Origin of the sequence: Methanobrevibacter millerae (assembly GCF_900103415.1) — an archaeon.
Lineage (GTDB): Archaea > Methanobacteriota > Methanobacteria > Methanobacteriales > Methanobacteriaceae > Methanocatella > Methanocatella millerae.
In genome coordinates this window covers 1-104,298 of record NZ_FMXB01000011.1, presented here as the reverse complement: position 1 = coordinate 104,298, position 104,298 = coordinate 1, and the positions used below count along the sequence as shown (strand labels likewise).

Here is a 104,298-nt window from a genome sequence, read left to right as displayed (position 1 = left end):
AATCGAATCCCAATAGCAGTAGCATCTGCCAGGATCAAACAGAATTGAACACATAACAGACATAATAATAAGTATTATGAAGTACGCTAAAAAAATATAGACGAGTAATTACACAAAATCAGTCATAAAAATTTCTATAACCAAATTTCACCACATCTACAAAACCAACATCATACCCGAAAATCTCGGGTACTCACGAAAGCACATTATGAATTAATGAATAACAATTAATATCAAAACATGATAAATTATAGCTACATGCGGAAAAGCAACCATCATAGCCATTTATTGTAAAGATACAACACGGCTTAGGTCATCGCCATAAACACATAGCACATCTAATAGACAGACATATTCAACTGACAAAATCAATTAAAATATATTGCAAAAAATTTTTATAAATTAAATTAAAATCTATTAACTAAAATATAGATTATTTGAAAACAAATAGTGTTAAACATTAAAATATAAAGACAATAATCTGAATAAAAAATTTGAAATTGGAGATTGTTTTATTGGAGTACAACAAAATCAAAAGTATTAAAAAAAAATAAATTAGTAATACTGCAAAATCGGAATTAGCTTATTTATAAATAAAATTCACTCTAAAAATAAGACATATTTAAAACTTTCTAATTAAATTAAATAAAAATTACTTTATATATTACAATACTAATATTTTAATTGGTGATAAAATATGAAGTTCGGTATAGAATTCGTACCTCAAATACCATTAGATGAATTAGTAAAATTAGTAAAATTAGCAGAAGACGTCGGTTTTGAATACGCATGGATCACAGACCACTACAACAATAAAAACGTATACGAAACCTTAGCATTAATTGCAAACGCAACTGAAACCATTAAAATGGGTCCTGGTGTAACCAACCCATACGTAAGAAGCCCTGCAATTTCTGCTTCCGCAATCGCAACTATTGACGAAATCTCAGAAGGAAGAGCAACCTTCGGTATTGGTCCTGGTGACAAAGCAACTTTCGATGCTTTAGGAATCGCTTGGGAAAAACCTGTATCCACTATTAAAGCAGCAATCGCTGACATTAACACTTTATTATCTGGAGGAAAAACCGAAGCTGGTGCAGCATTAGGTGGAGCAAAAGCTGTCCAAGAACACATCCCTATTTACATGGGTGCTCAAGGACCTAAAATGTTAGAAACCGCTGGAGAAATCGCTGATGGTGTATTAATTAACGCATCTAACCCTAAAGATTACGAAGCAGCAATGCCTATGATTAAAAAAGGTATCGAAGCAGCTGGCGGAGACAAAGCATTTGACGTTGGTGCATACACTGCAACTTCCATCGGAGCTGACTCTGACGCAGCTAAAAACGCAGCTAAAATCGTTGTTGCATTTATTGCAGCAGGATCACCACCTCCAGTTATCGAAAGACACGGATTACCTGAAGGATTCAACACCCAAATGGGTGAATTCTTAGCTAAAGGTGACTTCGGTGGAGCTATTGGTGCTGTAACCGATGAAGCACTCGACGCATTCTCCGTATGTGGTACTCCTGACGAGTTCATTCCTAAGATCGAAGGCTTAGCTGAAATGGGTGTAACTCAATACGTAGCAGGATCCCCTGTTGGTAAAAACGTAGAAGAATCCATTAAATTATTAGGAGACGTAATTGCAAGTTTCTAAACTTGCTTACTCTTTCTTTTTTTATTTTTTTAAATCAGATATACACAACTTATTAACATACCATTTTCAACGATAATTTTTAATTACACCAACGCACCATAATATATTATAATGGAAATTGAAAACTTATGTAAAGAAATTAGAAATAGAGCCTTTGAGCGAAAAGAGCCGAAGACTCCAGAGCAAGTTGGTGCAAGCTGGTATAATGATGATTTGACTTATGACGGCATTTCAAAAACGTTATTTATTATCCTGCCAACTCCCGGATGCGCATGGGCACTGGGAGACAGCGGAGGATGTACAATGTGCAGCTATGTCTCCGACTGTACGCTTGAGCCTATTGACACTGAAACTATAATAAACATATTCAACGATCACTTATCAAGATTCGACATTGAAAGCGAAGACAAAATAGCCGTTAAGCTTTTTGCATCCGGAAGCTTTCTGAATCCCTACGAACTTCCTATTGAAGCACGCGATGAAATCATGACTACGCTGGCAAATATGGATAACGTTCGTGAAATCATCGTTGAATCCCGTCCAGAATATGTTAAGGAAGAATATATCGACGGCATTTTTGACATTATCGGAGACAGACTCTTTGAAATAAGCATGGGTCTTGAAACCTCAAACGATTACACCAGATTAAACAAAATCAATAAGGGCTTTACCTTTGAGGACTTTGAAAACGCCGTTAAGCTGATTCAGGATTTAAGGGACAATAAAGGTTATAACATTAAATCCAAAGCCTATATTTTTGTAAAACCGATATTAATCAGTGAAAGCGAAGCGATAGATGAGGCAATTCAAACCGCTAAGGACTGTGAAAGCATTGGCGTTGACAGACTCTCATTCTGTCCTGCAACAATTCACAGCGGAACCGTCATTGAAAGATTCTGGAGAAAAGGCGCCTACCAGCCTCCATGGATTTGGAGCTGCATTGAAATCATCAACACCGTCAGAAGGGAAGTTGCAATTCCGGCACTTTTAGATACTTCAGGATTCGGTTCAAGGAGAGGCCCGTACAACTGCAAAAAATGCAATAAGGACCTGAAGCACATGATAATCAGGTGCAATCTGGCTCAAAGCCCTGTCGAATACGATTGCGAGTGCAAAAAGGAATGGATGGCAGAAGTCAATAATGCTGACATGAACCAGTCAAAAGTTAAGATAAAGCACATACCACTATATTAAATAATATAAAATTACAATATCTATTAATTGGAGGATTTTTAATGAAAAAAAATATTGTTAGTTTGCTGGCCATCATTTTTGGAATAATGATTATTTCATTTCCTATCCTTGGGGTAATATCCACCAATGCAATAATAGGATTATCCGTCCTGTTCATTTCAATTTACGCATTGATAATGGGAATTTCAATAATCGACTACAACACTTACGGTTCCATTATAGACCTTGCCCTGGGAGTGGTGCTCCTTATAATCAGTATTGGATTAATATTTAACCCTGCATTGTTTGGATTTTTAGCTGAAATAACGTTATATCTTGCAGGAATCATATTGATTATAGCAGGAGTCGTTTCATTGGTAAACAACCGTACATCCAAATTCGGATTCTACATTGGAATAGCCGGAATTATTTTGGGTGTCTGTTACATAATCATTGGAACTTACGTTGCAAATCCAATTATTTTAGGTACTTTAATTGGTATATGGCTAGTATTAAGCGGCATATTGAGATTATTGGACTAGACAATAATCTCTGAATTTCTATTTTTTTGGTGTTTATCTTGATATGTATAAGTGCAGATTTTGATCCTGTCCACAAGGGACATGAAAAGTTAATTAAAGAAGCCCGTAAGATTGCAGATGAGGAATCTAAAAAGGTAGTTGTCTATTTGAATAAAGGATTCAGTGCAAACCACGCACCCTTTTTCACAGATTTTGAAGCAAGAAGCAGAATGGCATTGGCATTGGGCGCTGATGAGGTAAAATCATTTGAAGGACTTCACCACAGGTTAGTCTTATCCTACAGCGTTCCCATCAGACTTAATCAGATGATTGAAGATGGGGGAACCGACTACATTACCTCTGCAAGTATTTCACTTGATGAAATAGCTAAAAAAGCACAGAAGTTTATCGATGAAGGCAATTTCGTTGGAATGCCAAAGAATTATACCAACAGAAATGAGATAAGATGGTATGCCCTGAATGAATTTTTAGGCTCCAAACTGAAATTCCACATAGTAAAGGAGCTTGATAAGGATAAATACTCCGGCCGTCTGATAAGACAGTCCATTATTGATAATGATTATACCATAACTCCTGAAATTAAAAAGCTGCTTCCCAAATCAACGGTAGAGATTCTTGAAGAGGAAATTACAAAAAATAACGTTAATCTGGACCGCAACTGGGCAGACATTTATAAGAGAATGAATACTTATTCAAGAGGAAACCTTTCAAAAATCGCTTATTTAAATGGTGAAACCGTTAACCAGATAATTAAAAAAAGAGTCTATTCAAATCCCGAATCTGTTTGGGCAGCATTCAGAAGATCAGATTACGGGCCTGTAATGACACGCCTTGCAATAAGCGCCATTGAAATGAACGTGAGCAAAAAAGAAGTAATGGATTTGATGAAAAGCTATGAATCAAAAGGTGTCATTCCGCCGATGCAGAATGTTTCAAGAGTAATTGAACGTGCATGGTATGTTTCCGGAAAGATTGATGAAGGCATGAGCGCCCGAGAGGCGAATGAAAAGTTTAGAAACGGAAACATTAAAGTTGATGATGCGCCTTTAAACATTCATGCGGGACTTAATCTGACCCGTTTTGAGACTAAAATAATGTCTGAAGGCCTTGACTGTGATTTGTACATCGACAAGAACAACAAGATATCCGTTCAGCTTAAAAGTGAAGGCAAAAAGATTAAAACAAACTTAAGACTTCCCGCACGTGAAGTCACCTATCTGAGATACATTATGGATTCCCACTTCATTCCGGTTAAGGGAATCACCGAAAAGGGCAAGAAAGGATATAAAATCAATGTTCAAATTGCCTGAGCTTTTTTAACGCTGCCCCAACCATTTCCAGATCCTGAGCATTGTAGCAATCAAGTATTTCTTCAAGCTCTTCGCTTTTTCTTTTTGTAGATTTTAATGTGTTATTGATTCTTGAAAGTGATTTTTCCTTAAAGTCATCACCTTCCGTTAATTTCAGGATATCAAAAAATTCATCTTCCAGGTTCAGGCTTTCTGCAAGCCTATAGCTTTCTATCAGCAATACAGAGAGGGTTTTGGTATAGCTGCTTCTTAAAAGCTTAAGGTTTGATGCGTCACCTACATTATCTGAAATGACCTTGACGCTTAAGAAATCATTTAAAAAAAGTAGTTTATCGGCATTTTTACCGGATAAATATAGAATTGGGTTTTTGGAGTCAATTTTGCCGATAATGGCTCCGTCAACGAAATTTTCTGTCAAATCGTTTATTTTTAAAGCCGTTTTAGGAGAAATGTTATTCAAATCAAGAAATATTCCTTTGCAGTACTTACCATATTCCAGTGCAGCTTCAACGGCATTTGACGGGGAGTTTGCAGATATGACAATGTCTGCGTTTTCAACTGCTTCCTTTAATGTGGGACAGTCTTTAACCTCCGATTCTTTAATCAAATCCATCGTATCTTTTGATCTCTTTTCATGAGAGGTTAAGAAAGTAATGTCCGGTGAGTTGACTAATTGAACTAAAGTAGATGCAACCTTTCCAAATCCGATGAAAGCAATATTCATAGTATCACATTATTTTTTAAAAAGAAGCATGTCCTGTAAGTTAACACCAATATCCTTGGAAATTGTTGTGCATTTGGAGCAGAGCAAAAAGTAGATATCCTTATCTGAAAGGTCGATTTCAGTCAATCCCTCATAATTGCCCATTCCTTTAGATATTATGAATTCGTGGTCTTCAAATATTTCCCTGAATTCCTCTGAGATTTCACTGTCGACGTATCCCACCGTTCCGGCTCCTATTTCAACGATTTCGCCGAACTCGTCAAGACCCGCATCGATAGCGTCCACCATACATGCATCGTTTAAAATAGGGTATGACTTGACCGCAATGGTAATGTCGAGGTCATATTTTTTAATTTCAGACAAAAGCAGCTTATCGAAGACTATCTCGCCGGTATTGTCCACAAGATACAAAACCTTGTCATGCTTTTTGAGGGACTCTTCAAAGCTTTCAATGTCTTTAATAGCCAAATCCTTATTTAGGGCGTTTTTGATTAAAACCTCTATATCATCACTTAACTGAAAGGCTCCGAAATCCAGGATATTTCCCACAATGGCTATCTTAACCCGGTTTTCCAGGCTGTCGTTTTCCCTTAAAATCTCCTGTGCAATGGGCAGGTATTTCAGCGCTAGCTCGTTTCCCAGTTTCTTCTGCTCAATATATGGATCGAAACATCCCGTTTTCTGCTTTATGAGATTGTGCATATGGGAACCCGTCTTGTTTGAATTGGTTCCCTTCTTGAAATTGACGGCAAGAAAATTAAAAATGTCATTCATCAGTTCCATTTTCAAATCTTCGTCATCCGTTGACAAATCCATTGCTTCACGGGCCTGCCTTAAAAAGCAGGGGCCGCATTCATAGCTGATTTTCAAAGGTTATCCTCCATATATGATTTGGATTAATTCGATTTTATCGCCTTCTTCAATTATAGTATCCTCAATTACCAGCTCCCCATTCTGTTTGGATACTATGGTCTGAGAAGACATTCCCAAATCTACAATCAAATCCTTTATCGTATAATCGTCTTTTGGAATTTCTCTGCTTTCAAATTCATCTTTATATTTTAATTTAAACTCCATTTAATCACCAGTCAATTCTTCTATAAATGAACATGCTTTACATAATCTGTTTGAGGAAGGTTCTCCACATTTTTCACACCTTCCATGAGCATAATCATTCTTGAACTCGTCTTTTAATGCTTTTTTAATCTTATCGTAGCCTCTAAGGGTCGAGTATTTTATTGTCGGATGGGCCTCATCCAGCTGATTGATATGCTCTGAAACCTCTTTTCTGAATGATTGCTGCGCGTAAGGACATCCCGCAAAGTGAACTTCAAGCTCCTTTGCAACAACGTAGAGTCCGATTTCCCTTTCGGGAATTTCACGCAGAGGCTTTATTTTAACCGTGAATTCTTCCGCCTCGGACTCGGTCTTGGCACCTAACTTGGTTAGGTTATTTGTATTTCCTTCCAGGTAATTCATCATTATTGCCTGAACTTCATCATCCAGATTGTGGCCGGTAGCTATTTTTGTAGCTCCCATCTCACGGGCGGCCTTATTAATTAACGTTCTTCTGAAAACGCCGCAGTATGAACAGGATCCCCTATGATTTTCCTTCTGCATTATCTCATCAAGAGTAATGCCGTAGGTATCCTTAAGGGAAACTACCTTATGCTCAATTCCCAGCCTTTTGGCGTGCCTTATGGCTATGTCAATGCCGTCCTGGCGGTAATTGTCTATTCCTTCATCCACAGTTACCGCACAGATGTCAATGACGTTCATTTGCCTGAAGGTATTTAGGATTTCGAGTGCGGTTACGCTGTCCTTTCCTCCTGAAAGCGCAACCAGAACTTTATCTCCCTTATCCAGTAGCTTTTCCTTTCTAACTGTTTTAATTACTTTCTTTTCAATTGAATCAATGAAACAGTCCTTGCATAAATACTGGCCTGACTGTTCCTTTTTAATTATAATTTTTGGATTACCGCATTTGGTACAATCCATAATCTCACCTACATCTGCTCCACAAATTGAGCTAATTGATTAAGCGTATTAACTTCAAATACGTGCGCTCCGGCATCCTGATAAAGCGAAACGCAACTGTCCACAATATCCCACTTGTTCCTGTCTTCGGGATTTAGTATTACAACTTTTTTGGAATCTCTGACCATCTCTTCGACCACGTGAACGCTTGCAGGTATTCCATGCTGTTTCGGTCCTGCCCAGTCCCTGCAGTCAGATAAAATAATAACATAGGACTTGTTGGAAAGAGTTGCCTTTTCCTGAAACTGCGTAAAGGCGCTGTACATGTCGGAGGTTCCATGAACCATCATGTTCTTTACCCTCAAATCCTTGACCTTTACAAAGGAATCAATCAAGTATTCTTCCTTTAAAGCGTCGGTTGTCTCGATAACCTTATTGTCAAATTCAAAGGTTCTTGAATGTTTGAACGCCGTCTGGGCTGAAAACATCAGCATGAAAAACCAGCTGCTTATCCATTCGCAGGAGCCGCTTATGTCATTTAAAAAGAGATGCTCGTTCTTATGTGGCCTTGGCTTGGCATTGACAAGCTCCACCGGCACTCCACCATACTTTAAATTGGCCCTTATGGTCCTTCGCATGTCAATCTTGTTCGAATTTGTTCTGAATTTTCGTCTTGAACGCTTGTTGGCTATTCTTCTTCCAAGCCTTTGACAGATTTCAAGCATTCTTGGATCGAACCTGTTTAATTTGGTTAAATCCTTGTTCATAAGCTCACCGTCACGCTCTAGTTCCTTGACTTCCTCAAGAAGCGGCTGGCCTGACAGCATTCTCAGCTTTTCGTTGTTGATTTTTTCCTTTTGAACCTTTTTATAAGCAGTATTCTGTTTTTTAATGATATATTTGTTGGATTTTGGACCCCTTCCCCTATAGGCGTCGCTTCTCTTTTGGATTTCATCGAGTTCGGAGTCTTTCTTTTCCTTTTTGAAAAGCTCTTCAAAGATTTTGTTGAATTTTGGGATGTCATACCTGTCCTTAACATAAATGGCTCTTAGGGCAGTTCTTAATAAGTCCCTATCCGATTCGCCAAGCTGCATATAGACTTCAGTGGCCGAATGGGTGCTTCTTATGCTGACAGGGAGTCCCTCTTCCCTCAACTGATTGGATAAAGTGGCAATCTTATTGATCATAATTAGTATTCCTTTTCTAGAACATCTTTGATAACGCGTTTCTTATCGCTTTCGGTTTTAATAGCAACGCCGATACTTTCCTTCATCGCTTCTTTTGTATTCCTGGTTTTCAGGTTTGATACTGACTTGACCCAGTCCACAGTTCCCCTGACTGAAGGCTTTTTAAGCAGGTTAAGGTTTCTGATATTGTGAACAATCTGAACGACTTTGGAAACCGTTTCGTCATCGGCTTCGGGAATCTTGGATTTTACGATTTGTATTTCCCTTTCAATGCTCGGGTATGGAATATATAAAAAGAGACACCTGTCCTTGGTTTCATCCAAAAGGGAGCGCTGTGAATTGGAAGTCAATATGACAATCAAATCGTTCTGCAGCTGGAAAGTTCCCAAATCATTGATTGTGATTTCCTGCTCACCCAAAGCCTGCAAAAGAAAGCTTTCAACTTCCTCATCGGCCTTATCGATTTCGTCAATGAGCAATACGGAATCCTTATCATTCAAAAAGGCGTTCAAAAGTGATCTTCTGATGAAGTATTCCTCTTCAAAAATAGTATCTTCCATATTGTCCCGGTTTTTAGCAGCTTCCAGATGCAATAGCTGCTTTTGATAATTCCATTCTCCGACAATCTGTTCGAAAGTAATTCCCTCATAGCACTGTATCCTGAAAAAGTCCCTGTCGAAAGTTTTTGCGACAACTTTTGCCAATTCAGTCTTTCCAACACCCGGAGGACCTTCAATCAACATCGGTTTGCCCAATAGAAAAGATAAGTATAATGTTGTTGATATTTCCTTATTGGAAACGTATTGTTCATTAGAAAGGGCTTTATCTATATCCTTAATAGTTATTTCATCAATTTGCAAAGTCATACACCAAAAATATTTTTACTTAATTATCTTTTATCCTAAATTTAATTTAAAGTTTATCAAAAAACTATATATATGCTAATGAATTAAATATATTACTAATATAAAAAGGAGGGTGAAAAATGAATTTTGACAATATGGTTATTTTGGCAGTTATAGTTGCAATAATTATTTTAACCATGGGCGCATTCGTTTACACGAGCAGTACTGACATCACAACCAATAATATTACTGACGTAAACGACACCAAGAATACTAATAACACCAATGACACTGGCCTATTATCCTGGCTAACGGGAAATTCAACCAGTGACAGCAGTAGTTCTTCACAACAGCAAAGCCCAAGCTCAAGTTCAAGCTCATCATCTTCATCAGGAGGTTCATCCAGCAGCTATTATAGTGGCGGAAGTTCATCCAGTAGTTCTTCCAGCGGAGGAAGCTCATCCAGTGGAGGAAGCTCATCAGGAGGTTCATCCAGCGGAGGAAGCTCATCCGGAGGCTCATCCAGCGGAGGAAGCTCATCCGGAGGATCACATGATTATAATATCGTTGATGATGATTAAAAACAAAATATTTAATTTTTAAACTGATCAGGATTTTTGAACAGTTCAAAATCCTGCACATATTCTTTACCCGTAATCATTGCAATTTCGGCCTTTTGAAGTTCGCTTCCGAGGTAAGCTGCATGCTCCATACGGGTAACAAGTTCTTTTTTTATTATTTCTTCATAAATTTCCTTAGCAGTGCTGCCTTTAATTACCAAATCAGCCTTATTTTTCTTGAAATGGGTAGCAACGATTTTGCTGTCGCTTACGGTAGTTCCATAATCGACGTTAATTCTGAAACTGCCTGCCTTGTCCCTGACGAATTTCAATGGCTCTGAAAGCTTTGCCTGAGGAATGCCGTCAAGTTCGTTTTCAATGATATCATTTCTTTTGTGCTTGTCCTTGAATGCTACAAGGTTGATTCCCAAATCCTTAGGTATTGATTTTCTGTGCTTTGCAAGAAACATCATCTTTGATGCGGTGGACAGTTCATAAACGCTTCCCCTTGTCTTTCCGCTTTCTTCAGGAGTAAATAATATGCTGACGCCCAGTTCCATGCCTATTCCCGCAAGAAGCACATTAACTCCACCGGAGTCGGCATCCATCAATTCTGTGACGTTTCCCACGCCGAAAAACATCGGAGCCTTGTTAATCTTGTGAAACTCCCTGCACGCTATGATTGACTCCACAATACTTGCGCTGTTTACGGGATCGAGAATCAGGTCTGCAACGTATTTCAATCCGTCGGTATCCTCAATCAATTGCTGCATGAACTCAATTCTCTCTTCGGGAGTTTTTGGAGTGATACCTTCCGTGAAATTGGTTGGAAGCAAAACGGCAGGAATGCCCTTTTCCTTTAATGTGGGTGCTACTTTGGATTGGTTTCCCAAATCCAGGCTTAAAACGAAATCGATTCCGTGCTCGGCAGCGACCAGGATTTCCTTGGAATTAAGGGTGTCTATGCTTAAGGGCCTGTCGCCGACGATTGGCCTTAATGTTTCGATTAATTCCGGCACCTTGTCCGAGAAGTCCTCACCGGCAGCCATACCGATATCTATCATATCGGCCCCACAATCGACGAAATACTGGCACTTGTTAATCAGAGCTTCCTTTGAGAGAAACGGAGCGTTGGCTATTTCGGCCAAAACCCTCATTGGGAAGTCCTCGCCCACAGGCAATTTTCCAATTCTTATGTTATTGGGCTTTAAAAGGAGCTTTTCAATAGTTTCGGCATCATTTTCAAAGTCATCAATTATCTTGAAGGCCTCTTTTCTTTTTTCCTCTTCAATCAGTTTATCCGCAGGCTTGTCTTCAGACAGTTGGATGTTTTCAAGCAGATTCAGTACCATTGCCAAATCCGCACCGTCGGTTGAGCCCTTGAAAGTTGGAATTCCAAGTTCCTTTGTAATTTCCCTGGTGCCCTTTTTGATTAGGCCCGGAACCAGAATCAGGTCAATTTCATCCAGCTGATCGGCAAAATGAGTTTTGACCTCTTTAATGATCATGTTGGGAGTTAAAAAAGCCGCAACCTGAGTGTCTGCAACGTGAACTATAACATCCTCATTTGAATCTGCAACAACACTTTTTATCAACGGATATGCCAAATCCCCAGTTATGATTAGAACCTTCATGATAACTCCTCTTTGAATTTATTTATAATTATTATATTATATTAAATCTTTGAAAAAGAAAAATATCATTAAAATCAATAAAACAGATTAAACACTTTAAAAATTTCTTTATTCATCAAAAAGATAAATATCAACAAATTAACACGAAATAAAGGCAAATTAGATTGAGAATTAAACAAAAATATTGCAAAATTAAAATATAACATAAGATTTATATATTTTGTAATTTATAATGATTATACATGATAAATATATGGAGGAAATTTAATGATAGAAATTCGTTTTCATGGTAGAGGCGGGCAAGGTGCCGTAACTGCTGCTGAAATTTTGGCTAAAGCAGCATTCAAAGACGGCAAATATTCCCAGGCTTTTCCATTCTTTGGAGTTGAACGTAGAGGAGCTCCAGTTATGGCTTTCACAAGAATTGATGACAAGCCAATTGATTTAAGATATCAAGTATATAATCCGGACTACGTATTAGTCTTAGATGACGGATTATTGAATGTAGTAGATGTATTTTCAGGAATTAAAGACAATACTGAAGTTACTATTAATACTGAAAGTTTCGAAGGTAGCGGAGAACATGCTGTCCACAGCATTGACGCAACAGGTATTGCACTGGACATGTTAGGTCGTAACATTGTAAATACCATTATTTTAGGATATTTCGCTAAGAAAACCCAGGCAGTAAGTATCGAATCACTTCTTGAAGTGATTAAGGAAACCTTCCCTGGAAAAGTCGGAGAGCTGAACGTAGAAGCTACCAAAAAAGCTTATGAAATGGACTGAGGGTGATTATTATGGTAAGTATAGGATGTGTAATTAAAAACCCCGGCAATACTAGAAACAACAAAACCGGAAGCTGGAGAACTTTCAAACCTGTTTTGGATAAGGAAAAATGCATTGACTGTGACAACTGCATTATCTTCTGTCCGGATTCTAGTATAAACAAACAACATGATATTGATTACGATTACTGTAAAGGATGTGGAATCTGTTCCAACGAATGTCCTTCAGACGCAATCGAAATGGTAAAAGAATAAAGAGAGTGATGAAATGGTAAAAGAAGTAATGACCTCAAACAAAGCAGTTGCAGAAGCTGTTAGATTAGCAAAACCACAAGTTATTCCTGTTTATCCGATTACTCCGCAAACTACAATCTCAGAATACTTGGCACAATATGTTGCTGATGAAAAAATTGATGCAAAATATGTTAAAGTGGAATCCGAACACAGTGCAATAAGTGCTGCTGTCGGTGCCAGCGGTGCCGGAGTAAGAGTATTTACAGCAACATCTTCACAAGGATTAATGTTAATGCACGAAATTCTATATGCAGCAGCAGGTATGAGAGTACCTATCGTTTTGGCTGATGCAAACAGGGCAATTTCTGCTCCATTAAACATTTGGAATGACCAGCAAGACTCCATTGCTCAAAGAGATGCTGGATGGTTACAAATTTATGTTGAAAATGCACAGGAAGCATTGGATACCACATTAATGGCTTATAAAGTTTCAGAAAATCCTGACGTATTGCTTCCGTCAATGGTATGTCTGGACGGATTCATCCTGACTCACACCGTTGAACCGGTAGAAATTCCAGATCAGGAAAACGTGGATGCGTTTTTACCTCCATATGTTCCGGAACATGCATTCCTTGATCCAAAGCAACCAATGTCAATCGGTAACTTTGCAGATCCGCAATATTATACCGAAGCAAGATACGCAATGGAAGTTGCAATGACCAAATCACTTGATGTTATCCAACAGACATGTGATGAGTTTGCAGAAATCTTCGGAAGAAAATACGGTCTTGTCGAACCATACAAAACCGAAGACGCTGAAATCATATTCGTTGCAATGGGATCTCTATGCAGTACCATCAGAGTAATGGTAGATCAGTTAAGAGAAAAAGGCGAAAAAGTCGGTTTGCTTAAAATCAGAGCTTACAGACCATTCCCTGTTGAAGCTATTACCGAAGCGGTTAAAGACTGTCAGAAATTAGCTGTTATCGATAAAAACTTCTCTTTCGGAATAGGTGGAGCACTTTATGCAGATATGAAAGTTAAAATCGATAAGGAAATGTATGGATTCGTTGCCGGTTTAGGCGGAAGGGACATAACCCCTGAATTCATAATGGAAGCATATGAAAAAACAAAAGCGCCAGAACAAGATGTTACATGGCTCGGACTTAAGGAGGAATAGATATGGATATACCTGATAAAGATTTATTGGCACCAGGACACAGAGGATGTGCTGGTTGTGGAGCATCAATCGGTGTAAAATTAGCTCTCAATGCTTTAGGCGAAAATACTGTAGCTATTTCTGCTACCGGTTGTCTTGAAGTTATGACTACACCATACCCTGAATCCGCATGGGAAGTTCCATTTATTCACGTAGCTTTCGAAAACTCAGGTGCTGTTGCATCCGGTGTTGAAGCTGCATTAAGGATACAGGGAAAAGATGACGTGAACGTTGTTGCTTTCGGTGGTGACGGAGGAACCGTAGATATCGGTTTACAATCCCTTTCAGGAGCCATGGAAAGAGGACACAACATGCTCTACATCTGTTACGATAATGAAGCATACATGAATACCGGTATTCAAAGAAGCGGAGCAACCCCATACGGTGCAAGTACAACCACTTCACCAAAAGGTAGCGCAAGCTTTGGAGAAGACAAACCTAAAAAAGACATGCCTATGATTATGGCAGCCCACGGAATTCCATACGTGGCTACAGCATCAATCGCATACCCTGAAGACTTTGTAAACAAGGTCAAAAAGGCAGCCTCAATCAAAGGACCTGCATACATTCACTTGCAGCAACCATGTACTACAGGTTGGGGATTCGACCCTTCAAAAACAATTGAAATGGGCAGATTGGCTGTAGAAACCGGATCATGGATATTGTACGAAATCGAAAACGGTGAATTCAACATTACTTTCACCCCTGAAGAAATCAAACCTGTAAAGGAATACTTATCCGTACAAAAAAGATTCAGACATTTACCTGAAGAGCAAATCGAAAAGATACAAAAATACGTAGACGCACAATGCAGTGAATTAGGATTATAGGAGGCAAAGCATGGAAAAAATTTCCGTAAACAGCAATATGTGTGACGGATGTCTCAATTGTGAAAACATGTGTGCATCCATACACTCTGCATCCCGAATTAAAATCATAGAACATGATTCCTCCTTTTACGGTATTGTATGTCAGCACTGTGAAAGTGCCCCTTGTATCAAAATCTGTCCGACCGACGCAATTACAGACGAAAAGGTCGACACTGAAAAATGTATCGGCTGCGGATTGTGTGTCATGGTCTGTCCGTTCGGCGCAATGACCTACAAGTCAAGCATCGCCGAGAAATGTGACCTATGTGCCGACAGGGAAGAAGGTCCTGCATGTATGAAAGCATGTACCAAAAGGGCCATTACACGTGTCGATCCTGAAAAGGTCAGGCTTAAAAACCAGGAAAAATACCTGGCAAAACTTGCAGGAGTTTATGAGCCGGACAGCAAAAAAGGCGGATTTGTTCACGTAATAACTAGTCAAGCAAGAGCAAGATTAGTTCTTGAGGAATAGGAATATTCTATGAACTGTTTAAATTGTAAAACTTGTGAAAGTGACTGTCAACTCAGAGAAGTTGACACACCTTCCTTATTTTGTATGAACTGTACACCATCAGAAGCACCATGCCTGAAGGAATGTCCCAACGATGCCATTGAAGTATTGGGCGGAGCCATTACCATAAATGAAGAGAAATGCGATAAATGCAGACAGTGCGTTGATGTCTGTCCGATTGGAGCCATCCATATTTAACTAATTTTTCTTAATAAACTTAATAATAAATGAGTATTATATTTATTTTAATTTTATTGCAATTTAAAAAAGAAATATGAATGAAAATTAAGAAAAAATGACTTTAAATTCACAATATACCATATTGTCCATCAAAAGTAAATTTTTTACAAAGCCAAAATAAATGTAAGATATTAATTAGATGCTACATTATCATGAACTAATCAAAAGAAGGTTAATTTAATGATATGAAAGTGTAAAAATCTGGAACCTATTATATTTATATAATACGTATTCACATATATTAAAGTGTAATATTTTTTAGTCGTGATAATATGAAAAAAATACTATGTATTTTATTACTATTTGTTATTATATCAACAATGTCTTTTGTATCAGCGGAAGACAATTCTACAGTAAATGAATCAAACGATGACCCTGTAATAGAAAATTATAATTTAACTATGTTGAATGAAATAGATTATATAAGTATTGGAGCTGTAGAAAAATATCCTATGAGTATAATTAATGAAAAACAAAGTAACTATGTATCTTCACCCAATAATTATACAGTAAAATATTATGATTGCACATTTGATGGAAATATAACCCTAGAAATTACAATTTTTAATTCTATGAATGGGAAAATTTATTTTTCTTTTTTAAATAATACTGGAATTGAATTAATTAATTCAACAGCAACATATACACTGCACAATTTAGAAAAAGGACAATATAAATATGAAATCTTTTATACTGGAGATAAAGGAAATTTTACGATAAATAATTTATTTTTCAGGATTTTTTCTTTTAATTCACCATTAATATCTGAAAATAATAATATTACTATGATTTATAAAGATGGAACCAAATTTACAACTACTTTATATGATGATTTAGGTCACACTGTTGAAAATAAAACAATATATTTAGAAATCAATGGGGTTACATATGCTAAGAAAACTGACAATAATGGAAAAGTTTCTTTAAATTTAAATTTAAATCCTGGAAAATATGAAATTATAACCTACTTTAAAGGAACTACTGTTCGTGCAGGTAATTTAACTAAATCCAATATAACAATATTACCTACTTTAAACTCAGAAGACTTAATTAAAATATACAAAAATCACTCCCAGTTTCTTGTAAAAGCTATTGATTCAAAAGGCGAAATCCTCATAAATAAAACCCTAATATTTAATATTAATGGTGTTTATTACAATAGAACAACTAATTCAAGTGGAATTGCAAAATTAAATATTAATTTAAATCCCGGGAAATACATTATAACCACCAAAAACCCAAATGATGACTGCACCATTAGTAACACAATTACTGTTTTATCATCAATTATTTCTAATAACTTAATAAAAGTTTATAAAAATAATACACAATATTTAGTCAAAATTGTTGATGGAACTAATAATACTATTTCTAATATTAATGTATCCATGAATATTAATGGAGTATTTTATAATAGAACAACTAATTCAAGTGGAATTGCAAAATTAAATATTAATTTAAATCCCGGAAAATACATTATAACCACCAAAAACCCAAATGATGGATGTGTTATTAGTAATATTATTGAAGTAACTTCTTATTTATTTACACAAGATTTAGTAAAATATTATAAAAATGAATCAAAATTTATTTCCCGATTAGTTGATTTTAACTATAATCCAGTTTCTAATGCTGAAATAGTATTTTCAATTAATGGAAAAAATTATACAAAATTTACAGACAAAAATGGTTTTGCAACTTTATCAATTAATTTATATCCTGGAAGTTATGAAATATACACAACATGTGGAGAGTATAAATCAAAAAATAATATTGAAATATTAACAACATTATTCGATTTTAATGAAAGAAATTTAACTGTTGATTATATGAAATTTGAAGAATATAAAGTCCATATATTAGATGGTAATGGAAATCCTGCTAATAATACCCCAGTTAATTTTAATTATGCAAATAAGGATTATGTGTTTTTCTCGGATAATAATGGTGATGTTACATTCAAACCAGAACGTATAAATCAAATGAATAAATTAACAGTAGAATACAACGGATACACATTATCAAATAATGTTTACTTTAACATATATCCATATTATCCTGCAAATCTAATAAATAAAACAGTTTATAGAATATAAATAGGAGATTAAAATATGAAAAGATTAACAATAATTTGTTTTATGATTTTAATATTTGTATTATGCATATCTGCTACATATGCAAGTGAAAATGATACTGATATTAATGAAAACATAATTAATGAAAATAATTTTGTTATTGAAAGCAATATTAACAATGAAAATTTCGTAAAACTACTTGATGATGGGATTGCACAAAAAATTAATAAAAGTCAGTCAGATAGTCAAATAATTGAACTTAAACCAATTTATACAAATTTAACAGAAAATTGTACCAGAACAGCGAATTTATATCCAACATTATGTATTCAAAGTGATATAGTATACCAAGGAACAAAATTAAATTTCTACATGATTGATGAAAACAATAATATGATTAATCTTAATGGTGAATCAATTGATATTGGTATTAATGGAAGATCATATACAAGAACTTTTGATGAAAATGGAATTGCATCACTAAACATAAATTTACTGCCGGGTTCTTATAGTGCCATATATTTATACCATGGTAATAATAATTATGTTCCATGTTATGGAACTAGCACAATAAATGTGACACAAAAAAGTTCTATTGTTGTTCCATATTCTTTAGCCGTACATACTGGAAATACAGGATATGGTTTTAAAACTAAACTAATTGATGAATTTGGTGTTCCAATTTCCAATCGAACTGTCCACATAACCATACATGGAGTAACCTATTTAAGAACTAGTGATGAAAAAGGAATTGCATCACTAAATATAAATTTGCCTGCAGATTCTTATTCAATGAGTATTTGGTACGAAGATGAAAATAAAGGATATGCCTCATGTTCTCCAGTATCTTGGACATTATATGTTTTAAATTCAAATAATTTAAATCAACCAATTATTTCATCAACAACTTCTATTGTCCCTACAGGATCACAATTTCAAGTTAAACTAACAAATAGTAATGGAAATGGCCTTTCTGGAAAAAGTATCATTGTAACAATTGGAAATAATCTTACAACAATTACTACTAATTCAAATGGAATAGCTACATATACAATACCAACTAGTTTTAATAATGGATATTATGCCGTTACCATGAATTTTATAGGAGATACTAATTATAAATCAGCAACTGCATATAAATTATTATTAATTCCAAACTTGAGTTATTCGAATACTTATTCAACTTCTGATCCTAATGGAGGTACAGAATATACTTTAGATTACTATAAAACAGAACCAGATTCTTATTGTAATTATTCATCAAATTATGTAACATCTTTAAAAAATTCTTTAATTTCATCATGTAGTGACGATTTAGAAAAAGCTATTTCAATACAAGCATAATGTGAAAGAATAACTTATGATCATTATTATAATCATGTTTATGGAGGATTAGGATCATTATTAAGAAATAAAGGAAATTGTATGGACACAACGGCTTCGTTAGTTACATTATGTAAATCAGCAGGATTGGCAGTACGCTATGTAATAGGAAATGGTAATGGTGTAAATAATGAAGGTCATGCCTGGGCTCAAATTTGTATCAATAATAAATGGATTGTTTCTGAACCAACCAATACAATTCTATTTGGTTATTGGGCTCATGGATATACCTATTCAACAAAATTTTATTGTCCATTATCATCGTTATATTTTAATCAATAAAATGGAGTGATAAAATGAAAATAATATATATAATACCAATAATTGTAATCATATTATTATGTGGTGCATATGCAAATATATTAAATACCGACATTATTATTAATGACAATACACAATCTGCAAATAATATTAATGAAACAAAAGATATGATAGATTTTAAAGAACTAATAAATTCAAACCAAACAGAGAATATTTTATTAAGTTACAATATCCCTACTTCAAATAGTATTAAAACAACAGTTAATAACATTAGTACTAAAGAGTCTTCTTTTTTAGAGTTTGCTAATAGCAATTCATATGAAATTACTGAAGATTCAATAAAATTTAATGGAACTTCCATATACACTAAATTTCCAGAATACGAAATGAATAAATATTCATCAGCATTAAATAAAAAAATTATTGTTTATCATGAAGATGGTTCAGATACTTATTATCCAAGCCAAGAAGATATGATAAATGAGATGAATGCTAAAGCAGGAGGAATAAAACCAACATACTACGAATATTCACATTCAAAATCATATGAACATGCTCCAATTATAGCTAATGACAAACCCATTGAATTAGATTTTTTAAATTAGATAGTTTTTAACTATCTCTTTATATTTTTTTCTACAACATGATATATATTTAAAAATTATGTATGAATTAATTTATTTTGTATGAACTGTACACCATCAGAAGCGCCATGCCTGAAGGAATGTCCCAACGATGCCATTGAAGTATTGGGCGGAGCCATTACCATAAATGAAGAGAAATGCGATAAATGCAAACAGTGCGTTGATGTCTGTCCGATTGGAGCCATCCACATCTAAACTATTTTTAATAATATTTATAACATTTTAAAACCATACATAATAGTAATTAATTTTACAAGGGTTTTTATTTTGATTTCAAAAGATGTTATAAAAGAGAAAGTTTATGAGCTTTACAGGCAGGCCGTCATTGTTCTCGGTGATGATGTAAAAAAATCACTTGAAGATGCGCTTAAACGTGAGGAACATGAATTGGCCAGGCTAAATATTGAAGCTATCTTGAAAAATATTGAACTTGCAGAAGAAAAAGGCATTCCTATGTGCCAAGATACAGGTCTGCCCGTTGTTTTTGTCAAATTGGGTAACGTTGAAGTTGAAGATTTGCGCAAAGGGATAGAGGAAGGTATCGAAAAGGCAACGAAGGAAGTCCCTATCCGGCCAAATATCGTGGATCCGCTGTCACGCAAGAATACGAACATTAATGTGGGAGATTACATCCCCCCAATTGATATCGAGCTGATTGATGAAGATTATCTTGAAATAACCATTTTACCGAAAGGATTCGGTTCAGAAAACAACAATGCCATGAAAATGGCTCTTCCGGCTGAAGGAATCGAAGGCATTAAGGAGTTCGTTGTCGAATCAGTTCTTAAAGCAAAAGGAAAACCATGCCCTCCAACCGTTGTGGGTGTTGGAATCGGAGGAACATCTGATTTATGTTTAAAATTGGGTAAAAAGGCTTTGCTTGGAAAAGTGGGCGAGAGAAACCCAGATCCGGAAATAGCTAAACTGGAAGAAGAGATTCTTGAAGAGATTAATGCCTCCGGAATCGGACCGATGGGTCTTGGCGGAAAAACCACCACTTTAGATGTAAAAATCCTTAAAGCACATACCCATACTGCAGGCCTTCCAATCGGAGTCTGCATCCAATGCTGGGCGGACAGGCATGCTACCGGAAGGATTTACGATAAATAGTAAATAAATATGGATTTCGGCTTTTCATACGTCGGGGCGATATTTCTGATAATGCTTTTTGCTCCAAACTTAATCTGGACAAAAAACAAACCCTCAGATTACGATGAATATGTAAAAAATGAAAACAGGATACTGTCCGTCCTTGAAAGGGTTGGACAGATTCTAGTTGTCTGTTTTTCACTGATTTTTACAGACTTTAACGTCAGATTTTCCTGGCAGATAATAATATTAATCATGGCATTCGCATTAATGGTGCTCTATGAAATCTACTGGATAAGATATTTTAAAAGCGAGAAAAGAATGCGGGACATGTATTCAGGCTTTTTGGGAATTCCGGTTGCCGGTGCGACATTGCCTGTCTTGGCATTTCTATTACTGGGAATCTACGGCAAAAACATCCCATTAATCATTGCAACATTAATTTTAGGGATTGGCCACATAGGAATCCACCTGAATCATGCAAAAGAATGCCGTTAACCAAACCTCCCTGAAATATAATTCTGCGTTTTCTCTTCTTCAGGATTTGAAAATATCTGTGAAGTCCTTGCGCTTTCGATAATTTCACCATCCAAGAAAAATGAAGTGAAATCTGACGCTCTGCTTGCCTGCTGCATATTGTGGGTTACCAGAACAATCGTATAATCTTTTTTTAGCTCCTGAATCAAATCCTCAATCTTTAAAGTTGAAAGCGGGTCAAGTGCGGAGCATGGCTCGTCCATCAGAATGACTTCCGGATTGACTGCAATGCTTCTTGCAATGCACAGCCTCTGCTGCTGGCCGCCGGACAATTTAAGAGCAGACTGGTGAAGCTTGTCTTTGATTTCATCCCACAGTCCAACGGACTTTAGGCAATTCTCAACAACTTCATTAATGCGGCCGGAATCATCCTCACCGGCAATTTTCAACCCGTAGGCCACATTTTCAAAAATTGATTTGGGAAATGGATTTGCCTTTTGAAATACCATTCCGACTCTTTTTCTTAAACTAACGACATCAATGTCATCGTCATAAACGTTTTTGCCATCCAGACTGATGCTTCCGCTGCATTTAAAGTTTTTCAATAGGTCGTTCATGCGATTAATGGATTTCAAGAATGTTGATTTGCCGCATCCTGAAGGGCCGATAATCGAATGGATTGACTTTTCGCGGATATTCAGATTAATGTCGCTTAATACCTGTTTATCGTCAATATTTACATTGAAATCTTCAGCTTTAATTTTCATTTAGATTCCTCCGATTTTATTTTGATACCTGTTAATCAGATAATTGCTTAAAACTGTTATTATCAAGATTATTATCAGCAGCACAGCTGCCGTTGCATATGCATTTTCAATTGAAACTCCTTCCGTAGCTAAAATGTATAAATGAAGGGGTAGAGGTCTTCCAGCATCGAATATTGATAACGGAATCGCAAATGTCGAGCCGACAACAAACATGACCGCAGCCGCTTCCGAAATGGCTCTGGTCAACGCAAGGACAACTCCTGTGAAAATCCCTGAAAGTGCTGAAGGCAAAATTACGGAAGTTATTGCCTGCGATTTGCTGGCGCCCAAGGCCAGGCTAGCCTGGGTTAATTCCACGGGAATTGAATTCAAGCTGACTTCCGATACCTGAAATATGGTTGGAATTGACATTAATGCCAAGACCAGAGATGCGCAAAGCAGCGACCAGTCCAGTTTTAAAAAGAGAATGAAAAATGCAAATCCGAACAGTCCGTAAACGATTGAGGGAACCGCCGCCAAGGTCTGTGAGCAGAATCTTATGATTCTTGTGAGATTATCATTCCTGCAGTATTGGGTAACGTAGATTGCAGAGCCCACAGATATCGGAACTGAAATCAATGCCGTTAACACTACCAGATAGAGACTGGAGAGAATCATCGGCAGTATTCCGCCCGATTTACCCGAATCGATTGGATTTGAAAATATGAATTCGAAATCAACCAAAGGCAGGCCCTTAAGCAGAATATATGAAATTATAACCAGAAGAATTGATACCGTAAGAGCAGCGGAAGACGTAAAAAGCAGTCTTTTTGTGAAATCCATTTTAACACCCCCATTTATGTTGAATGTATGTGGAAATTAACATTAATACAATAATAATTGCAAATAGGATTAATGCGCTTGCAAACAATGCATTATAGTGAATATCCATTGCATAACCCATTTCCAAAGCAATATTTGACGCCAATGTCCTTACCGGATCGATTAATGAATTTGGAATCTGTGCAACATTTCCGACAATCATTAATACAGCCAGCGTTTCGCCCACTGCACGTCCCAGACCCAGAATTATTCCGGTAAAGATTCCTGGAAGTGCGCATGGGATTATGATGTGGCGAATCGTTTGAAAATGACTTGATCCCAATGCCAATGATGCCTGCCTATAGTCAAATGCCACATTGCTGATTGCATCCTGAGAAAGCGAAATTATCGTTGGCAGAATCATTATTGCAAGAACGATTGATGCGGTTAAAATGCTAAAGCCTGTGCCTCCAAGGTTTTCCCTGATTAACGGCACAAGAACAGTCAACCCAAAAAATCCATAAACTACAGATGGAATTCCTGCCAATGTCTGTATTATAGGTTTAAAAAGTTCTTTGACATAGTCTGAAGCAATCTCTTCAATGTAAATGGCTGTAGTTAGGGATAATGGAACTGCAATCATTAACGCCAGAAAGCTCACCGTTAAGGTCGACAATATCATTGGAAATGTCCCGAAAATTTCCATATCCGGCAGCCATTTTAAACCAGCAAGCATTTCCTGAAAACCGATTTGGCCAAAGGCCGGCATGGACTGTGAAATCAGAAAAAACAGCATTAATCCGATGATTAAAGTTAATATAAGTGTAATAAAAAGCAATCCGTTTTCAATCAGCTTTTCATTCATTTTTAACACCACAAAGAATTTTGTTTTCATTTAAGACTTCATCCGCTTCACCAGTATCTAGCCAATCAACGAAATCCTTCATTTCCTCGCTTTGTTCGTCATTAATGAGAAGCAAAAATGGTCTTTGAATCAGGTATGAATTATTCTCTATTGAACTTTCGCTCGGATAGACCCCATTAATGGCCAATGCCTTGATATCATCATCCAGATATGAAAATGATACGATGCCTATAGATGAAGTGTCCTGCTGGATTGCCTGTTTAATTGAACCCTGCGAATTCAAAACGATAGCTTGCGATAAAATAGGGGTTTGATTCATTACACTATGTTTAAACGCATCCAAGGTGCCGGATGCTTCTTCGCGAACAAAGACGTTAATCTCCTGATTTTCACCTCCCACCTGATTCCAGTTAGTAATATTGCCGCCAAAAATTCCTCTGATTTCCTCTTCTGACAAATCGCTTACATTATTTGAAGGATTTACAGCGACAATTATGCCTTCACGGCCCAATTCATATTGCGTAAAGTTATAATCGTTATCCAGTTCCTTTGAGCACATACCGATGTCTGCAACATCAGCATTAACACACTTAATAGCCATGTTGGATCCGCCTCCCTGAACATTAATCGATGCATCAGGATGGCTTTTCTTATATTCTTCAACCAGATCTTCGCAAACCGGCTGAATAGATGTAGAACCAATAATATTAATTTCCTGAGAGTTTGCGTTTCCTTGAATTAACAGCAATGCCCCCAGGCATAATATTAATGAGAATATAATATATTTCCTAGTTTTTTTCATTGTTCTCACCGTACAATAGACTTATGGTGAGGAAGTATATATACTTTGCTTTTTGTGAACAAAATTTCACTAAATAGGAAATAATTTTTGAAAAAAAAATAAATTAATTTAGCCTGAATGAACGTGGAGTGGTCGGCCTTGGAATATTGTCATGAAACTCAATGGCAACGTCCCTGATTTCAACTGAAATGTCTCCGATTCTTTCAAAAGCCTTGATTACCCTAAACAAGTAAATGAAATAGTTGGAACGTTCCTTTTCATCGAAAGAACTTTCAGCCATTTGGGTAGCAATCAGGTTAATGGCTTTGGTCTGAAGGATATGGATGGACTCTTCCAGTTCCATAATGTCATCCTTTAAATCCGTATCCCCTTCCAGAAACGCAAGCATTGACAGACGAATCATCTTTTGAGCCGTCTTATACATTTTCTTTAGCTTTTTAAGGATGGATTCGTTAATCTCATAAACTTCATTGATAGCGAATTTAGCAATATGGGCGCAGTAATCGCCGATACGCTCCAGATCGTATGCAACTTCATTATACAAGAGAGATTTTGAAAGCTCCGAATGCTGATTGATGCTGGCAATGGTTTCAACGGAAGTTCTAACTTTTTCAACCATGTTATTGGTAGTATAATCCATTTCCAAAGCCTTGTTGGCCATATCCGTATCAGATTCAAGAATTGCATTAAAGGACATTTCAAGCTGATAATTCACGTGCTTGGCCATGTTAAAGAGCATGTCATTAATTAAAACGTTGCCGGAAATATTTTTTGGAGTAACATAATCCCCCAATGATTCCGCAATCTGCTCGTAGCTTTTCAAGTCTATCATATATGCCCTTTTAATGGCTCCTTCCTTAATTAACGGCTGTATCAATTGGGAAACGTATCTTCTGGAAATTCCCAGTCTTTCCGCAATCTCATCCTGAGTGGCGGGATTTTCATATAGAATCAAATCCAGAATGTCCTTTAAAGTCTTGTTTTTCTTAGCCATACTATCTATTTTTTATAATCATCAAGTAAATCATTGGATTCAAAATGAAATCCTTCAGATGATTCATTTATTTTTCTATGAGAAGATTTATAATCGTTTTTAGGAGGATATCTTTTAGGTTCGCCTTTTCTAGGATGTGTGTGCTTAAGCTCCAAATTATCCCGATTCCTGCGGGATTTGCTGCGGTGAGTTTCTTTCAGTTCCAAATCATCCAGATTTATGCGGGATTTTCTCTCATAAGTCTGCTTCATTTCCAAATCATCCTGATTATTTAGGGTTATGCTGCTTTTTATTGAACTGAATTTTTGGGAATTTCTTGCAGAGGACAAAATATTGTGAATGACATAAATCAACAATATGAAAGCTATTATTGCTATCGGGAAATCAAAGAAATCGAAAATCATATCATATACCTGAGATATGTTTCCTCCGATATCTGAAAATCCTCTGGCCAAAAATATTAATCCGATGAAGAATATTAATATTCCGTCATTTCTTGTAACAATATCCCTTTTTAAAATAAAAGGATAAACGCTCATTACAATTAAAGACAACCCTAAAATCCTATACAGATTATTGGATGCAATTCCCTGAATTGATAAATAGATATTCAAAAACACACGAGGCAGTATTCCCCATTCAGATAGGAATGCCAGAATCAGCAGCAATTGAATTATCAGAATAACCACCAAAGGAAATATGAATGCAATATCCCATTCAAAATTGGAAGGAAGCTTTGCATCGCTTACAGGCTTTTCCAGGGCTTCAGACAGCACATTATAGAGAACAGATGACAATACTGACCCGATAATTGTACCCGCAACACCTAAAACAGCCGTTGTTATGGCAACAAAAGCGGAAATACATGCTACTAAAATAATTTTTGAATGATTCAAAGTACCACCTAAAAAAAATAAATTAAAATAAATGCATATAATACATTTATTTTTCTTATTTAAATACTTTAATATTATACAATTGTTAAAGCATTAGGTACTTTCTTTAAAATGTTTTCCTTAACAGGAATCATTGTGGATGAGGCTATTGAAAAGTCAGCTTCTTTTGATGCGGAAACATCGTCTTCAGCCGGAATGATTGTGGCGTTCAATTCTTCTTGCAGGTTGTCAACACTGATGTTTTGTACCCAAGGGTCAGTATCGGCAAGGATAATCTCATCAACTTTATTATCCAATTCCTTGGCGATAACCCATGATATGAACCTGGCGCCGTGCAATGCAATGGTATTTCCTTCGGCGAGGCTTACGATTTCATCAAGGGTATGCTTTAACTCAATTTTTTTATACATATTGGAGCTGACAAGCGTTGCCCAATGGGCGTCTCCGATTGCGTATGAGCCTATTTTGGCAGGATAAATGTAATCAGGTCCTGCAATCTTGACTGCAGTGGCCAGTGCAAGCAGATCATGCTTCTGGACAGGCAATCCTCTGTTAGGGAACTCTTCATTGATGATTTGAATTACTCTTGGAAGACCGAACTTGCCTCTTCTTGCCGTTCCAGGCTCAAATCCGCACATGTATCCGTGGTGGTTTTTAGGAAAACCAGTAATTACCATGTTCAATCCTGATCTCAGACCCGCACGGACTTCATGTTCATAAGCTCCGTTGGTTGCTACGACCTTTCCCGGAGCAAGTATTCTGGCTGCAGCTATTGTCTTTGCAAAGGAATCCGTTGTGTTTTCGCACCTGTTGAACGGACCTCCTTCAACTACAATAACGTCTGCGCCGATTTCGATTGACTTTTCAAATCCTGTAATAACTTCATCGTAGCCGTCACCGACAAACATGATGGATTCCAGTCCTCTGCCGTACTTTTTGGCCAGCTTTGCAATGTCTTCAGCTTCCCTTAACGGTGCTGCATGGCCGTCGCCAGTCTGTTCGGAGGTCACATTGACGGCAACTGATGATGACAGCTTTACCCAGTCTTCCTTGTCGGGCTTTTGCTCCAGTTCCTTATCAATGAGCCTTTCATGAATCCTTCCTCTAGGACATTCGGTAAATGCAGGTCCCTTGTTGTAGCATTCTCCTCCGCATCCGCTGATATGTTTAGGAAGCCTCATGGCCCCGTTTTCTCCAAAATGATCCAAATCCAGTGGCACGTCAACGATATCATGAACCTTCTGCATTACTTCGACTCCGCGCATTCCAAACTTCTCACCTATATCGGAAAATGCATATGCGCAGATATGGATAGGTGCGCCAATCATATCCGCCAGCCTGCAGTTTCCAAGCAAATCCATTAACTCCAAATCAGAAGCGCATGTTCCTGCAACAACTTCGGTCAAATCACAGCCTAAAGGAAATCTTTTAAATTGCATTCCCAGTTTCATCGTATCCTCAAGGGACAATTGGGAAATCGCATCGACAACTTCCGTCACATCCTTATTTTCCATTTTTGATATCTCGATTGCTGCTGCATCATCATGAATCGCTTCTTTGATTAAATCATACATAACATCAATACCCCAACTTATTCTAGTAAATAATTGTATTATAATATATTATATAAATTTTGATTTTTAATCGCTGAGTATTACTAAAACATCAAAATTAGCCCTAAAAATAATACTCAGTAATAACAAAACCATTAAAATCGTGCAAAAAGTAATAACTCGAAAAATAGATAAAAAAATATATATACATCGAAACCGTAAAATAATAAATATTACTACATGTAAATTTTGTATTAATTCGCTTATTACTTTATATCCAAAAAAGTAATATTTTAAATTAATATACAGTTTATAACAAGTAATAATTATTTGAAAAATCCGGATTAACAACCATGTTAAATATCTATCAAATATGTCAACTTTTTTCAAATAGTTAAAACTGTAGTAAAGATTTCTTTAAAAACACCTTTTAAGGAAAATTAAAAAATTATAAGGAGAATTAAAAAATGAAAGTAGCAATTTTAGGTGCAGGATGTTACAGAACACATGCTGCAAGTGGAATTACCAACTTCTCAAGAGCTTGTGAAGTTGCAGACGCAACCGGAAAAGAAAACATCTCAATGACTCACTCTACCATTGAAATGGGTGCTGAATTGTTAGAATTAGCTGGTGTAGATGAAGTAGTTGTATCCGACCCAGTATTCGACGGAGATTTCACTGTTGTAGATGACTTTGACTACGCAGAAGTTATTGCAGCCCACAAAGCAGGAAACCCTGAAGACGTAATGCCTGCAATCAGAGCAAAAGTTAACGAATTAGCTGAAACCGTACCTAAACCAGCAAAAGGTGCTATTCACTTTACTCACCCTGAAGACTTAGGTATGAAATGTACTACTGACGATTCCGAAGCTGTTGCTGACGCTGACTGGGTTATGACCTGGTTACCTGAAGGAGGTATGCAGCCTGACATCATCAAAAACTTCGCTGATGACATTAAAGAAGGCGCTATCGTAACTCACGCATGTACTATTCCTACTACCGGATTAAACAAAATTTTCGAAGACTTAGGAACCAACGTAAACGTAGCTTCCTACCACCCAGGTGCTGTACCTGAAATGAAAGGACAAGTCTACATTGCAGAAGGATTTGCTGACCAAGCTTCCATCGACACTTTAATGGACTTAGGACAAAAAGCAAGAGGATCTGCATTCACCTTACCTGCTAACATGGTTGGTCCTGTTTGTGACATGTGTTCAGCTGTAACCGCTATTACCTACGCAGGTATCTTAGCTTACAGAGACACCGTTACCCAAATTTTAGGTGCTCCTGCAGGATTCGCACAAATGATGGCTAACGAAGCATTAACCCAAGTAACCGCATTAATGCAAGATGAAGGTATCGACAAAATGGACGATGCTTTAAACCCAGCTGCATTATTAGGTACTGCTGACTCAATGAACTTCGGTTCCTTAGCTGAAATCGTTCCTACAGTATTAGAATACTTAGGCAAAAATGAATAAACACATTTAAATAAGTTATTTGTTGATTTCAAATCAACATTTTAACTTATTTTTTAATATTTAAGCCAAAATTAAGTATTAAAAAATAGGTTATAGATTTTTTTAGAAGTTTGGTGTTAAATTGATTGATGAAATATTTAAAAAAGCAAAAGAAGGCAAAGAATTAAGCGATGAAGAATTTTTAGAGTTATTGAGAATTGATGACGATGAAAATTTAGACAAGCTATTTAAGATAGCAGCCGACATAAGAGACGATCAATCAAAAACCATTAAATTAACATCAACAGTTCATATTACCAATAAATGTCAAATACAACCTAGATGCGCTTATTGCGGATTTGCAGAAAAGACATCATCAAAAGGATATTACAACGCATTTTACAAATCCAATGACGAAATTCTAAAAGCAGTCCTGTCAATAACAGACGCACATATCCCTCGCGTTAGTTGTTCCGGAGGATACGGATATAAAGGAAAGCAGGCAGTTAACGCATGCAAAATCGTTAAGGAAAATACTGATCTGGAGATTCTGGTCAATGTTGGAGGAGACCTGACTCCCGAATCAATTAAAAAGCTTGCAGAGCTTGGAGCCGACACTGTTTGCTGTAACCTGGAAACGATTAATGAAGAGGTATTCAATAAAATCAAACCTGGAGACTCATTATCTCAACGAATCAAAACATGCCAGTTAGTATGTGATGCAGGAATCGGTTTATCATCAGGTCTCTTATTAGGCATTGGTGAAAGCCCTGAAGACAGAATCAGACACTTGCGTTTCTTAAGCACGTTTGAGACATTAGAAGAAATTCCTATAATGGGTTTTAATCCATACAAAGATACCCCAATGGCAAATCATCCTGCATTCCCCCTAAAAGAGCAGCTGAAGATTGTTGCAGTGACAAGAATCATGTATCCTGACATCAGAATTACGATGCCTACACCAACCGTAGGCCCTGAAAATGTGGAATATTCACTTAAAGCCGGAGCAAATAATCTTGCAACAGTAATAGCTGAAAATTATCCTTTGGAAGTTAAAGGTGTAGGATCTCCGGAATATGGGAACTACACAGAAGTAGTTAACGTGATTGAGAAGTTAGGCTTGATACCTCAAACTATTTAATATTCTTTTTTTATATGTGATATTATGGCATTTGAAAAAATGATTAAAAATGCATTTGAAGAGTCCAGAAACAATACCAGACTGGGAGATACTTTTGAAGAAATTAACGAAATTCAGGACTACATCAGAAATGCTCAAAAAATTTACGTACCGAACAAGAACGGAATAAAAGTGGAAGTGCTGAATGAAGTTCTGGATGAATACGGCCTGCCTCCGGCCAGAATACTTCAAATCAATACAAACACTGCAGATACGAGCAGAATTCCCGCTCTTGCAAAGGCATATATGGCTCTTGACCAAAGTGACGGCGACCTTATAATAGCCAGAGGACGTCTGGGAATTCCCGGATCAGGCTCATTGCTTATTTTTATCGATAACAAGGGAAGGATATTAACTGCCGGAACATCTCCGTCCCACCTCATTCATCAAAAATCAATCGAACAGGCCGTTTATGAAGAAGCATGCGAAGCGCTTGAAAAGATTGGTTTTAAAAAGATAGAAGGTTGAATCATGGATATTGAAACTGGAATAACCTCCGAAGTCCTGACGATTAAATCCGAAACTAAATTAATTGATATTTTCAACTCAATCATCTTTAAAAAATCCGAAGCTGTTTTTAATTACATTGAGGAATTGGATATTGACAAGGACTCAAGGATAGTTATTATCGGAACTTACCTGACCGGAATAGGAATCGTCAAGAAATTAAGCGAAAAATATGATAATATCCTCCTGATAGACATTTACTCTCATTTAAGGGAACTGCTGGACACGCCTGTAGGCGGCAAACTAAATAATGATGTTGAATTTTCAACGGATTTCGATTTGATATATGCCGGAGACGTTATAATCGATACCACAGGCTTTGGAGGAGTTAACGTTGAACAATCATCCAGAATCAATGCCAAAACGTTCATAATCGAAGACCCTATAGCCGAGGACAACGATGAACTTTTAAAAAATAAAAACAACATTCATGAGAGGTTAAACGCCTGCAGTGCCGAAAACAAGGCAATAATCAAAACGAAAGGAATTAATACCAAAACCTCCGGAACGATGACATTAACAATCGGCATTTTAACAAATGTTTTAAATAGCCTTTCCAAGAAGGAAGGAGTCTTATACTGTGCCGGAGAAATGGGATTTTTTGAAGAAGTTATTTTTAAGGAAAAGGACATAGATAAATTCATTGAACTGGCTGAAAGAAATGCGATTAAGATATCAACCATCAATCCCTTCATTCCGGACGAAGCGATACTTGAAGAACTGGATAAAATCGAGACAAAAATGATTTAAATGAAACTGAAAGACATTGTTGAATTTTTAAACGGAAAAATACCTCAGAAGCTGGCATTAAGCAGTGACAGCGTTGGATTTATGGGAGATTACGATTTAAACCAGGACATTAACAGCATTAAGATAATGATGGATTTATATCCTGATGACGACAGTTTCGGCGAAGGGACATTAATCATAACGCATCATCCCCCATTATTCAGCCCGAAAACACCCACATTTACTATTCACTCCAACTGGGACATTATAGAAGGGGGCGCCAATGAAGCCCTTGCGGATTCGCTGGATTTAAAAGTCATTGAATCATTTGACAAGGCAACGGGCATCGGGCGAATCTGTGAAGTGAACAAAAGCTTTTATGAATTCAAAGAAATAATTTTAGACAATTACAATAACGTCAATATAGTCAACAGGCCTGATGATGAAAAGATAATTGAAAAGGTGGGAATAATTTCCGGATTCGGCTTGAAAAATCCCGACTACATCAGATTGGCCAGTGATCTTAACCTGGAAATGCTGATTTCCGGAGATTTGACTCAGGAAAGCGCAGTTCTTGGCCATAATTTAGGTTTAACGTTAATTGATTTGGGCCACCACAACAGTGAAGTTCCCGGCCTTTATTATTTGAGAAATCTCGTTAGCAAACTCGACGTGGATTGTGAAGTAATTAATAGGATTCCAATTGAAAATATGGTGAAATAATGACAAACGATGAAATACAGAAAATGGAAGACAGACAAGTCCCTTATGGGAAAATAGACCTGGTCGGTGTTGGAAGATTGGGTTTAAGAATAGGAATCAACCTCATTCAGGTTCACAGGGGCGGACCGAAAGTAATCGGTGCGTTTGACGGACAGGAAATATCTGGCGGAGACGTTATCTTCACGCTTCTTGGAGCAGAAGCGGGCGAATCAAAACCGGAATTCCTTAAAAGAATCTGCACCCACGATGAGGATTTCAGAAAAGTCGAAAGCCACAGCGAATACATCACCGATGAAAATATCGATTTGATTGACGGCGACGTTGTAATCATCGTGATAGCCGGAGGAAACACCATCCCGACCGCTGCAAAGATAATTAAGCATGCCCATGAAAGGGGATCCAAAACAATCGGAACTGCAGGAATATTCGGATTCGGCAACGAAAACATTGAGTTCAAGGACATTTCAGAGTTTGATGACAACAATCCTGCCGTTGAAGAACTTAGAAAAGAGGGCATTACCGAAAATCACTTCCTGATAACAACCAATAAGCTCATCCGGGACAACGAACCGGTAACGCCATATACATTGGATGAAATCGCAAACAAAATAACTATGGAAGCATTGAAACTACTGAGAGATCAGCATGATTAAAATAGCTACAGCAGAATGCTTTACCCATGGGAAAATCGGCCTGGAGCTGCATGCGCTTGCTCAGGATTACGAAGGCAATTTCGCAGGCACATACATTGAAAACCCAGAGAAATACGGTGATTTCAACTATAATAAGCTAAGTGTTACCTGCAGTTTATTCATACCTACCATCGATGCGGTAAAGGATATCCTGAAGGTTGAAAAGCCTCCCGAGCCGGATTATCTTATTAAGGGCATTAAGGTCTATGACGAGTCCGGAGACAAAAAGGTAAGCAAAGTAATGGCTGAAGCTGTGATGGATCTGACATCCTGCGACATTGCAATCGGCACTACAGCCGGAATCGGCCATGGAGGAATTTGCATACTGACAAAGGATTATGAAATAATAACCACCAGCGACGTTTACACTGATTTGAGACAAAAAGATAGCGAAGAACTTTACCAAAGGCAATTAAGCGGAATAAAAAAAGCCATCGACATTACCCTACTTCTTTTAAATGAAAAAATCGACGAAATTAACTGTCTTGAAAACGTTGAAATTATTAAAAAATAGCTAGAAAGCCTTAGGGGGGATTCGAACCCCCGACTTCCACCTTACCAAGGTGGCGCTCTACCGCCTGAGCCACTAAGGCATAATCGAGAATATACATAAAAAACTTTTAAAAAATATAGTGCAGGAGAAGGGATTCGAACCCTCGAAGGCCTATGCCAGAGGATCTTAAGTCCCCCCCCTTTGGCCGCTCGGGCACCCCTGCATACAGTATAAATGTTTGTTTTCATAATATATAAATTTTTGGATTGATATTTATATTAACTGTCGAATCGAAAAAACTATTTAAGTATTAAAAGAGAAAATATATCCATAGGCAATTATTTTTAAAATAATTGAATCGTGGTGTATACATTGATGATTATAGATATGGAAGAATGTGGAATATGCGAAGATTGCATTGACGTATGTATGGAAGAGGCAATCAAGAAAAAAGCATATAAAGTAATTATTGACCCTGACAAATGCGATTCATGTGGCGAATGCATCGATGTCTGTCCTGTCGGGGCGATATACGAAGAATGATCGGAAATGAAAATCAAATTTACATTAATAGATTATGCCATAATAATACTGGTAATATGTGCAGTGGTATTTGCGTTTATTCATATTACCTCTCATGACGAGACAACCAGCGAGAGCACATCCTATGACTCTTCAACGCTGAATAAGATTGTTGAGAAATACCTGACTTATTACAGACAGGGATATATTGTAAATACGACTATCCACGGACATGACGCCAATACCGGAGAAGCAGTTACATTGGCCGGAAACATACTGTGGATGGACGACGATAGGGGAAGCAATGTAAAAGCCCTCGTCAGCTCAAACGGCAGCCAATACCTTGTCGGATTGTATAATCATATTCCGAACGCTGATGTATACATTGACAGCATGACTTTGGAAATGAATGGAGACAAATACTCTAACCTGACTGAAATAAAGGCAAATCCTAAAAACGTTTCTTCCATCAGCGACCTGATTTCAGGAATCGGCAACGATACCGACTATGAAATTACCACAACGATTTCTGTCGATTCATTTGAAGGCAATAAAATCCAGGAAGTGATTAACGCACTGTTCCAAAGCGATGAAAGGATTTCCATTAAGGCTTCAAATACAGGACTTACAGACCAAATCAATATTGTAAGAGGAACTTCTGCGGAATTAACCCAGGCAAGTAATATTCTTGGAGACTTTAACGGCGTTACAAGCAAGATCACAATCCGGATTTATAACTGCAGCGATAATGACATCAATACCATAAAAAGCAATTTTGATGTCATAAACATTCAAAAATTTTAAGTTGTGTGATTTATGAGTTTCATTTATTCTAAATTAACATCTTTTTTAAACCGGATAAGTGATGAATTTCATAAATCATTTTTATTTACATTGATATTTACCGTATTGGGATTTATTGAAGACCAGTGGGTCAGAAGCTTCTTTATAGGCCTTTACCCCAGTGAAAACTTTTTGGGATTTTTAAAGAAAAACAATATTTTAAGAAATCATCTGTTCAATCCCCTGATTGTTCTGGTTGTATTTGCCCTGTTTCTGGCACTTTCCCTCACTCCGATTTCTGAAAGCCTTACCCAAACGCTGATTATAGCCTTCGTATTCTTTTTTATCGGATCCACAATACTTCCAAGGTTTTTCATTAACGACACCGAAAACATAGTGCTTTTTAATAAAAGAGACATTTATTCCATAGGATTCTGTCTGATATTAATCAGCGTTGCGTTTTTCTTCATAAGCATAGCGTCCGTTGGTGGAATACCATTGTTAAAGCCTTCAATCAGATATCTGTTAAAGCCCGCATTTACGATGCCTGTCTTTCTGATAATTCCCGGAACCGGGATACTTGCAAGCACCTATCTGAAGGATTTCCAGGAAGGAATCATAAGCAGGTCACAGGCCAGGTTCAGATTTCTCCTGCTTTTGATTATTAATGTAGGTATTCTGCTGGCTTTGGGCTACAGGACACCGCTTCTTGCAGCATTACTGCTTTTAATCATCATAGCTTACTTTGGAAACATCATATCCGTATGGGAAGTCGTTATCGCAGCACTGGTTGGCGTGGCAGCAATAATAGGAATCGGATACTACCGTTCAATCAAAGAATATACCATAAGCAGCGCAATAGATCCGTTCTATACCCTGAAAAGCAGGGCGGATTTCACTCTGCACGTATTGAATCTTTTAGATATAATAGGAGGAAACTTCGGCCTTACACACGGCAAGCTGCTTGCAAGCGCCATTCCAGGAAGCGAACTGGGGCCTAGGATGATGGTGGGAAAGCTTATAGCGTGGAGAACCGAAGTCACTGTTACTCCAACATTAATCGGCCAGATGGTGGCGGACTTCGGAAAGGTTGGCGTAGCAGTTGGAATGTGCATTTTGGGCTTTATTTTAGGCATCGGATTTAAAATTGTAAGAAAGACCAAAGACTACTTCTATATCGGATTATATGCATTATTATTGACCTATGCAATTTTGGGCGTTGAAACCGGAATACTTGATATCCAGGTTCTGTTCTACTTTGCCGTAGCCATTTTCATTTATCTGATTGCCATTTTGAAACCTCTTTTTAATCAGTAATACAAAAAATGGTAAATTTATGTCATCAGTAATACTTTTTTATTACAACAATTAGAAATTAATTATATTAAGTATTACTTTAATAAGCTTTAAATATTAAAAATAGTATAATGAATAAATATCAAGATAAAAAATAAGGTATTTTTCACTATTATAGAAAATCAATCCCTTATACTTGATAAAATTCAAAAAAAAGTAATACTCACTATATAAACAAAATATAAAAAAGTATTACTTTTAATATTATGGAGGAAAATAAATGCATATACCTGACGGATTTATACCATTGTGGCAATGTGCGATATACTACGTCATTCTGATTATAGCGCTATACTTTGCCAGCAAATGGGCTAGACAAAACCTTGATGAAAAACGCATTCCTCTACTTGCAGTTCTTGCAGCAGGTATTTTTGCTATCATGTCCATGAACATGCCAATTCCATTCGGAACAAGTGGTCACATGGTCGGTGGAGCACTAGTAGCAATTATATTCTGCGCACCTGAAGCAGCAGTTCTCGTATTCACTGTAGTATTAATCATTCAAGCATTAGTATTTGGTGACGGAGGAATTACTGCACTCGGTGCTAATGTATTGAATATGGCAATCATTGGAGGATACACTGGATTGTACACTTTCAAAGCATTAAAAGGAACACTTGGAATCTACGGTGCAGCAGGTGTCGGAGCATGGTTAGCAACCGTACTTGCAGCATTGGCATGTGCAATTGAAATGGCTATAGCCGGAACATTCCCTGCAAATGTCGGAATTCCATCAATGGTATTATACCACGTATTCATTGGTATCATTGAAGCTGTTCTTACCGTTATTGTAATAATGGCTTTAGATAAATTCAGACCAGACCTTTTAGTGTGGAACAAAAACAAAATTAGTGAAGGAGGACAATAAGATGGATAAACGTGATAAAACCTTAATAATTGTTGCAATAATTATCTGTGTTGTAATATGTTGTCTTTCCCCTTTCATTGCTTCTGGAGATCCTGACGGATTGGAAAAATCCGCTGAAGATGCAGGCGTTCCGGAAGAAAAAGCAATAGCAGTATTTGAATCACCATTCCCTGACTACACCTTTGAACCTCTCGAAAGCATAGGTGAAGTAGGTGTCCTTATCTTAGGAGTCCTGCTGACATTAGTCTGTGGATGGGGTATTGCTGAAGTAGTAAAAAGAAGAAGTTAATTTTTAACTTCTATCTTTTTATAATACTTTTTTTAAAAATATTAATAGTGATTAATTATGGCAGATATTACTAAGGCATTGAATCTGGACGAACTAGCATCAAAGGACAGCCCAATTCATAATCTTGACGGAAGAATCAAGCTAATATCTGCAGTATTTATAATTGTCGTAGCTGCTTTTTCAAACAACCTATTTATTCCGATAGTTCTGGAAATTTTCTTATTAATCGTCATTCACATAGCTAAATTATCTTATATTGATTCATTTAAAAGAATTGGAATGCTTCTCCCATTCGGAGGAGCAATAATAATTTTCCAACCATTCATTCATCCGGGAAACGTCTTATGGTCATATTCCTGGCTGACAGTAACCGACGTCGGACTGAATTGGGCGATATTGCTGGTAGCAAGAATCATCGTTTCATTAACTTCAATCGTAATCCTGTCATCAACAAGTCCTATGCAGCAGATTGTTGCATCACTTAGAAGATTGAAGATGCCGAAAGACCTTGCAATGATTTTAAGTATTATGGTCAGATTCTTATTTGTATTCATCGATGAATTAGCAGCCATAAGAAGGTCCCAAAAATCAAGAAACTTCGATATACACTCTAAAGTAACTCCATACAAATGGAGAGTCAGGCAAGTCGGCTATACGATTGCCATGATGTTTGTCAAATCCTATGAACAGGGCGAAAGAGTTTACAAAAGCATGATCAGCAGAGGCTTTTCAGATGAGTCAGACCTGTTTAATGAAAAGACTTCACTAGAAAGAAATGATTACATATACATTGGCACAATAATAATATTGGTTATCATAGTGGAGATTATTGTATTTAAATATTCGAATGATTTAGGATACATTGGAGCTAACTTATCTATAAATTAATGAGGCTGGAATTAAAATGAATGAAGTATATCTATCAACGAAAAACCTGAGTTTCACATACCCTGACGGAACTCACGCATTGAAAAACATTACCCTTGAAATCAAAAAGGCACGAAAGGTTGCGATTATCGGACCGAACGGTGCCGGAAAATCAACATTATTTTCACATTTCAACGGATTGACCGAAGCGACTTCAGGAACGATTGAATTAGATGGGGAAACTATGAAATATGATAAGAAATCCCTTCTTGAAGTCAGACAAAAAGTAGGAATTGTTTTTCAAGATCCAAATGACCAGCTATTTGCGCCTACAGTAAAGGAAGACGTTGCATTCGGCCCCATGAATTTAGGATTAAGTTACGAAGAAGTTGAAAAGCGTGTAGACGAAGCCCTTGAAATGGTGGAAATGATAGAGTTCAAGGATAAAACCCCCCACCATTTAAGCGGAGGCCAGCAAAAAAGAGTGGCAATTGCAGGAATAATAGCAATGAGGCCCGAAATAATGATACTTGACGAACCAACTGCAGGTCTTGACCCGGCAGGTGTCGAAAAGGTATTAACCATATTAAATAACCTTAATAAGGAAGGAATGACCATAGTTATATCCTCACATGACATAGAAATGGTGAATGAATTCGCAGATGAGATATTTGTCTTGAGCAATGGAGAAATCATTGCAAACGGGGATAAGCACGAAATATTTTCAGATAAGGAATTAATAAAAAGAGCTCACCTTAAAGCGCCAGTAACAACCGAAATATTACACGCCCTAAAAGATAAAGGCTATAACGTTGATACCCATAAAATAAGCGTTGATGAGCTTGTTGAAGAAATTATTAAAATGAAAAAAAATTAATTTGTGGATTTTCTTCTTTTTAATCTGTCCTTAAGCTTTACAATAAACTCAAATTCATCATCCAATTCGGGATGATTTCCAAATCCACAATTCGGACAGTGCACTTGATTGCAATTGCTGTGCTTTCCACAGCTTATACATCCACGGTTTTCCAGTTCGTTTTCATCGAATTCAAAACCGCACATACGACATTTCATAATAACACCGTTATAAATTATTAGCTAAAAAAAATAAATGAAAAGATTGAAGCTATTCCACTTCAATATTTTCAGCCTCTTCCTTACGGAGGCAAACATCATATCCTTTAATACTCATTTCGATAGGATCTCCCAAAGTAGCTACTTTCTTAACAGTAATTTTAGCCCCTTTAACAAAACCCATACCTAATAAGTGTCTTCTTAAATCGATGTCACCGGTATCATGGTATTTTACCAGAGTGACGGTTTCACCAGGTTTTGTGTCTTTCAATGTTTTCATTTTCTCACCGAATCAAAATATTACAATAAATATTTAGGTAAACTTAAATTTGTATTATGTAGTATATAAATATTTAGTTTTGCCAAAATTTTAAAAATGGCGATTAGAAAAATCCAATCATCATTTATGCTTTTAAGACTAATTTATCACCTATCCGAATCCTGCCAAATGACCAACGTTGAAAATCAGGAATGAAACTATGTATGCGGTTACCAGGGTAATTCCACACATGGTCAATGCCCATTTGTAACTGTTGGTTTCCTGCTTGATTGCACCGATAGCTGCGAAACATGGAGTGTACAATAAGGTAAATGCCATGAATGAGAATGCAGAAAGCGGCGTGAAGGTGTCATGTATCAATGAGGTGATTCCTTCCTCGTCATCCTCTTCCATACCTGCCAATGTACCGAAGGTTGCAACCACAACTTCCTTAGCGGCCAGACCTGCAATGATAGCTACAGCAGCCTGCCAGGTTCCAAATCCTAACGGAGCGAAAATTGGAGCTATGACAGTACCTATCATACCTAAAATACTCATTTGAGGATCTGATCCGCCCCATGGATAGATATTCTGTAAAATCCATAAAACGATGGAACAGGCAAGAATGATAGTACCTGCTTTTCTTAAGAATCCTTTTACCTTTTCCCAGGTGTGTAACAAAACACCCTTTACGGAAGGTATCTTGTATGTCGGCAATTCCATAACGAATGGAGTGGACAGTCCTTTAAACATGGTTCTTTTGAGGATAGCTGCAACAATAAGTGCCACAACAATACCTAATAAATAAATAGCAAGCAATACGTTACCTTGATTTTCAGCGAAGAATGCGGCGATGAAAATAGCATAAATCGGCAACCGTGCTGTACATGACATGAATGGAACAAGCATCATGGCAAGCATACGGTCTCCTTCGTTTTCCATGGTTCTGGTTGCCATAATAGCCGGTACACCACATCCGAATCCTAAAATCATTGGAATAAATGCCTTACCGTGGAGCCCTACAATCTTGTGCATTACAATATCCAAGGTAAATGCAGCCCTTGCAAGGTAACCGCAGTCTTCCAGAATACTCAGGAACAGAAACATCAGAATAATAATCGGCAGGAACGTGAGAACTCCACCTACTCCTCCGATGATACCGTCACAGATGAATGAAGCGAGATATTCATTGGCAATGAATCCTCCAACCCATTCGGCAATAACGCCGAACAGTTCATCAATCATGTCCTGGAAAGGAGCGCCTATTGTAAACGTTAACTGGAACAATGCCCACATTATAATAAGAAATATGAATGGAGCCAAAAGCCTGTTGGTTACAATCTTATCAATCTTATCAGTCGTAGTTTCCTTTTCGACAGCCGGCCTTTTAACAGCTTCGGCCATCAATCCATCAATAAATGCATATCTTGCATTTGCAATAACTTCTTCCGCACCCTCGTCGTATACGTCAGAGAGGTGCTTTGCTACCTTGTCAACTTCCCTCATGATTTTTGAGCTCATGCTGGACTGTTGAACCTTTTGAATAACTATTGAATCTTTTTCTAATAACTTAATTGCCGTCCAAACAGATGGAACATCCAATAAATTTGAGTCCTGCTCTATAAGTTCTTGAAGTTCGCCTAAATGTTGCTTCAATTCATTCCCATATGATAACTTTAAACTGGAATCTACCGGATTAGCAGAAGCTTTTTCCACAGTAGTAAGCAATTCATCGAAACCGTCTTTGTTTTTAGCATTGATTTCGATTACAGGGAATCCTAAAAGCTCACTCATCAAGTCGATGTTGATGATATGATCTTTTTTCTTAGCAAAATCGTTCATGTTAAGAGCTAAAACAAGGTTGGCACCCAGTTCCATCATTTGAACCGTTAAATACAAATTACGTTCCAGATTAGCTGCATCAACTACATTAATGATTACGTCGGAGTCATCATCTACAATGAAATCCCTAGAAACGATCTCCTCCATAGAATGAGCACTCAATGCATAATTACCCGGCAAGTCGACAACATCATATTCATAATCCCCATGCTTGAAACTTCCTTCGGCCCTTTCGACCGTTTTTCCAGGCCAGTTTCCTACATGCTGACGCATACCGGTTAATTGATTGAAAACTGTAGTTTTACCCACGTTCGGGTTTCCAGCCAATCCTACAATTAATTCTTTCATTAACCATTCTCCCATTTAATTGAATTATGGATGAAATCCATTGGGATTGAATTAATCCCAATAATGTCACCCATTTCTTAAAAAAATCATCTTAGTCCAAGTTTCGACCTACTTTTTTATTAAAAAGTTAGGTTAACCTAAACATATATAAAGTTATATTTTTATCTTATTTAAATGTTTAGGCATACCAAATTAATACCTTAGATTTTAGGTATACCTAAAAAAAATAGAAAGTTTTATAAATGTTAACTTAACAATTATAAATCAGGGCAAGTATATTAATACTTTCCAAAAAAACTAGTGCAAAAACTCCATAATATTTTTCCTTGATTTGAAAGAAGTTTAAAGCCAAAATTAAACTTCTTTTACTATTTTTTATTATAATCTTTATAAATTTAGGTAAACCTAAAAAAATGAAAAGTTTTATATACCATGACCAACTACATCATAAATAGCGATGAAAAATTAGGTAAACCAAAATATCTGATTTGATATTGCTGATGTGTTGTTGGTTTTAAACCATATTACTACACTCCGATTATTATTAAATTAGTTTAACTCTCTTTTCTAATTTAATAAAAAGCATATAACTACTCTCAAGAAATTAAATATGTCAATCATATTTAATTTCACCTATTTACCACACTGGTGATGAAATGGCAAAAAACGCTAAAAAATCAAAATGCTGTCAGGCAGCAGAAGAAGAACAGAACACCGCAAAAAGGATTCTAAAGAAAATTTGGACATTCTTCTTTGGATGCAACTGCGGCTGAAAAACCCTTAACTTATTTTTTTATGCAAACACCGAACTTGCGCAAATACACCATAATCATACATATTTATAAATAATAATAAATTTAAAAAATTAATTAATAACAAAAATATGTAGGTAATGACATATGAAAAGGAGCAAAAAACTGATTTTAGCAATATTAATTGTTATTCTTATAGGCATACTCATTATCGTTGCCGGCGTTCTTTTTATTAATACAGGAGGAGATTTGGCTTCCGGAAACGGCAATATCCTAGTATGCGCAATTGATGAAACCGAGCCGAGACCTGGAATGGGGGCCTGCGACATGGCTTTCATCGTTACACTGAAGGATGGGGAAATAAAGAATTATACTGCAATTTATCCTCATGGAATGACTCACCCTAACGCATCAGAGCCCGCTGAAGCACAGGCGCAAGGTGCAGGATCAAGATTGTTACTCCACGATGCATTTTGGGACAGTAATAATGAAAAATCAATGAAACTGGCAAAGGAAATCGTGGAATATCAGACCCGAACTCCAATTGATGCCGTTGTAGCAATCAATACGAAAGGACTAGACGGAATAATGGATGCTGCAAAACCTCTGGAACTCAACGGAACACCTATTAACGCAAGCGGTCTTGACATTATCCGTGAAGAACAGGACAGCGGCGGAGAATCAAGAGGAGATGCTGTAATAAACATCGTAAAGGCCGTTGCCCAATCTGCAACAGACTCCAGCAAAAAAGCTGACATGATTAACGTTGCCCTAAACCAATATTCCAAAGGAAACATTGTAATGACGCCGCAAGGTTCGTTTGTCGGATTGCTGGCAACCAAAGGTATTGAAAACATACTTTAACGATTGAAAAAACCTAATTTAATAGATATCCTAATCTATTAAATTTTAGGTTCTAATTTTTTAATGAAAACACCCATGAAAACGACTATCATCGGAAATAGTCCACCATACATAAGCATTATCACCTCAGAAGAGACAATGTCACCCATAACTGTGGATGCCGCCATCAGCATGATTAATAATATTACCGGAGCGAGAATGGCAATAAATGTATAAATCAGTATGAACGCATTCAATCTTTGGGAATAGTCCTTCAATTTTATGTGCATGTCAAAAGAGATATCATCAGCTATTATCTCCAGGTTATTGGCCAGATTGCCCCCTACACGCAAGGTTCCGACAATTTGCTGAACACATCTTGAAAGTCCTTCGGAATTAACGCGATTGGACATCTCCAAAAGAGCATTTTCGGTTGATTTGCCGTATCGAACCTCCTCAAGTGCCCTTGTTAATTCATTGGAAAATGATCCGTAATCTGCATTTGAAACGGTAATTAACGTATCGTGCAGGCCCTTTCCGGATTTCAGCTCAACACCCATATGCCTTAATGCGTATGGAAGCTCGAAGCTCAAATCGTTATAGCTTCTCTGCTGCTTTATCTGAGGATACTTTATCATGAAAACATATATCATTCCAACAGAGACCAAAAATATTCCTGAAACTTCAATGCCAACCAATACAAGAAGAATAGATGCAATCAATATCCAAATAGCTATTATTTGTTTGGATAAAAACTTTTCCATAAATTTCGCCCTTAAGCGGTCAAGAAAGCTCTCTTCACTTTTGTTCTTTAAGATATCGGTATTGACCTTGGAATCTTCGGATTTGAATTTAGGAAGCCTGAAATTAATGATTAGACTATAAATCATTAATGCAACATTTCCGACACCGATAAAAAGCTTGTCGAACATTTAACCTCCTCCGTTTAAGATAATCTGATTCAATACCTCGTCAGGGTTGGCGTAATACATTTCCAGTACCGCCTTTACGCCATCGACGGAGCGGATGTTATGATTGACCATGTGCTGCAGCACAATCTGGCGGTTGCCCATCTCCTTATACAAATCGTTCAATGAGTTTCCGCTTAACTTGGCTATTTCAGATAAGGTATTTGAAGAAACGCTTATGTTTTCGATTTTATCGCTTTCGGGATTCCATTCGAATATCTTGTTGAGCTGAACGGTTCCCTCCTCAATGCCGACGACTTCTGCAACCTCGCTGATTCTTCTTAATGAAACGCCGTCGGAGCGATAAATCCTGTTCTGCATGATAATAAAATCGATTGCAGTAATCATTATTTCAGGAACTGACATCGGTTCATTGGTTAAACGGGTAATTGTTTCTCTTGCATCGTTTGAATGCAGTGTCCCGAATCCTGAGTGTCCGGTATTGAGGGCGGTAAATAACGTGATTGCCTCATCGGCTCTCACTTCCCCAACAATTATCCTATCCGGCCTTTGCCTTAATGAGTTCTTAACCAGGTCATTCATGGTCAGTTCTCCCTTGTTTTCAGTGTTTGAAGGCCTTGTTTCCATCCTGATTACGTGTTCATGAGGAATCTGAAGCTCCAGGGTGTCTTCAATCGTTATTATCCTCTCCTTAGGATTGATTAATGCTGTTAATGCGTTAAGCGTCGTGGTCTTTCCGGAACTTGTACCGCCAGATATGATTGCGTTGGCTGACTTTACGCCCAAACCGTCAAAGCACAGCCAGAAAAACGCTGCCAGTTCAACGGAAATAGTTTTGAAGTTAATCAAATCGATTATCGTTAATGGATCCCTTTTGAATTTACGGATTGTGAGTGAAGGACCGTCGGCGGACACCGGAGGAATTGTAGCGTTGATTCTTGAACCGTCTGGCAGCCTGCCGTCAAGTATTGGGGATTCCTGGTCGATTCTTCTGTTGATTTGTCTTGCCATCTGGTCGATGAGCTCAATTAGTTCCTCAGAGCTTTTATATTCAATGTCGGTTTTCATCATTCCGTATTTCCTATGATAGACGAAAATCGGCTTGTTGATGCCTATTATCATGATTTCTTCCAGCTCGTCGTCATGAATAAGTGGGTCGATTTGGCCATATCCGACGATATCCTGAAGCAGCTTGCGAGACAGAGTATCGACATATTCGTTTGAAATCCTTGCGGGGTCGTAGGACAGCCTTGCATAGAGGAAATTCTTGATGTCGTTTAAAAGCCTCGCTTCATTAAGCTGCAGATTTTCCCCACTTGATATTGCCAAATCCACAAGGTTTTCCCTCAGTTCGGCCAAAATTACTTTTTCTTCAGGTGTGAATTTCTGTTTATAAACTTTATAAATTGGCATTGAGCTATTGGCGTTCATTTTATTGTTCATTAATATCACCTTTTTTGAGAAATTTTTGTAAAAATAGATTAGTATTACCCATTTATAAATTTTTATTACGACCCAAGTTATAATTACAAAGTGAAATCAATATTATAATATGAGTGGAAAATGCGATTGTGGCGGAAATTGTATAACGACTGGCGAAAATTTAGGCGAGAAGATTGATGCGTTGAATCCCTGCGATAAATGTGAAGACGTTCAAATCAAGAAATTTTCACCTTTAAGGGATTTGATAGATTTCGATGAGCTTACTGGAGACTATATGAAGTGCACGTGCAAAAAGAGGCCGTTGGATATAGTTATGAGCCACATTTTAAAAATCATGATTGAAGAGGAAATCGTGCCTGAGAAAGCCACTCTTCGAAGAAACAGCCCTGTGCCGCTTTCAGAGTTCTATTACGGAGATTTGAATCCCCAGTTCATTAACGAAAAATCACTCATACTTCTCCATCCAGATTTTACTCAAAAAACTGCTTTAAGGCTTTATGAAGAGGTTCCCGAAGTCAAAGGAGTCTTAAAGGGAAATCCGCAAGATACTGTCGGACAGTTAAACCGTGAAAGTGAAATCAAAAATTACGAGCTTCTCATTGGCTGTGATATGCAAACAAATGTCATGAGAACGTTAATCGGTGAAAAGATAATCATCAACAAGAATCAGAGCAAACACCATATAGAAGTGGCTTCAACAACCGAAGGAAAGCTGGTCAAGCTGCACAATTATCTTTCAAATAATGAAATAAAAAAGGGAGTGGCAGTGGATGCAATGTGTGGCAGTGGCGCAATAGGAATATGCCTCTTAGAATATGGCTTCGAAAAGGTAATTTTCAATGACATTTATCCAGAAGCTATTGAGAATTTAAAAGAAAATCTTGAAGTCAATGGAATATCTGAAGGTTATGAGATATACAATGAAGCCTTTGAAGATTTGGAAGTTGAAAAGGCAGATATCTGTGTAATTGATGCATTTCCAAAGGATGATGCCGAAGAAATAATAAAAAAAGCAGAAAAAATAGCCGATAATGTGCTGATTATCTAAAAATGGCCATTTTTTCTAAAGAAACATCTGCATATAGATTACGATGGCAGGAATTATAAGCACACCCATGAGATGTGATTTGCCGACGCCGAGATAATGAGGCAACATTCCCATTGCAGTTGACGTTATCAGTGCAAGAGTCATGTAGCCCACAGGCGCCTGATAATAGAATACGAAAATGTATAATATCACGATTTGAAGCAGTATGACACCGATTGAGAGTTTTTTATAGTTGACCTTAGCCATTAATGAGGAAAAGGAATCCCCCAATTTTAAAGCCAGAACCAGCGATACCGAAACCGCCAGCAATGAAGCGAAAATATAGATTACAAGGTGATTCAATGTCATTTGCGAAACAAGATATGACATGTAAACCGCAATTCCGCTTCTCGGGTTTCCTATGATATATATCGCCATTAATGAAAAGAGACAGTCCGAAATGTTAAGCCCGGATGTTGCAAGAAGAAAGTTGACCGTATCGTCATCGTCCGTGTCGCTTGCACCGGCGGCAGCCTGGGCTATGACGGTTCCCTGGGCAGGCCCGAACCCCGGAAGAAAACCTAGAATGGCTCCGGTAATTCCTCCGGCGAATATGCTTTTGAACTTGTTGAAGTCAACGTCCAGATCATAAAATGAATTCTGATGGGGCAGTATCGAGCTTTCATTCAGGCTGAAAAGGATTGTGCTTATTCCGAATAGTCCCGAGAAGGTGCACATTAACGTGACCCCCGAAGATATCGGCGTTTGAAAAATCGTCCATCCGAGGATTCCCGAAACCACAAATAAAAGAAGCGACCATAGAAAGTCCCTTGTAGTGCTCGTCAGGCTGTATGTCAAGTAAATTGAAGCGAAAAGCAGTATCATCCATGTGTAGGGCTTTGATATGTCATGGAGTATTGGAAGGGCGAAATTGAAAATCGGAAGCATTAATATAGTAACCAGAATGGCTCCGAATCCTCCGACGCAGACTATCCTTATCACTTCCTTGGCACGGCCCTGCAGAACCATCCTGTGGCCCGGCAAAACCGACGTGGCCGTTCCTTCCTGCGGAACTCCCAGAAGCATCGACGGAACGAATTCGATTAATGCATGGGCTATTGACATTGCAACCATTACCACGCAAAGGAATTCCGGGCTTAAAAAACCTAAAAGAAACGTTGATGAAGCAAACAGTATTGCTCCGGCAGTATTGACGTGAATGCCCGGCACCATGCCCGTCATCGTACCTATCATTATTCCTATAAAACATGCAATTACTAATCCTATCATAGCTATTGCTTGGATGGGATGATTTTTAAAAGTTGTTGAGCTCACTTCTAAGAATTGTCATGAGAAAAACCTTTAATATATAGGTATGCACAAAGTATATACCAAATGATGGAGGTTTTTAAATGATTACATGTTCCGTTTGCGGATGCCTCAATGACCCTTCAAATGCGGTCTGTGAAGAATGCGGCTCCGATTTAATTGACGAAAGTGAATTAATGGCAATGTATGAGGAAGACGACTACGAAGATGATGATGACTTCTAGAATTTCTCCCTGTTAAAGTATAATGATTTCAAAGATAGTTCGGACAATATTTTCAATAGATTTTCACGGGAAATATTTAATTCCTCGCAGATCATATTGTCCCATTCTATTTCCTTTTCTTCCAGAAATTTTGCCATTTTAAGGCCCTTATCGGTTAATGTGATGATGTTTTCGCGCTTATTTTTGGGATTGGTTTGCCTTTCGATTAATCCTTTCTTTTCAAAATCTGCAAAAGCCCTTGACACGCCGCTTCTATTCATGAAACATGCCTTGGCAATGTCTGACTGGTTAACGTCAGGCTGGTAATAGAGCAGCATAAACATGTAATATTGGGAATAGCTTATTTCAGTTTCGCTTTTTAAAAACTGCTTCAAATAGTAATCGTGAGTTTCCTTAAGTGAAATCAAATGATTCAAGATAAAAGGAGAAAATTTAATAATGTCTTCATAATCCACCATAACAATCACCGATGAATATAATTATTATGACCCATCATATTTAAATGTTGTCAAACGCAACAATTTTAAAATTTTAAAATAAAAAAAAGAGTAAAAAATGAAAAATTATTTACATTAATCTTCCTACACCAGTAATTTCAATACTGGCAACACCGTCAATAGCTGAAACCATTTCTTCAACAGATTCAGATCCGCCTTCACCGTCTTCGGTGATGAAGTTTAAGATAATAGCTACTAAACCGAATGCAATAGGTTCTTCAGCAATATCGTGAATTTTAGCGCCTTCAGGCATTGAACTTTCGATGGTTGCTTTGATAGCTTCTAAATCTTCTTCCGGACTTTCTGGCATGATTTTCATAGTAGTTAATACTTCACCCATTCTAATTCCTCCATTAAATATCTAAGGACCTTCAAATCCGCATTCGCATTTGTAAGCGTGACCGAAGGTACGACATTTTTCACATCTTGCAATAATTGCTCCGCATTCTGGGCATTCGAATTCAACGAACGGACCAGTTAACGGGATTTCTTGTTTACATGAAATACATTCAACAGTTTTCATTCTTAATCACCTGTTATTAGTGTGTAATCGAAATTGTAATCATTTATATTATCATCTATAAGAGATAAAACCCTTTCAGGATACATTCCATTTACAACATAACAATTAGTCCCGAATTCTATTAATAGAGAAGGCAGCATTAAGTCAATTGACGATTCTTCAAAAGTCAGTAGTTTTTTTGCATCAATTTCACTAATGAACTCAGAACCTTCCTCACTTGGTTCTCGGGTATATATACCATTTACATTTGTTACTATTAAAAGTTTTGCATTTAAAGAGTGTGAAATGTAGGCCGCAATGGAATCAGAAGTGACGTCCCATGAACATTCGAATGGATCTTCATCCCTTAAAAATTCGGAAACCGCAAAAATCGGAGTCAAACCCTTATCAGATACATCAATCGCATCTTCAAGCGAATAAACCAGTTCGGAGGATTCAACCTTGTCGTTTACAAGCTTTGATATGATGTCCATGCAATCGATGGCCGTGTAATGGGTTACCTCGGAAGAGAAGTTCTGCTTCAAGTCATATTTTCGAATCAGGTTTGCAAACTCTCCCCCGCCCAAAACGATTAATGAATTGGTGTTTTCCAGTTTTTTAGCCAGATTTATTGCATGATCCGGGAAGAGACTTCCCCCAATTTTTACAACCTGTTTTATGATTTCAATCACACCCACGTTTAATTAAAAGTAGACTCAATTAAATTGATAGTTATGCTATAAAAGTTTTAAATCCCCTGTCACTTCATCGATAATTTCATCTTCATCAGGACCGATTGCCAAAACCGTGACGCTTGATGTAGGTATCTGTGTCCTTCCGGCGTCAACTACCAGATAATTGGCCAGGCCCTTTTCATCGGCCAGCTTCTTTAAGGCTAATAATTCCTCTACGGTCTGTACCTTGCATACAACCTTGGCATATGCAGACTCCTTTTCCCATTTTCTGATTTTTTCCTTGTCTGACTTCTTGTATGCCCCAATGGAACCGTGGCAGCATTGGGCGGCAATCTTACCTTTACGCATTTTCAAATCTGTTCTTACTACCATTACCTGTTTCATAAAAACCACTTCTATGATGATTGATTAACAATTATTATTTGGTTTTGATTAGTATATAATATTAATTGTCAAAATTGCCCCAAATTTCTTAAACTTTAAAAATCAGTAAATACATAATTTTAATATTAAAGATTATTTTTTAATTAAGGAGATTATAATGAGTCGTATTTCAATACTTGACAAGGACAGATGTCAACCGAAAAAATGTGATTATCTTTGTATCAGCTACTGTCCGGGCGTCAGAATGGATGAAGACACCATTGTTATTGACGAAGATACCAAAAAACCTTTAATTTCAGAACAGCTATGCGAAGGTTGCGGTATCTGTACAAACAGATGCCCGTTTGATGCAATAAGCATTATTAACTTACCTGAAGCCGTTGGAGAACCAATCCACAGATTCGGACAGAACCAGTTCGAACTTTTCGGTCTTCCGAATCTTGAAGAGGGAACTGTACTCGGTCTTTTGGGACCTAACGGTATCGGTAAATCCACAATAATGAATATACTGTCAGGAACGCTGATTCCAAACTTCGGAGACTATGAAAACCCTCCCGAAAACTGGGACAGGGTAATCGAGCATTACAAGGGTTCATCCCTTCAGACATATTTCTCAAAACTGGCAAGCGGAGAAATCAAGGCCATCCTGAAGCCACAGATGGTCGACCAGCTTCCGAAAGTCGTTAAGGGAAAAGTGAAAGACCTTCTTGAAAACGTTAATGAAAGGGACAAGCTCGACTACGTTTGTAAGGAACTGATGCTTGAAAACGTTCTGGACAGGAAAATGGAAAACCTGAGTGGTGGAGAACTTCAAAGGGTTGCAATAGCTGCCACAGTCTTAAGGCAAGGCGATTTCTATTACTTTGACGAACCGACATCATGGCTCGACGTTTCACAAAGGCTTAACGCCGTAAAGGTCATCAGGTCACTTGCAGAAGAAGGAAAAAGCGTTCTGGTAATCGAGCACGACCTTGCTACATTGGATGCATTATCCGATAATGTTCATATCTTATATGGTGAACCTGGAGGATACGGTGTCGTGTCCGGAAGAAAAGGAGTAAGAATTGGTATTAATGCGTATATTAATGGATTTTTAACAGAAGAAAACGTAAGGATACGTAAAAATCCTATCGAATTTACCATAAGGCCTCCGACCCCTGAAGATGAAGGAGACCCTCTTGCAAGCTATTCAGACATTTCAAAAGATTATGACGGATTTAAGCTGAGCGCAGATGCCGGAGACATATTCTACGATGAAATAGTAACCGCATTCGGATCAAACGGTATCGGAAAAACCACTTTCGCAAAGATGCTGGCAGGCGTTGAAAAGCCTACAAGCGGTGAAGTCGATGAGGAAGTCACTATTGCATACAAACCGCAATATCTGGTCAGCGACTTTGAAGGAAGCGTAAGTGACTTTTTATACATGAATGCACCTACCTACGGAAGCAAAATCTTTGAAAGTGAAATAATGACACCTTTTGCGCTTGAAGACATGCTTGAGAAAAAGGTTTCAAAATTAAGTGGTGGGGAACTTCAGAGACTGGCAATAGCCGCAACATTATCAAAGGATGCTGAAATCTATCTCTTTGACGAACCGACGGCATTTTTGGATGTTGAGCAAAGACTGGTTGCTGCCCGTGTTATCCGCAAGATGGTTGAAAGCAGAAATGCTGCATCACTTATTGTAGACCACGATATCGTGTTCATTGATTACATTTCAGACAGGGCAATGGTATTTAACGGAATTCCAGGTCTTGAAGGTCATGCGTCAAAGCCAACAGATTTGAGAACCTCAATGAACGAATTTTTAGGCAATCTCAACATTACTTTCAGACGTGATAAGGAAACCAAGCGTCCAAGAGTTAATAAGCTTGACAGTTACCTTGACCGTGAACAGAAAGAAAAAGGCGAATATTATTACTTATCAGATTAGAATTTAACCATTCTAATCATTAACCTCATCCATTATTTTATGAAATTTATATTCGTGTAGGAATATCAATTTAGAAAAATATGAAATTAATATTTCTATAGGAATAAAGAATTTGAAAATCATGAAATTTATATTCCTATAGGAATAAAAAATTTGAAATATATTAAATTAATATTTTAGTATAAATAAAAAATTTAAAGAAATCAAAATTCATATGTTTATAAAAATAAAAATTTATATAATTTAAAAATCTATATTTATATAAGAATAATAACTAGAAAAAAATCAAAATTTATATGCTTATAAAAATAAATTTATAAAAAAATGGGAATGAAAACATGCTTCAAAATACAATTAAACGAAATAATTATTTAGAAAAATTAGAAGATTATAAAGACTCTGATTTTGTAAAAGTATTCACAGGGATAAGAAGATCTGGAAAAACAAGTTTACTCCACAGTTGGGCAGATGAACTTGAGAAAAAAGGAATAAATAAAGAGAATATAATATTTATTTCCTTTGAATCACCAAAATATAATTCGATTGACAATAATAATGACTTAGATAAAATTATATACGAAAAAACAAAAAATATTGAAGGAAAGATATATTTATTTTTTGATGAAATACAAGAAGTAAAAGAATGGGAAAAAAGTATAAATGGATATAGAGTCACCTTAGATTGTGATATATACATATCTGGTTCAAACTCTAAATTATTATCTGGAGAATTGGCTACACACCTTGCAGGAAGATATGTGAATATTAGAGTTTATCCATTTTCTTTCAAAGAATTATTACAATATAAAGAAGAAATAGAAAATATAGAATTAACCAAAGAAAATATAACCTCTTTATTTAATGAATATTATATTAATTATGGAGGAATGCCAAGCATATTGTCTTTAAAAAATGATGAAAGTAAAAAAACTGCATTAACTGATATTTATGATTCAATATTACTTAATGACATAATAGCTCGTTTTAATATAAAAAATATAGATTTATTAAAAAGGTATATTAAATTTATGGTTAATTCAATTGGTCAGACATATTCCTCTGAAAAAATTAAGAATTATCTAAAAAGTAATGACATATACACAACACTAAATACCTTATTAAAATATAATGACTATTTACAACAAACCTTTTTTATTTCAAAATGTAGGAGATATGATTTAAAAGGTAAAAAGATGATGAAAATAAAAGAAAAATATTACTTAATGGATCATGGTTTTCATCATACAATTGTTGAAAAAAATAGTTTATGGCTCCCTAGAATAATTGAAAATATAGTATATATTGAGCTTTTAAGAAGAGGATACGAAGTAACTGTTGGGAGACTAGGTGAAGAGAGAAATGATGACAACAATAAAGAAATAGAAATGGATTTCGTATGTGAAAAATCTGGCAAATATATCTATATACAAGTATCATACACAATAGCTCAAGAAAAAACAATGAAAAGAGAAATCAAACCCTTCTTTAAGATTCCGGACAGATATGATGCTTATATCATTACAACAGACCCCCACGATTTATCATACAAAGGAGTTAAACACTTGAATATTATTGATTTCCTATTGGGCGATGAAATCTAAAGGGATTCCAATTCGCTCAATATGAACCTTTTCAATACTTTAACGGCTTCTTCTCCGTCGTCATCAAGCCTTATTGAATCGTTAGGATTCAAGTCATATGCCTTAACCAACGTTTCAGCATCAATATTTTTTATAACCTCAATATCCTTCTCTTTGAGAATCACTGAAACGCAATCATCGCTGCATCCCGTGATTGACACTATCTTTGCATCATCCAATATCGGTGAACAGTTGTTGGGCTGTGCGGAATATTCAGTAATGCATGCCGCAACAATGTTTTCATTATCCAAGGCTAGTTCAACTGTAGCTGCCCTTACAACCAATCCCAGCGGACTTAATCCACTGCATGACACCAATGCAATTTTTTCATCCATTCATAACACTCCTTGTTTTCTTTCATATCTTTTTTTAACCTTATCGTAGCCCCTTTTGTAAAAAGGACATAATAGAACGCACTTGCTGCATCCTTCTTTATGGGCCGTGCATAGCTTTCTTTGAAATTTTCCTTCCTCGTCAAATGCGTTTTCGGGACACCTGTCAACGCAGACCCCACACGCCGAACAGAAATCCTCCACCCACTGCATGTCGTTTTCGCTTTTGAATGGCAGATTTTCAATTGACGTTTCAATCATGAAAAATCCGACGTTCAGCGCTTCCTTAAACATGCACATATTGCTTCTTGTAATGATACAGTCATTTGACTGCATTGCAATGGCTCTCAAGCTGACCGCATCATCCAACGGATGAATCAGATCCGCCCTGAAACCCTTTTGCCTCAGGTAATCGGCAATCTCAAAGGCCTTTTTGCCGAATTCCTGAAATTCCTTATCTTCAAGTACGCATTTTTCACGGGAAGGCTCCATCGTTAATATGTCATCAGACATTTTATATTTCAAAATAATGATATTATCCCAATCAATGCCCCATTCGTTTTTGAATTCCTCCGACAATCTTGAAAAGCTTGCATTAAAGAAGTCTTTTTCGTTAATTAACTGATTCAACTCATTTAAAACATCATCTGAAATCGAATTGAGCGGGTTAATCGGGTTTTCGATTTTAAAAAAATTAGGAATAGGTTGATGATATCTGATACGCATATCATTAACCTTCATAGTTATTTTTGTCTTAAAGCTTCAATAGCTTTCGGGAATTCTTCACAAAATACCTTTATCTGCTCGGTTGGAATTGAAAAGCTTATACGCAGATATTTGTCTCCGAAGAGTTCGGAAGTGTATTCGCCTTCCCTTGCGAAAATTCCACGTTTGAATAAGTAATTTGACAATACTTTAGGATTTATGCCTGCGCCTGAGACGTCTACGGCCATCATGTTTGCATCAGACGGATAAACCGGTAAAAACACACCGTCAATCTCATCCACCATTTCCTTAATAAGCTTCTGATTGGTGAATGATATTTCACGGATTTCGTCTTCCCACTGGTCTTTGGATTTCAATCCTGCAATCGCTCCGTACTGGGCTATGATATTTACACCGAGGTCGTTTACAACCGCATTTTTAATGACGTCAATCAGCCTTTTTGATGCCACAACGCTTCCTATCCTCAATCCGGCCATTCCGAATATTTTGGAAAAGCTGTAAATCGTTAATGTCTGGGCCGGAGCATACTTTTCAACAAGGAAGTGTTCCCTTGCAAAATCCTTATAGGTTACATCATGCATTAAGTACATGCCTTCTTCAATAGCTATTTGAGCAAATTCCTTCAGTTCCTCTTCCGTATATGATGAACCTAACGGGTTTAAAGGGTCAATCAATATTACCATCTTGGTATTTTCATCCATGTTTTCCCTTAAGAGCTTAGGAGTCAGCTTGTATCCGCATTCATCATTATAGATTGGAACATACCTTACGTCATCTGTGAAACGGTTTGCAAAGTCACCGATAATGAAATAACCCGGATCGGATAAGATTACATTGTCTCCAGGTTCAATTAATGCCTGCATACATAAATATAATGATTCTGTCGCTCCTGCAGTCAACAACACTTCACAGTTGTCGAATTTCAAATCGTCCAAAATCAACTGTCTGAGTTCTGAAAAACCTTCTGGAGGCGGGTACTTGCAATATTCCTTCTCATGAACACAGTCGGCCATAGCATCAGCTATAATGTCACCGTGCAGATGATTGGTATTCTGACCCATCCAAATCATATCTTTATCCATGAATACGTCTTCAAAGAAATCATTAGAAGAATCATAACCTTCCGGCGGTACCCTTTCTGTCTTTTTAAATTTTTTCTTAGGGTTTTTTATATCGCTCATAATAATCACATGTAACTACGTAATAATAATTTATTTTAAGTCATTTATAAAATTAATGCTAACTAATTCCCCTGGAAGTGATTCGGAAAACGGCTTGCCGGCCTTCGCCAATACTCCTGTGGCGCTTTAAAGTTGCAACCCTCTGATTGGTTTCCTCCCCACGTTCAAGCTGGATGATGACCTTGCTTCTATATTGAAGTATTGTGCCCCCAACTGCCCGGATATCATTGTTTCCTTCATCGTCAAAGGCGTTGTAAATCTGATTGGTTACGATAACGGCAATGTCATAGCTTCTGGCTATTCTGGAGAGAATTCCTATCTGCTTGCCCAGTTCCTTGTTGAGCTTTGAGGATTTCATGTCATCGACACGATAGAGCGCAACTGCGGAATCGAGAATTAATAAATCCGTGTCGGTATGGTTCTTTCTAAGCCACATTTCGATAGCTGCGATGTTTTCACCCTGTTCCTGGAAGGTTGTGGGTTCAAAAACCATTATGTTATTGGCGACTTGTGGAAAATCGCTTCCTGCAATTTGTCTAATTCGATCGATTGAAATTCCACCTTCAGTATCAATGTAAATGGCTTTTTTACCGTTTTTAGCTACGTTAACAGCCAGACATAATGCAATGTTACTTTTACCCGAACTTGGAGGGCCGAAAATCTGGGTGACCGTACCCTTTTCAAATCCCCCATTCAACAGATTATCGATACTTGAATTGGTAGGAATTTTAAGATTATCCTCGAAATTAGCTAATACTTTCATGAAAAAACCTTTGTTTTTACTAAAATATATAATTAATGAAAAGCCAAAAAATAAGCCAAAATCAGAAAATATCAACGAAAAATGATTTACTAGAAATTTACAGTAAGAAATTCTGATGAGTTCAATTGCCCAATAGAGGTTAATTTGGACGTTGATTGTGTAGATAATGTAATTATCTTCTAATGAATGTTGGCTGAGGCTTGGTTAAGTCAACGATTGTTGATGCGCCTTTAGAATCAAGCGGTCCCACGTCAATCACCAAATCAACGTCACATTCCAGCTGGTCCAGGATTTCTTCAGGAGTGGACATTACCGCATAATCGGATAAATTAGCGCTTGTAGTTGTTATCGGAAAGAGCCTTGCCAGACTGCAGGCAATCTCGTTTTCAGGCACCCTTACGCCGACATGGTCCAGTCCGCTTGTGACGACTCTCGGAACGATTGGGGATTTGTTTAAAATGAATGTATAAGGCCCCGGAAGATATGTATCGAGAACCTTCTTTTGATAAATGGAAATTTTTGAAACAAGCTGAATGGAATCAGTGTCATGAACCAGTATTGACACTGGCTTTAACAGATTTCTTTGTTTAATTTTAAAAACACGGCGCACGGCCTTATTGTTGAAAATATTGGCACCCAAACCGTAAACAGTATCTGTCGGATAGATTACAACTCCACCCGAAGCCAAAGTATCCAAAGCCTCATCAATTACCTTATAATCCGGTGCATCATTGTCGGTTTTTAATATTTTCATTTTAAATTAATCCTTGATTTTTTAAATAATTATATATGATAATTTCTTCATATATTAAAGTATGCTTGAAAGTCTCAGACCCTTATTGACAAAAATATTGAATCCCGTTGCTCGAAATTTAAATATCAATCCTAATATAGTGACCGTCATTTCACCGTTCATTGCCATTCTGGCAGCATATGGATTTGCCAATCACATGCTGATTTTAGGTTTTATCGCCATTCTGCTTTCAGGCTTTCTGGATGTCATTGACGGTGCCGTTGCAAGATATCACAATAGAACATCCAAATTCGGAGCCTTTCTCGATTCCACCATGGATCGCTTTGCTGATGCGATAATATACATCGGGATAATATTCGGAGGGTACTGCGACTGGTTTATAGGCGTTCTGGCAATCCACTCAGCGATTACCGTCAGCTACGTCAGGGCAAGGGCAGAGTCCCAGGGAGTTGACTGCAGTGTCGGGATTGCCGAAAGGGCTGTGCGCATGATTATATTAATGGTCGGTGCGATTGTAGGATACTTTACCCAGCCTATTTACTTTACATATATCATAATAATCCTAGTGATTTTATCATACATTACTGTTGGACAAAGAGTTTATCATGTTTGGAAGGCGTTAAAATGAGTGATTTGGAAAGTGCAGAAAAGATAGCAAAGGATATTCAGAAACTGGAAAGGAACTTAAATCAGGTAGCCAATATCGAATTTGTCGAAAAGGAAAAGGACGTATATGACAGAGCCGTTGACTACTGGAACGATTCAAAGTATTATCTTGAAAAAGAAGAAATGAGAACAGCATTCGGCTGTATTGAGTATTCACACGGTTTGCTTGATGCCCTGCGCATAATACATGATACCATCGATGATTATTAAAAAAAAATAAGATTTTAGTTAAATAAAGAGAAGAAAGCGGAAATTAACTTGTTTATGAAATCCCAAAAGAAATTAGGGGCAGTTAAATTCGCTTCCTGATGAGCCTTATTTAACATACTAATGTTAAAAGCATAAGAGTTATTTCTATTGAAGAGTATCACATCAATTAGATTGTTATTACCTGGCGTATTGCCGTTAACCTGCGAAGCCAATGAGAAGAAGTAATTCTTATTATTTATATTGACTGAATTTTCTCCATATCCTACTGATATGTCGAGATATTGATTAAGCGGACTGTCTTCATCAGAGACAACTGCAACCTGGAGAAACGGAAGGTCAATACCGGAAGAAGAGGATGCATTAGCATAACCAATATTTCCACTATATGAATCTCCAGAAACATTGGAAGCGATAGTAGTATTGTCTGCAACAATAGTATTTGTTGTATTATCAGATTCAACAGCATCATTGCCAGTTGCCGTTTCATTAGCAGCGCTTACCGCAGATATTGAAAACAATACCAATATTAAAAGCAATATTACTGATAAATGTTTGAAATTCAATTTTTTCCCCCACATTTTATTATAATTATTGTTATGTAATTTATTTATTATATACTTTTTTGCATTTGAAAGAAAAATAAAGTGGAATTGAATCATTCCACACTAATTGAATTTTCAAGAAGCGAACCGTCATTTGCATTGACAAGTTTGCCGTCCAAAACTTCAATGATTCTGTCTGCAAGTTTTGCAACATCCATATCGTGAGTTACGATTATTAAAGTTACGTTCTTTTCCCTGTGCAGATCAATCAGTTGCTTGAGGATTTTGTTGCTTGTCTTTGAATCCAGAGATCCTGTAGGTTCATCTGCCAATATTATTGAAGGGTCATTGGCAAGCGCACGGGCTATTGCGACCCTTTGCCTTTCACCTCCTGAGAGTTTGGATGGCTTTTGTGACGCCTTTTCCTTTAAGCCTACGGAATCCAGGAGGTTCAATGCCTTTTCACGCATCTCGGAGTTTGACATTTTAGCTGTAAACATCGGGATTTCAATGTTTTCAACAACGGACAGGTTAGGAATCAGATTGTGGAGCTGGAAAACAAAGCCTATTTTCTGTGCCCTGAACTCATTCAGTTTACTGTTGGCAAGCAGGTCATAGCCTGCAACGTTAATCGAACCTGAATCCGGCAGATCAAGGGCACCGAGCATGTTGAGCAGGGTTGATTTGCCTGAACCTGAAGGTCCTATAATGGAAACGAATTCACCTTCACCTATCGTCAAGTCAATTCCGTTCAAGGCCTTGATGTGGCCGTCCTCATAGGATTTTACAAGATTGCGGATTTCTACAATATTACTCATCAAATCACCTATTCATACCTCAATGCTTCTGTAGGAGGTAAATTAATTGCCTTAATGGCAGGATATAATCCTCCGATAATTCCAACAACTATAGCTATTCCAAATGCCTGTATAAAGGTGTCTATCGTGAATATCGGCGTAAGCCCCATCATAGGACCCAGAACCGTACATGCGATAACCCCGATGATTGAACCGAATATGGCAGATACGATGGTGATAACCAGGGATTCGCCGACAATCATTGTCAAAATCTTTCTGTTTGACCATCCGACAGCCTTTAAAACTCCGATTTCACGGGTTCTCTCAAAGACTGACATCAGCATCGTATTGATAATGCCCAATCCTCCGACTACAATGGCCAGAAGTGAAATTCCCCAGGAGGCAGCCTGAAGCATGTTTAACATAGTGGCCATCTGCTCCATTTCCATGACGGATGAAACAGTAGTGATATTGTCGCCGTACATTGAATCTATCCTGTCTGCAACAGCCTGTGGATCTTCACCCTTTTCGACCTTAACGTAGATATTTGAGATGCTGTCCTCATCACCCATCAGGTCTCCGACCTTCTTGATTGAAGTGAAAACTGCACCGGCAGTATTAGTGTCACCGGATTCAAATATTCCCACAACGTCAAAGTCCTCTCCGCTGACCCTTATGGAGTCGCCTACTGAAATGTTATTGTCTTCGGCATAAATCTTGCCCAAAACGACTTCAGAGGAGTTGTCCTTAAAGAGGCGACCTTCAGTCATGGACATGTCCGCCAGCTGGGTGCCGTTCGGATCGATTCCTATCAGCGTATTCATATAGTCATCGCCCACAGATGTCAAAACGACATAAATCGGATAGGCCTCATCGACGCCGCTGACGTTGGCAATCTTATCAGTCCAGTTGGCGTCAATCGTATTTGTTCCGTATGCTGAGTTTCCGGATTCCTTTCCCGAAATCGAAAAGTCAGCATCTCCCGCATGGATGGTCTCCTCGAAAGTCGATACGAGACCTGTTGTGATTCCACCAAGAGCAACAATTACTATAATGCCTATACAAATGCCTACAATTGACAGTATAGCGCTATTTCTTCTCCTGAATGGATTTTTAATAATGAATTTTAAGAATGACATACTAATACATTGGACTTGACTATATAAATAAATTATTTAACTATGATGTAACATACACAAAAGTGGTGTTAAGATGCAATCCAAGGACATTCTAATACAAAACATTGACAAGGTCCACACCACGGAGATGGGCGTTGGAAGAATTTCAAGAAATTTGGGAATTGATGGAGATGTGGTTGAATACTGCAAGTCAAAAATCCTTAAAAAGGAATCTGCAGTTAATCGCGAAGGCAAAAACTACTATGTGGAAGTTGACGACTGCATTATTACCGTTAACGCGTCAAGCTATACCATAATAACTGCGCATAAAAATAAATAATGATGAAAAAAGAATTAATCAACAAGAACCAATATTCTCAAATTGGAATAAAACTTTTTTTGATGCGTATCTTGAATTCTACGAGAAAGTATTCTTCCATCTTTTGATAATCCATAATTATGCGGACGGTACTTAACTAACAATCCTTTAGCTAAAAGACTTTTTATCGCTTTCTTGAAACCAATTAAATATTCATCAGGCAATTTCTTTTTAATTGTTTCTTCACTAATATTTTTCTTAACAGAAACATTATTTTTAATGCATTCCAACAGTATTTTTTCCTCAATTTCCGTTAAATCTTTATAGATTGATTCATAATCTTTTTTTTGAGACATACTATCTAATAATGGTGTGGTTATTTATCTAAGGTAAATTTATTTTGATAATTTTCTACTTCTTTTAATAATAATTCTGCAATATTTTTTGCAACCTGAGGATGCATAACAATTTCAGCTTTGCCTGTTCTAATAATTTTAACATTATCTTTTACAATATCACAATTTCGTTCAATTTCATCATTGAATAACAATAATCTGATATTGAACGGCGTGGAAGTAACAGCACCTCCAACAACATTAATTTCATCCATATGTTCCGGAATAAAAAAATTTAACTGATTTTCGCTCATAAAAACACCTACATAATTAAAGTAATTAATGAAATTGATTTCATAGCATCATTCGTTCTTTGAGAATTAACATTTAATAAATCATAATTTTCCATTGAAGATACAGATAAAGGCAATGATTCTTTAGTGGAATCAATATTTAATTCAAATTCGTCTAGTTTTCTTAAAAATTCATCAGATTCTATTAATGCTAAAGCAATAGCTCTTTTATCATTAGGATTTAATTTGAATTTTTTACTGCCTTCTTCATCAACTGATAAAATACCTATATTGTTTAATTCTTTTATGTGAATATAAACACTTTTTTTAGATACATCAGACATTCGGGCAATTTCTTCTACTGATAAAAAATAATCCCAATTAGAAATTAACTCTTCAAGGATTTTAATTCTTGCACTATCACCTAATAAATCTCGCAATATCATAACAAACCTCAATTAATATATTGGAAAATTCAAATATAAATATTTTACTAAAATTACAATATTGTAAAAAAATACAAAATTTTAGAAATTAATAAAATATGCCCAAAAATGATTTTTATAAGTTAAAAAACAATTAAAATAAGCAAATAATTGAAAAAAAAGTTAAAAAAAAGTAAATAAGAGATAAAAAATCTCTTTAAATTTATTCCATGTCCTCGAATCTTTCTTCGAGTTTGGTCATTACACCAGGAAGTGAAGTATATTCCATTTCTTCAGCAGGTAATCTGTGAGGTTCGAATGGACCGTGTCTTCTGATGTAAGTTGCGATTTTAGCAGCCTGTTCACGGGTAGGGTCAAATGCAGGGTCATCGAATAAGTCTACAGGACCGATTAATTCACCGTTAGCTACTTGGAAACCTAAACCGACAACTCTAGGTGGTCCGTCAAATCTGATTGGGTTTGCTTCTGCTTCTGAAACAGGCATCATAGGACCGTTGTGTGATCCTCTCATCCATCCGCTTACCATGTGTGGGAATGCAAATGGATCTACACATTCACCGTTTGCAGGGAATCCTGACTGTGCTCTTACAATAGCTACAGGGTCGTCTTTACCGACGTATTCACCGGCCATTAAGTTTAATCTTTCGGTACTTATTGCGGATGCGATTTCACCGTTTTTCTTCCATACTCTTTTAATGACGTATCTTCCGGTTGAACCGATTAATGCGAGCAAGTCGTACATTTCTTCAGGACAGTTCAGGATAACTTTTCTGTGTTCGATTACGTCGAATACTTCAAATTTGAATCCGTCGTGTAAACTTGGGTCGATTACAAGACCTGCAGTGTTGAATGGGTCTGCAAACATTCTGAAGATTGGCATGTTGAATGCACCAGGTTCGGTTTTGTCACAGCAGAACACTAAAACAGGATCGGATGGCCTTTCTTCGAATTCCATTTCTGCTACGCCCGGACCCATACCTTTGATGTTTCCTGAGAAAGTGTCGGACAATAAGTCCTGACCTGCACCGTATAATTTCAATTCACGTGCTCTTTCAGTAGCTTTCATGAATGCGCTATATGCGGTTTTGTGTACTTCTTCGTTTTCTTCACCTTTATCGTGGGTCATGATTAAGTCAATATCATCTCCACAACGTGAAACATAATAATCTTTTAAGATACCGGTTTCTAAAGCTTCGTTTAAAACTTCATCACAAATATCCATTAATTCTGGGTGTGCAACACAGTGACCAGAAACACTTCCAATATCAGCTTTAATTACACTAACAGTTGTTTTCATTTTAAATACCTCTAAAAAATTAAGTTTACTATAAAACTTATAGAATTAATTTAGATATGATATTATTTTTGATTAGTTTAGTATTTAATAATTATGGATTTAATGCCGAGCAAGTTAATTCCAATTTTTTTAGATTTTCACCAAAATATTTTCAGGGAATTTTCATGGAATATTAAGGGAAGTTTCATAGAACTTTAATGGAAGTTTAAGGCAATATTAAGGGAATTTTCGCGGAATAATTTATTAATAAGAAGTTTCAAATAGATTTACATCATTTTAGTTAATGAAAAATGAAAAACAGTGATATTATGGAAGTTAACAAAGACAGGATTAATTATCATAATAAGGATACCCGAATCAAAATCGGACTGCATAATCATGGAAATATGCTTCTTAAACATATTGGCATTGACGAACAGATAGAAGAGATTGAAGAAAGAGATATGACAACTTTAGAAGGAGAAAACATAAAATTAGACTTTAGAGCCCGGTTAAACTCAGGAAAAAGCTTGAATGTAGAAGGTGAAAGTGATGTAGTAGAGATCCGGCATTAAAAAAAACATTAGGATATTCAAGAGAATTAAATTGTACCACTAAAAAAGAAGTAATTTCAGTAATTATTGTCTTAGCTGAAGGAAATAATAAGAATGTCTTCAACGGAGAATATTGTTTCACATTTAAACCATTTTTAGTGGAGATTAAAAAATTCGATGGTGAAAAATATTTAAATATATGCAAGAAGAAAGTTGAAGATAACGAACTCTTCACCAGCGATGACTGTGGAATAATCGATCTTATTCCCGAGATGAAATTCAATCGGAATATGAGTAACGTAATCGAAGAATTATGCTATGTCATTAAAGATGGAATAATTCCAGAAGAAAACAGAAGAGAATTAACCACCATAATTAACTTGAGCATAGACTATTACATAACAGACAAGAAAAAAAGAGACGAACTAACGGAGATGCTTAAAATGGATGACGCATTTATACCAGAATACAACAGAATGATAAGAGAAAGCAAAAAAGAAGGAAAAATTGAAAATATTCAAAACATAAAAGAGGAAATATCCAAAAATCCAGAAATTACAGCCGATGAGATATTTGAAATCCTTGAAAAAAAAGAAAGAGATTTAACGGGAAAATAGATTAACATTCATTTTCCCAAAATATAAAAACAACCTATAATTTAAATCCCGTGCCGATAAACTGCACAATATCCCTTCCGGTATCATCAACAACATCCACATTGATGATTGATGAACTCCTTCCGTTTTTCTTGCATATGGCTTTTGCAATGAGCTTTTCTCCCTTCGGAGCGCTTAAATAATTAATGCTGACCTGCTGAGCCACAGTCGGTGAGTGCATATGGTTGGACAATACTGCAAAAGAAAAATCTGCCAATGTAAACATCACTCCACCCATAACTCCGCCAACTGCGTTTTTATGATCGTCAGTTAATGTCAGACTGCACTGGCATGAATCCTCATTTAACTCGTCTATGCGAATGCCTGCATTGGTTGCAAACCTATCGTTTTTAAAAAATTCCCTTGCTTCTTCTATTGAACTGAAAGTACCCATTTTTAACACCTTTTATATTAAATATTTATACTTATAATTTAAAAAGATATTTACATGGATATTAAAAACTGCTTTAATGATTACAAAAAGTGCATGTTAATTTTTCTGGCATTCATCATAATATTTGTTCTTGCAATGTCTACCGCAGAGAATTTCGCACATTTTGAAAATGAGGCAGTTTTTATAGGATTGGCAACTGTTTTAGGATTAATAGGAATATATTATTCATATAAACGCGAAATGGAACTGCATAAAGTTGCACTGGTATTTATACTGGTTTTTGGACTGCTGATGGTATTTTTCACACCGCCGCTAAGCTTTCCCGATGAAGCCGCCCACTTTACAAGGGCCGAATTAATGACAGAAGGTTACCTCTATCCGGAATTCAGCGACAATGGAATTTACGTTGACAATTACTATTTCGTTTTTCAGGATTCCTATCACGGAGTAACAATACTTTCACCTGAAAACCAATATAATGATCCAATTGATGCAGATAAGGGCTATTACGGATGGACAACATCGTCCCCTTTTTATTCATATTTGCTTTCTGCATTAGGCATTTTAATAGCTAAATTATTGAATTTGACTGCAATATGGGCAATGTACTTGTCAAGAATGGCCAATTTAATATTCTATGGTGCCGTTGCCTATTTCATGATAAAGATAATTCCGAAATACAAACTGCCGCTGCTGGTTATCGCAACGATGCCCTTGTGCATTTCACAGGTATCTTCAGTAAGCTATGATGCATTCATATTAACGTTTACGCTGGTCATATTAACCTATTTCATTAAAATGTACTGCGGCGAGGTCAACGGGAAGAATCTGGCAATATTTTTCATTTCGCTCATATTAATCAGCCTGATTAAGCCGCCATACGTAATGCTGGGATTCCTATTGCTTGTCGTTCCTTTCGAGGATGAAAAACTCAAGAAAATTAGCTTAATTGCCGTGTTGATTGCAGCCGCAGCGATAATGTTAAGCGAGAGTTCATTTTTCACGCCATTGTTTACTCAAAGTGCAGTCACTTCACATAACCCTTCAGTTCCGGCAAACGTATCTTCAAGCGGACAGATTAGCTTTATCCTCTCAAATCCGGCAATCATACTCGCATTAATTAAGAACACACTCTTTTCAGTTCCGAATCTTTTTGTATTGAAATCCAATTTCTTCCACTATACGGGATATAAGGGAATAAAACTGGTTAATTTAATCTACGTATTGTTCTTTATCGGATTTTCACTATTCTATAAGCTGGACATTGAATTGGAAAAAAAGAAAAGGTTAATATTGGCACTTATATTTTTAATCACATACTTTGGAATATACGCCATCTTTTACATAACCTGGAGTCCGGTAGGGTCATTAACGATTCTGGGAGTCCAGGCAAGGTATTTCATACCGGTAATTGCACTGTTACCATTAATAATTAATTTGAAAAATAAAAAAATAGAAAATAAGGAAATCTATATATTTACATTCATTATAATCTGCTTAACGGGATTGTTCCTGTTGCCGATTACTCATTTCTACTGATGCTTTTGAAGGCTTCTTCAATAGCTTCATCCTGATTCATGGCTTCACAGGCTTCAATTACCCTGTCCAAATCCCCCCTGGTTTCAGGATATCTTGGAACTGCAGAACATCCTCCATCATCGATTTTTGATATTTCAAACGTTCCGATTTCTTCAGCGATTCTGGTGATTTCCAGTTTGTCCAATCCTATTAATGGAGATAGAATCGGCATGTCAACGCCGTATCTGGTTGCCAGGATATTGTCGAGAGTCTGTGATGCGACCTGACCAACGCTGCTTCCATCAACAATGGCCAATGCTCCCATTTCATTGGCCAGTTTTTCTGCAAGCTTATACATTCCTGACTTGCACAACACACAAGTCATCTTTTCTGGAGCGCCTTCCTTTGCCTTTTTGAGGTAATCGCCATATTTTACGATGCGTTTTTTGATAGGAACGCCGGCAGCATATTTTTGAAGCTGGTCAACCAGTTTGTTATAGTTTTCAAGTGCCATTTTACTGGTATACGGATCATTATCGCAGTACAGCGCTATAACCTCACAGCCCCTTTTCATCATGAGATATGCTGCAACAGGAGAGTCTATTCCGCTTGATACAAGACAGACCACTTTTCCCTGAGTTCCCAGAGGCAATCCTCCAGGACCTGGAATCTTTTCATGATAAATGAACGTATCATCGTCCCTTACTTCAACAAATATTGTCAATTCGGGATTGGTTAAATCAACAGGCGCAAGGATTCTTTTTCTGACGACTCCTCCGCAGAAAGCAGCCATTTCCTGTGAGGTAAAGTCATGTGTGCCCACCCTTCTGCATTTTATTGCGAATTTGGTTTCCTCATCAATGATTCCTTCACTGGCCAGATTTAAAACGTATTCGCCTAAAGTTTTGTCAATGTCTTCATAGTTGCTGTATGTTGAAATTGCCGGAGAATATGAAACGATACCGAAAACCCTGTTTAAGTTTTCTACAGCTTCATCAAAGTTTTTTGGAAAGATATAAATTCTTCCCTGATTTCTGTCCACATCGCAGTCAATAGCTGCCTTAATGTTATTAACCAGTTTCTTTTCAAAACGGGAACGTACCTTTGTGCTTTTTAAGCCCACTTCCCCGTACCTTGCAATAATTAAATCATACTTCATTAAAACATCTCTTTAAATTAATTTAACTGAATCCCTTAATTTGCCTAAAATATAACAGCAAGTATATTTTTTTGTTTTCAAAATTTATAAATATTTTTATCGGAAATACTATTATTATGGTGAAATATTGCAGCGAATGCGGCGAAAAGATGGATGATGATGCGTCATTCTGTCAAAATTGCGGGGCAAAATCAGAGAATGTGAATAAATCCGAAAAAAACAATAAAGCGCTGATTTTAGGATTGATTGGTGCTGTTATAATACTTATTTTAGCTATAGGATTCATCACAGGAGGATTTGGCCTTTTTGGAGAAAACACTTCAATAATATTTATTAGCGAATCGCCGGTAGCCAACTCCGGAAACTTTACCGTTGAATTAACCTCCGGTTCTCAGGGTATCAGCGGCAAAGAGCTTGAAATAACATTTAAAAACGATAAGAACAGCTATACTTTCAATGGAGTAACGGATAATGTCGGCCTTGTCAATGTCGTTGCAAACGTTGAGGAAGGAGATTATGAGGTTACGGCCTCTTTTGCCGGAGATAACGATTACAAATCATCAAGTGCCACAGCAAGCTATAAAGTCGAGGCAAAAGCGACTGAAATTGACAGTCAGGTAACATCGACCAGAACGGAACCGGATTACGAGTCCTTCAGTTATCCACATTCATTTGAGGATACTGACACCAATGGGGACGGTTATGTTTATTTAAGTGATATGAACATTGCACATACTCCACAAAACATTGTAAAGCAGATGTTTTCCGATTCAGACGATGACCATGACGGCAGACTGAATCACAATGAATACTACAAGTTCATGTACAAGCTGAACTATGATAAAAGCAGTTATGGGCTTTAAAAAAAAGTAATTAATGAGAAAAGAAATAATCTTTTCTCCACTGATTTTAGATTAAATCGACAGCGGTTTTAATGGCTTCATCCATTTTATCTGTGTCTTTACCTGCACCCTGTGCAAGGGTCAAACGGCCTCCGCCGCCACCGCCTAAAACGCCTGCAGCGGTTTTAATGATTTCATTTATTTTAACGCCTTCATCAATGGCTTTCTCAGATGCTGCCCCAACGATTTTACCGTCGTTGTTTCCCATAATGACAACGTCAGCCTTGCCGTTGTCGGTAAAGTCAGTGGCAATCTTTTGAAGCTCCTTAAAGTCACCGTCTATGAGCTGACTGACAACCTTAAGTCCCTTGATTTCAACGAAATCATCGGCCAGAGAATTCATTTTTAAATTGGCTATTTCTGATTTGAGCTTATCGATTTGGTTTTTCTGTGATTTCCATTCGCTGAAGAATCTGTCACAGGTTTTCGGAAGCTGATCGTTTTCAACCTTAAAGATGTTAGCGCTTTCACGCAATAATTCCTCATCATGCTGCATTGAATCTATTGCCGCTAAACCGGCTGAGAAATCAATCCTTTCAACGCCGTCCTGAACTCTTTCGGTCTTGTTGATTTTAATCGGTCCGACAACACCAGTCCTTAATACATGCGTACCTGCACAGGCCTGAACGTCGATTCCAGGAATTTTAACGACACGAATCATTTTTCCAGGAACGATACCACCCTGGTAAAGCACGAAACCGTAGAGTTCCTGCGCTTCATCCCTTGTATGGAACTGGATATCCAAATCGATGTTGTCCATCACGTATTCGTTTGCAAGCTTTTCGATTTCGTTGAGCTCTTCCTGAGTTATACGTTTGTAGTGTGACAGGTCGATACGTGCCCTTGTAAGGCCGTTTTGAGATCCTGCCTGCCATATGTGCTGGCCTAAAACCTTTCTTGCAGCTGCAATCACCAGGTGAGTTCCGGTGTGGTGGCGCGCAAGTGTTATTCTTCTGTCCCAGTCAAGTTTGCCTTCAACTTTTTTGCCGACTACATCATTTGGAATGTCTTTATCTACATGATGCAGCACAACATTGTTAACCTTTTCGGCATGTGCCATTTTAAATGAAGTTCCATCAATTTTAACTTCACCTATGTCTGAAGGTTGGCCTCCTCCTTCAGGGTAGAACACGGTTTTATCGAAGATGAGACAATTCTTGCCGTCCTTCTCGACTACTCCTAAAACTTCGGCTTCAAATTCTTTCTGGTAGAAATCTTTATAGAACAGTAAATCGGTTTCAGGATAATCGACGGTGAACGTTGATTTTTTATGTGAAGTGTCCTTTTCGTGGGCTCCGGCAACCTGAGTAAAGAAATTATCCGGAACGTTAACGGTAAATGAGTCACCTGCCATTTCAACAACAGTTTCTGGAGGAATTCCATGGGCATCGTATAAATCGATTAGAATATCAAGAGGCATTTCGTCTTTTCCTTCTTTTTTAAGCCTTTTGATAGTTCTTTTAACGATGCTTTTACCTTTCTTGACAGTGTTTGCATACCTTTCTTCTTCTAAGGTAATGATATTCATGATATGGTCTTCGGAGTCCCTGATTTCAGGATAGAATTTTGACAGGAAATCCAGCTGTATTGCCATTACGTCAGCCAGTGATTCCTTCATGTTTAAGTCTTTCATGAATCTGATTGTTCTTCTTAAAACCAGTCTTGCAAGGTAGCCTTCCTTTACGTTTGACGGGATGATTCCGTCGGCCAGCATGAATGCAAGACATCTTGTGTGGTCTGCGATAATGTAAATAGCTTCCATAGGTTCTGCTGCCTTCAAGTATTCTTCCAGTGAAAGGTTTAGGCTTTCTGCAACCTGTTTTCTTAATTCCTTCAAATCCCCAATATCTTCAATGTCCATCATTCCGGCAATCTGGGCGTTTCTTCCCTGAATGTCCTCATTGATTTCAACGCCAGTCAATTCTTTCAGTTTATCGACAACAGGTGCGAAACATGCATCATAAGCTGTTGGAGTTCCCTGGGAAATCCATGCAATTCTTTCAAGACCGTAACCGGTATCCACAACCTTGATTGGAATTTCCTTTTTGGATCCGTCCTCTAAAGTTTCGTATTGGATAAATACTAAAGTGGCCAGTTCCACTCCTCTGCAGCAGACTTCATAGCAAGGCCCTTCGTTACCTCCGCCGGCCCACCATGACTTGATGAAAGTGATCTCTTCTGTGTTGATTCCAATATATGCGAAAAACTCGTGGCAGAGCCTGATGGTTTCGTCTTCCCAGTAAATGAAATCGTCTTCCTTGTTGATTACTGTGTGGGTTCCCATCGTAAAGCAGGTCATGTGCCTTCCGGTTCTTCCCACATTGTCAACGTCGTTGAGCCTGATTGACGGCTGAGCCATTTCTATAGGATTTGCCGGAGGCTTGACAAGGCCTGATGTTATCCATGGCTGGAAACAGAAGATTGATGCTCCAACCAAAAACACGTCATCTCTCCATCTTTTGGCAAGAACGGGATATCTTGGGACATGAGTATGTCCGTTACTTTCTAAAAATTCTCTAAAAACCTGCTGGATTTCATATAAGTTATATGCTTTATCGGTTGCAGGATTTGCAATAAACTCATACTCGTCACAGGGAGCGTCCCCGCAGGTATCTCTGTCTACCTGAGAGTAAAACTCCTGTCCGCAGGTTTTACATGTTTGCTTTTTATAACCAAGTTCATTAAATATTTCTACCATATTAATCATTTTAAAGATTTATTAGTAAATTGTATGTTGTTAATATAATAAATAACTTTCAAAATAACTTGTTGTCAACAACATTTTAATTAAGCAATAATGAAAGATATAATTTTAAATTTCCATATAGAAAAGGATTGATTGGTTAAAACAAATAAAATCAACACCCGATTAATAAATCCTCCCTTATTTAAATCATCATTAATCCACAAGGGATAGTATTAATAATTTTTAATTAGATTCAGATTCCCAAATAATTCTTAATGGACCGATATAAAAAGATTAAAACAATAAAAAACCATATGAAAATAAATATATCGCATTTAAATTTATATTTTCCGATAGCATAATCTTTTTTATCAAATATTACTAAAAATAATAAAAGTAATCCAATTAAAAATAAATATATGATTAATAAAATTTTTTGATTATAAAAATTCGAACATAAAAAAGCGAATAACGATATCACAGAATAAAACAAAAAATATTAAACGCATGAAATTAGTCTTATCCGTTACCAACAAAGAATTTAAAATATCCATTTTACCTACACCTACCTTAAAAGTAAATTATTATTAACATATAAAACCAGTTATCAATAAGATAAATGAATTGATATTTGAATGATTGTTTTTTCCAAATAATTCAACGGATAATAAAGAGGTTAAATATTTCAGCATGAAAAGTATTATAAAAAATGCAATGAAAATACTAAGGAAAAATAAAATAGAGAACCCAGATAAGAAAAATACAATCAAACAAAAAATAATCGGTAAAAATAGAAAATATAATTAATCTTAATTTAATATTATCAACACGCTCTTTTGAATCCAAATCATTATATTTACTAAATAATATTTTTTAAAATAATCAATATCCATAAGATCCACCTTACAAATAAAATTTGATTATGAATAGAATAACAATAATAATTATCCAAATAAAAATTAATTTCTTCAATTCAATATTATATTTATTTATGTGAAATATTCTTTTGCCAGATATTAAAATAAGCGTCAAGATTAATCCCATAGAAAATAAATAAAAAATAATGCATAGGGAAAAATTATATAAAAATAAAATTAATAATGATAATAAAAAAGACAATACTACACAAATTAACATTATTATATTCAATAATTTCATATTAACAAGCTCCTTTAAACCGATTTTAAGAAAATAAAAATTAATAAGAAAAATCCGAATAAGATGTAATTATAATAAACTAAGTCTGATGGATTACCATTAATAGATTCAATATTAAATGCGTAAAATGAATAAAATTCCAAAAGAATAAACGTTAACATAAATATGGAACTGCCATAAATAATAGAGCGAATAGATTTATAAATTAAAAACAACATTAATGCTAAAATTAAGGAAAACAAACATCCAAACATTAATTTAAATTCAATAGAATATATTCTTTCTTTAGAAGATAACTTATTTTTACTTGATAACATAATTCTAAAAAAATCTTTTAAGTGCATAATATCTCACCAACATATGAATAAATCCAAGAATCTTCTTTATTATAATAATAATCTAATATTACACTTTTAATTTTACTAAATACATTTACAAAAAGATACTTTATAATCTCATCATCTGTATTGCCTAATTAATATTTTTATTAGATAAAGCATTACCATCACAATCCAATAATGAAACACTAAAACATTGATTTCCACCATAATACTTAACAAGATCAGAAGAATTCAAAAACGTATCAACAGGCAAATTATTACCCCCATTAGAACTAAGCTCATCATCAAAACCAGATTCATTACCAATCATTAATACATCAGTACTATTATCTTCAAAAGCATAAACCGAAGACATACAAAAAAGAAATAAAAAACAAGTCAAAATCAAAACAATTTTCAATTTAATTAAAATCACCCATAGACAATAATTAATTAATATTTATTAATAATATTAAAATATATAAAAATTTTCTTTCTTATTGCATATAACCATATTTTCCCTATTAATACATCATATGAGTTTATAACTTCTTTTTAATTTAAAAAGATTTAAAATAATTATAATCAGAAATGATTTAGATAAAATACTGTTTAGAAGATGAAATACTGTGAGTTATAGAAATAATAATATTAAAGACTTTATGATGGCAGTAATAAAAAAAGAGGTTAGAATAATCTAACCTAAATATAAACCATAGTTTCCGGAGTTAATTTTAGTTGGTTATAGATATCTCCTTTATTTTTCATGACAGGATTATCAGCCGGATCGAGTTTTTCTTCAGAATTATCAGGATTTACAAAATCACCATCAACAGGGTGATGCTCATTAGGCAAATCTTGCATTTCTGAGAAAAATCTATTTCCATTTCCGCCATATCCTTCGAAAAATAGTGTGCCGTTTTCACGGTATATTCTATCTGCCGGAGGATTTTCACTAACAATATTAGAGTTAGGAGTTATATCTTCCATTACAGATTTTAAACCGACGGATTTATCTGCATCTATAGATTTATCAACGGCAACTGATTTATCCGTACTATTATTATCTACACTAACAGATTTATCTGCGGTAATATTAGTGTCTTTTGTAACATTATTAGTATTTTTAGTAGTGGAATCTGCATTATCATTAGTTAAAAGTGCATAACTTGATGAAATGAGAAATACAGCTAAAATAATACCAATAATTATTGCATATTTTTTGTCCAAGAAATACCTCCTATAATTATCATTAAAAGGATATATATATACAAATTAATAATATTTAAAAATTTCCTCCTTCAATAAATAAAAAAAACACACAATAGTCAACAAGCCGACAGCCATTAATGTAAAGGTAAAGATTTGATTTCATCAAAATTCAATCCAGTAATCTCAGAAATGGCATCAAAAGACCATCCTTCGTAGAACATGTATTTGGCTATCTCAAACTTATTATTTTCAATTACTTCAAGAGCTCCGAAATTTAAACCTTCAATAAATCCTTTTTTGTATTGATTACATTCATATTTAAGAGCATATTTACATTTAAATTTCCCATAATCCGGTTCGGCGATTTTCAGCAAATCTTTTCCAAATAAATCAAGCAGGGCTGAACCGAAATCGAAATATGTTAAAGTATAACTATCCGAAGATCCTGCATGAAAAATAGCATCATTATCAAATATAAGCTCGATATCCCACATGCATTGAGGATTATCCTCATTAACTGGAGCCCATGACTCTTTTTGATTCCATAGAAATATATTATGTTCAATTAATAGCTCATTAATCTTGTTTAATTCAAAATCCGTTAAGTTCTGAGAGGAAAAAACACAGTTATCATCAAATAGCCTATACATTTTTGATTCTTGAAAATCAATGCAGAATTTAGTGAAAAATGAATAATCACTAGAATAATGTTTAAAATTGATTTTTTTAAGGTCTAACTTTCTATTAGTAGTTAAATCAAATATTCCTTCTTTTTTAATGTCATAATTAATTGTTGTGATGAATTGTTTAGAGTAATCAATATTCAAAACATCAAAGCCAATGAGATATTCCAGCAAAATCCCGAAATCAATCCAGTTTTTTGGAAATTGCCAGAAAATATTATTGAACCACATACCATTCTCATCATAAAATTCAACACATACGGAATATGTTAATTTCGCAAAAAATGTTGGTTCAGAATTAGGTTTAAAAATATCTTCAAAATCATTTAATTTCTCCAAAAATACATTAATTTTAGCATCATCTAAATGATAAACATCATAGGACACCTTTTTTCTAATAATATCAAGATATTCATTATGATGACCTCCAATAAGATTAGTTTTGGAATCCTCATTTGACTTCCAGTAATTTCTGAAATCCCAATTAGCAAGCTTTTCATCAAGATATACTAGAAAATTATCATGCCATTCTTCCTCATTTAACTTATAGTATTGGCAAATATTAATCTGTGTGATAGTCATGGCTCTGATGGTAATTTATTTGGTAATCGGTTTTGGTTAATTAAAAAAAAGAAATAAAGGTGATAGATTTAAAAAAATCTATCCGAATAAAGCACCTAAACCAGCTGCTGCTGCTTCTTCGGTAACTTCTTCTTCCTCTTCTTCCTCTTCTTCTTCCTCTTCGACAGCTTCAGCTGCTGCTGGAGCTGCTGCTGCAGGAGCTGCTGCTGCCATAGCAGTAGTTTCCATAGCTTCGTCGATGTCAACATCTTCTAAAGCTGCGATTAAAGCTTTGATTCTAGCATCGTCTGCTTCGATTCCTGCTGCTTCAATAATACTTTTAACATTTTCTTCGTTAATATCTTTTTCTGCACTGTGCAAAATCATTGCCGCATATATATATTCCATGTTATCACCATTAGTTTATTTAAATTATAATGTTTAAATCAAAAAATTTTAAATTTAATTTTAACCAAAGAGAGCTCCTAAACCAGCTGCTGCTGTTTCTTCGGATACTTCTTCCTCTTCTTCCTCTTCTTCTACTTCCTCTTCTTCAACTTCTTCAACTACTGGAGCTGCTGCAACAGCAACGTTTGATAGTTTTTCAGCTAATTCATCGTCAATAGCACCTGCTTTGTCAGCGACAGCTGATGCGATAGCTAACATCTTAGCTTGTGCGAGTCCGATAATTGGTCCTGAAGTTTCTGAAGTTAATATTGCTGCTTCTACACCGACATTAATTGCTCTGGTGTAAGCTAGAGTAATAATGCTGGAAATAGTTTCATCAGTAGGTATAGCTGCGTTAATAGACAAGTTAAATGCGCTTCTGATTGCGCCTTGTAAGTCAGCCATTGTTTGTTCTTCATCGATTGCAAGTAAGTCTGAAGTATAAACTGCTTCATCTTCATATACTGCTTTTAAATCAATTCCCACTTCCATTGGATTAATATCCAATCTTGATAAGGTTGCTGCAACATCTTTAGGTACTGCTTCGCCTGCTTCGACAACAACAGTATCTTTTTGAACAACAATTTTTCCTTTATCGATCTTTGCAGGAATTCCAACTTGCTGCAATTCACCTAAAAACGGACCAGGTTCGAATCCTGTATCACCGGCAGGTACTACAATATCTTCCGGAGCGATAGTTCCTGGCTTAGCAGGAGCAGAGGTCTTACTATCTTCTAGGATTTTGTATAACTTGAACGGATTCATTTCGGTTGCGATAATTGCAACTTGACCGTCCATATGTCCAGACAAATCAACAATGTTGTTTTTGCTAGCATTACAATCTTCGAGAGCTAAATCAATAAGGTTTTTCTTAGACATTCTGATAACAGCCTTGTCCTTGAGATTTCTTCTCATTTCCTGAAGCTGTTTTGCTGGAATGTTGAGTAAATCGACAATACCAACGACATCATATTTGTCTATGAGACCTTTGAGCTCTAAAACTTCTTCTTTTTTCCATTCAGCAACATGAGCCATTAGATCACCCTCACGCTTGGACCCATAGTTGTTTTAATAAACATGGATTTTATTTGACTTCTTCCTTTTTCTAAATTGCGGTCTAAGACTGTAAGAACAGTTTCCACATTTTCAGCTATATCATCCTCGGACATGTCCTGGCTTCCAACAACAATTTGAATGAGTGGCTGTTGTTTTACGCCAACTTTGACAGTACTTTGTAATCTTTCTAAAAGAGGGTCAAGTTTGATACTTGCCGGAACTGGTTTTGGCATTTTGTTACGAGGACCGAGAACCGGACCAAGGAACCTACCAACGAGTGGCATCATATCAGCTTGAGCTATGAAGAAATCGACAGAGTTTGCCATTTTTTTGGCAGCTTTTCTATCTTTTCCTAACTCTTCTAAATCGTTTTTGTTGATTACAAGATCGAGGCCTGCATCTTTAGCTTGAACAATAAGTTCCCCATCAGCTATGACTCCGATTTTTACCTCTTTGCCACGGCCTTTAGGAAGAGTAACTTCCTCATTAAACCTATTTTCTGGCCTTTTGACATCTAAGTCACGGATATTAATAATAATATCTACGGACTCAGTGAAGTTTCTCGGCTTAGATTGTTCTTTAGCCTCCTTCACCGCATTAACTATATCTTGTGTCATATTCGTCCCCCATGAACATTTTCTGTTCAGTGGTTTATTTTTGGTTTCATGAGATCGTTTGCAAGAAAAAATTCTTCACGATTGCATGAATTAAAAAACAGTATATCAATTATAATCCGTAAATTATAACATCATATACACCGTTTTACATATTAACTTAAATTTTATTAACCGATATCTATTCTACTAAGATATCATCATATACGCCGGCATCGACGTCTTTTTGTGCTTCTCTTGGGTCTTTGCCGTCTACGGAAATTCCCATACTTACACAGGTTCCCATAACCTCTTTGGTTGCAGCCTTGTAATCGTTAGAAAGTAATGAATCGTACTTCATTCTAGCGATTTTCAATGCAGTTTCGATAGGTAAGTCATTGACAATGTCTAAACCCGGTTCGTGAGAAGCCTTTTCGATGCCTAATTCTTGCATGATTAAAGCTGTAGTTGGCGGAGTACCGATTTCAATTTCGAAATCTTTGGTATCTCTATCAATGGTGACTTTGATAGGCACTTTCATTCCTGCAAAGTCAGCACTTTTTTTGTTAATTTCATCAACTACCTGCATCATGTTAATACCGAAAGGTCCTAAAGCTGGGCCCAATGGAGGTCCCGGAGTAGCGCTTCCACCTTCGATAAGAACTTCGACTGTATCTTTAGCCATCAGTCAGCCTCCTTTTGAATTATTCTTATTTGATCAGCTTTAACAGTTACCGGAATTGGAACTGCTGCTTCTATTAACTCAAGAACAACTTCTTCACGTGATTCATCAATACGAACCACTTTAGCTCTTTCACCCTTGAAAGGACCAGAAATGAGTTCAACAATACTTCCCTTTTGAATTGAGGAAATAATAGGTTCTGGCTTTAAGAATCTTTTAGCTTCATCAAAGGTTATACCACCTTTTCCTTCGACAACACCTCTTAAATGCTGTACTTTCAAATTAGGATTTCTTAAATCTATTTTTGTTACAGATTCAACTAAGATATACCCTTTTAAAGATTCAGGAACAAGAATTGATAAAATGCCAACACCAGGCATTTTAGCTTTGCGTGCTAAAAGTCTAGCTACGTTTCTTTCTTGACCTACGGATGTTTTAAGAGCATATATGGAACTATTAGTATCTTCCATGAAAAATTCACCTATTTAAATATTCTTACTGTTAATAAAATCATATATTAAGTTAAAAGTTATTATAAAAACAATGTAACAAGATTAAAAAAATCTTGCAAAATAGATTTCTATAATATCTATATATCTATTAATTATAGTATATAAAGTTTTCAAAAAAAACGAGATTTTGAAAAGAAATTAAAATTTCATTATAATTTATTTTGGGCGATCTAATTTAAAAAAATAAAAGAAAGGTTTTATAAACCTACTAAATTACCAATTAAAACTATAACAAAACCGACAGCACCGATAACTAGAATACCGAGAGCGGTAATTTTAACTAAATCTAGATATTCTGCCTTATCTGGTTTTCTTGCTACTTTTAATACCCTTTTACTGTCTTTAACAAATTTATCAAAACGTTCTTTTATATCCATTTAAATAACCCGAAATAAAAAATTTAGTAAATTATAATAAAATAGTAATATACAATATTATAAATTTATTTATTTATATAGTTTTCTATAAACTGAAAAAAATATATAAATTTTGATGGATTTAGAAAATTCCATCAATAAAATCATCTAACTGATCGTTGGTGCTTTTTGCTTCATCGGTTGATACCTCGCTATCATCCTCAAAATCAACAGAAGAAGAGCTTCCGTCACCGGATTCAATACCTGAAACAACAATAGTCGTTCTGACAGTGCTTTGCAATGCAGGATCAAGTTGAGCACCCCAAATGATGTTTGCTTCAGGGTCAAGTTTGTCAGCAACAACCTGCACGATTTTTTCGGATTCGTGCAATGTCAAGTCTTCTCCACTTGAAATGTTAATTAAAGCACCGGTAGCGTTTGAAATATCAATGTCAAGTAAAGGACTGCTTAAAGCTTCATGCACTGATTCCAATGCTCTGTCTCCGGAGTCGGATTCACCCATACCAATCATTGCCATTCCGGAGCCTTCCATGATACTCTTAATATCAGCAAAGTCCAAACTGACAATACCAGGTTTTGTAATCAATTCGGTGATTCCTTTAACCGCTCTGCCTAAAATTTCATCGGAAACTAAAAATGCTTTAGTCAATGGAAGGTTTGGAGCTACTTCCAGCAATTTATCATTTGGAATGACGATAACAGTGTCGGCTGCTTCTTTAAGCTTTTCAAAACCTTCATCAGCATTGTTTCTTCTTCTAATACCTTCAGCTGAGAACGGCATGGTAACAACAGCTACGGTTAAGGCGCCTAATTTTTTAGCGATTTTAGCTACGATAGGAGCTGAACCTGTACCGGTTCCTCCACCAAGACCGCAGGTAACGAATACCATGTCTGCGCCTTCGAGAGCTTCTCTTATTTCATCTTCGGTTTCTTCAGCACATTCTTCACCGATAGCTGGATCTCCACCTGCACCTAATCCACCGGAAGTTTTTCTACCTAAAAGAATTTTTTTATCGGATTGACTGTAATACAAGTCTTGTGCATCAGTATTTACAGTAATAGTTGCTGCACCTTCAATACCGATTTCTGATAATCTTGAAATAGTGTTGTTTCCAGCACCACCGGCTCCAACAACAAAAATATTAGTTTTTTGGATAAATGGTAAAAGATCATCGTCTGCTGTGGACGGAATAGTTTTTTTGGAATCTACCTTTTCCATTCTTTCTTCAGATTCTTTAATTGCATCATCTATAAATTTCACGAATTAACCCCACATACTCTGCTTAAAAAAAATATTTGTAAATATTTCTATTTAAACTTATATTTAAATGCAACTATAATTTATAAAATTAATCTCTAGGCATTGCAATAATCTCATGGATTTTCAGATTGAATAAATCCTTGGCATTGACCGGAGTCAATATGACTGCAGTGTCCACGCCTGAGCCTCTTCCACCAATTGCTATGATTTCTTCGCCAACGGAGATTAAACCGGCATCAGCAGCCATGATTGAAATTTCACAGGCCACTTTAACTCCATGAGAAATCATACGAAGAGTGTCTGAAACAATATCTAAAGGAGCGAAACCTCCGTATTTATTGGTTACTCCACGGTTTGCTCCGCTGAAAGCATGGCATCCGATTAATGTTGAAATTCCTTTCTCTTCAAGAGTTTCCAGCATTTCATCGGTGATATCAAGGGTGTTTTCTTCCTTAAATCCGGAATGGTGGGTAACATTGATTATTTCAGCGTCGCCTTCAACGGCATCATAGAGTTTCAATGCAGATTTTCCGGTTGCAGAAGCTATTACAATGGTATCTATTTCATCGGATTCGTCCAGTCTTTCCTTTACAGCAGCTACAAGTTCATCAGTGTAATCTTCACCTTCTTTTTCAAAATACGTTATTTTCATCATCTCACCTTTATATAATATTAATGGGCATATATTATTTAAGGATTTATATGATTGATGATAATATAAAGCATGTGATTAACGGGGACTACATTGTTATTCCGATTGAAACGGGATACATTAAGCCGAATGAGGATTTAAGCTCGATTATTAATCCCGCACGGGAACTGATGGAAGACGGAGACTATCTGGTCATTGCAGAAACTCCAATTGCCATATCCCAGGGACGTCTGGTGGACGAATCCGAGTATACGCCTTCATTAACCGCCAAATTCCTGACGGTAGTGTGGAGCAAGTACCTCTGGGGCTACGTGTTCGGACCCCTTTTGAAAATCAAAAAAAGAACCATCAATAACTTGAGAAAATTACCCGAAGAGACTAAAGCCCATAAAGAAGTGGTTCTGCAGCTATACGGCTTAAAGCATGCATTAAAGCCGGCTTCCGAAGCAGGAATTGATTTAAGTAACGCTCCAGGAACATGCGTTTCCCTTCTTCCAGACAATCCCGAAAAAGTGGCAAAGGAAATTAAAGCTCAAATCGGAAAGGAAGTCTGCGTGATGATTATCGATACCGACGCCACATACATGAAAAACGGCAAGTACTTTACAGGTTTGCCGATAGCCATTAACGGAATCGAAGCCGACAGAGGATTTTTCGGATACGTTAAAGGCCAGTTAAGCGAGAACATGGGTTCAACGCCCCTAGGCTGCAGCGAAGAAATCAGCGTCGAAAAGGGTCTTGAAATAGCCAACATTGCCGAGGATTATCAGAAATCCCTCTCCAGTGAAATGAAAACCATACACGACGTTAAAAAGGTTTTAGGTACCTCCGAAAAGGAAGTTACTGTTGAAGATCTGGACAGCATAACCCATACCCCAGCCGTCATCATAAGGAAAAAGTAACTAACATTTTTATAATAGTATTGACATAAATATATTATTGTTATAGTTTTAGGGGTAATCAAATGATAAACAATCCAATAGTTAACGATTTTCTAGTACAAATTGTAGCACCGGAAGACTTGAAAAATATTAAAGCCATCATCCAAGCATTAATTGACGGGATTGAAACCGATGAGGCAATCCACGAAAAAACGGACATCAAATTAAATACCGTCAGAAAACTTTTATACAAGCTTCATGACGCTTCAATAGCTACATACAAAAGAAACAAAGACCCTGAAACTCAATGGTTCACATACACATGGAAATTCGACAAGGAAGAATATGTAAAAGAAGTCACTGATTTTTATACTGAAAGATTAAAGGAAAGAGAAGACTTGCTTGACAATTTGGAGAACAATTTGTACTTCGTTTGCTGTATGGAACCTGAACATTTTAAGGGAGATTACACCGAATCTTCCGAATACGAATTCTACTGTCCGGTTTGCGACTATGAACTGGAACCCTATGATGCCAAAAAGGAAAAAAGCCTATTGAAAAGAAGAATAACTATCGACAAAAAGAATTTCAAGAAATTTGAAGATTCAATTCAAGAATAAACTGATATGATGGAAATTGAAATTCTTAAAAAAGAAAAAACCCCTGAAAACGTGATTGCCCACTCAATAGCGGTTTGCAAAAAGGCATCAGAGATTGCCCTGAATTTTCCTGAAGCTGATAAGGATTTGATTAGAAAGGGTGCTCTCCTGCATGATATCGGAAGGTCTAAAACCCACGGGATTTCCCATGCCGTTGAAGGGCGAAAGATTGCCCAGCAATACGGATACGGCGAGGACGTTTTAAATATCATTGAAAGGCATATAGGCGCCGGAATCACAAAAGATGAGGCTAAAAAGTTAGGTCTTCCTGAAAAATCATATGTTCCTGAGACCTTGGAGGAAAAAATCGTCGCCCATGCCGACAATCTCATCAGCGGAACGAAAGAGGTTGACGTTGACTACGTGATTAAGAAATGGCGCTCCAGAATGGATGAGCCTGAAGACAACATTAAACGACTTATTGTAATGGATAATGAATTGATTAAAGCTTTTGAGGATGATTAGCGATGAAAGTGATATGTTCAAGTGAAGAATCTTTGTACAGGCCCGAAGCGGTCAGATGGAGAGAAAGGATGGAAATGATGAAGCCTGTTGGAGACAGCGTCGTTCTGCTTCCATGCAGCATGAAAAAACCTTATTCCGACTCCAAATCCCATCAAGCCTTCAGAAAGCTGACAAGATCATTTCAGGAGCTTATCGTAACTTCCCCCTTTGGAATATGTCCAAGGGAACTTGAAAATACCTTCCCGATACAATCCTATGACGTCAGCACGACCGGATCATGGTCTGAAAACGAAATTAAGGAAACCGGCCAGCTAATTAAGAAGTACTGCGAGGGAAAAAGGGTTGTTGCACATCTTCACGGAGGATATCTAGAGTCCTGTGAAGCCTACCTCGATGACTTTACGCTTACGTGCCAAAACGGCAAGCCGACATCTCCGGATTCACTTTACAACCTAAGGATGGAGCTTAAAAATCATGAAAAGATTAACAGAAGAGACAAGGTTTTAAATGAGCTCAGGTCAATTGCAGTTTATCAGTTCGGTCCAAAAGCGAAAGATTTCATTCCAGACAACGTGAAAACGAAAGGAAGATATCACAAAAAGATTACCGTTGACGGCGTTCAGATAGCTCTTTTAAATAAGGATTACGGCCTTTACCGATTGAATCTGGCCGGAGGAGAGATTTTAAGGGATTTAGGCATTAACATTGTCAATATCGATTTTGACCTCACAACAAACACCGTATTTGCGCCGGGAATAGAAAAGGCCGACCACAATATCATTCCTAATGACGAAGTCGTTGTTGTTCGAAACGGAGACGTTGTAGGCGTTGGAAAGGCAATTTTAACCGGTCGTGAAATGGAATTATGTAGCAACGGCATTGGTGTTAAGCTCAAGCATCGCGTAAAATAATTTTTGAAAAACAATAATGTATAAATACATTAAGCATAAACATAACTATATTAGTTGTTATATTATTATTCTAGAGGTGAATATTAAATGTCAGAAGAATTAGTCAATTCAATCAGAGACGCAGTTGCGGTAATTAACGACCCTCACATGGGTATCAGTATTGTTGAAATGGGAATTGTACAGGACATAAGCGTTGACGGCGACGTTGCAAACATTGTCATTAAGCCAACCAACCCTGGCTGTATGAGTGTTACCCGTATTGCTGCTGACGCTAAAATTCAAGCAGAAAAAGTTGAAGGAATATCCAAAGCCGTAATCACTGTCGAAGGACACATAATGGCAGATTCCATTAATGAAATGATCAACAGGTAAATTTAATTTCAAACACCACATCACTTTTCAAGTTAGTTTAAACTAATTAACTTGAATTTTTTCAATTTTTCGCTGAAAAAGTCGAAAAACCAAAACACTTATATATTGATAATTACCATAAATATATTTGTTGTATATAGGCTAGTGGCACAGCATGGTTAGCGCGCTCGGCTGATAACCGGGAGGTCGTGGGTTCGAATCCCATCTAGCCTACTTCTAAAACTATTTTTTTTGAAAATAACTTTTTTTTACATGATAATTTTCTCGTCATTTTACCAAATTATTTATATACCATGTTCTACATAATATTACTTAAATGTACAAAAAAGTGTAATGGAGTATAAAAATGTGGGAAATTATAGAGGAAAAATTCAAGAAATATCCGGCAAGGATACGTGTTGCGGAAAAAATGATTGAACTGGGATTATCCGTTCATGAAAACGGCAAAGTCTATTGTGGAAATTTAAAAATCAGCGATAAAGCACTTGCCACAGCGGCAGGCGTCGACAGGCGTGCAATAAAATCAACGATTAAAATCATTGAGGAAGACCCTGAATTATTTGACCTTTTCAACAACATAATGCCTGCGGGAACATTACTTAAAAACATTGCCAAAATCGTCGATTTGGGAGTTATAGAAATAGAAGTGGGGTCTGACAACGAGGGAATACTTGCTGCAACGACAGATTTGATTTCAAAAAAGGGAATTAACATAAGGCAGGCTTATGCCGAGGACAGTCAGATGCAGGAAACTCCAATCCTTACGATAATTACAGAAAATCCTATAAACGGTGATTTGATTAGTGAATTCTTAAAAATAAAAGGAATCAATAGAGTGTCAATCTATTGATCTAAACCGGCTTCTTTTCTAGCCTGTTCCATTTCTTTGTCTTCTTCCTCAAGAACTTCCAAAAGCTCTTCCCAAGCTTCCAAAGATTCCTTGGCGGCTTCCTCGGATAACTTTTCGATAGCGTAACCAGCATGGATTAAAACGTAATCTCCAAGCTCCACGTCAGGAAGAAGATCCATTTTAGCCTCCTGTCTTGCCCCGCCGAAGTCGGCGTAGAGCAAATTGGCTTCCCTGTCTATTTTTACAATTTGCGCCGGTGCGGCAATACACATATTTTTCCATCTCCAATATAATTAAATTAGTTAATAAATAAAATATATTATAATTCATTATATATAATTATCTAATGGTGAAAATATGGCGAATATTATAATAGGATCCGGTCCAGCAGGAAGATTAGGCTCATACGAGCTTGGAAAATTAGGAAAAGAAGTTATTTTGATTGAAAAAGCCCATATTGCAGGTACATGCTTAAATGAAGGCTGCATGGTTATCTGTGCATTAAGCGACATATCAAAATTTATAGATTCAAACAAAAGATTCAATGAATACGGCTTTATCAAAAGCCAGGTTGATGTCAGTTACGACAAGATAGCTGCTAAAATTGTTGAAACACAGGAAATGCTTAGAAAACTAAACCAGATGGAAAACGAAAGCGTTGGAAATACCGTAATATACGGAGAGGCAAGCATCAATGAAAATGAAGTTAATGTTAATAATGAAAGCTACGAATACGACAATCTATTGATAGCTACCGGCGCAAGACCACATATTCCAGAGATTAAAGGAAATGAATATGGATTAACTAATAAAGACATTTTAAAGCTCGATGATATTCCAGAAAAACTCAATATTATTGGCGGAGGAGTCATCGCAAGCGAAATAGCCAATATCTTCTCAACTCTGGGAAGTGAAGTCAACGTCATTGTAAGAAGCCAGTTTTTAAAGGAAATTGACGAGGACGCCAAAAGTTACATCTTAAAAAAGATTCTTAAAGACGTTAACGTGATTGAAAACACAGATATTGTTGAATGTGGAAAGAACAGTGTTGTTTTGGACAATGGAGAGTCTTTGGAAGGAGTGCCTTTCTTTGCAACAGGAAGGGTTCCGAATTCAGAGATTGCTGAAGGCTTTGTTGAGCTGAATCCAGACAAGACCATCAAAGTCAATGAATTCATGCAGACTTCCAGAGATAACATATACGCCGCCGGAGACGTTACCGGAGGCTGGCAATTAACACCCGTAGCAAGAATGGAGGGAATCTGCGCTGCAAGAAACATGGCCGGATACCTCAACAAGATAAGCTACGAGTCAGTTCCCCAAACGATAAGTCTGAACACTGAAGTGAGCTTTGTTGAAAACAAGAAAATCGGGGACGTTGAAAGCGAAACCATAGCGTTTCCGGGAATCGGAGGGCCTAACGCATTCTGGAAAATACTTACCGGAGAAACCGGATATACGAAAATCGAATTTGACAGCGAAAACAATAAAATCAAGAAAATCAACTCAATATCACCTTCATCAACAAGCGATATTGCATATTTATCCTATTTAATGAGAATGGACTATCCTCTGGATGACTATTCAAATTTCATTGAAGTGCATCCGTCTACGGATACCAACTATAAAATCATCAAGACTTTGTGGTTATGATTCATTTCCACAAATGTCAATTATTTTTCCGGCAAGTTTTGATTTGGTGGCTAACAGCTCGTCAGCATAGTCATTGGTGTGTTCCTTAAGGGAATCGTAGTTTTCAAAGGCCTTTAAGATGGTTTCATTGGCATCTTCAATGTCAGTTTCCAGTATTGCACCTTCGAAAAGTCCTGCCATGTTATGGTATCTTCCCCATTTTATTTTTGTTACGGTGACAATCGGGAGTCTGCAGGCTAAAACCTCTTCAATCATTACCCCATCATCTGTTAAAACCGCCAAATCGGCAAAATTGAAAATATGGTTAAGCCAATCTATATATCCCAGATAGATAACTTTTTCTTCATTGATCAGTTCAAGATACTCGTCATGCATCGGATAGCCGACAAGAAGAACGTTGTATTCGTCGCTGAATTCGGCGAAATTGTTTGCGGCCTCAATCATGCCCTTAAAAAGGGATGATCCTGAAGAAAAAAGTATTGTTTTTTTTCTTTCATCAAAGAGTGGAAATTCCTTAAGCTTTTCAAAGGCGATTTCCCTATTGCCTGAATTAACGTCATCATTTAAAGGATAATATGTCTTGGACAGGTTTTCGGGCAATGTATCTTGCCTGAACAAATCATATTCCGGCAAAATAATACAATGGTTAAGTTTAGGACATACTTTCATGTCCAACGGCGTGCAGCACAATGTTACGCAGGGCTTTTTGGATAATTTGGAACCTACGCTTGCTACAATTGCTCCTCCGCCGATTATTCCCACAACAAAGTCAACGTTTAATTTATTGATTAGTTTTCTTGCTTTAAAGGTGGCGGTTATCATTTTTAATGCTGCCTTAACTGATGACAGCTTGGTTGCGGCATGTCCTCCTGCCTGAGGTATTGAAATATTGTGCCATGTGTAGCCTTTCTTTTTGAAAAGTATTCCCGGTGCGGATTCGTCAAGGGCAAGTTCGCACTGGACTCCTCTCGCTTCAAGGGCTGTGATGACATTGTATGCTATAACGGCATCGCCCCCAAGCCCCCTTCCGGTAATTACGACTAACGCCTTCACCTAAAGCCTCCTGTTAAGGGAAGGGATTTCTTTTTGACTGGGAGTGAATCCCTTTGGATTGTCGGCATGAGGATTGTATAAAAGTCTTCTAAATCCGAAAGCAATTAGAATGTCACTTGTAACTTCAATCTGTTTATCTCCAAGAACCCATTTGCGTACAAGGTCTCCCAATCCCCCTCCTGTGAGGACATCCATAACGTAGTCTCCGAATGTCGGGTCAAGAAGCCTCAACCTTTGCCTGAAGAATACCTTGAGCGTGCTTCTTCTGACAAATGCAGTAAAGCAGACCGTGAATATGAAAAGCAGTGCAACCCACCAGAATCCTCCGATATAGTAGAAGGCGATTCCCAAAGCTACCGCGAAGGTGTGGTTTCCGACTTCCCCCAGCATGATTTTTCCAAGGAAATCCAATGGAGAATAAGCCAGACAGACTACAAAAATCAATAACGGAGTGTAGACAGCAGGCAACTCTTCAATTGAAGGTGAAGCAACAATCAGCATGCAGGCCACGGTTATTAATGACATTACCATAGTAACCATCGCACATGAACCTGGCTGCATGTCTGAAATGTTTAAAGGCTGTATTAAGAAAGCGATCAGAATGGATGAAAATCCGAATCCTTCAATAAATCCAACTATCATTACTAAAATCATGCCTATTCCACGTGAAAGTTGGCCGATTTCAATGTTTGCAAAGCTGAACTTTCTTCTTCCGAATATATCATCTATGAATGCACAAATAGCGATTATTATAATCAGATCGGTGCAGCTCGGCAGCATATAAAAAGACAGTATGATTGCCGGGACAATTCCTACACCTCGAGGTATTCCTCCCCTTACATTAGGGAATAAATTACCTAAATACCCCCTTTTACCAAGAAATCTGAATAAGGCATCTATAAAAGCAGTTCCTATTGCACAAACAATAAAAATGAATATAAATGCATATAACATCGATTCGTACATAATATTAACTCACTAGGTTTATCACTTATAAGTTATAATTATAATCCTATATATAATCTATGATAGGCTGTATCTTAAAATAGCCGCAATACCGCCCAAACTTTCCAGCTGCTTTCCGCCATCATGCTCGCTGCTTATAACCATGACTTCCCCCTTCATGTTCTCAACCATGTCCATCTGCTGGCCCAGATTGTTGGTTGCGACCATCTTGTCAAGTATCAGCAGTTTTTCAACGGCCCCAATATTGATGGCTTCGCTGCACTCCTTAATACCATATGCAACTTTTGATGAATTCCGGGCGATTTCCTCAAGAAGGTTATTAACGGCTGCCATTTCGCTTGCAACCCTGTTTTCAACGGTAAGCTTTTCAACCGTTCCTTTTTTGAGCACTTCATGAATTCCGACCCTTCCTCCGGTTCCGGTATTTTCAATGATTGATTTGGCGGCCAAATCCTTATGTTTGTCCTTTAGATAATCGTAGAAATCGTTTTTGTAAAAGCCCGGTCCCGCAAGGATAATGCTTTGAATCGATTCGAACTTGTTTATTGAATCAACGATCGTTTCATAGAACTTGACGATGTTCTTGTTTCTGTTCTTGTCCAAAATCCTCTTTCCGGAAATGTTTCCCTTGATTGGACCATAATATTCGATTCCGAACTGTCTCATCAAACCTAATGTTGCGGTATCGTCCTCTATGACCACTATGATTGCGGATAATTTTTTGGAAGCGTCAATTGCCTGCTTTAGTCTTTTCAATGCCCAGTTCGGCCATTTAACCTTTTTAATCTTTAATGGAGTGTTCAGCTTCACTTCCAATGTGTGGTGGGAACCTAAAGGAATGAGGTCCTCAGGGCCTCTCGTAATGACTCCGGTCAGCCTCAGTTTGCCCGTGAATAAATGAAAGGAAATGCTTTCAACGTCAATTCCCAGATAAAATGTCTTTTTAACACCCCTGTCGCTTCTTAACTTATCTCCCGTATTGTCCTGAATACGACGGGTTGTTTTTGATGAAACGTTGTCCGTAACTTCCACGATATGGGACAAATGCCACAAATCGTCCAGCGTTTCGGGAACGACTTCCATAATTCCTTCTTTTGTATCTTGCTTTATGATTTTCATTGTATTAATATTATATATGTAATGTTTATTAAAGTTATTAATATGAAGATTGGAATAATAGGGGGAAGTGACGGTTTGGGAAAAACCCTCATTTACTATTTTAGGGACGAATTTGATGTTGCGATAAGTGCAAGGGACCACATTAAAGGCCGTAAGGTTGCAGAGGAAATGAACGTTGACTACGTTGAATCGAACACCCAACTGGCCGCCATGAGCGACATGCTGGTGATATCCGTGCCGATTAACAACACGGTGTCCGTTATCCGCGAAGTCGGTCCCTTCATGAGAAAGGGTTCCGTAATGGTGGACGTTACCTCAATCAAGGAAGAGCCGTTAAGGGCAATGGAGGAAAGCCTACCTGAAAACGTGGAATACATTCCGACACACCCCGTTTTCGGTCCGAGGACAACGGAGCTCGACAACCAGATTATTGTCCTGACGCCGACCAAAAAGGGCGAATGGTACAAGAGAGTTCATGATTATCTTGAAAGCAAGAACATGAGGGTAATAGAAACCACCGCCGAGCATCATGACTACATGATGAGCATCGTCCAGGTTCTCACCCACTTTTCATTCATTTCAACCGCTTCAGCGATGGAAAAGCTTAAAGTAGACATCAACGAAACCGAAGACTACGAAAGTCCAATCTACAATCTGATGATCGATATGATTGCGCGTATCGTATCTCAGAATCCTTACCTTACCTATTACATCCAGTCAATGAACAATAACGGCCCTAAAATCAGAAAAGTCTTCAGCGAAGCTGTTGATGAGCTCAGAGATGCCATTGACTCAGAAGATGATGAAAAATTCGTTGAAATAGCAATTAACGCAACTAAAAACATGGGCGACATTCAGAATGCTTTAGGTATGAGTGACAAGGCGATTACCGCATTAAGCCATGAATACAGCCTCTTAAATGAATCAGTCGGCCATGAAATTGCCCTGAAACACATCTATTCCGGCAAGGTTCATGTCGGAGTTCTTGAAAGGGTAAACGGAAAAACAGCGATTTTAGATAACGGAACAAAGCTGAGAGTGGCTAATGTTGAAGTATTAAGCGATGAGGAGCTTTATCAGTGGAAGCTGGACAATATTGAGTGGAAAAAGCAGTCCATCAGCTGCGTTTTCAGCGAAAGCGTGATTCCAAACGTCATCGTCGAAACCCTGGAAAAGGTTGATGAGGTAATTGAAGTCGTTTTAACCGACATTTATCAGGGCCCGCAGATTGATGAGGGCTTTAAAAGCCTTACATTCGAGGTTACCGCCCTTTCAAACGAAGCCATCCAGAATGTTAAGAGCATTCTAACCGGATTCGGCGGAGTTTTAAGGTAAGTTATATTTAATTTCATTGCCTACCGAATAATCAACGTTAACATTAATTAAATTAAAAGTAAATTTTTAAGCATTAATTTAATTGATTGTATTTTAAATTAATGCCCGGGCTTTCACCAACCATGCCGGATTTGAGGCAGGGATATATATCAAAGCCTTTTTGAAATCGATTTATCAAATGGTAATGGCCGTAATTAATGCTACCAATCAATAAGATTTACATACAATAGCCATAATTAATGTTTATTTTTGTATAAATTAGATTAACTTAAGCAACAATCCCCGTTTTTTAAAAAAATGTTTATTTATCATTATTTATAGAAATAATAGTGAGGTGAAACCATGAAAGACATTTATAAAGCCATCATAATCATAGGGATTCTTGCAATAGCCATTGGAAGCATATTTGCTTTTACAGGCAGCAATACCCATCCGACAGGCAATGGAATCTCATATAATGCAACAGCGCTAAGCGAAAAATTATCAATAGACATGAATAACTGGAGTTACGATGAAACAAACGATATTTACTATCAAATAGGACTCGTATACTGTTCAGAACCAGAGGATATTAACTATGAGTCATGTGGAATCTATGTTCCCGGAAAATACTTCCAAGCAAGCAAAAATGCAAATGGAACATACTCATGCACTGTAAAAAGTGACGGGAAAGTTGGAAACTACACAGCATCCGAAGCACCGATTGTGATGCCGGTAAATACGCCAGGTTATTCATCATGCAAAGCTCCAACAAGCTATAATGCAGGGGAAGTGAAAGATTATACTGATGCAGGATTTATCTATCTGGATGCCGGGTGTAGAGGAAGAGACAATGCCGAAGCGCCTGACGGAGTGACTGATTTAAAATCTGCTGTAACCTATTACCGATTTAACGGTGATGTGCTTCCGGGAAATACAGAAAAAATATTTACCTTTGGCCATAGCGGAGGGGGAGCCCAATCTGCAATAATGGGATCTTCAGGAAACAGTGAATTATACAATCCTTATTTAGAAAGTATTGGTGCAGCGATGGTTGGAAAAGATGGGAACGGACTTTCAAATGCAATTGCAGGAGCAATGTGCTGGTGTCCTATAACATCACTTGATTATGCTGACGAAGCATATGAATGGAATATGGGCCAATATGCTAGAGGTTCAAATACATTCACCAGTACTTTAAGTGATGATTTAGCAGTCGAATATGCAGGATACATTAATGAATTAGGCTTAAAAAATCCGAATGGAAACAAATTAACGCTAGAGAAAAGCGACAATGGAATTTATACTTCAGGGTCTTATTATGATTATTTATTGAAAACAACTGAAGAATCATTGAATAATTTCCTAAACGATACTTCCTTCCCATACACCCCATCTTCAGGAGAAAATATGGGTGGCATGCCAACAGGAGAAGCACCAACAGACTCAGGAAACATGCCAACAGGAGAAGCACCAACAGACTCAGGAAACATGCCAACAGGAGAAGCACCAACAGACTCAGGAAACATGCCAACAGGAGAAGCACCAGACAGCTCATCACAATCAAGTGATTCAGAAAGCTACCAAACGGCACAGGAGTATATCAATTCATTGAATGGCAATGAAACATGGATTGAATATGATGCCAGCACAAATACTGCCAAAATCAAAAGCCTTGAAGCTTTTGTGAAACATTGTAAAAATCCATCAAAATCTGTTCCTGCATTTGACGATTTAAACCGTTCACAAGCAGAAAATGGATTATTCGGCCTTGATGCTAATGATTCAGCCCATTTCGATAAGACAGTAGCCGAACTTCTAGGCAATAACAGCGAAAAATACTCCAAATATGACGATTACTCCCCAAGCTATGCAAGCGAATACAACGAGGATTTGGCGAAAAATGACACCCAGAACAACACAATGGAAACGCGCGTAAACATGTATAATCCAATGTATTACTTATGCGATTATTATGACGGTGCCGGTTCATCCGATGTTGCCCAATACTGGAGAATTAATACAGGCATTGAACAGGGAGATACTTCACAATGTGTTGATATAAATCTTTATTTGGCTGTTTTAAGCAAAGTCGGTAAAGATAATGTCGAATTTTCCACTGTTTGGGGTCAAGGCCATACTCAAGCCGAAAGAAGTGGAGATTCAACTGCAAACTTTATAAATTGGGTAAACAATTGTTTAAATTAAGAAATCAATACTGATTTCTTTTTACTCTTTTAATATTCTTTTTTACCGATAGTTATTGCCTGGCGAATAATTAACGTTGATGTTAATCAAATGAAAAGTAAATTTTTAAGCATTAATTTAATTGATTGTATTTTGAATTAATGCCGGGGCTTTCACCAACCATGCCTGATTTGAGGCAGGGATATATATCAAAGCCTTTTTGAAATCGATTTTTCAAATGGTAATGGCAGTAATTAATGCAAATTCAATTCCATGGTTCTAATAGCTATTTCTTTCAATTCCTTTTGCAGGAGTTCCTTTTCCACATATCCGTCATCTATGATTACTGAGTCTTCCCAGTCGTGGAAAATCTTGATTGTCTTGTTAATTAATTCCTGGCCGCTTTCGGTTAGGGATAGCTTGTTCTGCCTTCTGTTGTTTTCATCGATTTGCCTTTTAACCAGCCCCTTGTCTTCGAGTTTCTTGATGGATCTTGCAACCGAACCCTTGTTGAGGTTGTATCTTGAGGCTATCCTTTCCTGGTTAATGTTGGATTCGTGTGATATTTCAAAGAGCAAGTGGAGCTGCGTCGAATTGAGACCGTACTCTGAAATATGGTGATTGACGTAGTTGATGTAGCCTTTTCCAATCAGATAAAGGAGTTTTCCGACGGGAATTGTCGTTGCATCAATTTCCCTTAATTCTTCGACTGACATGATACCTATTCTAAAAATGAGGAGAGCTTATCTTCATAGAGGTCTTTTTTTACTTCCTTGGTGGTTAATGCCAGGGTTTTAAGGGGCTTTACTGATGCCTTTTCCATATGTTCAAGAGTGGAGTCAAATCCTGATCCTCCGGCAGTTACGAAGAATTTTACGTTAGTGAATTTGCCTTCATTCTTTTTCATGTATGAATATAACGGCGTTGCCGGCCTTGAAGCCCATACCGGACAGCCGAGGTATACTACATCATAATCTTCAGGATTGTATTTCAAGCTTTCCAAATCGATTACTTTTGAGGATATTGCATCCTTTCCTCCACGGGCGTATCCCAGTTTACCCTGATAATTGACTTTAGGTACGATTTCTTCCACGTCTGCGCCGGTTTTAGCGGCAATGTTTTCTGCAAGTTTTTTAGTTATGTTTGACCTTGAATAATATACTACTAATGATTTCATGAATTAACTATTATTAGTTCATCATATATAAATGTTGCATTTACAACTATTGCATTTGCAACGATTAATATTATTTGGATAATTTCAAATTATTTGCGCCTTCTTCTTGGAGATGGAAGCTCATCATACATTGATTCAATCAGTTCCTTTAGAAATTCCTTATCTTCGATATTATCAACCAGAATCATTTCCTTTGCGCCCTCATACGGCAGTTCCATGGTCGCATCACACATCATCTCCCGAGCTGCCTTAACCGGCTTTATGAGAAAACGGTCGTCATAAACGCCCCCAATAATCTTTCCTTTGAAGTAAATGATGTATTCGCCCATCATTGCCCTGTATGTTATCTCTTCCAAATCAGAGAGCTGCTCGAGCACATATTCAAGATATTCCTTGCTTGAAGCCATTGTCAATTCCCACCTTTGTTAATAAATTTGAATGAAATTATTTAAATATATTTGTCCGATTTGAAATATTTTAGTTTAAATTAATTATTTTTAATTATAAAGAATAAATATCAAGTATTTTTGCATTTTACGATGCAAGTGAGTGCTTGCATGCGAAAATCTTTATATACCAGGCTTATAATATATATTAAACGGGAATTACTTCCCGCTCCCGAGAAAAATATTGAAATAAATAAAAATTACTACACACAACATTAATCCATTTTAGTGTTAAAGGATGCAGATGATTTCTGCCATCATTAAAGAATGGCGAGATCCGCTCATCCTCCAAGTTTCGACATTGGCGGATTAAACCATGACTTCATAGTTTACCTCCCGTAGACAAAATCACAAAAATAGGTTGATTCGTCAATAAAAAACACGAAAAAAAGGTGATAACTCAATTATGAGTCCATCACTCTTTTTTTATCCCCATTCAACTTTTTTTAAACAGATCATAATCATTTCCTGTTTTTTAGCGGCCGTTTAACTGACTGAAAATCCGTGAGATTGGAGATTGAAAGACTTCGCAATATCCAACGGTATAATTAATATAAGTTAATCTACAAACATTTCAATCAAGGGAGGAAGAAAATTGACAAACAGGAAAATCATATTAATTTCAATATTACTGGCTAGTTTACTGGCCATATCAGCGGTCAGCGCCGGTAACGTATTTATTAAGAATGATGACAGCATGCATCAGGTCTCTACGATGCAGACATTCATGAAGGGAGCCTATGAAGGTGTTGTAAGCGTTGGAGAAATGAAATACAATGGAGACGTGGGGCTCGGAACATTTGAAGGCGTGAACGGAGAGATGATTATCTTGGACGGCGTCATTTATCAGGCAAAAGCCGACGGCAGCGTTAAAGTTGCGCCTAACAATGAAACAATACCGTTTGCAACCATAACCTATTTTGACAAGGATGCCGAGTTAGGAGGAATTTCAGCCAACAGCACTGACGATTTGACAAGCAAGCTTAACGGTGAAATCGAAAAGCTCGGCAAAAACAACATGTATGTGGTTAAAATCAAATGTTATGCCGACAACATAACCGTCAGAAGCGTTGAAAAACAGAACCAGCCATACAAGGAGTTCAGCGAAGTTGCCAAAACGTCCCAGAAGGTATTCAATTACACCAACCAAAGCGGAACAATCGTTGCAGTCTATTTCCCTGAACATATGAAAGACATTAATATGGCAGGATGGCATTTCCATTTCCTCAATGACGCCAAGGACAAAGGCGGACACATATTGGGACTCAACATTACAAACGGAACTGCCGAAATCGATGAAATCCATGAATTCAACATGGTTCTTCCAACGACGGACAAGTTCTCAGACCTGAATTTTACCGAAGACATGACCAGTAAAATCAAAGGCGCAGAGAAATAAACGAAAATAATTAACCGGCATTTGAATTAATGCCGGGACCTTAACTTTTTATATCTGATTTTAGATTGAAATATTTAAAGTATTATTGCACCGATGCCTTCAACATACTTTTCGACATAATCGTTGTCCTTTTTATCGAACAGCCTGTATCTGAAGGTATAGCTTGTTTTATCACCATTAACGTCAACTATTTCAGCGTCAATGATTGGTTCGATGCTTTTAAACATTTTTAAAAGGTATTTTTCATCGCATTTTGAGGAAAATGAGACCGATAATTCGAATTTTTCCAGCTCAAGATTGTCCCTTTTCCATTCAAAGAGTTCCTTTTTCGACAATAGGTCCACGCCGGAGAGCTTCAAGGAAATTTCTTCCTTTTCACCGTTTTCTATAATTACGCATTTTGAAGTGACTTTCCTTACTGTGCCTACATGTATCTCGTCGGATTGCAATTCCCTTAAGCCGACTTCCTTTCCCATTGATTTAGTTAATGCACTCGCCTTTTGCGCAAGCATTCCTATTGCCCTATCAGATCTGATTAATGCCTCTTCACGCTCGTCGAGATGCTCGGCCGATTCGACAATGCTTTTAACGAAGTCCTCCTCATCGCCCTCTTCAATGAGGTTTGACAGGTAAATGCCCTCCTTTATCAGCGCTTTTCTTGCATTTGAGGTTTCCTTATTGTTTTTTTGAATGGAATAGTAAAGGTGAGGATTCTGATATACGATTCTACTTACCATGTCAAGCATCAGGCTGTAAACCGGACTTGAAAATGACCTTGACCTTTTAACGTTGATGTTAAGCTTTCTGATTGTTGAAGCGAGACTGATGAATGAGAAATGGGTCAATCCCTGAACGATGCTCATGTACTTGTCATGCTCTTCAGGCGTCGTTATGACGATTTCACAGTTTTTTTCGGTTAAATATTCCTTTATGATAGCTAACCATTTATCTGACCTGTTTTCGATTGGAGTAAGCACGATAATTTGCCTTTCAAGGGTTGGAATGCGGGGACCGAACATCGGATGGCACGGCAATATCTCCGCATTTTCCGGTGCGTATTTTTCCAAAGCTTCAGCGGCTTCCGTCTTGACGCTTGCAACGTCCATCAAAAGGGATCCTTCGGGAGCGTGCGGAGCCACCTGAGCAATCGTTTCTGCCATGTTTTCTATGGGAACGCTGAATACGATGATTTCTGCATCTTTTACTGCCCTAATATTGTCATTGCTGTAGCCGACGTCCAATTCATCGGCAATTTTCTGTCCGCTTTCAGCGTTTCTGCTCGTTATGGTAATAGTGAAATCATTTTTAAGGTGTTCTGCCATCCATTTTCCCAGACCTCTGGTACCTCCGATTATCGTCATCCTTCTATTGGCCATGTTCTGCCTCCATTAATTATTATTTTCTCATTATTCTATTTAATATTTCAACTATGAATTCAGATAACAATCGGAAATTATCCGGCGAGAATTGATATGGTGCTTAAATCAGTTAAAAAAAGAATGGATTTTGAATATTTGGCGTTAATATTCAAGATTTTAAAAGAGGATTAAGCTCCTCCAGGAATGCTGTATTTATCATTTACTCCATAAAAGATTCCGTTTCCTCTTCTTTTTTCGCTTACATTGCGTAATGCGTTGTTGAAGATAATGTTCAGTAGTTTATAACCGTCCTTATCAATGAAATCAGTTAAAGGAGTGTTGTTCTGCCTTATCTTCAATGCATCCCTTTCCACGCCAAAGCATGCTGCGTAAATGATTTGGGCTGAATTTTCATCATCGGATTGCGGAGGATGCTCTTCTGTAAGCTTGGACGAGGCCAAATAATTCTGATAGCTCATCCATTCATTTTTAAGCCCTTTTCCTTTGTCAGTAAATTTGCCGTTTTCAACAACGTCTCCATAATTCTTGCCGTCGTATCCGTTTTCCTTGTCAACGGCGTTGATGAAGTCATCGAAGTCATTTTCGAATTTATTGGCTACTGCAGATATATTGCTCTGCTTTGCCATTGCCTTAAGGTTGAATTTCTTCTTGTTCTTGTTCATGTTCTTGAGCAGCTTGATTGCTAATGATTCGGAAGTTTTCAGCTCACCCTTGTTTGCGATTCTAAGGGTAATCTTTTTCATTACTTCCATATCTTCAGGAGTCAGCTCTTTTCCGACTTCATATGAATCATCCAAATCAATGTCGCATTTGATTTGATCCTTGTTAATTAAATCCAGTACTGTAAGTGATAATGCGTTTACGATTTCGTCATTTTTCGCATATAACATGGATATCATAGGATAGGAATCATCACTAGGCGGAATGCAAATATCTTCATTAATTTGACCTTTGCTGCCTAATCCCAATTTATTGCCTAATCCTAACATATTTCCACCTTCTTTTGATTAAATCAGTAAATATTGCATGATATTATATCACACTTAAAATTAGTTTATTATCAAGAATATAAATAGTTTTTCGAGTGCAGGTGCTAACTTGCATTTAAAATACATTTCCATTTACGCATATTGAATCCAAAGTGAAACTTTCAACATAATCAATCTAAGATTCAAATTAATGCCGAGGGTTTAACTGTCACGCTTTGTTTAAGGCAGGGATATATCAAGGGGTTTTCGAAATCAAGTTTTCACCCGTTAATGGCCGGCATTAATTCTACCCGGCATTCAAGCACTTAAGATATTTTATAAGCAATATTTCAAAGTTGGCAAACGTTATAATCAGGGTTCCGATTAGAAAAGCGTAGAGATTTGATATGAATATGAAAATGACCGCCGTTCCGCAAACCGTAACGATTATCATTAACAGGAGATCTTTTCTGGTTAATTCAACGTTTTTGCGGTAATATTGGCTGTTTGCCAGAATTGATATGTAGAAAACGATTAATGAAACAATCATTAACACGCTAACAAAGTAGTAATTAACCTCTCCCGAATGAATCAGCTCCAGCGCAACCGTTACCAGGTTAATGCTGATGATAATAAAATAATGGCTAAACATCAGCCTTAATGACCTTTCAATCCTGTCGTGCTGCATTAACCGATGAATCTGAACCACATATGAGCCGAACATGGTAATTACAATCAGAAACACTAGAATCGGTACAAAATTGAAGTTTGTAACGTCAAAGAAATGGGTAAGGCCGACAACGGCTTCTCCAAAGGTAATGATTGTTAATAGCTCAAACCTTTCAACAAGATGGGGAAAATTGATTATGCTCTTGTCGAAGTTTCCCTTAAGGAAAAACGGCAAAAATGCTCCCGTTAAAACAGCCAGCACGTTAATCCAGATAACGTAATCCTCAAAGCTGAAAATGTGGCACAATATTGCGATTACATAAATCGTACAGACAACGCTTAGAATGGATATTGAGTTGCCTGCGGCTCCGCTCATTGATTCTTCCTTTCTTGCCTGAATTGCATAGAGTATTACGACCGTTAAAAGCATTATAAGCATTGAAATATCAAAAGCGAAATACATTGAAGCCCAGTCAAGCGAAATGGTGTTTGCCATGAATATTGCTGCAATCATGTTGACGCAGACCAGAATGTAGTCGTACGACTTCCACTGCCCGTATCTATTGACGTAGTTGGTAAAATAGAGCCAGGCCTGAAGAATCACAAAACAGATGATTAAATAGGCAAAAAAGTTATATGGAGGTATTATTCCCCCAATCGGCTCATTAATTAAGCCCGTTAACTGTGAAATTGCGTAAACGAATATCAAATCGTAAAACAATTCAATCAGCTGAACCGGCTTTTTGACTACTTCCATATTAAGATATATGGAGTTAGCGTGTAATTAAATGTTGCTTCAATATAAACTAAAAGCCAATGATTTCATTCAATATAATCAATCAGGAATTCAAATTAATGCCGAGGTCTTCACCCAAAGGACCTGTTAAAAGCAGGGATATATATACCAAGGGCTTTCGAAATCAAGTTTTCACCCAATAATGGCCAGCATTAATGAAAATCTGATTTGCAACGCCTAAGTTTCCAGTTTGTATTTCTTTACGAAGAACGCAGCAACGGCAATCGTTGCAATGACTGAAATTACGTTAGCAATCATTGAAGGCAATCTCAAGCCTTCCGGAGCCTGCAGGATATACGCAAATGCAATCAAAGTACACACAAGTGCAGGTACAAAAGTAATGATGTACTGCCTTTTCTCTTTAATCAGATAAGCAGTTGCTGAGAAAAGTACTATCGTAGCCACTATCAGCTGAGACCATGCGAAATATCTCCAAATCAGACTGAAATCAACAAATGTCAAACCGAAGGCGATTAAAAACAGAGGAACAGCGAGTTTTAGCCTGGAAACAACCTTCTCATTCTTGATTTTAAGCTCATCGGCTATCGTTATTCTTGCGCTTCGAAGTGCGGTATCACCAGAGGTAATAGGACATATAACAACTCCAATGATGGTTAAGGCCATACCAATTGGCCCTACCAATGCCGTTGCCATTTCATTGACTGCCACTGCAGGGGCTGCGCTGTAAATTGCCGCAAGCTGTGGCTGGCCGTGGAAGAACGCCATTGCAATGGCTGCCCAGCACAGAGCAACGAGACCTTCAAGAACCATTGCGCCGTAAAATACAGGCCTTGCATCCTTTTCGTTTTCAATACAGCGTGCAACAATCGGAGACTGTGATGCGTGGAAGCCTGAAATCGCTCCGCATGCAATGGTAACGAAGATATATGGGAAAATGCTTTTGTCGGTGAGATACAATCCCTGAGTTGTAAATTCGGGAATGTTGTATGCAGGATTTATTATTACTCCACCAGTCATTAATATTGCCATAACCAGCAATAACACTCCGAAAACGGGATATGCCCTTCCGATAATTTTGTCAACTGGAAATACGGTTGCAATCAAAAAGTAAATGAATATTACGGTTATGCAGATAAGTACTGGAATATTGGTCAGGTTTGAAAGCAAATCCGCAGCTCCCCTTGCAAAAGTGGCTGAAACGAGAATTCCGGTGACTACCATGAGAACCGCAACGTATTTCTCGAGATTGTGACCCAAATACTTTGAAACAATGTCTGGCATCGTGAATCCGTCGTCTCTCATGGACATGAATCCAGAGAAGAAATCGTGGACTCCACCGATGAAAATCGTACCTAAAACGATCCAGAGGAATGCAGCCGGACCAAAAAGCGCTCCCTGTATTGCTCCAAAAATTGGCCCAAGGCCCGCAATGTTCAGGAAATGAACCAGGAAATTCTTGATTGTAGACATCGGTATGTAGTCAACCCCATCCTTCAGCCTATAGGCAGGCGTTTCGCGGGTTTCATCAACACCTGCCGTCCTTTCAACGATTTTGCCGTAAACAAAATAAGATGCAACCAAAACCAAAAAACAAATGACAAAACTGTACATAAGATATACTTTATTATTTGATTTATTAAAAATTTTTTATTTATATATGAAGGGGCTTTGAAAAGCAAGTTTAAACAGCCGATGGGTCAAATTAACGTGGGATAAATGGAAAAAACAATAAATTAAGAGGATTTCAAAGAACATTATCGACGTGAATTAAAATATTCAACATGATAACGGCCAATAAAAAGATTAAGGACTTTTATGCATTAATTATGTTAATTTAAGCTTTTAAAAGCTAGATTCAAATTGGCTTAAATTTTTATATATCATATTTATAAAAATATAAATGATTACATGAAAACTGTAAATAAGATTCTATTGGTACTGGCAGTTCTATTAATTATTGCCGCAGTAATAGCAACTTATACGATAGAAACTGAAAGCGTCGAAGTTTTAGATGAATACACAACAATACTGGGAAAAAACTCAAACGGTACCGTTTATAAGATAGTTTGCGGCAACAACTCATCAAATGATACTGCGATAGTTATTTTGGGCGTTCACAGCCTTGAAGGCGGCATCCATAACGCAACAAATGAAACGATAATGAACCTTACGAAAGCTGACGGTCTCAACAGAAAGTACATCGTATACTTCATTAAACTTAATTTTGAAGACAGCGGACAGAATACAAGCGATTACAATACCAACCGGCACATGGGCGAACTGCTGGCTCACGATTATGTAGTTCCCGATATCGATAACTATGACCCATATATTGTAGTTGACGTTCATGAAATGGAAGACTATTGGGAAGAGCAGAGATATATAGGCGTTCTTGACAACAGGTCCGCTTTGGAAATGGAGTACGCCTACAGGATGAGCAATTACATGGATTATCCGATATTTACGATTAATGCGGGCACTTCACCGGAATGGGTAACGATGCCGATTTCCAAAGACAATCACATTGTAATACTGTTTGAAACCGCTCAAAAGGATAATAAGACTCAAAAGATGGAAACCGCAGGAAAACTGGTTGAAATCATTGATAACCTACCTATTTACTGAAAAATGGAGATTATTTATTTGTTTTTAAAAAGAATTGGGTTGTTTATTGAATCTCCCCGACCTTTTAGAGGTCGGGGAGGTTCAATTTAGTGTTATCTGTTGAATTGGCACGTGCAGGTATGATAACGGCATCAAAAACATGAATATTTTCTGAACTGTTGATTATTGGAGACATTTTTCCGACTTCATCATATTCGTCATCATAATAGTTAAGCATTCCAAGCCAGCTGACTACATACGGCAAGGCAGTTAAGTAATCTCCACCTTCATGATATCCTTGGATTCCATATTTTGAATATTTTAACATGTTATTTTTAATATTATTTTCTGAAAAATCATATTCAACACCAGTTCTTCTTATTAATGCGGATTCCAATGGTCCAGTGCATGAAAATGCCCAACAAGAATTCATTTTGCCTTGATCTTTAACACCACTTACCCAATTCCAATCGCGTAAATCAAATCTTTTAGGAATTTCTGAAAAAATGGAGTCTTTTTTAAGTTCTATTGTTTCTCCGACGCCTGAAACATAAATCACAAAGTCCGTATCATTTAAGCAGTCATCATTATTAACATATGTATTATTCAAATTATACTTTCCAAGGAAAACGCCATGAATAGCTTCAGTATTATTTTCAAATAAAGATTGATTCACAGACAAATCGCAATCATAGGCTTGAACCTCCCCGACCTTTTAGAGGTCGGGGATTCCTAGATTTTTTTTTTGCTTAATAGTCTATTAAGTCTGAACTAGGCTATCCCCGTCGCACCAACGGTTCAGTATATTAATTGCGGCATTTACATCCCTATCAAGTATTTTTCCACATTTCGGACACATCCATTCCCGTTCTTTTACATCCAAATCTTCATTGATGTGTTGGCAGTGGTGGCATGTTTTGCTTGTATTTTTTGCGTTTGTGAATTGTACACCGTCTGCTTCGGGTTTGTAGAGTTGGAATTTATCTTTAAGTCTTTGTATGAATCTCGATAGAGGAAATATCATGTTTTGCTCTCCTCCAATGAGGATTTTAATA

At 37.0% G+C, this 104,298-nt stretch carries 119 protein-coding genes and 3 tRNA genes; 56 read left to right on the top strand and 66 right to left on the bottom strand.

The genetic code is table 11. The annotated features are described in order from the left end of the window. The first annotated feature begins 697 nt into the window (after window positions 1–697). The 4 genes from mer (at window position 698) to F3G70_RS07705 (ending at window position 4,685) form a co-directional block, all read left to right on the top strand. The gene (mer, locus tag F3G70_RS07720) at window positions 698–1,660 is read left to right on the top strand and encodes a 5,10-methylenetetrahydromethanopterin reductase (RefSeq protein WP_149732129.1); all 963 of its coding nucleotides are present in this window, start codon (window positions 698–700) and stop codon (window positions 1,658–1,660) included. 111 nt (window positions 1,661–1,771) lie between these two features. Beyond that, window positions 1,772–2,854 (top strand): archaeosine biosynthesis radical SAM protein RaSEA, encoded by a 1,083-nt coding sequence (locus tag F3G70_RS07715; protein WP_149732128.1) that lies wholly within the window; start codon window positions 1,772–1,774, stop codon window positions 2,852–2,854. Window positions 2,855–2,895: 41 nt separating this feature from the next. After that, a complete protein-coding gene (locus F3G70_RS07710; protein ID WP_149732127.1) occupies window positions 2,896–3,375 on the top strand; it encodes a DUF308 domain-containing protein in 480 nt (159 codons plus the stop codon). A 29-nt stretch (window positions 3,376–3,404) separates the two neighbouring features. Then, the gene (locus F3G70_RS07705; RefSeq protein WP_149732126.1) at window positions 3,405–4,685 is read left to right on the top strand and encodes an adenylyltransferase/cytidyltransferase family protein; all 1,281 of its coding nucleotides are present in this window, start codon (window positions 3,405–3,407) and stop codon (window positions 4,683–4,685) included. Here the strand turns inward: F3G70_RS07705 and F3G70_RS07700 are convergent. The 6 genes from F3G70_RS07700 to F3G70_RS07675 are packed head-to-tail and all read right to left on the bottom strand — an operon-like array spanning window position 4,666 to window position 9,427. After that, window positions 4,666–5,409: an NAD(P)-binding domain-containing protein gene (locus tag F3G70_RS07700; protein WP_149732125.1), complete on the bottom strand. Its 744-nt coding sequence runs from the start codon at window positions 5,407–5,409 to the stop codon at window positions 4,666–4,668. The genes F3G70_RS07705 and F3G70_RS07700 overlap by 20 nt on opposite strands. A gap of 9 nt (window positions 5,410–5,418) precedes the next feature. Further along, entirely contained in the window at window positions 5,419–6,279 is an 861-nt protein-coding gene (locus F3G70_RS07695; RefSeq protein WP_149732124.1) for a damage-control phosphatase ARMT1 family protein, read from the bottom strand. 3 nt (window positions 6,280–6,282) lie between these two features. Beyond that, on the bottom strand, window positions 6,283–6,486 hold the full coding sequence (locus F3G70_RS07690) for a MoaD/ThiS family protein (RefSeq protein WP_149732123.1): 204 nt from the start codon (window positions 6,484–6,486) through the stop codon (window positions 6,283–6,285). Then, window positions 6,487–7,407, bottom strand: a complete 921-nt coding sequence (locus F3G70_RS07685; RefSeq protein ID WP_149732122.1) for a TIGR00269 family protein — start codon at window positions 7,405–7,407, stop codon at window positions 6,487–6,489. Window positions 7,408–7,415: 8 nt separating this feature from the next. After that, window positions 7,416–8,573 (bottom strand): vWA domain-containing protein, encoded by a 1,158-nt coding sequence (locus tag F3G70_RS07680; RefSeq protein ID WP_149732121.1) that lies wholly within the window; start codon window positions 8,571–8,573, stop codon window positions 7,416–7,418. Between the two features lie 2 nt (window positions 8,574–8,575). Beyond that, window positions 8,576–9,427, bottom strand: a complete 852-nt coding sequence (locus tag F3G70_RS07675) for an AAA family ATPase (protein WP_394349325.1) — start codon at window positions 9,425–9,427, stop codon at window positions 8,576–8,578. A 131-nt stretch (window positions 9,428–9,558) separates the two neighbouring features. Here F3G70_RS07675 and F3G70_RS07670 point away from each other — a divergent pair, with 131 nt between their 5' ends. Further along, window positions 9,559–9,999, top strand: coding sequence for a 1,4-beta-cellobiosidase (locus F3G70_RS07670; protein WP_149732119.1), 441 nt, complete (start codon window positions 9,559–9,561; stop codon window positions 9,997–9,999). Window positions 10,000–10,010: 11 nt separating this feature from the next. On the opposite strand, the gene F3G70_RS07665 is transcribed toward F3G70_RS07670, so the two are convergent. Further along, window positions 10,011–11,612, bottom strand: coding sequence for a dihydropteroate synthase-like protein (locus tag F3G70_RS07665; protein WP_149732118.1), 1,602 nt, complete (start codon window positions 11,610–11,612; stop codon window positions 10,011–10,013). A gap of 267 nt (window positions 11,613–11,879) precedes the next feature. Here F3G70_RS07665 and F3G70_RS07660 point away from each other — a divergent pair, with 267 nt between their 5' ends. The 13 genes from F3G70_RS07660 to F3G70_RS07600 all read left to right on the top strand — a co-directional run bounded on the left by F3G70_RS07660 (window position 11,880) and on the right by F3G70_RS07600 (window position 21,423). Then, window positions 11,880–12,401 carry a pyruvate ferredoxin oxidoreductase subunit gamma gene (locus tag F3G70_RS07660; RefSeq protein WP_149732117.1) on the top strand — a complete coding sequence of 174 codons (522 nt, stop codon included), beginning with the start codon at window positions 11,880–11,882 and terminating at the stop codon, window positions 12,399–12,401. A gap of 11 nt (window positions 12,402–12,412) precedes the next feature. Beyond that, window positions 12,413–12,655, top strand: coding sequence for a pyruvate synthase subunit PorD (gene porD / locus F3G70_RS07655; RefSeq protein ID WP_149732116.1), 243 nt, complete (start codon window positions 12,413–12,415; stop codon window positions 12,653–12,655). Between the two features lie 13 nt (window positions 12,656–12,668). Next, window positions 12,669–13,814, top strand: a complete 1,146-nt coding sequence (gene porA / locus F3G70_RS07650) for a pyruvate synthase subunit PorA (RefSeq protein ID WP_149732115.1) — start codon at window positions 12,669–12,671, stop codon at window positions 13,812–13,814. A gap of 2 nt (window positions 13,815–13,816) precedes the next feature. Continuing rightward, window positions 13,817–14,683 (top strand): pyruvate synthase subunit PorB, encoded by an 867-nt coding sequence (porB, locus tag F3G70_RS07645; protein ID WP_149732114.1) that lies wholly within the window; start codon window positions 13,817–13,819, stop codon window positions 14,681–14,683. A gap of 10 nt (window positions 14,684–14,693) precedes the next feature. Then, the gene (locus F3G70_RS07640) at window positions 14,694–15,194 is read left to right on the top strand and encodes a 4Fe-4S dicluster domain-containing protein (protein ID WP_149732113.1); all 501 of its coding nucleotides are present in this window, start codon (window positions 14,694–14,696) and stop codon (window positions 15,192–15,194) included. A gap of 84 nt (window positions 15,195–15,278) precedes the next feature. Continuing rightward, on the top strand, window positions 15,279–15,431 hold the full coding sequence (locus tag F3G70_RS07635) for a 4Fe-4S binding protein (RefSeq protein ID WP_262492219.1): 153 nt from the start codon (window positions 15,279–15,281) through the stop codon (window positions 15,429–15,431). Window positions 15,432–15,745: 314 nt separating this feature from the next. Beyond that, window positions 15,746–17,569 (top strand): hypothetical protein, encoded by a 1,824-nt coding sequence (locus F3G70_RS07630; protein WP_149732111.1) that lies wholly within the window; start codon window positions 15,746–15,748, stop codon window positions 17,567–17,569. Between the two features lie 15 nt (window positions 17,570–17,584). Further along, window positions 17,585–18,892, top strand: coding sequence for an Ig-like domain-containing protein (locus tag F3G70_RS07625; protein WP_149732110.1), 1,308 nt, complete (start codon window positions 17,585–17,587; stop codon window positions 18,890–18,892). A 9-nt stretch (window positions 18,893–18,901) separates the two neighbouring features. Continuing rightward, complete coding sequence (locus tag F3G70_RS07620; RefSeq protein WP_149732109.1) at window positions 18,902–19,213, top strand: transglutaminase domain-containing protein; 312 nt, start codon at window positions 18,902–18,904, stop codon at window positions 19,211–19,213. A 14-nt stretch (window positions 19,214–19,227) separates the two neighbouring features. Then, the gene (locus F3G70_RS07615; RefSeq protein ID WP_149732108.1) at window positions 19,228–19,797 is read left to right on the top strand and encodes a hypothetical protein; all 570 of its coding nucleotides are present in this window, start codon (window positions 19,228–19,230) and stop codon (window positions 19,795–19,797) included. Window positions 19,798–19,878: 81 nt separating this feature from the next. Next, the gene (locus F3G70_RS07610; protein WP_149732107.1) at window positions 19,879–20,031 is read left to right on the top strand and encodes a 4Fe-4S binding protein; all 153 of its coding nucleotides are present in this window, start codon (window positions 19,879–19,881) and stop codon (window positions 20,029–20,031) included. A 72-nt stretch (window positions 20,032–20,103) separates the two neighbouring features. Continuing rightward, window positions 20,104–20,946 carry a fumarate hydratase gene (locus F3G70_RS07605; protein WP_149732106.1) on the top strand — a complete coding sequence of 281 codons (843 nt, stop codon included), beginning with the start codon at window positions 20,104–20,106 and terminating at the stop codon, window positions 20,944–20,946. 9 nt (window positions 20,947–20,955) lie between these two features. Then, window positions 20,956–21,423, top strand: coding sequence for a hypothetical protein (locus F3G70_RS07600; RefSeq protein WP_149732105.1), 468 nt, complete (start codon window positions 20,956–20,958; stop codon window positions 21,421–21,423). On the opposite strand, the gene pstB is transcribed toward F3G70_RS07600, so the two are convergent. From pstB to hmdC, 7 genes are all read right to left on the bottom strand, one after another. Further along, window positions 21,420–22,169 carry a phosphate ABC transporter ATP-binding protein PstB gene (pstB, locus tag F3G70_RS07595; protein ID WP_149732104.1) on the bottom strand — a complete coding sequence of 250 codons (750 nt, stop codon included), beginning with the start codon at window positions 22,167–22,169 and terminating at the stop codon, window positions 21,420–21,422. The genes F3G70_RS07600 and pstB overlap by 4 nt on opposite strands. Next, window positions 22,170–22,991 (bottom strand): phosphate ABC transporter permease PstA, encoded by an 822-nt coding sequence (gene pstA, locus F3G70_RS07590; RefSeq protein ID WP_149732103.1) that lies wholly within the window; start codon window positions 22,989–22,991, stop codon window positions 22,170–22,172. A 1-nt stretch (window position 22,992) separates the two neighbouring features. After that, window positions 22,993–23,865: a phosphate ABC transporter permease subunit PstC gene (gene pstC / locus F3G70_RS07585; protein WP_149732102.1), complete on the bottom strand. Its 873-nt coding sequence runs from the start codon at window positions 23,863–23,865 to the stop codon at window positions 22,993–22,995. After that, entirely contained in the window at window positions 23,828–24,637 is an 810-nt protein-coding gene (locus F3G70_RS07580) for a phosphate ABC transporter substrate-binding protein (protein ID WP_149732101.1), read from the bottom strand. Before F3G70_RS07580 ends, pstC begins: the two co-directional genes overlap by 38 nt. A gap of 103 nt (window positions 24,638–24,740) precedes the next feature. Next, window positions 24,741–25,631, bottom strand: a complete 891-nt coding sequence (locus F3G70_RS07575) for a phosphate signaling complex PhoU family protein (RefSeq protein ID WP_149732100.1) — start codon at window positions 25,629–25,631, stop codon at window positions 24,741–24,743. A 5-nt stretch (window positions 25,632–25,636) separates the two neighbouring features. Continuing rightward, complete coding sequence (locus tag F3G70_RS07570) at window positions 25,637–26,527, bottom strand: hypothetical protein (RefSeq protein WP_149732099.1); 891 nt, start codon at window positions 26,525–26,527, stop codon at window positions 25,637–25,639. Window positions 26,528–26,601: 74 nt separating this feature from the next. After that, on the bottom strand, window positions 26,602–28,101 hold the full coding sequence (gene hmdC / locus F3G70_RS07565; protein WP_149732098.1) for a 5,10-methenyltetrahydromethanopterin hydrogenase cofactor biosynthesis protein HmdC: 1,500 nt from the start codon (window positions 28,099–28,101) through the stop codon (window positions 26,602–26,604). A 446-nt stretch (window positions 28,102–28,547) separates the two neighbouring features. Here hmdC and hmd point away from each other — a divergent pair, with 446 nt between their 5' ends. From hmd to F3G70_RS07530, 7 genes are all read left to right on the top strand, one after another. Beyond that, window positions 28,548–29,561 (top strand): 5,10-methenyltetrahydromethanopterin hydrogenase, encoded by a 1,014-nt coding sequence (gene hmd, locus F3G70_RS07560; protein WP_149732097.1) that lies wholly within the window; start codon window positions 28,548–28,550, stop codon window positions 29,559–29,561. 121 nt (window positions 29,562–29,682) lie between these two features. Further along, the gene (gene hmdB, locus F3G70_RS07555; protein ID WP_149732096.1) at window positions 29,683–30,681 is read left to right on the top strand and encodes a 5,10-methenyltetrahydromethanopterin hydrogenase cofactor biosynthesis protein HmdB; all 999 of its coding nucleotides are present in this window, start codon (window positions 29,683–29,685) and stop codon (window positions 30,679–30,681) included. Window positions 30,682–30,705: 24 nt separating this feature from the next. Continuing rightward, window positions 30,706–31,188: a DUF3236 domain-containing protein gene (locus F3G70_RS07550; RefSeq protein ID WP_149732095.1), complete on the top strand. Its 483-nt coding sequence runs from the start codon at window positions 30,706–30,708 to the stop codon at window positions 31,186–31,188. A gap of 3 nt (window positions 31,189–31,191) precedes the next feature. Then, entirely contained in the window at window positions 31,192–31,977 is a 786-nt protein-coding gene (locus tag F3G70_RS07545; RefSeq protein ID WP_149732094.1) for an SAM-dependent methyltransferase HcgC family protein, read from the top strand. Continuing rightward, window positions 31,978–32,679 (top strand): Nif3-like dinuclear metal center hexameric protein, encoded by a 702-nt coding sequence (locus F3G70_RS07540; RefSeq protein WP_149732093.1) that lies wholly within the window; start codon window positions 31,978–31,980, stop codon window positions 32,677–32,679. Continuing rightward, on the top strand, window positions 32,679–33,332 hold the full coding sequence (locus F3G70_RS07535; RefSeq protein ID WP_149732092.1) for a hypothetical protein: 654 nt from the start codon (window positions 32,679–32,681) through the stop codon (window positions 33,330–33,332). The genes F3G70_RS07540 and F3G70_RS07535 overlap by 1 nt, the downstream gene beginning before the upstream one ends. After that, a complete protein-coding gene (locus tag F3G70_RS07530; RefSeq protein WP_149732091.1) occupies window positions 33,325–33,885 on the top strand; it encodes a UPF0254 family protein in 561 nt (186 codons plus the stop codon). The genes F3G70_RS07535 and F3G70_RS07530 overlap by 8 nt, the downstream gene beginning before the upstream one ends. Before the next feature lie 6 nt (window positions 33,886–33,891). On the opposite strand, the gene F3G70_RS07525 is transcribed toward F3G70_RS07530, so the two are convergent. After that, window positions 33,892–33,964 (bottom strand) — tRNA-Thr (locus F3G70_RS07525). Window positions 33,965–34,004: 40 nt separating this feature from the next. Beyond that, a tRNA-Leu gene (locus F3G70_RS07520) sits at window positions 34,005–34,087 on the bottom strand. Window positions 34,088–34,239: 152 nt separating this feature from the next. Between F3G70_RS07520 and F3G70_RS07515 the strand changes: the two genes are divergently transcribed. From F3G70_RS07515 to F3G70_RS07485, 7 genes are all read left to right on the top strand, one after another. After that, a complete protein-coding gene (locus F3G70_RS07515; RefSeq protein ID WP_149732090.1) occupies window positions 34,240–34,407 on the top strand; it encodes a 4Fe-4S dicluster domain-containing protein in 168 nt (55 codons plus the stop codon). A 6-nt stretch (window positions 34,408–34,413) separates the two neighbouring features. Then, window positions 34,414–35,190: an adhesin gene (locus tag F3G70_RS07510; protein ID WP_149732089.1), complete on the top strand. Its 777-nt coding sequence runs from the start codon at window positions 34,414–34,416 to the stop codon at window positions 35,188–35,190. 12 nt (window positions 35,191–35,202) lie between these two features. Continuing rightward, window positions 35,203–36,486, top strand: a complete 1,284-nt coding sequence (locus F3G70_RS07505; protein ID WP_149732088.1) for an oligosaccharide repeat unit polymerase family protein — start codon at window positions 35,203–35,205, stop codon at window positions 36,484–36,486. 259 nt (window positions 36,487–36,745) lie between these two features. Further along, a complete protein-coding gene (cbiM, locus tag F3G70_RS07500; protein ID WP_149732087.1) occupies window positions 36,746–37,393 on the top strand; it encodes a cobalt transporter CbiM in 648 nt (215 codons plus the stop codon). 1 nt (window position 37,394) lies between these two features. Continuing rightward, window positions 37,395–37,682 (top strand): PDGLE domain-containing protein, encoded by a 288-nt coding sequence (locus F3G70_RS07495; protein WP_149732086.1) that lies wholly within the window; start codon window positions 37,395–37,397, stop codon window positions 37,680–37,682. 57 nt (window positions 37,683–37,739) lie between these two features. Beyond that, on the top strand, window positions 37,740–38,570 hold the full coding sequence (gene cbiQ, locus F3G70_RS07490; protein WP_149732085.1) for a cobalt ECF transporter T component CbiQ: 831 nt from the start codon (window positions 37,740–37,742) through the stop codon (window positions 38,568–38,570). A gap of 16 nt (window positions 38,571–38,586) precedes the next feature. After that, window positions 38,587–39,426, top strand: a complete 840-nt coding sequence (locus F3G70_RS07485; RefSeq protein ID WP_149732084.1) for an energy-coupling factor ABC transporter ATP-binding protein — start codon at window positions 38,587–38,589, stop codon at window positions 39,424–39,426. Here the strand turns inward: F3G70_RS07485 and F3G70_RS07480 are convergent. The 3 genes from F3G70_RS07480 to feoB all read right to left on the bottom strand — a co-directional run bounded on the left by F3G70_RS07480 (window position 39,423) and on the right by feoB (window position 42,072). Then, window positions 39,423–39,623 (bottom strand): hypothetical protein, encoded by a 201-nt coding sequence (locus F3G70_RS07480; RefSeq protein ID WP_149732083.1) that lies wholly within the window; start codon window positions 39,621–39,623, stop codon window positions 39,423–39,425. The two genes, F3G70_RS07485 and F3G70_RS07480, sit on opposite strands and share 4 nt — an antisense overlap. 52 nt (window positions 39,624–39,675) lie before the next feature. After that, window positions 39,676–39,903, bottom strand: a complete 228-nt coding sequence (locus tag F3G70_RS07475) for a FeoA family protein (RefSeq protein WP_149732082.1) — start codon at window positions 39,901–39,903, stop codon at window positions 39,676–39,678. 150 nt (window positions 39,904–40,053) lie between these two features. Then, a complete protein-coding gene (gene feoB / locus F3G70_RS07470) occupies window positions 40,054–42,072 on the bottom strand; it encodes a ferrous iron transport protein B (protein ID WP_149732081.1) in 2,019 nt (672 codons plus the stop codon). 899 nt (window positions 42,073–42,971) lie between these two features. On the opposite strand from feoB, the gene F3G70_RS07465 reads away from it, so the two are divergent. Continuing rightward, entirely contained in the window at window positions 42,972–43,688 is a 717-nt protein-coding gene (locus tag F3G70_RS07465; RefSeq protein WP_149732080.1) for a DUF4012 domain-containing protein, read from the top strand. 38 nt (window positions 43,689–43,726) lie between these two features. Here F3G70_RS07465 and F3G70_RS07460 read toward each other — a convergent pair whose 3' ends face one another. Together F3G70_RS07460 and F3G70_RS07455 are read right to left on the bottom strand one after the other, a co-directional pair. Next, entirely contained in the window at window positions 43,727–44,599 is an 873-nt protein-coding gene (locus tag F3G70_RS07460; protein WP_149732079.1) for a type II secretion system F family protein, read from the bottom strand. Then, entirely contained in the window at window positions 44,600–46,039 is a 1,440-nt protein-coding gene (locus F3G70_RS07455) for a CpaF family protein (protein WP_149732078.1), read from the bottom strand. It abuts the gene before it with no gap. 109 nt (window positions 46,040–46,148) lie between these two features. On the opposite strand from F3G70_RS07455, the gene F3G70_RS07450 reads away from it, so the two are divergent. Continuing rightward, window positions 46,149–47,087 (top strand): 50S ribosomal protein L11 methyltransferase, encoded by a 939-nt coding sequence (locus F3G70_RS07450; RefSeq protein WP_149732077.1) that lies wholly within the window; start codon window positions 46,149–46,151, stop codon window positions 47,085–47,087. A gap of 15 nt (window positions 47,088–47,102) precedes the next feature. On the opposite strand, the gene F3G70_RS07445 is transcribed toward F3G70_RS07450, so the two are convergent. Then, entirely contained in the window at window positions 47,103–48,356 is a 1,254-nt protein-coding gene (locus F3G70_RS07445; RefSeq protein ID WP_149732076.1) for a tripartite tricarboxylate transporter permease, read from the bottom strand. Window positions 48,357–48,478: 122 nt separating this feature from the next. On the opposite strand from F3G70_RS07445, the gene F3G70_RS12080 reads away from it, so the two are divergent. Further along, the gene (locus F3G70_RS12080; protein ID WP_188118116.1) at window positions 48,479–48,619 is read left to right on the top strand and encodes a hypothetical protein; all 141 of its coding nucleotides are present in this window, start codon (window positions 48,479–48,481) and stop codon (window positions 48,617–48,619) included. Here the strand turns inward: F3G70_RS12080 and F3G70_RS07440 are convergent. From F3G70_RS07440 to pth2, 5 genes are all read right to left on the bottom strand, one after another. Beyond that, window positions 48,616–49,077: a MarR family winged helix-turn-helix transcriptional regulator gene (locus F3G70_RS07440; protein WP_149732075.1), complete on the bottom strand. Its 462-nt coding sequence runs from the start codon at window positions 49,075–49,077 to the stop codon at window positions 48,616–48,618. The two genes, F3G70_RS12080 and F3G70_RS07440, sit on opposite strands and share 4 nt — an antisense overlap. A 109-nt stretch (window positions 49,078–49,186) precedes the next feature. Then, window positions 49,187–49,456: an elongation factor 1-beta gene (locus F3G70_RS07435; RefSeq protein ID WP_149732074.1), complete on the bottom strand. Its 270-nt coding sequence runs from the start codon at window positions 49,454–49,456 to the stop codon at window positions 49,187–49,189. A 21-nt stretch (window positions 49,457–49,477) separates the two neighbouring features. Further along, a complete protein-coding gene (locus F3G70_RS07430; RefSeq protein ID WP_149732073.1) occupies window positions 49,478–49,639 on the bottom strand; it encodes a zinc finger domain-containing protein in 162 nt (53 codons plus the stop codon). Between the two features lie 2 nt (window positions 49,640–49,641). Continuing rightward, the gene (locus F3G70_RS07425) at window positions 49,642–50,298 is read right to left on the bottom strand and encodes an amino acid kinase family protein (RefSeq protein ID WP_149732130.1); all 657 of its coding nucleotides are present in this window, start codon (window positions 50,296–50,298) and stop codon (window positions 49,642–49,644) included. Between the two features lie 57 nt (window positions 50,299–50,355). After that, entirely contained in the window at window positions 50,356–50,697 is a 342-nt protein-coding gene (gene pth2 / locus F3G70_RS07420; RefSeq protein WP_149732072.1) for an aminoacyl-tRNA hydrolase, read from the bottom strand. A 157-nt stretch (window positions 50,698–50,854) separates the two neighbouring features. On the opposite strand from pth2, the gene F3G70_RS07415 reads away from it, so the two are divergent. Continuing rightward, window positions 50,855–52,633 carry a ribosome biogenesis/translation initiation ATPase RLI gene (locus F3G70_RS07415; protein WP_149732071.1) on the top strand — a complete coding sequence of 593 codons (1,779 nt, stop codon included), beginning with the start codon at window positions 50,855–50,857 and terminating at the stop codon, window positions 52,631–52,633. Window positions 52,634–52,971: 338 nt separating this feature from the next. After that, the gene (locus tag F3G70_RS07410) at window positions 52,972–54,234 is read left to right on the top strand and encodes an ATP-binding protein (RefSeq protein ID WP_149732070.1); all 1,263 of its coding nucleotides are present in this window, start codon (window positions 52,972–52,974) and stop codon (window positions 54,232–54,234) included. Here the strand turns inward: F3G70_RS07410 and F3G70_RS07405 are convergent. The 5 genes from F3G70_RS07405 to F3G70_RS07385 all read right to left on the bottom strand — a co-directional run bounded on the left by F3G70_RS07405 (window position 54,231) and on the right by F3G70_RS07385 (window position 58,029). Further along, entirely contained in the window at window positions 54,231–54,608 is a 378-nt protein-coding gene (locus F3G70_RS07405; RefSeq protein ID WP_149732069.1) for a putative zinc-binding protein, read from the bottom strand. The two genes, F3G70_RS07410 and F3G70_RS07405, sit on opposite strands and share 4 nt — an antisense overlap. After that, window positions 54,609–55,346, bottom strand: coding sequence for a 4Fe-4S binding protein (locus tag F3G70_RS07400; protein WP_149732068.1), 738 nt, complete (start codon window positions 55,344–55,346; stop codon window positions 54,609–54,611). A 2-nt stretch (window positions 55,347–55,348) separates the two neighbouring features. Next, window positions 55,349–56,512 (bottom strand): pyridoxal phosphate-dependent aminotransferase, encoded by a 1,164-nt coding sequence (locus F3G70_RS07395; RefSeq protein WP_149732067.1) that lies wholly within the window; start codon window positions 56,510–56,512, stop codon window positions 55,349–55,351. Between the two features lie 58 nt (window positions 56,513–56,570). Next, a complete protein-coding gene (radB, locus tag F3G70_RS07390) occupies window positions 56,571–57,275 on the bottom strand; it encodes a DNA repair and recombination protein RadB (protein WP_149732066.1) in 705 nt (234 codons plus the stop codon). Between the two features lie 172 nt (window positions 57,276–57,447). After that, window positions 57,448–58,029, bottom strand: coding sequence for an L-threonylcarbamoyladenylate synthase (locus F3G70_RS07385; RefSeq protein ID WP_149732065.1), 582 nt, complete (start codon window positions 58,027–58,029; stop codon window positions 57,448–57,450). 61 nt (window positions 58,030–58,090) lie between these two features. Here F3G70_RS07385 and pgsA point away from each other — a divergent pair, with 61 nt between their 5' ends. Both pgsA and F3G70_RS07375 read left to right on the top strand, forming a co-directional pair. Then, window positions 58,091–58,657 (top strand): archaetidylinositol phosphate synthase, encoded by a 567-nt coding sequence (pgsA, locus tag F3G70_RS07380; protein ID WP_149732064.1) that lies wholly within the window; start codon window positions 58,091–58,093, stop codon window positions 58,655–58,657. After that, entirely contained in the window at window positions 58,654–58,905 is a 252-nt protein-coding gene (locus tag F3G70_RS07375; RefSeq protein WP_149732063.1) for a DUF357 domain-containing protein, read from the top strand. Before pgsA ends, F3G70_RS07375 begins: the two co-directional genes overlap by 4 nt. A 14-nt stretch (window positions 58,906–58,919) precedes the next feature. Here F3G70_RS07375 and F3G70_RS07370 read toward each other — a convergent pair whose 3' ends face one another. From F3G70_RS07370 to F3G70_RS07360, 3 genes are all read right to left on the bottom strand, one after another. Continuing rightward, a complete protein-coding gene (locus F3G70_RS07370; RefSeq protein ID WP_149732062.1) occupies window positions 58,920–59,468 on the bottom strand; it encodes a hypothetical protein in 549 nt (182 codons plus the stop codon). 92 nt (window positions 59,469–59,560) lie between these two features. Then, window positions 59,561–60,265: an ABC transporter ATP-binding protein gene (locus F3G70_RS07365; protein ID WP_149732061.1), complete on the bottom strand. Its 705-nt coding sequence runs from the start codon at window positions 60,263–60,265 to the stop codon at window positions 59,561–59,563. An 8-nt stretch (window positions 60,266–60,273) separates the two neighbouring features. After that, complete coding sequence (locus F3G70_RS07360) at window positions 60,274–61,383, bottom strand: ABC transporter permease (protein WP_149732060.1); 1,110 nt, start codon at window positions 61,381–61,383, stop codon at window positions 60,274–60,276. A gap of 73 nt (window positions 61,384–61,456) precedes the next feature. On the opposite strand from F3G70_RS07360, the gene F3G70_RS07355 reads away from it, so the two are divergent. After that, window positions 61,457–61,702 (top strand): DUF3781 domain-containing protein, encoded by a 246-nt coding sequence (locus tag F3G70_RS07355; protein WP_149732059.1) that lies wholly within the window; start codon window positions 61,457–61,459, stop codon window positions 61,700–61,702. A gap of 14 nt (window positions 61,703–61,716) precedes the next feature. Here the strand turns inward: F3G70_RS07355 and F3G70_RS07350 are convergent, their stop codons facing one another. The 4 genes from F3G70_RS07350 to fbp form a co-directional block, all read right to left on the bottom strand. After that, the gene (locus F3G70_RS07350) at window positions 61,717–62,037 is read right to left on the bottom strand and encodes a hypothetical protein (RefSeq protein ID WP_149732058.1); all 321 of its coding nucleotides are present in this window, start codon (window positions 62,035–62,037) and stop codon (window positions 61,717–61,719) included. A gap of 20 nt (window positions 62,038–62,057) precedes the next feature. Beyond that, the gene (locus tag F3G70_RS07345) at window positions 62,058–62,330 is read right to left on the bottom strand and encodes a hypothetical protein (RefSeq protein ID WP_149732057.1); all 273 of its coding nucleotides are present in this window, start codon (window positions 62,328–62,330) and stop codon (window positions 62,058–62,060) included. Window positions 62,331–62,338: 8 nt separating this feature from the next. Continuing rightward, window positions 62,339–62,755 carry a winged helix-turn-helix domain-containing protein gene (locus tag F3G70_RS07340; protein ID WP_149732056.1) on the bottom strand — a complete coding sequence of 139 codons (417 nt, stop codon included), beginning with the start codon at window positions 62,753–62,755 and terminating at the stop codon, window positions 62,339–62,341. A gap of 202 nt (window positions 62,756–62,957) precedes the next feature. Next, entirely contained in the window at window positions 62,958–64,052 is a 1,095-nt protein-coding gene (fbp, locus tag F3G70_RS07335; protein ID WP_149732055.1) for a fructose-1,6-bisphosphate aldolase/phosphatase, read from the bottom strand. 308 nt (window positions 64,053–64,360) lie between these two features. Here fbp and F3G70_RS07330 point away from each other — a divergent pair, with 308 nt between their 5' ends. Next, the gene (locus F3G70_RS07330) at window positions 64,361–64,606 is read left to right on the top strand and encodes a hypothetical protein (RefSeq protein ID WP_149732054.1); all 246 of its coding nucleotides are present in this window, start codon (window positions 64,361–64,363) and stop codon (window positions 64,604–64,606) included. A gap of 137 nt (window positions 64,607–64,743) precedes the next feature. Next, window positions 64,744–65,202: a hypothetical protein gene (locus F3G70_RS07325; protein ID WP_149732053.1), complete on the top strand. Its 459-nt coding sequence runs from the start codon at window positions 64,744–64,746 to the stop codon at window positions 65,200–65,202. Window positions 65,203–65,236: 34 nt separating this feature from the next. Here F3G70_RS07325 and F3G70_RS07320 read toward each other — a convergent pair whose 3' ends face one another. Beyond that, complete coding sequence (locus F3G70_RS07320; protein WP_149732052.1) at window positions 65,237–65,635, bottom strand: PaaI family thioesterase; 399 nt, start codon at window positions 65,633–65,635, stop codon at window positions 65,237–65,239. A 54-nt stretch (window positions 65,636–65,689) separates the two neighbouring features. Here F3G70_RS07320 and F3G70_RS07315 point away from each other — a divergent pair, with 54 nt between their 5' ends. Beyond that, on the top strand, window positions 65,690–67,174 hold the full coding sequence (locus F3G70_RS07315) for a DUF2142 domain-containing protein (protein WP_149732051.1): 1,485 nt from the start codon (window positions 65,690–65,692) through the stop codon (window positions 67,172–67,174). Here the strand turns inward: F3G70_RS07315 and thiI are convergent. Then, on the bottom strand, window positions 67,158–68,312 hold the full coding sequence (thiI, locus tag F3G70_RS07310) for a tRNA uracil 4-sulfurtransferase ThiI (RefSeq protein WP_149732050.1): 1,155 nt from the start codon (window positions 68,310–68,312) through the stop codon (window positions 67,158–67,160). The genes F3G70_RS07315 and thiI overlap by 17 nt on opposite strands. 116 nt (window positions 68,313–68,428) lie before the next feature. Between thiI and F3G70_RS07305 the strand changes: the two genes are divergently transcribed. Further along, window positions 68,429–69,175 (top strand): zinc-ribbon domain-containing protein, encoded by a 747-nt coding sequence (locus tag F3G70_RS07305; protein WP_149732049.1) that lies wholly within the window; start codon window positions 68,429–68,431, stop codon window positions 69,173–69,175. A 46-nt stretch (window positions 69,176–69,221) separates the two neighbouring features. Here F3G70_RS07305 and alaS read toward each other — a convergent pair whose 3' ends face one another. From alaS to F3G70_RS07245, 12 genes are all read right to left on the bottom strand, one after another. Further along, complete coding sequence (gene alaS / locus F3G70_RS07300; protein ID WP_149732048.1) at window positions 69,222–71,921, bottom strand: alanine--tRNA ligase; 2,700 nt, start codon at window positions 71,919–71,921, stop codon at window positions 69,222–69,224. 1,608 nt (window positions 71,922–73,529) lie between these two features. Beyond that, a complete protein-coding gene (locus tag F3G70_RS07295; RefSeq protein ID WP_149732047.1) occupies window positions 73,530–73,754 on the bottom strand; it encodes a hypothetical protein in 225 nt (74 codons plus the stop codon). A 326-nt stretch (window positions 73,755–74,080) separates the two neighbouring features. Beyond that, window positions 74,081–74,608 (bottom strand): hypothetical protein, encoded by a 528-nt coding sequence (locus tag F3G70_RS07290; RefSeq protein WP_149732046.1) that lies wholly within the window; start codon window positions 74,606–74,608, stop codon window positions 74,081–74,083. Between the two features lie 116 nt (window positions 74,609–74,724). Continuing rightward, complete coding sequence (locus F3G70_RS07285; protein ID WP_149732045.1) at window positions 74,725–75,660, bottom strand: hypothetical protein; 936 nt, start codon at window positions 75,658–75,660, stop codon at window positions 74,725–74,727. 273 nt (window positions 75,661–75,933) lie between these two features. Next, entirely contained in the window at window positions 75,934–76,242 is a 309-nt protein-coding gene (gene rpl12p, locus F3G70_RS07280) for a 50S ribosomal protein P1 (RefSeq protein WP_149732044.1), read from the bottom strand. 60 nt (window positions 76,243–76,302) lie between these two features. After that, window positions 76,303–77,316 carry a 50S ribosomal protein L10 gene (locus tag F3G70_RS07275; protein WP_149732043.1) on the bottom strand — a complete coding sequence of 338 codons (1,014 nt, stop codon included), beginning with the start codon at window positions 77,314–77,316 and terminating at the stop codon, window positions 76,303–76,305. After that, on the bottom strand, window positions 77,316–77,954 hold the full coding sequence (locus tag F3G70_RS07270; RefSeq protein ID WP_149732042.1) for a 50S ribosomal protein L1: 639 nt from the start codon (window positions 77,952–77,954) through the stop codon (window positions 77,316–77,318). Before F3G70_RS07270 ends, F3G70_RS07275 begins: the two co-directional genes overlap by 1 nt. 178 nt (window positions 77,955–78,132) lie before the next feature. Continuing rightward, a complete protein-coding gene (locus F3G70_RS07265) occupies window positions 78,133–78,615 on the bottom strand; it encodes a 50S ribosomal protein L11 (protein ID WP_149732041.1) in 483 nt (160 codons plus the stop codon). Continuing rightward, on the bottom strand, window positions 78,615–79,082 hold the full coding sequence (locus tag F3G70_RS07260; protein ID WP_149732040.1) for a transcription elongation factor Spt5: 468 nt from the start codon (window positions 79,080–79,082) through the stop codon (window positions 78,615–78,617). The genes F3G70_RS07265 and F3G70_RS07260 overlap by 1 nt, the downstream gene beginning before the upstream one ends. A 239-nt stretch (window positions 79,083–79,321) precedes the next feature. Next, window positions 79,322–79,501, bottom strand: a complete 180-nt coding sequence (locus F3G70_RS07255) for a protein translocase SEC61 complex subunit gamma (protein WP_149732039.1) — start codon at window positions 79,499–79,501, stop codon at window positions 79,322–79,324. 121 nt (window positions 79,502–79,622) lie between these two features. Next, the gene (gene ftsZ / locus F3G70_RS07250; protein WP_149732038.1) at window positions 79,623–80,762 is read right to left on the bottom strand and encodes a cell division protein FtsZ; all 1,140 of its coding nucleotides are present in this window, start codon (window positions 80,760–80,762) and stop codon (window positions 79,623–79,625) included. Between the two features lie 88 nt (window positions 80,763–80,850). Beyond that, a complete protein-coding gene (locus F3G70_RS07245) occupies window positions 80,851–81,417 on the bottom strand; it encodes a pyruvate kinase alpha/beta domain-containing protein (RefSeq protein WP_149732037.1) in 567 nt (188 codons plus the stop codon). A gap of 47 nt (window positions 81,418–81,464) precedes the next feature. On the opposite strand from F3G70_RS07245, the gene F3G70_RS07240 reads away from it, so the two are divergent. The 7 genes from F3G70_RS07240 to F3G70_RS07210 all read left to right on the top strand — a co-directional run bounded on the left by F3G70_RS07240 (window position 81,465) and on the right by F3G70_RS07210 (window position 85,552). Further along, window positions 81,465–82,316 carry a coenzyme F420-0:L-glutamate ligase gene (locus F3G70_RS07240; protein WP_149732036.1) on the top strand — a complete coding sequence of 284 codons (852 nt, stop codon included), beginning with the start codon at window positions 81,465–81,467 and terminating at the stop codon, window positions 82,314–82,316. A 62-nt stretch (window positions 82,317–82,378) separates the two neighbouring features. Next, window positions 82,379–82,915 carry a transcription factor gene (locus tag F3G70_RS07235; RefSeq protein WP_149732035.1) on the top strand — a complete coding sequence of 179 codons (537 nt, stop codon included), beginning with the start codon at window positions 82,379–82,381 and terminating at the stop codon, window positions 82,913–82,915. Between the two features lie 9 nt (window positions 82,916–82,924). After that, a complete protein-coding gene (locus F3G70_RS07230) occupies window positions 82,925–83,419 on the top strand; it encodes a TIGR00295 family protein (RefSeq protein WP_149732034.1) in 495 nt (164 codons plus the stop codon). A 2-nt stretch (window positions 83,420–83,421) separates the two neighbouring features. Then, a complete protein-coding gene (locus tag F3G70_RS07225) occupies window positions 83,422–84,330 on the top strand; it encodes a DUF5591 domain-containing protein (RefSeq protein WP_149732033.1) in 909 nt (302 codons plus the stop codon). Window positions 84,331–84,417: 87 nt separating this feature from the next. Next, window positions 84,418–84,702 carry an iron-sulfur cluster assembly protein gene (locus F3G70_RS07220; protein WP_149732032.1) on the top strand — a complete coding sequence of 95 codons (285 nt, stop codon included), beginning with the start codon at window positions 84,418–84,420 and terminating at the stop codon, window positions 84,700–84,702. Between the two features lie 138 nt (window positions 84,703–84,840). Beyond that, window positions 84,841–84,915: transfer RNA gene (locus F3G70_RS07215), tRNA-Ile, on the top strand. 133 nt (window positions 84,916–85,048) lie between these two features. Further along, a complete protein-coding gene (locus F3G70_RS07210) occupies window positions 85,049–85,552 on the top strand; it encodes an amino acid-binding protein (RefSeq protein ID WP_149732031.1) in 504 nt (167 codons plus the stop codon). On the opposite strand, the gene F3G70_RS07205 is transcribed toward F3G70_RS07210, so the two are convergent. Beyond that, window positions 85,546–85,824, bottom strand: a complete 279-nt coding sequence (locus F3G70_RS07205; protein WP_149732030.1) for a HypC/HybG/HupF family hydrogenase formation chaperone — start codon at window positions 85,822–85,824, stop codon at window positions 85,546–85,548. The two genes, F3G70_RS07210 and F3G70_RS07205, sit on opposite strands and share 7 nt — an antisense overlap. Before the next feature lie 85 nt (window positions 85,825–85,909). Here F3G70_RS07205 and F3G70_RS07200 point away from each other — a divergent pair, with 85 nt between their 5' ends. After that, window positions 85,910–87,205 (top strand): FAD-dependent oxidoreductase, encoded by a 1,296-nt coding sequence (locus F3G70_RS07200; RefSeq protein WP_149732029.1) that lies wholly within the window; start codon window positions 85,910–85,912, stop codon window positions 87,203–87,205. Here the strand turns inward: F3G70_RS07200 and F3G70_RS07195 are convergent. Genes F3G70_RS07195 through F3G70_RS07185 form a run of 3 tightly spaced genes read right to left on the bottom strand, consistent with a single transcriptional unit; the run spans window position 87,200 to window position 90,343 of the window. Beyond that, complete coding sequence (locus tag F3G70_RS07195; RefSeq protein ID WP_149732028.1) at window positions 87,200–88,258, bottom strand: glycosyltransferase; 1,059 nt, start codon at window positions 88,256–88,258, stop codon at window positions 87,200–87,202. The two genes, F3G70_RS07200 and F3G70_RS07195, sit on opposite strands and share 6 nt — an antisense overlap. Beyond that, the gene (locus tag F3G70_RS07190; RefSeq protein WP_223166043.1) at window positions 88,259–89,224 is read right to left on the bottom strand and encodes a cell wall biosynthesis protein; all 966 of its coding nucleotides are present in this window, start codon (window positions 89,222–89,224) and stop codon (window positions 88,259–88,261) included. Window positions 89,225–89,281: 57 nt separating this feature from the next. Next, entirely contained in the window at window positions 89,282–90,343 is a 1,062-nt protein-coding gene (locus F3G70_RS07185; protein WP_149732027.1) for an mRNA surveillance protein pelota, read from the bottom strand. Window positions 90,344–90,385: 42 nt separating this feature from the next. Between F3G70_RS07185 and F3G70_RS07180 the strand changes: the two genes are divergently transcribed. Both F3G70_RS07180 and F3G70_RS07175 read left to right on the top strand, forming a co-directional pair. Further along, complete coding sequence (locus F3G70_RS07180) at window positions 90,386–91,678, top strand: prephenate dehydrogenase (protein WP_149732026.1); 1,293 nt, start codon at window positions 90,386–90,388, stop codon at window positions 91,676–91,678. 342 nt (window positions 91,679–92,020) lie between these two features. Next, the gene (locus tag F3G70_RS07175) at window positions 92,021–93,865 is read left to right on the top strand and encodes a subtype A tannase (RefSeq protein WP_149732025.1); all 1,845 of its coding nucleotides are present in this window, start codon (window positions 92,021–92,023) and stop codon (window positions 93,863–93,865) included. 233 nt (window positions 93,866–94,098) lie between these two features. Here F3G70_RS07175 and F3G70_RS07170 read toward each other — a convergent pair whose 3' ends face one another. From F3G70_RS07170 to F3G70_RS07160, 3 genes are all read right to left on the bottom strand, one after another. After that, window positions 94,099–94,560 carry a MarR family winged helix-turn-helix transcriptional regulator gene (locus tag F3G70_RS07170; RefSeq protein ID WP_149732024.1) on the bottom strand — a complete coding sequence of 154 codons (462 nt, stop codon included), beginning with the start codon at window positions 94,558–94,560 and terminating at the stop codon, window positions 94,099–94,101. Window positions 94,561–94,565: 5 nt separating this feature from the next. Further along, the gene (locus F3G70_RS07165; protein ID WP_149732023.1) at window positions 94,566–95,021 is read right to left on the bottom strand and encodes a flavodoxin; all 456 of its coding nucleotides are present in this window, start codon (window positions 95,019–95,021) and stop codon (window positions 94,566–94,568) included. A gap of 89 nt (window positions 95,022–95,110) precedes the next feature. After that, a complete protein-coding gene (locus F3G70_RS07160) occupies window positions 95,111–95,428 on the bottom strand; it encodes a TfoX/Sxy family protein (RefSeq protein WP_149732022.1) in 318 nt (105 codons plus the stop codon). A gap of 634 nt (window positions 95,429–96,062) precedes the next feature. On the opposite strand from F3G70_RS07160, the gene budA reads away from it, so the two are divergent. Then, window positions 96,063–96,866 carry an acetolactate decarboxylase gene (gene budA, locus F3G70_RS07155; protein ID WP_149732021.1) on the top strand — a complete coding sequence of 268 codons (804 nt, stop codon included), beginning with the start codon at window positions 96,063–96,065 and terminating at the stop codon, window positions 96,864–96,866. A gap of 74 nt (window positions 96,867–96,940) precedes the next feature. Here budA and F3G70_RS07150 read toward each other — a convergent pair whose 3' ends face one another. The 4 genes from F3G70_RS07150 to F3G70_RS07135 all read right to left on the bottom strand — a co-directional run bounded on the left by F3G70_RS07150 (window position 96,941) and on the right by F3G70_RS07135 (window position 102,250). Then, complete coding sequence (locus tag F3G70_RS07150) at window positions 96,941–98,242, bottom strand: prephenate dehydrogenase (protein ID WP_149732020.1); 1,302 nt, start codon at window positions 98,240–98,242, stop codon at window positions 96,941–96,943. Between the two features lie 170 nt (window positions 98,243–98,412). After that, complete coding sequence (locus tag F3G70_RS07145) at window positions 98,413–99,234, bottom strand: DUF2207 family protein (RefSeq protein WP_149732019.1); 822 nt, start codon at window positions 99,232–99,234, stop codon at window positions 98,413–98,415. A 286-nt stretch (window positions 99,235–99,520) separates the two neighbouring features. Further along, complete coding sequence (locus tag F3G70_RS07140) at window positions 99,521–100,639, bottom strand: low temperature requirement protein A (protein WP_149732018.1); 1,119 nt, start codon at window positions 100,637–100,639, stop codon at window positions 99,521–99,523. 216 nt (window positions 100,640–100,855) lie between these two features. Continuing rightward, window positions 100,856–102,250 carry a carbon starvation CstA family protein gene (locus tag F3G70_RS07135; protein WP_149732017.1) on the bottom strand — a complete coding sequence of 465 codons (1,395 nt, stop codon included), beginning with the start codon at window positions 102,248–102,250 and terminating at the stop codon, window positions 100,856–100,858. A 297-nt stretch (window positions 102,251–102,547) separates the two neighbouring features. On the opposite strand from F3G70_RS07135, the gene F3G70_RS07130 reads away from it, so the two are divergent. Continuing rightward, on the top strand, window positions 102,548–103,264 hold the full coding sequence (locus F3G70_RS07130) for a hypothetical protein (protein ID WP_149732016.1): 717 nt from the start codon (window positions 102,548–102,550) through the stop codon (window positions 103,262–103,264). A 64-nt stretch (window positions 103,265–103,328) separates the two neighbouring features. On the opposite strand, the gene F3G70_RS07125 is transcribed toward F3G70_RS07130, so the two are convergent. Both F3G70_RS07125 and F3G70_RS07120 read right to left on the bottom strand, forming a co-directional pair. After that, a complete protein-coding gene (locus F3G70_RS07125) occupies window positions 103,329–103,919 on the bottom strand; it encodes a C1 family peptidase (protein ID WP_188118114.1) in 591 nt (196 codons plus the stop codon). An 84-nt stretch (window positions 103,920–104,003) separates the two neighbouring features. Continuing rightward, the coding region (locus F3G70_RS07120; protein ID WP_223166041.1) for a zinc ribbon domain-containing protein at window positions 104,004–104,298 on the bottom strand (295 nt) is incomplete at its 5' end.

What these genes read in the sequence shown, in the direction of transcription:
- mer (WP_149732129.1), top strand. Translation starts at nt 698, where the DNA reads ATGAAGTTCGGTATAGAATTCGTACCTCAAATACCATTAGATGAATTA.
- F3G70_RS07715 (WP_149732128.1), top strand. Translation starts at nt 1,772, where the DNA reads ATGGAAATTGAAAACTTATGTAAAGAAATTAGAAATAGAGCCTTTGAG.
- F3G70_RS07710 (WP_149732127.1), top strand. Translation starts at nt 2,896, where the DNA reads ATGAAAAAAAATATTGTTAGTTTGCTGGCCATCATTTTTGGAATAATG.
- F3G70_RS07700 (WP_149732125.1), bottom strand. Translation starts at nt 5,409, where the DNA reads ATGAATATTGCTTTCATCGGATTTGGAAAGGTTGCATCTACTTTAGTT.
- F3G70_RS07690 (WP_149732123.1), bottom strand. Translation starts at nt 6,486, where the DNA reads ATGGAGTTTAAATTAAAATATAAAGATGAATTTGAAAGCAGAGAAATT.
- F3G70_RS07685 (WP_149732122.1), bottom strand. Translation starts at nt 7,407, where the DNA reads ATGGATTGTACCAAATGCGGTAATCCAAAAATTATAATTAAAAAGGAA.
- F3G70_RS07680 (WP_149732121.1), bottom strand. Translation starts at nt 8,573, where the DNA reads ATGATCAATAAGATTGCCACTTTATCCAATCAGTTGAGGGAAGAGGGA.
- F3G70_RS07670 (WP_149732119.1), top strand. Translation starts at nt 9,559, where the DNA reads ATGAATTTTGACAATATGGTTATTTTGGCAGTTATAGTTGCAATAATT.
- F3G70_RS07665 (WP_149732118.1), bottom strand. Translation starts at nt 11,612, where the DNA reads ATGAAGGTTCTAATCATAACTGGGGATTTGGCATATCCGTTGATAAAA.
- F3G70_RS07660 (WP_149732117.1), top strand. Translation starts at nt 11,880, where the DNA reads ATGATAGAAATTCGTTTTCATGGTAGAGGCGGGCAAGGTGCCGTAACT.
- porD (WP_149732116.1), top strand. Translation starts at nt 12,413, where the DNA reads ATGGTAAGTATAGGATGTGTAATTAAAAACCCCGGCAATACTAGAAAC.
- porA (WP_149732115.1), top strand. Translation starts at nt 12,669, where the DNA reads ATGGTAAAAGAAGTAATGACCTCAAACAAAGCAGTTGCAGAAGCTGTT.
- porB (WP_149732114.1), top strand. Translation starts at nt 13,817, where the DNA reads ATGGATATACCTGATAAAGATTTATTGGCACCAGGACACAGAGGATGT.
- F3G70_RS07640 (WP_149732113.1), top strand. Translation starts at nt 14,694, where the DNA reads ATGGAAAAAATTTCCGTAAACAGCAATATGTGTGACGGATGTCTCAAT.
- F3G70_RS07635 (WP_262492219.1), top strand. Translation starts at nt 15,279, where the DNA reads ATGAACTGTACACCATCAGAAGCACCATGCCTGAAGGAATGTCCCAAC.
- F3G70_RS07630 (WP_149732111.1), top strand. Translation starts at nt 15,746, where the DNA reads ATGAAAAAAATACTATGTATTTTATTACTATTTGTTATTATATCAACA.
- F3G70_RS07625 (WP_149732110.1), top strand. Translation starts at nt 17,585, where the DNA reads ATGAAAAGATTAACAATAATTTGTTTTATGATTTTAATATTTGTATTA.
- F3G70_RS07615 (WP_149732108.1), top strand. Translation starts at nt 19,228, where the DNA reads ATGAAAATAATATATATAATACCAATAATTGTAATCATATTATTATGT.
- F3G70_RS07610 (WP_149732107.1), top strand. Translation starts at nt 19,879, where the DNA reads ATGAACTGTACACCATCAGAAGCGCCATGCCTGAAGGAATGTCCCAAC.
- F3G70_RS07600 (WP_149732105.1), top strand. Translation starts at nt 20,956, where the DNA reads ATGGATTTCGGCTTTTCATACGTCGGGGCGATATTTCTGATAATGCTT.
- pstB (WP_149732104.1), bottom strand. Translation starts at nt 22,169, where the DNA reads ATGAAAATTAAAGCTGAAGATTTCAATGTAAATATTGACGATAAACAG.
- pstA (WP_149732103.1), bottom strand. Translation starts at nt 22,991, where the DNA reads ATGGATTTCACAAAAAGACTGCTTTTTACGTCTTCCGCTGCTCTTACG.
- pstC (WP_149732102.1), bottom strand. Translation starts at nt 23,865, where the DNA reads ATGAAAACAAAATTCTTTGTGGTGTTAAAAATGAATGAAAAGCTGATT.
- F3G70_RS07580 (WP_149732101.1), bottom strand. Translation starts at nt 24,637, where the DNA reads ATGAAAAAAACTAGGAAATATATTATATTCTCATTAATATTATGCCTG.
- F3G70_RS07575 (WP_149732100.1), bottom strand. Translation starts at nt 25,631, where the DNA reads ATGGCTAAGAAAAACAAGACTTTAAAGGACATTCTGGATTTGATTCTA.
- hmdC (WP_149732098.1), bottom strand. Translation starts at nt 28,101, where the DNA reads ATGTATGATTTAATCAAAGAAGCGATTCATGATGATGCAGCAGCAATC.
- hmd (WP_149732097.1), top strand. Translation starts at nt 28,548, where the DNA reads ATGAAAGTAGCAATTTTAGGTGCAGGATGTTACAGAACACATGCTGCA.
- F3G70_RS07550 (WP_149732095.1), top strand. Translation starts at nt 30,706, where the DNA reads ATGGCATTTGAAAAAATGATTAAAAATGCATTTGAAGAGTCCAGAAAC.
- F3G70_RS07545 (WP_149732094.1), top strand. Translation starts at nt 31,192, where the DNA reads ATGGATATTGAAACTGGAATAACCTCCGAAGTCCTGACGATTAAATCC.
- F3G70_RS07540 (WP_149732093.1), top strand. Translation starts at nt 31,978, where the DNA reads ATGAAACTGAAAGACATTGTTGAATTTTTAAACGGAAAAATACCTCAG.
- F3G70_RS07535 (WP_149732092.1), top strand. Translation starts at nt 32,679, where the DNA reads ATGACAAACGATGAAATACAGAAAATGGAAGACAGACAAGTCCCTTAT.
- F3G70_RS07530 (WP_149732091.1), top strand. Translation starts at nt 33,325, where the DNA reads ATGATTAAAATAGCTACAGCAGAATGCTTTACCCATGGGAAAATCGGC.
- F3G70_RS07515 (WP_149732090.1), top strand. Translation starts at nt 34,240, where the DNA reads ATGATTATAGATATGGAAGAATGTGGAATATGCGAAGATTGCATTGAC.
- F3G70_RS07510 (WP_149732089.1), top strand. Translation starts at nt 34,414, where the DNA reads ATGAAAATCAAATTTACATTAATAGATTATGCCATAATAATACTGGTA.
- F3G70_RS07505 (WP_149732088.1), top strand. Translation starts at nt 35,203, where the DNA reads ATGAGTTTCATTTATTCTAAATTAACATCTTTTTTAAACCGGATAAGT.
- cbiM (WP_149732087.1), top strand. Translation starts at nt 36,746, where the DNA reads ATGCATATACCTGACGGATTTATACCATTGTGGCAATGTGCGATATAC.
- F3G70_RS07495 (WP_149732086.1), top strand. Translation starts at nt 37,395, where the DNA reads ATGGATAAACGTGATAAAACCTTAATAATTGTTGCAATAATTATCTGT.
- cbiQ (WP_149732085.1), top strand. Translation starts at nt 37,740, where the DNA reads ATGGCAGATATTACTAAGGCATTGAATCTGGACGAACTAGCATCAAAG.
- F3G70_RS07485 (WP_149732084.1), top strand. Translation starts at nt 38,587, where the DNA reads ATGAATGAAGTATATCTATCAACGAAAAACCTGAGTTTCACATACCCT.
- F3G70_RS07480 (WP_149732083.1), bottom strand. Translation starts at nt 39,623, where the DNA reads ATGAAATGTCGTATGTGCGGTTTTGAATTCGATGAAAACGAACTGGAA.
- F3G70_RS07475 (WP_149732082.1), bottom strand. Translation starts at nt 39,903, where the DNA reads ATGAAAACATTGAAAGACACAAAACCTGGTGAAACCGTCACTCTGGTA.
- feoB (WP_149732081.1), bottom strand. Translation starts at nt 42,072, where the DNA reads ATGAAAGAATTAATTGTAGGATTGGCTGGAAACCCGAACGTGGGTAAA.
- F3G70_RS07465 (WP_149732080.1), top strand. Translation starts at nt 42,972, where the DNA reads ATGAAAAGGAGCAAAAAACTGATTTTAGCAATATTAATTGTTATTCTT.
- F3G70_RS07460 (WP_149732079.1), bottom strand. Translation starts at nt 44,599, where the DNA reads ATGTTCGACAAGCTTTTTATCGGTGTCGGAAATGTTGCATTAATGATT.
- F3G70_RS07455 (WP_149732078.1), bottom strand. Translation starts at nt 46,039, where the DNA reads ATGAACAATAAAATGAACGCCAATAGCTCAATGCCAATTTATAAAGTT.
- F3G70_RS07450 (WP_149732077.1), top strand. Translation starts at nt 46,149, where the DNA reads ATGAGTGGAAAATGCGATTGTGGCGGAAATTGTATAACGACTGGCGAA.
- F3G70_RS07445 (WP_149732076.1), bottom strand. Translation starts at nt 48,356, where the DNA reads ATGATAGGATTAGTAATTGCATGTTTTATAGGAATAATGATAGGTACG.
- F3G70_RS12080 (WP_188118116.1), top strand. Translation starts at nt 48,479, where the DNA reads ATGATTACATGTTCCGTTTGCGGATGCCTCAATGACCCTTCAAATGCG.
- F3G70_RS07440 (WP_149732075.1), bottom strand. Translation starts at nt 49,077, where the DNA reads ATGGTGGATTATGAAGACATTATTAAATTTTCTCCTTTTATCTTGAAT.
- F3G70_RS07435 (WP_149732074.1), bottom strand. Translation starts at nt 49,456, where the DNA reads ATGGGTGAAGTATTAACTACTATGAAAATCATGCCAGAAAGTCCGGAA.
- F3G70_RS07430 (WP_149732073.1), bottom strand. Translation starts at nt 49,639, where the DNA reads ATGAAAACTGTTGAATGTATTTCATGTAAACAAGAAATCCCGTTAACT.
- pth2 (WP_149732072.1), bottom strand. Translation starts at nt 50,697, where the DNA reads ATGAAACAGGTAATGGTAGTAAGAACAGATTTGAAAATGCGTAAAGGT.
- F3G70_RS07415 (WP_149732071.1), top strand. Translation starts at nt 50,855, where the DNA reads ATGAGTCGTATTTCAATACTTGACAAGGACAGATGTCAACCGAAAAAA.
- F3G70_RS07410 (WP_149732070.1), top strand. Translation starts at nt 52,972, where the DNA reads ATGCTTCAAAATACAATTAAACGAAATAATTATTTAGAAAAATTAGAA.
- F3G70_RS07405 (WP_149732069.1), bottom strand. Translation starts at nt 54,608, where the DNA reads ATGGATGAAAAAATTGCATTGGTGTCATGCAGTGGATTAAGTCCGCTG.
- F3G70_RS07400 (WP_149732068.1), bottom strand. Translation starts at nt 55,346, where the DNA reads ATGAAGGTTAATGATATGCGTATCAGATATCATCAACCTATTCCTAAT.
- F3G70_RS07395 (WP_149732067.1), bottom strand. Translation starts at nt 56,512, where the DNA reads ATGAGCGATATAAAAAACCCTAAGAAAAAATTTAAAAAGACAGAAAGG.
- radB (WP_149732066.1), bottom strand. Translation starts at nt 57,275, where the DNA reads ATGAAAGTATTAGCTAATTTCGAGGATAATCTTAAAATTCCTACCAAT.
- F3G70_RS07385 (WP_149732065.1), bottom strand. Translation starts at nt 58,029, where the DNA reads ATGAAAATATTAAAAACCGACAATGATGCACCGGATTATAAGGTAATT.
- pgsA (WP_149732064.1), top strand. Translation starts at nt 58,091, where the DNA reads ATGCTTGAAAGTCTCAGACCCTTATTGACAAAAATATTGAATCCCGTT.
- F3G70_RS07375 (WP_149732063.1), top strand. Translation starts at nt 58,654, where the DNA reads ATGAGTGATTTGGAAAGTGCAGAAAAGATAGCAAAGGATATTCAGAAA.
- F3G70_RS07365 (WP_149732061.1), bottom strand. Translation starts at nt 60,265, where the DNA reads ATGAGTAATATTGTAGAAATCCGCAATCTTGTAAAATCCTATGAGGAC.
- F3G70_RS07360 (WP_149732060.1), bottom strand. Translation starts at nt 61,383, where the DNA reads ATGTCATTCTTAAAATTCATTATTAAAAATCCATTCAGGAGAAGAAAT.
- F3G70_RS07355 (WP_149732059.1), top strand. Translation starts at nt 61,457, where the DNA reads ATGCAATCCAAGGACATTCTAATACAAAACATTGACAAGGTCCACACC.
- F3G70_RS07350 (WP_149732058.1), bottom strand. Translation starts at nt 62,037, where the DNA reads ATGTCTCAAAAAAAAGATTATGAATCAATCTATAAAGATTTAACGGAA.
- F3G70_RS07345 (WP_149732057.1), bottom strand. Translation starts at nt 62,330, where the DNA reads ATGAGCGAAAATCAGTTAAATTTTTTTATTCCGGAACATATGGATGAA.
- F3G70_RS07340 (WP_149732056.1), bottom strand. Translation starts at nt 62,755, where the DNA reads ATGATATTGCGAGATTTATTAGGTGATAGTGCAAGAATTAAAATCCTT.
- fbp (WP_149732055.1), bottom strand. Translation starts at nt 64,052, where the DNA reads ATGAAAACAACTGTTAGTGTAATTAAAGCTGATATTGGAAGTGTTTCT.
- F3G70_RS07330 (WP_149732054.1), top strand. Translation starts at nt 64,361, where the DNA reads ATGGAAGTTAACAAAGACAGGATTAATTATCATAATAAGGATACCCGA.
- F3G70_RS07320 (WP_149732052.1), bottom strand. Translation starts at nt 65,635, where the DNA reads ATGGGTACTTTCAGTTCAATAGAAGAAGCAAGGGAATTTTTTAAAAAC.
- F3G70_RS07315 (WP_149732051.1), top strand. Translation starts at nt 65,690, where the DNA reads ATGGATATTAAAAACTGCTTTAATGATTACAAAAAGTGCATGTTAATT.
- thiI (WP_149732050.1), bottom strand. Translation starts at nt 68,312, where the DNA reads ATGAAGTATGATTTAATTATTGCAAGGTACGGGGAAGTGGGCTTAAAA.
- F3G70_RS07305 (WP_149732049.1), top strand. Translation starts at nt 68,429, where the DNA reads ATGGTGAAATATTGCAGCGAATGCGGCGAAAAGATGGATGATGATGCG.
- alaS (WP_149732048.1), bottom strand. Translation starts at nt 71,921, where the DNA reads ATGATTAATATGGTAGAAATATTTAATGAACTTGGTTATAAAAAGCAA.
- F3G70_RS07295 (WP_149732047.1), bottom strand. Translation starts at nt 73,754, where the DNA reads ATGTCTTCGGTTTATGCTTTTGAAGATAATAGTACTGATGTATTAATG.
- rpl12p (WP_149732044.1), bottom strand. Translation starts at nt 76,242, where the DNA reads ATGGAATATATATATGCGGCAATGATTTTGCACAGTGCAGAAAAAGAT.
- F3G70_RS07275 (WP_149732043.1), bottom strand. Translation starts at nt 77,316, where the DNA reads ATGGCTCATGTTGCTGAATGGAAAAAAGAAGAAGTTTTAGAGCTCAAA.
- F3G70_RS07270 (WP_149732042.1), bottom strand. Translation starts at nt 77,954, where the DNA reads ATGACACAAGATATAGTTAATGCGGTGAAGGAGGCTAAAGAACAATCT.
- F3G70_RS07265 (WP_149732041.1), bottom strand. Translation starts at nt 78,615, where the DNA reads ATGGCTAAAGATACAGTCGAAGTTCTTATCGAAGGTGGAAGCGCTACT.
- F3G70_RS07260 (WP_149732040.1), bottom strand. Translation starts at nt 79,082, where the DNA reads ATGGAAGATACTAATAGTTCCATATATGCTCTTAAAACATCCGTAGGT.
- F3G70_RS07255 (WP_149732039.1), bottom strand. Translation starts at nt 79,501, where the DNA reads ATGGATATAAAAGAACGTTTTGATAAATTTGTTAAAGACAGTAAAAGG.
- F3G70_RS07245 (WP_149732037.1), bottom strand. Translation starts at nt 81,417, where the DNA reads ATGATGAAAATAACGTATTTTGAAAAAGAAGGTGAAGATTACACTGAT.
- F3G70_RS07240 (WP_149732036.1), top strand. Translation starts at nt 81,465, where the DNA reads ATGATTGATGATAATATAAAGCATGTGATTAACGGGGACTACATTGTT.
- F3G70_RS07235 (WP_149732035.1), top strand. Translation starts at nt 82,379, where the DNA reads ATGATAAACAATCCAATAGTTAACGATTTTCTAGTACAAATTGTAGCA.
- F3G70_RS07230 (WP_149732034.1), top strand. Translation starts at nt 82,925, where the DNA reads ATGGAAATTGAAATTCTTAAAAAAGAAAAAACCCCTGAAAACGTGATT.
- F3G70_RS07225 (WP_149732033.1), top strand. Translation starts at nt 83,422, where the DNA reads ATGAAAGTGATATGTTCAAGTGAAGAATCTTTGTACAGGCCCGAAGCG.
- F3G70_RS07220 (WP_149732032.1), top strand. Translation starts at nt 84,418, where the DNA reads ATGTCAGAAGAATTAGTCAATTCAATCAGAGACGCAGTTGCGGTAATT.
- F3G70_RS07210 (WP_149732031.1), top strand. Translation starts at nt 85,049, where the DNA reads ATGTGGGAAATTATAGAGGAAAAATTCAAGAAATATCCGGCAAGGATA.
- F3G70_RS07205 (WP_149732030.1), bottom strand. Translation starts at nt 85,824, where the DNA reads ATGTGTATTGCCGCACCGGCGCAAATTGTAAAAATAGACAGGGAAGCC.
- F3G70_RS07200 (WP_149732029.1), top strand. Translation starts at nt 85,910, where the DNA reads ATGGCGAATATTATAATAGGATCCGGTCCAGCAGGAAGATTAGGCTCA.
- F3G70_RS07190 (WP_223166043.1), bottom strand. Translation starts at nt 89,224, where the DNA reads ATGTACGAATCGATGTTATATGCATTTATATTCATTTTTATTGTTTGT.
- F3G70_RS07185 (WP_149732027.1), bottom strand. Translation starts at nt 90,343, where the DNA reads ATGAAAATCATAAAGCAAGATACAAAAGAAGGAATTATGGAAGTCGTT.
- F3G70_RS07180 (WP_149732026.1), top strand. Translation starts at nt 90,386, where the DNA reads ATGAAGATTGGAATAATAGGGGGAAGTGACGGTTTGGGAAAAACCCTC.
- F3G70_RS07175 (WP_149732025.1), top strand. Translation starts at nt 92,021, where the DNA reads ATGAAAGACATTTATAAAGCCATCATAATCATAGGGATTCTTGCAATA.
- F3G70_RS07170 (WP_149732024.1), bottom strand. Translation starts at nt 94,560, where the DNA reads ATGTCAGTCGAAGAATTAAGGGAAATTGATGCAACGACAATTCCCGTC.
- F3G70_RS07165 (WP_149732023.1), bottom strand. Translation starts at nt 95,021, where the DNA reads ATGAAATCATTAGTAGTATATTATTCAAGGTCAAACATAACTAAAAAA.
- F3G70_RS07160 (WP_149732022.1), bottom strand. Translation starts at nt 95,428, where the DNA reads ATGGCTTCAAGCAAGGAATATCTTGAATATGTGCTCGAGCAGCTCTCT.
- F3G70_RS07150 (WP_149732020.1), bottom strand. Translation starts at nt 98,242, where the DNA reads ATGGCCAATAGAAGGATGACGATAATCGGAGGTACCAGAGGTCTGGGA.
- F3G70_RS07145 (WP_149732019.1), bottom strand. Translation starts at nt 99,234, where the DNA reads ATGTTAGGATTAGGCAATAAATTGGGATTAGGCAGCAAAGGTCAAATT.
- F3G70_RS07140 (WP_149732018.1), bottom strand. Translation starts at nt 100,639, where the DNA reads ATGGAAGTAGTCAAAAAGCCGGTTCAGCTGATTGAATTGTTTTACGAT.
- F3G70_RS07135 (WP_149732017.1), bottom strand. Translation starts at nt 102,250, where the DNA reads ATGTACAGTTTTGTCATTTGTTTTTTGGTTTTGGTTGCATCTTATTTT.
- F3G70_RS07130 (WP_149732016.1), top strand. Translation starts at nt 102,548, where the DNA reads ATGAAAACTGTAAATAAGATTCTATTGGTACTGGCAGTTCTATTAATT.